Annotated in this window: 83 protein-coding genes and 1 tRNA gene (2 of these 84 running past the window's edge); 44 read left to right on the top strand and 40 right to left on the bottom strand. The window is 49.0% G+C overall.

Translation table 11 applies throughout. The features are described 5' to 3' along the window. Positions 1–1,631, top strand: partial view of an FAD-dependent oxidoreductase gene (locus WBJ53_RS11185; RefSeq protein WP_338876206.1) — the 3' portion only. Its footprint begins 31 nt before the window's first position; 1,631 of the gene's 1,662 nt are visible here — the last part of the coding sequence; its start codon lies beyond the left edge, outside the window; the stop codon is at positions 1,629–1,631. 78 nt (positions 1,632–1,709) lie between these two features. Here WBJ53_RS11185 and WBJ53_RS11180 read toward each other — a convergent pair whose 3' ends face one another. Further along, positions 1,710–3,590: a family 20 glycosylhydrolase gene (locus WBJ53_RS11180; RefSeq protein WP_338876205.1), complete on the bottom strand. Its 1,881-nt coding sequence runs from the start codon at positions 3,588–3,590 to the stop codon at positions 1,710–1,712. 287 nt (positions 3,591–3,877) lie between these two features. On the opposite strand from WBJ53_RS11180, the gene WBJ53_RS11175 reads away from it, so the two are divergent. From WBJ53_RS11175 to WBJ53_RS11160, 4 genes are all read left to right on the top strand, one after another. Next, positions 3,878–7,165 (top strand): SusC/RagA family TonB-linked outer membrane protein, encoded by a 3,288-nt coding sequence (locus WBJ53_RS11175; RefSeq protein WP_338876204.1) that lies wholly within the window; start codon positions 3,878–3,880, stop codon positions 7,163–7,165. 100 nt (positions 7,166–7,265) lie between these two features. Next, on the top strand, positions 7,266–8,696 hold the full coding sequence (locus WBJ53_RS11170; protein WP_338876203.1) for a SusD/RagB family nutrient-binding outer membrane lipoprotein: 1,431 nt from the start codon (positions 7,266–7,268) through the stop codon (positions 8,694–8,696). Between the two features lie 132 nt (positions 8,697–8,828). After that, positions 8,829–11,348 (top strand): PIG-L family deacetylase, encoded by a 2,520-nt coding sequence (locus tag WBJ53_RS11165; RefSeq protein ID WP_338876202.1) that lies wholly within the window; start codon positions 8,829–8,831, stop codon positions 11,346–11,348. Positions 11,349–11,448: 100 nt separating this feature from the next. Next, positions 11,449–11,739 carry a hypothetical protein gene (locus tag WBJ53_RS11160; RefSeq protein ID WP_338876201.1) on the top strand — a complete coding sequence of 97 codons (291 nt, stop codon included), beginning with the start codon at positions 11,449–11,451 and terminating at the stop codon, positions 11,737–11,739. A gap of 3 nt (positions 11,740–11,742) precedes the next feature. On the opposite strand, the gene WBJ53_RS11155 is transcribed toward WBJ53_RS11160, so the two are convergent. Continuing rightward, positions 11,743–12,363: an outer membrane beta-barrel protein gene (locus WBJ53_RS11155; protein WP_338876200.1), complete on the bottom strand. Its 621-nt coding sequence runs from the start codon at positions 12,361–12,363 to the stop codon at positions 11,743–11,745. An 88-nt stretch (positions 12,364–12,451) separates the two neighbouring features. Beyond that, positions 12,452–13,048 carry an NUDIX domain-containing protein gene (locus WBJ53_RS11150; RefSeq protein WP_338876199.1) on the bottom strand — a complete coding sequence of 199 codons (597 nt, stop codon included), beginning with the start codon at positions 13,046–13,048 and terminating at the stop codon, positions 12,452–12,454. A 55-nt stretch (positions 13,049–13,103) separates the two neighbouring features. Here WBJ53_RS11150 and WBJ53_RS11145 point away from each other — a divergent pair, with 55 nt between their 5' ends. From WBJ53_RS11145 to WBJ53_RS11125, 5 genes are all read left to right on the top strand, one after another. Beyond that, positions 13,104–13,856, top strand: a complete 753-nt coding sequence (locus WBJ53_RS11145; RefSeq protein ID WP_338876198.1) for a DeoR/GlpR family DNA-binding transcription regulator — start codon at positions 13,104–13,106, stop codon at positions 13,854–13,856. Between the two features lie 3 nt (positions 13,857–13,859). Then, on the top strand, positions 13,860–17,684 hold the full coding sequence (locus WBJ53_RS11140; protein ID WP_338876197.1) for a hydantoinase B/oxoprolinase family protein: 3,825 nt from the start codon (positions 13,860–13,862) through the stop codon (positions 17,682–17,684). A 12-nt stretch (positions 17,685–17,696) separates the two neighbouring features. Continuing rightward, the gene (locus WBJ53_RS11135) at positions 17,697–18,635 is read left to right on the top strand and encodes a TIM barrel protein (protein WP_338876196.1); all 939 of its coding nucleotides are present in this window, start codon (positions 17,697–17,699) and stop codon (positions 18,633–18,635) included. 94 nt (positions 18,636–18,729) lie between these two features. Continuing rightward, a complete protein-coding gene (locus WBJ53_RS11130; RefSeq protein ID WP_338876195.1) occupies positions 18,730–19,203 on the top strand; it encodes a DNA starvation/stationary phase protection protein in 474 nt (157 codons plus the stop codon). An 87-nt stretch (positions 19,204–19,290) separates the two neighbouring features. Then, positions 19,291–20,472 carry a divalent metal cation transporter gene (locus tag WBJ53_RS11125; RefSeq protein ID WP_338876194.1) on the top strand — a complete coding sequence of 394 codons (1,182 nt, stop codon included), beginning with the start codon at positions 19,291–19,293 and terminating at the stop codon, positions 20,470–20,472. A gap of 57 nt (positions 20,473–20,529) precedes the next feature. On the opposite strand, the gene WBJ53_RS11120 is transcribed toward WBJ53_RS11125, so the two are convergent. Further along, positions 20,530–21,546 (bottom strand): hypothetical protein, encoded by a 1,017-nt coding sequence (locus WBJ53_RS11120; protein ID WP_338876193.1) that lies wholly within the window; start codon positions 21,544–21,546, stop codon positions 20,530–20,532. 313 nt (positions 21,547–21,859) lie between these two features. Between WBJ53_RS11120 and WBJ53_RS11115 the strand changes: the two genes are divergently transcribed. Further along, complete coding sequence (locus tag WBJ53_RS11115; RefSeq protein WP_338876192.1) at positions 21,860–22,666, top strand: hypothetical protein; 807 nt, start codon at positions 21,860–21,862, stop codon at positions 22,664–22,666. Between the two features lie 3 nt (positions 22,667–22,669). Here WBJ53_RS11115 and WBJ53_RS11110 read toward each other — a convergent pair whose 3' ends face one another. Further along, on the bottom strand, positions 22,670–22,999 hold the full coding sequence (locus tag WBJ53_RS11110) for a tetratricopeptide repeat protein (protein ID WP_338876190.1): 330 nt from the start codon (positions 22,997–22,999) through the stop codon (positions 22,670–22,672). A 179-nt stretch (positions 23,000–23,178) separates the two neighbouring features. Between WBJ53_RS11110 and WBJ53_RS11105 the strand changes: the two genes are divergently transcribed. The 3 genes from WBJ53_RS11105 (at position 23,179) to WBJ53_RS11095 (ending at position 25,683) form a co-directional block, all read left to right on the top strand. Then, positions 23,179–23,916: an electron transfer flavoprotein subunit beta/FixA family protein gene (locus tag WBJ53_RS11105; RefSeq protein WP_338876189.1), complete on the top strand. Its 738-nt coding sequence runs from the start codon at positions 23,179–23,181 to the stop codon at positions 23,914–23,916. A gap of 115 nt (positions 23,917–24,031) precedes the next feature. Next, entirely contained in the window at positions 24,032–24,994 is a 963-nt protein-coding gene (locus WBJ53_RS11100; RefSeq protein ID WP_338876188.1) for an electron transfer flavoprotein subunit alpha/FixB family protein, read from the top strand. Positions 24,995–25,086: 92 nt separating this feature from the next. Further along, positions 25,087–25,683: a bifunctional nuclease family protein gene (locus WBJ53_RS11095; protein WP_338876187.1), complete on the top strand. Its 597-nt coding sequence runs from the start codon at positions 25,087–25,089 to the stop codon at positions 25,681–25,683. 66 nt (positions 25,684–25,749) lie between these two features. On the opposite strand, the gene WBJ53_RS11090 is transcribed toward WBJ53_RS11095, so the two are convergent. Beyond that, positions 25,750–26,199, bottom strand: a complete 450-nt coding sequence (locus WBJ53_RS11090; RefSeq protein ID WP_338876186.1) for a PPC domain-containing DNA-binding protein — start codon at positions 26,197–26,199, stop codon at positions 25,750–25,752. A gap of 72 nt (positions 26,200–26,271) precedes the next feature. Between WBJ53_RS11090 and WBJ53_RS11085 the strand changes: the two genes are divergently transcribed. Continuing rightward, positions 26,272–27,288, top strand: a complete 1,017-nt coding sequence (locus WBJ53_RS11085; RefSeq protein ID WP_338876185.1) for a transglutaminase domain-containing protein — start codon at positions 26,272–26,274, stop codon at positions 27,286–27,288. A gap of 214 nt (positions 27,289–27,502) precedes the next feature. Here the strand turns inward: WBJ53_RS11085 and WBJ53_RS11080 are convergent, their stop codons facing one another. The 7 genes from WBJ53_RS11080 to WBJ53_RS11050 all read right to left on the bottom strand — a co-directional run bounded on the left by WBJ53_RS11080 (position 27,503) and on the right by WBJ53_RS11050 (position 37,766). Further along, a complete protein-coding gene (locus tag WBJ53_RS11080; protein WP_338877181.1) occupies positions 27,503–29,479 on the bottom strand; it encodes a hypothetical protein in 1,977 nt (658 codons plus the stop codon). A gap of 555 nt (positions 29,480–30,034) precedes the next feature. Beyond that, positions 30,035–30,406: a hypothetical protein gene (locus tag WBJ53_RS11075; RefSeq protein WP_338876184.1), complete on the bottom strand. Its 372-nt coding sequence runs from the start codon at positions 30,404–30,406 to the stop codon at positions 30,035–30,037. A 75-nt stretch (positions 30,407–30,481) separates the two neighbouring features. Continuing rightward, positions 30,482–31,687 carry a class I SAM-dependent methyltransferase gene (locus WBJ53_RS11070; protein ID WP_338876183.1) on the bottom strand — a complete coding sequence of 402 codons (1,206 nt, stop codon included), beginning with the start codon at positions 31,685–31,687 and terminating at the stop codon, positions 30,482–30,484. Positions 31,688–31,763: 76 nt separating this feature from the next. Then, a complete protein-coding gene (locus WBJ53_RS11065) occupies positions 31,764–33,434 on the bottom strand; it encodes a hydantoinase B/oxoprolinase family protein (protein WP_338876182.1) in 1,671 nt (556 codons plus the stop codon). Between the two features lie 31 nt (positions 33,435–33,465). Then, positions 33,466–35,562 (bottom strand): hydantoinase/oxoprolinase family protein, encoded by a 2,097-nt coding sequence (locus WBJ53_RS11060; protein WP_338876181.1) that lies wholly within the window; start codon positions 35,560–35,562, stop codon positions 33,466–33,468. Positions 35,563–35,644: 82 nt separating this feature from the next. Then, on the bottom strand, positions 35,645–36,406 hold the full coding sequence (locus WBJ53_RS11055; RefSeq protein WP_338876180.1) for an aldolase/citrate lyase family protein: 762 nt from the start codon (positions 36,404–36,406) through the stop codon (positions 35,645–35,647). 457 nt (positions 36,407–36,863) lie between these two features. Next, complete coding sequence (locus tag WBJ53_RS11050; RefSeq protein WP_338876179.1) at positions 36,864–37,766, bottom strand: histone deacetylase; 903 nt, start codon at positions 37,764–37,766, stop codon at positions 36,864–36,866. A 110-nt stretch (positions 37,767–37,876) separates the two neighbouring features. Between WBJ53_RS11050 and WBJ53_RS11045 the strand changes: the two genes are divergently transcribed. The 3 genes from WBJ53_RS11045 to WBJ53_RS11035 all read left to right on the top strand — a co-directional run bounded on the left by WBJ53_RS11045 (position 37,877) and on the right by WBJ53_RS11035 (position 39,513). Next, positions 37,877–38,626 carry an SDR family oxidoreductase gene (locus WBJ53_RS11045; protein WP_338876178.1) on the top strand — a complete coding sequence of 250 codons (750 nt, stop codon included), beginning with the start codon at positions 37,877–37,879 and terminating at the stop codon, positions 38,624–38,626. A gap of 65 nt (positions 38,627–38,691) precedes the next feature. Then, positions 38,692–39,132: a hypothetical protein gene (locus WBJ53_RS11040; protein WP_338876177.1), complete on the top strand. Its 441-nt coding sequence runs from the start codon at positions 38,692–38,694 to the stop codon at positions 39,130–39,132. A gap of 51 nt (positions 39,133–39,183) precedes the next feature. Further along, positions 39,184–39,513, top strand: coding sequence for a hypothetical protein (locus WBJ53_RS11035; RefSeq protein WP_338876176.1), 330 nt, complete (start codon positions 39,184–39,186; stop codon positions 39,511–39,513). A gap of 129 nt (positions 39,514–39,642) precedes the next feature. Here the strand turns inward: WBJ53_RS11035 and WBJ53_RS11030 are convergent, their stop codons facing one another. After that, positions 39,643–40,353 (bottom strand): ferritin-like domain-containing protein, encoded by a 711-nt coding sequence (locus tag WBJ53_RS11030; RefSeq protein ID WP_338876175.1) that lies wholly within the window; start codon positions 40,351–40,353, stop codon positions 39,643–39,645. Between the two features lie 436 nt (positions 40,354–40,789). Here WBJ53_RS11030 and WBJ53_RS11025 point away from each other — a divergent pair, with 436 nt between their 5' ends. From WBJ53_RS11025 to WBJ53_RS10975, 11 genes are all read left to right on the top strand, one after another. Then, a complete protein-coding gene (locus WBJ53_RS11025; protein ID WP_338876174.1) occupies positions 40,790–41,197 on the top strand; it encodes a LytTR family transcriptional regulator DNA-binding domain-containing protein in 408 nt (135 codons plus the stop codon). Positions 41,198–41,481: 284 nt separating this feature from the next. Beyond that, the gene (locus tag WBJ53_RS11020; RefSeq protein WP_338876173.1) at positions 41,482–42,357 is read left to right on the top strand and encodes an alpha/beta hydrolase-fold protein; all 876 of its coding nucleotides are present in this window, start codon (positions 41,482–41,484) and stop codon (positions 42,355–42,357) included. Between the two features lie 15 nt (positions 42,358–42,372). Then, a complete protein-coding gene (locus WBJ53_RS11015; protein WP_338876172.1) occupies positions 42,373–43,242 on the top strand; it encodes an alpha/beta hydrolase family protein in 870 nt (289 codons plus the stop codon). 12 nt (positions 43,243–43,254) lie between these two features. Next, complete coding sequence (locus WBJ53_RS11010; protein WP_338876171.1) at positions 43,255–44,139, top strand: alpha/beta hydrolase family protein; 885 nt, start codon at positions 43,255–43,257, stop codon at positions 44,137–44,139. Between the two features lie 175 nt (positions 44,140–44,314). Continuing rightward, positions 44,315–45,859: a carboxylesterase family protein gene (locus tag WBJ53_RS11005; RefSeq protein WP_338876169.1), complete on the top strand. Its 1,545-nt coding sequence runs from the start codon at positions 44,315–44,317 to the stop codon at positions 45,857–45,859. A 213-nt stretch (positions 45,860–46,072) separates the two neighbouring features. Then, positions 46,073–47,698: a carboxylesterase family protein gene (locus WBJ53_RS11000; protein WP_338876168.1), complete on the top strand. Its 1,626-nt coding sequence runs from the start codon at positions 46,073–46,075 to the stop codon at positions 47,696–47,698. Between the two features lie 746 nt (positions 47,699–48,444). After that, positions 48,445–48,687 (top strand): hypothetical protein, encoded by a 243-nt coding sequence (locus WBJ53_RS10995; protein ID WP_338876167.1) that lies wholly within the window; start codon positions 48,445–48,447, stop codon positions 48,685–48,687. A 1,546-nt stretch (positions 48,688–50,233) separates the two neighbouring features. Beyond that, on the top strand, positions 50,234–53,656 hold the full coding sequence (locus WBJ53_RS10990; protein ID WP_338876166.1) for a HEAT repeat domain-containing protein: 3,423 nt from the start codon (positions 50,234–50,236) through the stop codon (positions 53,654–53,656). A gap of 83 nt (positions 53,657–53,739) precedes the next feature. Next, on the top strand, positions 53,740–55,035 hold the full coding sequence (locus WBJ53_RS10985) for a citrate:proton symporter (RefSeq protein WP_338876165.1): 1,296 nt from the start codon (positions 53,740–53,742) through the stop codon (positions 55,033–55,035). 193 nt (positions 55,036–55,228) lie between these two features. Then, complete coding sequence (locus tag WBJ53_RS10980) at positions 55,229–56,551, top strand: acyclic terpene utilization AtuA family protein (protein ID WP_338876163.1); 1,323 nt, start codon at positions 55,229–55,231, stop codon at positions 56,549–56,551. Next, on the top strand, positions 56,548–56,859 hold the full coding sequence (locus tag WBJ53_RS10975) for a hypothetical protein (protein ID WP_338876162.1): 312 nt from the start codon (positions 56,548–56,550) through the stop codon (positions 56,857–56,859). The genes WBJ53_RS10980 and WBJ53_RS10975 overlap by 4 nt, the downstream gene beginning before the upstream one ends. Before the next feature lie 46 nt (positions 56,860–56,905). Here WBJ53_RS10975 and tal read toward each other — a convergent pair whose 3' ends face one another. Next, positions 56,906–58,015, bottom strand: a complete 1,110-nt coding sequence (tal, locus tag WBJ53_RS10970) for a transaldolase (RefSeq protein WP_338876161.1) — start codon at positions 58,013–58,015, stop codon at positions 56,906–56,908. Between the two features lie 283 nt (positions 58,016–58,298). Between tal and WBJ53_RS10965 the strand changes: the two genes are divergently transcribed. Next, complete coding sequence (locus WBJ53_RS10965) at positions 58,299–59,405, top strand: acyltransferase (RefSeq protein WP_338876160.1); 1,107 nt, start codon at positions 58,299–58,301, stop codon at positions 59,403–59,405. A gap of 148 nt (positions 59,406–59,553) precedes the next feature. On the opposite strand, the gene WBJ53_RS10960 is transcribed toward WBJ53_RS10965, so the two are convergent. The 6 genes from WBJ53_RS10960 to WBJ53_RS10935 form a co-directional block, all read right to left on the bottom strand. Beyond that, positions 59,554–60,423 (bottom strand): FHA domain-containing protein, encoded by an 870-nt coding sequence (locus WBJ53_RS10960; protein WP_338876159.1) that lies wholly within the window; start codon positions 60,421–60,423, stop codon positions 59,554–59,556. Positions 60,424–60,489: 66 nt separating this feature from the next. After that, a complete protein-coding gene (locus WBJ53_RS10955) occupies positions 60,490–64,467 on the bottom strand; it encodes an FtsW/RodA/SpoVE family cell cycle protein (protein WP_338876158.1) in 3,978 nt (1,325 codons plus the stop codon). A 69-nt stretch (positions 64,468–64,536) separates the two neighbouring features. After that, positions 64,537–65,832, bottom strand: a complete 1,296-nt coding sequence (locus WBJ53_RS10950; RefSeq protein ID WP_338876157.1) for a serine/threonine-protein kinase — start codon at positions 65,830–65,832, stop codon at positions 64,537–64,539. Positions 65,833–65,838: 6 nt separating this feature from the next. After that, on the bottom strand, positions 65,839–67,419 hold the full coding sequence (locus tag WBJ53_RS10945) for a serine/threonine-protein kinase (RefSeq protein ID WP_338876156.1): 1,581 nt from the start codon (positions 67,417–67,419) through the stop codon (positions 65,839–65,841). After that, positions 67,419–68,852 carry a protein phosphatase 2C domain-containing protein gene (locus tag WBJ53_RS10940; RefSeq protein ID WP_338876155.1) on the bottom strand — a complete coding sequence of 478 codons (1,434 nt, stop codon included), beginning with the start codon at positions 68,850–68,852 and terminating at the stop codon, positions 67,419–67,421. The genes WBJ53_RS10945 and WBJ53_RS10940 overlap by 1 nt, the downstream gene beginning before the upstream one ends. A gap of 159 nt (positions 68,853–69,011) precedes the next feature. Beyond that, positions 69,012–70,016, bottom strand: a complete 1,005-nt coding sequence (locus tag WBJ53_RS10935) for an FHA domain-containing protein (RefSeq protein ID WP_338876154.1) — start codon at positions 70,014–70,016, stop codon at positions 69,012–69,014. Between the two features lie 177 nt (positions 70,017–70,193). Here WBJ53_RS10935 and WBJ53_RS10930 point away from each other — a divergent pair, with 177 nt between their 5' ends. Continuing rightward, entirely contained in the window at positions 70,194–70,451 is a 258-nt protein-coding gene (locus tag WBJ53_RS10930; RefSeq protein WP_338876153.1) for a GlsB/YeaQ/YmgE family stress response membrane protein, read from the top strand. Positions 70,452–70,851: 400 nt separating this feature from the next. On the opposite strand, the gene WBJ53_RS10925 is transcribed toward WBJ53_RS10930, so the two are convergent. After that, a complete protein-coding gene (locus WBJ53_RS10925; RefSeq protein WP_338876151.1) occupies positions 70,852–71,463 on the bottom strand; it encodes a TetR/AcrR family transcriptional regulator in 612 nt (203 codons plus the stop codon). A gap of 385 nt (positions 71,464–71,848) precedes the next feature. Between WBJ53_RS10925 and fabF the strand changes: the two genes are divergently transcribed. Beyond that, positions 71,849–73,093: a beta-ketoacyl-ACP synthase II gene (gene fabF / locus WBJ53_RS10920; protein ID WP_338876149.1), complete on the top strand. Its 1,245-nt coding sequence runs from the start codon at positions 71,849–71,851 to the stop codon at positions 73,091–73,093. A gap of 41 nt (positions 73,094–73,134) precedes the next feature. Here the strand turns inward: fabF and WBJ53_RS10915 are convergent, their stop codons facing one another. From WBJ53_RS10915 to WBJ53_RS10875, 9 genes are all read right to left on the bottom strand, one after another. Next, entirely contained in the window at positions 73,135–73,728 is a 594-nt protein-coding gene (locus WBJ53_RS10915) for a hypothetical protein (protein WP_338876148.1), read from the bottom strand. Positions 73,729–73,781: 53 nt separating this feature from the next. Further along, the gene (locus WBJ53_RS10910; RefSeq protein WP_338876147.1) at positions 73,782–73,961 is read right to left on the bottom strand and encodes a DUF5989 family protein; all 180 of its coding nucleotides are present in this window, start codon (positions 73,959–73,961) and stop codon (positions 73,782–73,784) included. Between the two features lie 70 nt (positions 73,962–74,031). Then, entirely contained in the window at positions 74,032–75,990 is a 1,959-nt protein-coding gene (locus WBJ53_RS10905; RefSeq protein WP_338876146.1) for a hypothetical protein, read from the bottom strand. 8 nt (positions 75,991–75,998) lie between these two features. After that, positions 75,999–77,804, bottom strand: a complete 1,806-nt coding sequence (locus WBJ53_RS10900; RefSeq protein ID WP_338876145.1) for an SGNH/GDSL hydrolase family protein — start codon at positions 77,802–77,804, stop codon at positions 75,999–76,001. Between the two features lie 213 nt (positions 77,805–78,017). Then, on the bottom strand, positions 78,018–79,748 hold the full coding sequence (locus tag WBJ53_RS10895) for a RagB/SusD family nutrient uptake outer membrane protein (RefSeq protein WP_338876144.1): 1,731 nt from the start codon (positions 79,746–79,748) through the stop codon (positions 78,018–78,020). Positions 79,749–79,768: 20 nt separating this feature from the next. Continuing rightward, a complete protein-coding gene (locus tag WBJ53_RS10890; protein ID WP_338876143.1) occupies positions 79,769–83,206 on the bottom strand; it encodes a TonB-dependent receptor in 3,438 nt (1,145 codons plus the stop codon). A 218-nt stretch (positions 83,207–83,424) separates the two neighbouring features. After that, positions 83,425–84,558, bottom strand: coding sequence for a FecR family protein (locus tag WBJ53_RS10885; RefSeq protein ID WP_338876142.1), 1,134 nt, complete (start codon positions 84,556–84,558; stop codon positions 83,425–83,427). A 158-nt stretch (positions 84,559–84,716) separates the two neighbouring features. After that, positions 84,717–85,328 (bottom strand): sigma-70 family RNA polymerase sigma factor, encoded by a 612-nt coding sequence (locus WBJ53_RS10880; RefSeq protein WP_338876141.1) that lies wholly within the window; start codon positions 85,326–85,328, stop codon positions 84,717–84,719. Positions 85,329–85,425: 97 nt separating this feature from the next. Then, positions 85,426–85,548, bottom strand: a complete 123-nt coding sequence (locus WBJ53_RS10875; RefSeq protein ID WP_338876140.1) for a hypothetical protein — start codon at positions 85,546–85,548, stop codon at positions 85,426–85,428. Positions 85,549–85,621: 73 nt separating this feature from the next. On the opposite strand from WBJ53_RS10875, the gene WBJ53_RS10870 reads away from it, so the two are divergent. The 4 genes from WBJ53_RS10870 to WBJ53_RS10855 all read left to right on the top strand — a co-directional run bounded on the left by WBJ53_RS10870 (position 85,622) and on the right by WBJ53_RS10855 (position 90,316). Further along, complete coding sequence (locus WBJ53_RS10870; RefSeq protein WP_338876139.1) at positions 85,622–85,948, top strand: helix-turn-helix transcriptional regulator; 327 nt, start codon at positions 85,622–85,624, stop codon at positions 85,946–85,948. 3 nt (positions 85,949–85,951) lie between these two features. After that, the gene (locus WBJ53_RS10865; protein WP_338876138.1) at positions 85,952–88,690 is read left to right on the top strand and encodes an FtsX-like permease family protein; all 2,739 of its coding nucleotides are present in this window, start codon (positions 85,952–85,954) and stop codon (positions 88,688–88,690) included. Between the two features lie 88 nt (positions 88,691–88,778). Next, positions 88,779–89,078 carry a hypothetical protein gene (locus WBJ53_RS10860; protein ID WP_338876137.1) on the top strand — a complete coding sequence of 100 codons (300 nt, stop codon included), beginning with the start codon at positions 88,779–88,781 and terminating at the stop codon, positions 89,076–89,078. A gap of 68 nt (positions 89,079–89,146) precedes the next feature. Beyond that, the gene (locus WBJ53_RS10855; RefSeq protein WP_338876136.1) at positions 89,147–90,316 is read left to right on the top strand and encodes an acetylxylan esterase; all 1,170 of its coding nucleotides are present in this window, start codon (positions 89,147–89,149) and stop codon (positions 90,314–90,316) included. A 37-nt stretch (positions 90,317–90,353) separates the two neighbouring features. On the opposite strand, the gene WBJ53_RS10850 is transcribed toward WBJ53_RS10855, so the two are convergent. The 5 genes from WBJ53_RS10850 to WBJ53_RS10830 all read right to left on the bottom strand — a co-directional run bounded on the left by WBJ53_RS10850 (position 90,354) and on the right by WBJ53_RS10830 (position 98,052). Further along, positions 90,354–92,813 (bottom strand): TonB-dependent receptor, encoded by a 2,460-nt coding sequence (locus WBJ53_RS10850; protein ID WP_338876135.1) that lies wholly within the window; start codon positions 92,811–92,813, stop codon positions 90,354–90,356. Further along, on the bottom strand, positions 92,800–94,260 hold the full coding sequence (locus WBJ53_RS10845) for an HTTM domain-containing protein (protein ID WP_338876134.1): 1,461 nt from the start codon (positions 94,258–94,260) through the stop codon (positions 92,800–92,802). Before WBJ53_RS10845 ends, WBJ53_RS10850 begins: the two co-directional genes overlap by 14 nt. Positions 94,261–94,271: 11 nt before the next feature. After that, positions 94,272–95,681, bottom strand: a complete 1,410-nt coding sequence (locus tag WBJ53_RS10840) for a di-heme oxidoredictase family protein (RefSeq protein ID WP_338876133.1) — start codon at positions 95,679–95,681, stop codon at positions 94,272–94,274. A gap of 74 nt (positions 95,682–95,755) precedes the next feature. Next, positions 95,756–96,928 carry an imelysin family protein gene (locus WBJ53_RS10835; RefSeq protein ID WP_338876132.1) on the bottom strand — a complete coding sequence of 391 codons (1,173 nt, stop codon included), beginning with the start codon at positions 96,926–96,928 and terminating at the stop codon, positions 95,756–95,758. An 11-nt stretch (positions 96,929–96,939) separates the two neighbouring features. Next, positions 96,940–98,052 carry an imelysin family protein gene (locus WBJ53_RS10830; protein ID WP_338876131.1) on the bottom strand — a complete coding sequence of 371 codons (1,113 nt, stop codon included), beginning with the start codon at positions 98,050–98,052 and terminating at the stop codon, positions 96,940–96,942. Between the two features lie 543 nt (positions 98,053–98,595). Here WBJ53_RS10830 and WBJ53_RS10825 point away from each other — a divergent pair. Continuing rightward, positions 98,596–99,516 (top strand): hypothetical protein, encoded by a 921-nt coding sequence (locus WBJ53_RS10825; protein ID WP_338876130.1) that lies wholly within the window; start codon positions 98,596–98,598, stop codon positions 99,514–99,516. A gap of 230 nt (positions 99,517–99,746) precedes the next feature. On the opposite strand, the gene WBJ53_RS10820 is transcribed toward WBJ53_RS10825, so the two are convergent. Beyond that, positions 99,747–99,818 (bottom strand) — tRNA-Glu (locus WBJ53_RS10820). 183 nt (positions 99,819–100,001) lie between these two features. Here WBJ53_RS10820 and WBJ53_RS10815 point away from each other — a divergent pair. The 3 genes from WBJ53_RS10815 to WBJ53_RS10805 all read left to right on the top strand — a co-directional run bounded on the left by WBJ53_RS10815 (position 100,002) and on the right by WBJ53_RS10805 (position 105,215). Then, positions 100,002–102,557 carry a M14 metallopeptidase family protein gene (locus WBJ53_RS10815; RefSeq protein ID WP_338876129.1) on the top strand — a complete coding sequence of 852 codons (2,556 nt, stop codon included), beginning with the start codon at positions 100,002–100,004 and terminating at the stop codon, positions 102,555–102,557. A 149-nt stretch (positions 102,558–102,706) separates the two neighbouring features. Next, positions 102,707–104,929 (top strand): DUF5916 domain-containing protein, encoded by a 2,223-nt coding sequence (locus WBJ53_RS10810; protein WP_338876128.1) that lies wholly within the window; start codon positions 102,707–102,709, stop codon positions 104,927–104,929. A 97-nt stretch (positions 104,930–105,026) separates the two neighbouring features. Further along, complete coding sequence (locus WBJ53_RS10805) at positions 105,027–105,215, top strand: hypothetical protein (protein ID WP_338876127.1); 189 nt, start codon at positions 105,027–105,029, stop codon at positions 105,213–105,215. An 87-nt stretch (positions 105,216–105,302) separates the two neighbouring features. Here WBJ53_RS10805 and dapA read toward each other — a convergent pair whose 3' ends face one another. The 3 genes from dapA to ligA all read right to left on the bottom strand — a co-directional run bounded on the left by dapA (position 105,303) and on the right by ligA (position 108,941). After that, positions 105,303–106,199: a 4-hydroxy-tetrahydrodipicolinate synthase gene (gene dapA / locus WBJ53_RS10800; RefSeq protein ID WP_338876126.1), complete on the bottom strand. Its 897-nt coding sequence runs from the start codon at positions 106,197–106,199 to the stop codon at positions 105,303–105,305. Between the two features lie 59 nt (positions 106,200–106,258). Then, a complete protein-coding gene (locus WBJ53_RS10795) occupies positions 106,259–106,708 on the bottom strand; it encodes a hypothetical protein (protein ID WP_338876125.1) in 450 nt (149 codons plus the stop codon). A 172-nt stretch (positions 106,709–106,880) separates the two neighbouring features. Then, the gene (ligA, locus tag WBJ53_RS10790; RefSeq protein WP_338876124.1) at positions 106,881–108,941 is read right to left on the bottom strand and encodes an NAD-dependent DNA ligase LigA; all 2,061 of its coding nucleotides are present in this window, start codon (positions 108,939–108,941) and stop codon (positions 106,881–106,883) included. A 262-nt stretch (positions 108,942–109,203) separates the two neighbouring features. Here ligA and rpe point away from each other — a divergent pair, with 262 nt between their 5' ends. The 4 genes from rpe to WBJ53_RS10770 form a co-directional block, all read left to right on the top strand. Then, on the top strand, positions 109,204–109,875 hold the full coding sequence (gene rpe, locus WBJ53_RS10785) for a ribulose-phosphate 3-epimerase (RefSeq protein ID WP_338876123.1): 672 nt from the start codon (positions 109,204–109,206) through the stop codon (positions 109,873–109,875). Positions 109,876–109,920: 45 nt separating this feature from the next. Then, positions 109,921–111,336, top strand: a complete 1,416-nt coding sequence (locus WBJ53_RS10780; protein ID WP_338876122.1) for an alpha-amylase family glycosyl hydrolase — start codon at positions 109,921–109,923, stop codon at positions 111,334–111,336. A 114-nt stretch (positions 111,337–111,450) separates the two neighbouring features. Further along, positions 111,451–113,556, top strand: coding sequence for an OmpA family protein (locus WBJ53_RS10775; RefSeq protein ID WP_338876121.1), 2,106 nt, complete (start codon positions 111,451–111,453; stop codon positions 113,554–113,556). 30 nt (positions 113,557–113,586) lie between these two features. After that, positions 113,587–115,343, top strand: the 5' portion of a protein-coding gene (locus WBJ53_RS10770; protein ID WP_338876120.1) for a glycosyltransferase family 39 protein. It continues 37 nt past the right edge of the window; only the first 1,757 of its 1,794 coding nucleotides appear in the window; it begins with the start codon at positions 113,587–113,589; its stop codon lies beyond the right edge, outside the window.

Genomic DNA, 115,343 nt, shown 5'->3' with positions numbered 1-115,343 from the left:
TTAGTCTGATTATCCTTCTGCCGGGCTACACGGTCGTCAAAACCAATCCTGCTATAGTTCGCAAGGCCGATGTTATCGTATACGGAGGCACTTCAGCCGCCGTTATTGCCGCCGTTCAGGTTCAGAAAATGGGCAAGTCGGTCATTATTGTGTCGCCCGATACGCATCTGGGTGGCCTTTCGTCGGGGGGGCTTGGCTTCACCGATACCGGCAATAAGGAAGTTATTGGTGGCTTATCACGCGAATTTTACCAGCGGCTTTACCAGCATTACCAGAAACCAGGCTCCTGGAAATGGCAGAAACAGGAAGAATATGGCAACAAAGGCCAAGGCACACCGGCCATTGATGGCAATGCCCGAACCATGTGGATTTTTGAACCGCACGCTGCCGAAGCTGTTTTCGAGGATTTTATTAAGGAATACCATATTCCCATCTATCGCGACGAATGGCTCGATCGATCTAAAAAGGGACTGACCAAAAGTAATGGTACCGTTCGTTCTATTCGTACACTGAAAGGGACTGTCTACGAAGGTAAAATGTTTATCGACGCTACCTACGAAGGCGATCTGATGGCTGCTGCCGGTATTAACTACCACGTTGGCCGCGAAGCCAACAGTGTGTATGGCGAGAAATGGAACGGCGTCGAAACGGACGTGTTTCAGCATGGTCATTATTTTAAATCGAACGTTAGCCCATACGTGGTCCCCGATGATCCGAAGAGTGGATTGCTCCCCGAAGTATCGCCCAATCCGCCCGGCGAGAAAGGTTCGGGCGACAATAAAATACAAGCCTACTGTTTTCGGATGTGCCTGAGCAATCATCCCGACAACCGGGTGCCGTTTCCGAAACCGGAAGGCTATAACCCCGATCGCTACGAACTGTTAGCCCGCGTTTTTGCCACTGGCTGGCGCGAAACGTTCGATAAGTTCGACCCGATTCCGAACCGGAAAACCGATACCAACAATCACGGCCCGTTCAGTACGGATTATATCGGTAAAAATTACGATTACCCGGAAGCCTCCTACGAGCGCCGGAAACAGATCATCAACGATCATGAACTTTATCAGAAAGGGCTGATGTATTTTTTGTCTAATGACCCACGCGTGCCCGAAGATGTGCAGTCAAAAATGAAGCAGTGGGGGCTGGCAAAAGACGAATTCACCGAAAATGGAAACTGGCCCCGGCAGCTCTACATTCGGGAAGCCCGCCGAATGCTTGGGCAATTTGTTATGACAGAAGAAGACGTTCTGGGACGAACGAGCGTTCCGAAACCAATTGGGATGGGTTCTTACTCGCTCGATGCGCATAATGCCCAGCGTTATGTGAAGAAAGACGGCTATGTACAGAACGAAGGCGACATTGGCGTTCACCCCGACAAACCCTATTCGATTGCCTACGGATCGATTCTGCCCAAAGAAAGTGAATGCAACAATGTGCTTGTACCCGTCTGCGTATCCAGTTCGCACATCGCCTTTGGGTCTATACGCATGGAACCTGTGTTCATGATTTTGGGTCAATCGGCAGCCACCGCAGCGGTATTGGCTATCGAAAACAAGGTTTCTCCGCAAAAGCTGCCATACGAAAAACTGGAAGCTGTATTGTTAAAAGACAAGCAACGACTGACGTTGTAGTGGTCCTTAGTCAATGGTCATTGGATAATGGACTTAGTATCCAATGACCATTGACTAAGGACCATTGACCACTACCTGTTACCGACCAGCCCGACGCTGTAGAGCATCGCGCGATAGCACCAGCAAATGACCAATTGGCTTGCCAGCGCGATAGGTAATGACCCGTAGCGTTATGGGCCCATCGGGCAATTCGACCGGTTCGCTATAGCGTGCCGAAAAATTGTCGGGCATGGTATCGTCGATACTATAGAAAATATCCAGTCCTGGCACTTCACCGGCAAGTTCCAGCACCAGTTTACCATTCCGCATACTCGTTTTAATGATTGCGTCATATACCGATCGAGAATAGTTGATCTGCGCCACATCGGCCCGGTCGAAGTGCGCTTCCATGCGTGGCACAAACGACTCCCAACTTTTGGTTTCTTTCGGCGACCAGTATACCTCAGCAAGTGCCCAGGCACGCGGGTAGGTCATGTATTCGGCATAACGCAGCGTAGGAATCTGCTCGGTCCAGAGATTACCCTGCCCGCCCAGAATGTATTTGGCATCGACGCCATCGGGTACGGGTTCAAAACTATAACTCTTTTTAGTACGCAGATTGGCATAGATTGTCGGATCGGCATCACTTTGCTGGTAATCGAGATAGGCAAATGTGGTCGGTGTCATCACCACATCGTGCCCCATCTGAGCCGCTTCTATACCGCCTTTTATGCCACGCCAGCTCATTACGGTTGCGTCGGGCGAAATACCACCTTCCAGAATTTCATCCCATCCCAGTAGTTTTTTACCCTTTGCTTTCAGAATTTTCTCGACCCGGTTCATGAAGTAGCCCTGCAAATCTTCAACATGCCGAATGTTGAGTTGCTTCATCAGTGCCTGACAGCCGGGGTCCTGCGCCCAATAGCCTTTGTAACATTCATCGCCCCCAACATGAATATAGGGAGTCGGGAAAAGAGCGGCCACTTCAGTAAACACTTTATCCAGAAAGTCGTAGACTTTTTCATCCGACGGATTCAGCGTGTTTTCGACCAGCATTTTAAATGTACCGTTGCCATACCATTCCGAAAATGCTGTTCCCGGATTCACGAATACGGGAGTTTTCGTACAACTCAGCTCTGGATAGGCCGCCAATGCTGCCATACTATGCCCTGGCACATCAATCTCGGGAATAATGGTTATGTTACGGTCCTGAGCGAACTGGATGATCTCTTTAATATCGTCCTGCGTATAAAAGCCCCCATAGGTGGCCGCTTCGCCCGGTTTAGGCTCGGCTCTATTGCCAAAATGGCCAGCCCGTTGCACACGCCAGGCTCCTACTTCGGTCAGTTTAGGCAACGATTTAATCTCAATCCGCCAGCCGTTATCATCGGTCAGGTGCCAATGAAACGTGTTGAATTTGAACCGGGCCAGTTGGTCGATATAGGCTTTGACATCTTCTTTCGAAAAAAAATGACGGCTCACATCGAGCATAACGCCACGCCAGCCAAATCGCGGATAGTCCGTGATCTGAACCGCCGGGACAGTCCAGGCAATTTTCGCAACCGTTTTTCCTTCTACTTCTTTTGGCAATAGCTGAAGCAGCGAATGCATACCATAGAAGAGTCCGGCGGGTTCATTGGCCGAAATAACCACTCCTTTCGACGATGCATTGAGCGTATACCCTTCTTTCCCTAGTTTTGGATTAGGCGTATCGGTCAACGCCAGCAAAATATCAGCCTTCGTGGCAGCCTTCGACTTTATCGAAAAACCCGTTGCCCTACTTAGCTTTTGAGCCAGCATATCGGCCACAGTTTTACCCTGCGGTTTAGTGAACCCGATTGAAGCCGATCGGCCGAGCGTGAAAACACCCTGTTGCGGTTGCAGATCGACCGGTTGCGGAATCAGTGAAATAGATTGCTGAGCATTCGCAAATGCCATGGAAAGCCAGAAAAGCAGAATGCTCACCGTATGTATTCTCATTGTATAAATGGTTTGTGACTTCAATGAAAATGAAAAGAAGATTAGCATCCAATTATAACGATTCTACCCAACCATAAGGCTACCAGAACCAACAGGAAAAATACTTATTCACCCGAAGAACAGGAACAAGATTAAAACAGAATTAAAATGTAATATATTCCTTATTTTATTGTATATGTAATATAATATTCTTCTATAATCAAAATAATTAGAATTTTATTTTGATTTGTGCAACGTTAAAATAGTTTTGTAGAGTAAATACCACGTTTTCTTAATCAAACTACTTCATGAAAAAATTACTACTGCTTAGCTTACTACTCGTAAGCTCAAGTTATGCGTTCGTGTACGCACAAGGCCGAAAGATAAGCGGCACAGTTGTTGTCGATGAAGGGAGCGTTCCGTTTGCGGGCGCTACAATTGTGGTAAAAGGTACTACGATTGGGACGGTAACGGATGCTAAAGGGCAATATTCGCTAACGGTTCCGCCTTCTGGAAATGCATTAATTATCTCGGCGGTAGGTATGGAAACGGTCGAAGAAGCAATCGGCACACGAAACACCATCGACGTGACGCTCAAGAGTGATACCAAACAACTGGGCGAAGTAATTGTGACAGCACTTGGGATTAAGGAAGAACGCGACAAATTTGCTTCCTCGGTTTCGACAGTAGAGGGGAAGAACATCGCCAAATCGGGCGAAACCAGCCTACTGACGGGGTTAAGTGGTAAAGCCTCTGGCGTATTGATCACCCGTAATGGGGGCGATCCGGGCGCTGGTGCTTATATTCAGATTCGTGGCCAGAACACCATCAATGGTAATGCGCAGCCGCTGTTTATTGTTGATGGTATTCCGGTTAGTAACTCCAGCGACAACACCGGTACGGCAGCCGGTAACGGTATTGTGCAACAATCACGCATCAACGACATCAATCCCGAAGACATTGAAAGTATGGAAGTCCTGAAAGGGGCTTCGGCCGCAGCTTTGTGGGGAACACGAGCCGCCAACGGTGTAATTATTATCACCACCAAAAAAGGGAAGGATACCAAAGGCAAAGTTAATATTTCGTTCAAATCGACGGTATCGTTCGACAAGGTCAACAAAATGCACCAGTTGCAAACCAACTACGGACAAGGATCGGGCGGTGTATATATGCAGGGCAACCGTACAACATTTGGCGATCTGATTGCCGACCGATCGGGTGGTGAAGATGCGTTTATAACAGACCCCACCGCAGCTGGCTATAAAGGATATATCACATTCCCGGACGGCACCAAGCGTTATGCTATTGCCAATGGTACGGCAGCAAACCCGCACGGTGGAAAAAATTCAAAAGAAGTCTACGATCATACGAAAGATCCCTTTCAGACCGGGCATTTTGTCGATAACAGCATTAATATTAGTGGTGGAAATGCCCGGAGTAACTTCATGATCAGCTATTCGAATCTGAATCAGGAAGGGGTTGTTAAGAAATTCAGTAACTACAACCGCAACACGGCACGGGTCAATGTTGCCAGCCAGTTTACCGAGTGGTTCCGGGCCTCGGCCAGTGTAGGGTATACCAAAACCTATTCGTCGCGGGTGCAGCAGGGCGACAACCTCGACGGTATTTTGCTTGATGCCCTACGAACACCGGGCGATTTTAACAACGATTATTATACCGGTACGTATACCAATCCAGCCGGCCAGGTTTTCAAGGATGCGCACGTATCGTTCCGGAATCCACTGGGCGTAGACCAGAGTACGATTTACTCAAACCCGATCTGGAACATCAACAATAACAAAAATACCACCGATGTTGACCGCATCATGGGCAACGTCGAATTAAACATTACTCCCCTTTCGTGGCTTGCCATTACGGGCCGTACGGGTATTGACAACTTCGTTGATAGCCGTCTGGAGCGATTTGCGCGAAACTCAGGCTCTTACCTGGGTGGTTTCCTATCGAAAAACTGGATTCAGGAAAAGCAGTTCAACACCGATGTTTTCGCCAATGCAACCAAAACCTTCAGCAATAACTTTGGAGGCTCGGTGCTGGTTGGGGTCAACTACAACAGCCGCCGGAAAGCCTTGCTGAGCGATGCTATTACGAACCTCATTGTTCCATCGGCTCCCGACATTCTGACCAATGCGCTGAACTCGAACCTCACGGCCAGCAATTACAACTCGCTGATTCGGACGTATGCCTATTATGCGCAGGCCGAAGTACAGGCCTATAATATGCTCTTCCTGACCTTGACAGGCCGGAGCGAAAGTGCCTCGACGTTTGGCTCCAAAACCAACAGTAGCTTTTTCTTCCCGTCGGCAGCGCTCGCCTGGCAGTTCTCAAAACTGAAAAGCCTGGAAACCAGCCCAGTACTTAGCTTTGGTAAACTACGTCTGACCTGGGGACAGGTGGGTATTCAGCCTCAGCCTTATCAGAATTTTACAACGTTCTCACCAGCCGCCTACTCAGATAGTTATGCCGGTGGGCTATCGTCGGCCAGTGCACTGTATGCGGGTGGTTATACCCGTAGTTCAACCGCCGGAAATGACTACCTGCGCCCCGAACGGAAAACCGAAAGCGAGATTGGAGTGGACCTGCGCTTTCTCAACAACCGGATCAGTTTTTCGGGTACGGCCTATAGCAACAGCACGAAAGACGTTATTCTGTCACTTAACGTACCGGTCGAAACGGGCTATTCGGTTCGTAACGTCAACGCGGCCGAATTATCGAACAAAGGGCTCGAATTTGAAGCAGGAGCCGATCTGTTAACGATTGCGGATTTCAAATGGAATCTGTCGGCCAATTTCTCCATGAACCGCAATAAAGTGGTTTCGCTGGCCGGTGCCGAATCGCAAACACTGTCGGACAGCTATCAGGAAAACGCGTCGTTGATTGCCGGACAACCCTTCGGTGTCTTCTACTCGACAGACTTCCTCAAAAATGAATCGGGCAAATATATTCTGGATGCCAACGGTTTTCCGCAGGGTGGTACCAGCAACGAAATTATCGGTAACCCCAACCCAAAGTGGCGAGGTGGCCTGGGAAGCACATTCTCCTATAAAGGTCTTTCACTTTATGTGCTATTCGACCGTGTAGCGGGTAACGACTTTTATAACGGAACACGGGGAGCGCTCTACACATTCGGTGTTCATGCCGACCAGGGTGGCACGGCTGTTGCACCAGCGGGCGGTCTAAAGGACGTAAATGGCAATTTACTACCAGAAGGCACAAAGTTTCAGGGACAGATAAAAGACTTCGGTGCAGGACCGGTGGCACTTAACCAGGCCTGGTATCAGGGTCGTGGAACATCGTTCAACTCAGCCTCATACAAGCAGTTCATTGAAGATGGCAGCGTTTCCCGTTTGCGCGAAATCACGCTGTCGTATAGCCTGCGCAGCGAAAAATTCCGTCGACTAACCCATCTGTCGAATGTCGATTTCAGCCTCACAGGTCGGAACCTCGTTCTGTGGACCAACTATACAGGCACCGACCCCGAAGTGAACATTACGGGTGCCGGGCTTTCTCGCGGACAGGACTGGTTTACCAATCCGAACACGAAATCAATTCTGTTCTCTCTGAAAATCACTTACTAATCCCGTTTACAGCTTTCGGTTTACGGGGGCTCCATGCCCGAACAAAACGGCATGAGCTTACCATTGACCGAAGATCGAAAACCGAAAAACATTCTGACTCATGAAAAAACTATTTTCCAATAAAATTGCCGTTTCGCTGCTGGCCATTACCCTGCTAAGCGGCTGCAAGAATTTGTTCGATGAGCCGAATATTCAGAGCAACCCAAATGCCGTTACCGATGTCGATGTGGCTACGCTATTGTCGGGAACTTTAGTAGGTGTTGCCGAACTCCACGAAGATACCGACGTCCGAATTGCCGCCATTTGGGCGGGTCAGTTAAACGGACTTAGCCGCCAGCACCAGGGCTATGCCGATTATATTGTTTCGGCAGGCAATTTCTCCTGGGACCCACTCTATCCCGTTGCCAGTCAGGCTCGCTTGATACAGATTAAAGCCGATGCCGCTGGCGATAAATGGACAAAAGGTGTTGGACAGGTGCTGGAGGCACTGCTCATTGCCAAAGCAACTGATTTCTACGGCGATGTTCCCTATAGCCAGGCTTTCGACGATGTTAAATACCCAACACCGGTTTTCGATAAACAGGCTGATGTGTATAAAGCATTGCTGGCAACACTGAGCAGTGCGATTGAAAATTTGTCGGCACCAGCAGGTCTGTCGTTCAGCGCACAGGATTTTATCTATAAAGGCAATGTTTCGAAATGGATAAAAGCGGCCAATACGCTCAAAGCGCGGCTTTATCTGCACATGGGCGATTATACGAACGCCCTGGCAAGTGCAACAGCCGGTATCAGCAGCACAGCCGACGATGCCCTCATTCCCCACGGCGGCAGTCAGGGAATCGACGCCAATCTGAACTATGTATTTTTTAAACTCAACCGCCCTGGCGATACGGGTTTCGATGGCGCTTATCTGCCCAAATTGCTGCAATTGCGGTCCAATTCGGCAAATACGAAAACCAATGAAACAGCGCTGTATAACCACTATATCAAAGTAGGTATTACTGCCACGGGTAGCTTAGATCCGAATGTAGTCGATGGAGCCTTTACAACCGACGCGCCCCATCCGCTCTTGACCTACTACGAAAACCAGCTCATCATTGCCGAATCACAGGCCCGACTGGGCGATAATACCATAGCGCTGGCGGCCCTCAATCAGGTGCGTAGTGGGCTAGCCAGTGGGTATATCAACGGTAAAACGATCTCGGCAACCGGACGAAAATATGATGCCTACGTGCTGGACGATTTTGGGCCATCGGGCCTGGCCAATTCGAACAACTATGCATCGGTGCAAACGGCCCTGCTCTATGAGATCATCACCCAACGGTATACTGTTTTGCTGATGCAATACGAAGCCTTCAATGATGTGCGCAGGCTGGAAAAAGCGACCCCTCTGGTTCAGTTACCAATTCCATTGTATACGGGCTCTCAAAAACCCGAGCGATTCATCTATCCGCAAAGTGAAGTCAATACGAATCCAAATGTTCCAAAACCGATTGCCGATCAGTTCCAGAAATTACCGATCTATCAGTAACCTCCTTAGTTGTTAGGTAATGTGTTAAAGGGCTATCTCCGTTGGAGTAGCCTTTTCTTTTTGCCAATCGGAACCAAAACAGAGTACGAAATCGTAAATTTGTCAGATACGTTAATAATCCGTTTCCTGCCTGTGTCACTCCGCAACTATCTGTCAGCTTGTGTGCTGGCATTTTCACTCGCATCTGTTTCCTTCGCCCAGGTTCCTTATGGCCCTATAAAACCGGCACCACCGGGCGACATTCTATTGAACCTGAAAAAACTCAATGTACTGGGCAGTGTCCTCTACGTGGCGGCTCACCCCGACGACGAAAATACATTGATGCTTGCCTATCTGGCCAAAGACCGGCTGGTGCGCACCGGCTATCTTTCGCTAACACGGGGCGATGGGGGCCAGAATTTGATTGGCCCCGAACAAGGCGAAAACATTGGTATCATTCGCACGCAGGAATTGCTGGCCGCCCGGCGTATCGATGGTCCCGACCAGTTTTTTAGCCGGGCCTATGATTTTGGTTTCTCCAAATCGACCGACGAGGCTGTCCGTACCTGGGGCCAGGAAAAAGTACTGGCCGATGTGGTCTGGCGCATTCGGAAATACCAGCCCGATGTCATTATTACGCGCTTCCCGCCCGATTCCCGCGCGGGTCACGGCCACCACAGCGCATCGGGTTTTCTGGCCGAAGAAGCGTTCAAAATTTCGAACGACCCAACCAAATTCCCGGAGCAGCTCAAGTACGTAAAACCTTGGCAAGCCAAACGCATTCTGTGGAATGTGTTTATTCCGGGAGCGTTCATGAGCAACAAAAAACCCGATGAAGCAGGTAACCTGATTGGTATCGAAACGGGGCTGTATAATCCGCTGCTAGGCAAGTCGTATGGTGAAATTGCGGCCGAAAGTCGGAGCCAGCACAAAAGCCAGGGGTTTGGTGTACCGGCAAACCGGGGCGAAAAGATTGATTATCTGTTACTGAAAGGGGGCGATCCGGTCGAAAAAGATCCGCTGGATGGCATCGATACCAGTTGGAAGCGTGTGCCGGGGAGCAATGCCGTACAGGCACAGGTGAATCAGCTTATTGCCAACTTCAAACCCGATCAGCCCAATGCCTCCATACCGGCACTGACTCAGCTATATGAAAGCATCAGCAAACTCGACACGACCAATCTCTACGTAAAAACTAAACGCCAGGAAGTAGAAACGCTGATTCAGGAATGCCTGGGATTGTGGTTCGAAACCAACCCCACCGACTATGCCGCCACTCCGGGCGAATCGATCAAGCTACTGTCCAACATCGTTAACCGGGCCGATACGCCTATCAAACTCCTGGACGTTCGCTATTCAACTGGCTATGACACAACGTTGAATTTGCCCTTAAAAGCTAACGACGTTGTGGTTGTATCGGCCCAGGTAACAATACCGAAAACGCACAAGATTTCGCAGCCTTACTGGCTCGAAAAGCCAATTGTCAAAGGTGTATTCCAGGTTGATGATCAGCAGTTGATTGGCCTTCCCGAAAATCCGCCCGCCCTAACGGCCAGCTATACATTTGAGATCAACGGCCAACGGTTTACGTTCAGCCGTCCGGTGGTTTATAAATCAACCGATCCGGTCGATGGGGAGGTCTATCGTCCGTTTATTATCCAACCCGATGTGACGGCCAATCTGACAGAGCGGGTGTATGTTTTTGCCGGGGTAGCTCCTAAAACGGCCGAGCTTGTTCTGAAAGCGGGTCGCCCGAATGTATCGGGCACGGTAAAAATAGAAGCGCCTGCTGGCTGGCGTATCGAACCGGCATCGGTGCCGTTCTCGCTGGCCGGAAAAGGCAGTGAACAGCGGGTTACGTTTACCATAACCCCCACCGAAAAAGCACAGAATGGGAAATTGCAGGCTGTCATGAGCACCCCTGCGGGCACATTTACGACGGGCTTACGGATCATTGCCTACAAGCACATTCCGACTCAAACGCTCTTCCCTCCTGCCGAAGCCAAACTAGTAAAACTCGACGTTAAGGTTACAGCTAAAAATATTGGCTACATCGTTGGGGCTGGCGACGAAGTTCCGGCTGCTTTGCAACAAATGGGTTGTAAGGTTACCATGCTGGGCCCAGCCGAATTAAGCCGGAACCTGTCGGCCTATGATGCCATCGTTGTGGGCGTACGGGCCTATAACATCAACGGCTACCTGGCCAACTACCAGTCGAATCTGATGGAATACGTCAAAAATGGTGGCAATCTGATTGTACAGTACGTAACACCAGGCGGCTCCAGCTTTATCCAGAATGGGCTGAAGGTCAACAGCCTGGGACCGTACCCGTTTAAGGTTGTTAACGAGCGCGTTACCGAAGAAGATGCGCCCATGACGTTCATCAATCCGCAACACCCATTGCTCAACTACCCGAATAAGATCACTCAGGCCGATTTCGATGGCTGGATTCAGGAGCGGGGTATTTACTTCGCCCGCGACTGGGACAAAGCCTATGAGCCAATTTTCTCATCGCACGACCAGAACGAAGCGCCTAAAGAAGGAAGCCTGATTTATGCTAAATACGGCAAAGGCCATTTCATGTACACAGGACTGGTTTTCTTCCGCGAACTACCGGCTGGTGTACCGGGCGCTTATCGCCTGTTCGCCAACATGATTTCGGCTGGAAAATAGGATTAACATAGCAAACAGAAGGGTAGCCCGGTTATTCGATTTACGATATAACCGGGCCACCCTTCTGTTTGGGCATCACCAAATCTACCATTAAAACTTTTTGGTTATTCTTGACAAAGCCTGTCCAAGCCATGACTACAGTAACCGAAAAAAATATACGCTCAACAAATATCTGACGCGGGAAGCACGCTCGCTTTATAAACATGAGTTCTATAACGGAAAGATCGTTGGTATGGCTGGTGGGAAAGCTCGGCATAATCAACTAGCAGCAACCCTAACAGGCGCTTTAAAATATGCCCTAAGACCACTCCCCCGGAAATTCATCGTCTACAATGGCGTTTCGCTCCCTCTTGCCGAAATCTACGAACACGTCAGCTTCCCGAAACGCTAACGCTTACTTGCCCAAAAACAACTGAAAACCAATGGCAAGCGACAGCGAACGTGTATCTATATCTGAATCACTTGAGCCAAAAAGAGCCGTATAATCCGTATGTTGCTTCTGATGGTTTATGTTATAATCGGCTTCCAGCGTGAGAGCCAGACTGCGATTCACAAAACAGGCAATTCCTAAAGAAGGTACCAAAGCAGTTGTATGGCCCTTTGTCGTTCCTTCATAGAGACCAATTGTGTCATCGTTCTTAATCGTACCGGAAATTTTCTGATAACTATACGACAGGCCCACATACGGTTTCCATTGCGAACGCCCTAAGAAGTAACGAACAAAAGGAGCCAGTCCAATTGCTTTCGTTGAAAAATGGTTATAACGGTAATTATCAAAATCGGACTTCTGATTGTTGATGGTTATCGGTATTCCCATCCCAAGTATCAATCCATTCGTAACGAAATAACCGGCCGATGGTCGCAGACTGGCCGCAAATGATTTGAAATTACTCTTGCTCTGAAATGTTAAGGTACCAACCTGAGCCCCAACCGTCCAGCGACCTTTTTCTGTTTGCGCGTTGGCAATAGAAAACGAGCAAAAAATCAGTAAGACGAGTATCTGTGCATTTTTCATAACTACTTCCGTTGGTTTGTGTGAATGCACGAAAGTAAATAAATTCACAAATATTCATATTAAATAGTTATTAACTACTAATTTATTGTTAGTTCTGTCTTAGCTGCTCAAGCCGTAAATACTGCAATAGCATAATGGTCTTGCCGTCCATAATTTCTCCGCGCTCCATCATGGCCAGGGCTTCCTGAAAAGGCAGTTCCAGAATGTCGATTTCCTCTTCGTCGATACCACCACCTGTGTTCCGCTCCGTTTCGGCCGAGTACTGCGCAATGTAGAAAAACAACTTTTCGGTAACCGACCCCGGACTCATATACGCTTCCATTACTTTCTGTACCGAATTGATGCGGTAGCCGGTTTCTTCTTCGGTTTCGCGTCGGATCGCATCATCCGGGTGTTCGTTGTCGAGCAATCCGGCACAGGCTTCGATCAGCATACCGGAAGATGGGCTACCGTCGCAGTTGCCATTCACAAACGTTGGCAACCGAAACTGGCGCGTCAGAATCACGGTATTGGTTTGCGGATTATGCAGCAAAATTGTAGCACCGTTACCCCGGTCGTAGGCTTCCCGCTGCTGCGTTGTCCATTGTCCATTTTTACCGAGGTAATTGAATGTGTACCGTTTCAGGATATACCAGTTGTCGGAAAGCAGCTTTTCCTCGGTTATTTGCACTCGTTCAGCAAGCATAATGTTCAAAAATGTTTAAAATTGTTTATTTTTGAACAAAACAATACAATTGAGTATGAATTTCCAACAGCGAAAGCAATTAATTATCCAAACGGTCGACGAACGTGGTTCTGTGGATGTCAGCGAATTGGCCGAGCTGCTACAAACGTCTGAGATGACCGTTCGGCGCGATTTGGTGCAACTAGCCACAGCAGGGTTGATTTATCGCACACGTGGAGGGGCAATGAAAGTAAGTCTGGCAACCGACAAACATACCTTTGCCAACAAAACAGCCGTCAATGCCGAACAAAAAGATTACATCTGCCAACTGGCGGCTCAGGAAATTCAGGAAGGCGATGCCATTTTCATGGATTGTGGCAGTACAGTTTTTCGACTGTGTCAGTTTATCCGCAACAAACGGATTACCGTTATTACAAATTCACTACCTGTTGTAGCCGAACTGATGTCATCGGCAGTGTCGGTCAATCTGATTGGTGGCGAACTCGATAAAGAACGGCAGGCTATTCACGGCCTAATGGCCGAAGAGCACATGGCCCGCTATCGAGCCAACCGGGCGTTTATTGGCGTCGACGGAATTTCGCTGGCCCACGGCTTGAGTGCCAATGGCGAAAAGGAAGCCAGTACGGCCACCGCAATGGCCCGGCAATCGCAAAAAGTTTATCTTCTCTGCGACTCGTCGAAATTAGAAACCAACAAATACCTCTATTTTGCACCATTAAGCCTGTTCGATGTACTGATCACCGACAACACGGCCAACCCGGCGGTTGTAGACGCTTATCGTCGGGCAGGAATTACGCTGATTCATTAACCCATGTGGCAAATCTGGATTGATACGGGCGGCACGTTTACCGACGGCATTGCTCAGGATACCAACGGCATCATTCATCGCACCAAAGTACTAAGCAGTAGTCGGCTGCGCGGCCAGTTAAAAGATGGCAAACTGGTTGCACCCTGGTTAACCGCACCTCTTTTCGACGGCTATCAACTGCGCGTCATTGAAACCGGTGAGCTATACGAAGTTGTCTCCCTATCTGTCGATGGCACGCTGCACCTGAACCGTCCCTTAGCAGCATCAGCTAACTTAGCGACAGTTGAATTATTTACGGGCGAAGAAGCCCCCATACTAGCCACCCGCCTGCTCACGCAAACACCCATTCATCGCCCTTTTCCAGCCCTGGAAATGCGATTGGGAACTACCAAAGGCACAAATGCGCTGCTCGAACGCAAAGGCGGCCGCGTGGCCCTGCTGGTAACCCAGGGATTTAAGGATGTACTGAAAATTGGGACCCAACAACGACCGAATCTATTTGAACTGGCGATTCCTCCTGCCGAAGTATTGTACGACTCGGTATTGGAAGTCAACGAACGGATTGCGGCCGATGGTCAGGTTTTGGTTCCGCTATCCGAACCATCCATTTCGGCACTAATCCAGCAATTGCACCAAATCAACCCCGATTCAGTCGCCATTTCGCTGCTGAATGCATACCGCAATCCGGTTCACGAACGGCAATTACTCGATGCTATTTCAGCCGCGGGATTTCCGTTTATCACACTGTCGACCAACGTTTCGACGGCTCCACAATACATCCCACGAACGCAAACCGCCGTTGTCGATGCTTACCTGACCCCCGTAATGCGATCGTATCTGACCAATGTTCAGGAGCAGCTCGGTTTGGGGCAATCCGTACGGATCATGACCAGTTCGGGTGGTCTGGTACGGACCGATTTATTTCAGCCGAAAGATAGCCTGCTGAGTGGCCCGGCGGGTGGTGTTATCGGCGCATCGGTCGTTAGCAATGAGCAGCCTGTTCTAACCCTCGATATGGGCGGTACCAGTACTGATGTTGCCCGTATCCAGCATGAGCTGGATTATCGATTTTCGACCAAAATTGGACCATTTGACCTGCAATTGCCTTCGCTGGCCATTGAAACGGTAGCCGCAGGTGGCGGTTCGGTTTGCTGGTTCGAAAAACACGGAAGCACATCGGGCCAACTTCGCGTAGGGCCGCAAAGCGCCGGAGCAAACCCAGGCCCGGCTTGCTATGGAGCCAGTGCGCCCGGCCAGCCAATGCTGCTTACAATTACCGACGTAAATCTGCTGCTGGGCAAACTCCATCCAAAACAGTTTGGTATTCCGGTTTTTCCTGAAAAAGCACACGAAGCACTAGTGGCAGTAGCTTCGGAAATTGCAGCTCAAATGGGCAGTAGTCCCGATTTACAGGAGTTACTTCGCGGATTTGAACGAATTGCCAACGAAACGATGGCCGGAGCCATTCGCAAAATTTCGGTAGCACGCGGTTTCGATCCGAAAGACTATGCGCTCCTGGTTTTTGGTGGAGCAGGTGGCTTACACGGTTGTGCCATTGCCCGATTGCTGGGCATGGAACAGCTCATTCTACCGTTCGATGGCGGCCTTTTGAGCGCCTACGGAATTGGTCAGGCTCAGATCGAACGAATGGCGTCACGGGCAGTTTTGTTGCCACTCGAAGTGATTAACGATTCCATCAACCGGTTGCTTGCCGAATTAAGCGAACTGGCAACCGAAGAACTTCGACAGGACATCGGTTATGACGTACCAATCATTACTAAATCGGCCCGTATTTTTTTGCGGTTAAAAGGGCAGGAATCAACCATCGGCCTTCCAGCCACGTCGAACTTAGCCGCCGACTTTCGGGATAACTACCAGCATCTTTATGGTCATTATCCAGCCAATCTGCCCGTCGAAGTCGAAAGCATCAGGGTTATTGTTAGCACCACAAAAGAAACCGACGCGGTGAGCAGTGCTCCCCAAAGTCACCGCCATGCTGTTCCGGCTTTCGAAACCGACAGCTATCCGGCTTACGACTGGACACAACTTCAGGAAGGTGACACGTTTAGAGGCCCAGCCCTGTTGCTCAACAAAACCTCATCGGCCTTTATTGAATCGGGCTGGCGAGTGATTGTGCAGGCCAATAATAATGTTCGAGTCGATTCAACAGCCCCTGAGGAGGAAGATTACTCTATACCCCCAACAGAACATTCGGCTGGAGTAGAGAAAGCTCCCCCTTTGGGGGCGGAAGGGACCGTTATCCAGCTTGAGTTATTCACACAGCGTTTTCGGGCTATTGCCGAAGAAATGGGAGCCCAATTGCAGCGAACGGCTTTTTCAGTAAACATAAAAGAACGACTCGATTTCTCCTGCGCCTTGCTCGATGCCAACGCCGAACTGGTAGCCAATGCCCCGCACATTCCGGTTCATTTGGGAAGCCTGGGCATTTGTACCCGACTAGTTCTGAGCACGGTTCAACTGGAACCCGGCGATGTTGTGATCACGAATCATCCAAAATATGGCGGCTCACACCTCCCCGATGTAACGCTGCTCAGTGGCGTATTTGCCGACGATGGCCAACTGATTGGCTACGTCATCAATCGGGCGCACCATGCCGAAATTGGTGGTAAAGTGCCGGGATCAATGCCGCCTGATGCTACGTCGCTGGCCGAAGAAGGCGTAGTGCTGGAACCGCAATATGTTGTCAGAAAAGGTGTATTTCAGTGGGATGGCCCTATAGGTCTGGAGGCTCGTTTCACAGGGGCTACGTATCCAACCCGCGCACTGGCCGAAAACCGCGCTGACATTGAAGCGGCACTGGCTTCGCTGAAAGCGGGAGAAATGGCGCTTCAACAGTTGGTTCGGCAACATGGCCTGGCAACCGTACATCGCTATATGTCGCGGCTGAAACAATCGGCCACTGATGCCATTTCAACGGTGCTGGCTCCGTTGCGGGGACAATCGTTTCGGGCAACCGAATCGCTTGATGATGGGCATACGATTCAGGTAACGGTCTCAATAAACGAAGGTCGTGTTGCATTCGACCTCACGGGAACATCAGCTGTTCATCCCAATAACCTCAACGCCAATATTTCGATTCTCTACAGCGCCGTGCTGTATGTGCTGCGGCTCTGGTGCCAGAAAGATATTCCGCTGAACGAAGGCTTGATGACACCCGTTGATCTGATTCTGCCCGAATCCTCGTTTCTGAACCCTGTTTTCCCCGATGATCCGGCCCACTGTCCGGCGGTTGTGGGCGGCAACACCGAAGTTAGTCAGCGATTGGTCGATACATTGTTGAAAGCCCTGGGGCTGGCTGCCTGTAGTCAGGGAACGATGAATAACTTTCTGTTCGGCAATAAACAGTTCGGCTATTACGAAACCATCGGTGGAGGTGCGGGAGCAACCGAAGGCGCCGATGGTCGGTCGGCTGTGCATCAGCACATGACGAATACGAAACTCACCGATCCCGAAGAATTCGAACGACGCTACCCGGTTCGGCTGCATCAGTTTGCCATTCGCAATGGCTCGGGTGGGGCTGGTCGATGGCAGGGGGGAAATGGAATTGTCCGGGAAATTGAATTTCTCGAACCCGTACAGGCAACACTTCTCAGCCAGCACCGTGTCGTAGCGCCTTATGGACTGAACGGTGGGAAGTCAGGAGCTACAGGTCATCAAACATTAATTCAAGCGAATGGCCACGAAGAAACACTTCCTGGCATTTTCACCCGCGCCATGCAATCGGGCGAGCGCATCCGAATCGAAACACCGGGTGGTGGTGGCTTTGGGAATATAAAAGCCATTTTAGACTGTACTTTCAAACCATAGATTTCTCCTACTATGTCCCTAAACCGTCGTCATTTCCTAACCTCAGCGGCCACACTTGCCGGTGCCTTAACCGTGCCGGATTTAGTTTGGGCCCAGGCAGGTAAACCCGCGAAGTCGTTTCCAATTGCCTGCAACTCCTATTCGTGGGTAACGTTTTATGGCCGTCAGCATAAAAACTGGATGGACGATCCCAATGCCTCCCTGACCGAGTTTACCCAAGCGGGGCTGGCGGCTTATGAACCCGCGATCAACTCAGCCGACGAGGTTACTAAACTGCTGCCTCTGCTCAAAAAGTATGGGCTGGCCATGCACTCGCTCTACGTAAATAGTACGCTGCACAAAGCCGATGAAGCCCAAAAATCCATCGATTCCGTGCTGGCGATTGCCGATGCCGCTAAAGCCGCCGGGACCACCATATTCGTCACCAATCCCAGTCCGATTCAGTGGGGCAGTACCGACGATAAAACCGATGCAGAACTAATCGAACAGGCTAAAAATCTGGATAGGCTGGGGTCAGAACTTCGTAAACGCGGCATCACACTTGCCTATCATACCCACGCGCCCGAACATCGGCAGGCTGCCCGCGAATTTCACCATATGCTGCTGGCGTCTGATCCAAAAAATGTATCGTTGTGTCTTGATGCACACTGGGTATACCGGGGCTCAGGCAATTCGCAGGTTGCGCTGTTCGACGTTGTTAAGTTATACGGCAAACGCATTGTTGAAATCCACATCCGGCAGTCGAAAAACGGAATCTGGCAGGAGACCTTTGGCGACGGCGATATTGATTACCGTCGGCTAACAAGCGATCTGAACGCACTGGGCGTTCGGCCTAATCTGGTGCTGGAACAGTGTCTGGAAAAAGAGTCGCCCAATACGATGGGGCCAATAGAAGCCCACAAACAGGATCTGGCTTATGCCCGAACGGTATTTGCCAGCTTGCTCGATTAACGAAACAAAGCGTTTGATTGCTGGTTATTCTGCTGAGTAGTGTGCATCGTGCACACTACCCTATTGGTTACCAACACATCAAACTCACGTTATCATGCAGCCTAACATTGGTCTTGAAGAAGATGTCCTGAAACAGGACAACACCTTACTGAACGACTTTCTTTCTGATCTACACGTTCTGTATATCAAAACCCGCAAATACCACTGGAACGTGGCTGGTCCGAACTTCATGGAGTATCATAAATTCTTCGAGAAGCAGTATAAAGCCATTGAAGAAGAAATTGATGCCGTTGCCGAGCGCATTCGGCAACTGGGCGGAAAGCCGCTGGCTACAATGGCCGAATTTATTCATAACACCAGCCTGAAAGAAGATTCGGGCACGCCGGATGGAACTCCCGAAATGTTTAAAAACTTACTGGCCGACCATGAACAAATTGTCCGCGAACTCCGCGACGATGTGGATAAATGCACCGATGAGCTAAACGATGCGGGCACAGCCGATTTTCTGACGGGGTTGATGGAAGCGCACGAAGCCATGGCCTGGATGCTGCGGAAATACCTTTCGTAAAAATGAAGAGTTAAGAATGAAGCGTGTAGAATAGTTGATAATTTTCTATATTCAGCACTCTTCATTCTTAACTCTTCACTTTTACTCGTGCCCAAGTTACTTTCCTTGCGTGCCGGTCTCGGCAGTGTCTTATTCTGGTCTGTTATTTCGGCCGCATTTATTGGCCCCGGCACCGTCACGACCTGCGCAATGGCAGGTTCGCGCTTTGGCTTACAACTCCTCTGGGCGCTTACCTTCTCAACAATTGGCACTGTTATTTTGCAGGAAGCTGCGGCCCGCGTCACCATTGCCTCTGGCCTGAGCCTGGGCGAACTGCTTACAAAAGCATATGGCATACGAGTGCGCTGGCTGATGGTTACGCTGTTTGGAGCCGTAGCGCTGGGATGTGCGGCCTACGAAGCTGGTAACATTCTTGGCGCTGTTTCGGGCCTGGCATTACTGACCAGCCTTTCTCCCCAGTTACTTACGCTGCTGATTGGTCTTCTTTCAATGGCTCTTTTATGGAAAGGTTCTACCCAGTCAATTGCCAACATCTTGGGTATTATCGTTTTTTCGATGGGCATTGCCTTTGCTTATGTAGCCATTAGTGCCTCACCCAATGGGGTAGACCTGGCCAAAGCAATGGTTGTTCCTTCCATACCTCCCGATGGGCAGGTTCTGGTAATCGGCCTCATCGGCACTACTATTGTCCCCTATAATCTATTTCTGGGTTCAGGCATTGGCCAAAAGCAAACGTTAGCGGAGATGCGCTGGGGTATTGGATTGGCCGTTTTGATTGGTGGTCTCATTTCAATGGCAATTCTGGTATCGGGAACGTTGGTCTCAGGCGAGTTTTCGTTTCAGACGGTTGCCCAAACGCTTAGCCTTCGAATAGGTTCCTGGGCAGGTAGCCTGTTTGGCTTTGGGCTGTTTGCGGCCGGTTTTACCTCTTGCCTGACGGCTCCGCTGGCGGCTGCCGTAACGGCCAAAAGTTTGTTAGGCTGGTCCGAGACCTCAATGCCCTATCGAATTGTCTGGCTGGCAGTAATGTTGATTGGGCTACTATTTGGTCTGCTGGGCGTAAAACCTGTTCCGGTCATTATTCTGGCACAGGCCGCTAATGGTCTTTTGTTACCAGTCGTGACCATTTTTCTGTTCATTGCGGTAAACAACAAAACACTCCTGCCCGCCCAATACCGCAATTCACTCTGGCAAAATCTGGCCATGCTGCTTGTTGTGGCCGTAACGGCTTTTTTGGGCCTTCGCAACGTTTGGCTGGCACTCCAATAAACTAAAAGGGATCGCCGTTAAGACGATCCCTTTTAGTTTATAACGATATAATGTCGATTATTTCTTTTTCCGAAGCTGGCGATTCTGCTGCTCCAGACGCTCGATACGTTTTTGCTGCTCAATAAGATGCAGGGTCAATTCTTCATTTTTCTTCACCAGTGTAGCCAGCAAAGTTGTCAGATCGGTGCCCTGTTTTACCATCTCTTCAGCGCTTGGTATTCCGGGAAGGTGCTTATGCTGCTGGATATACTGTTCGGTTTCGGCCAGTGACGGAAGCTGATAGTTTGGCGCAAACACATAATCGGCCCACTGGTTTTCTGACTTAGGCTGTACCTGCATAGCCACGGCCGAAAGTCGTCCGGCCAGAGTAACATCACCTTTGTCGTTAACAGTCAGAAACTTACTCGTTGCAGCTTCAGATGCAGGCGAATTAGTTGTCAGGTTTGTCAGCCGAAGACCACTCCGCCCATCAATACCAGCAGTGAGTTCGAGTCGGTTCTGGGGAGTCGATGTGCCAATACCAACGTTTACATTGTTGCCCAGCACCATCGCATTGCTAGTTAATACACGAGCATTGGCACCAATAGCCGTTGCATTGGATAAACCGACGCCAACACCAACCGCATTAGCCCCCAGAAAGGTATTGTTTTCGCCCTCTACCGTTTCGAAACCAGCGTTTGGCCCAATAATAAGATTACGACTTCCGCGACGGTTGCCCTGGCCGGCATTAAATCCGATAAATACGTTATCGTCGCCGTCCGTATTTAATTTACCGGCTTCATAACCAACAAACGTATTGTGGCTACCAATGGTGTTCGGGAAACCTGCTTTATAGCCAAAATAGGTATTATAGGAGCCGGTCGTATTGCCCTGGCCCGCCTGACTTCCCATAAAGGTATTATACGTACCCCCCATTACGGCACTGGTACTCTGACCAATGAACAGGTTGTTTGTTCCGTTGACAGACTGAAAGCTAACCACCTGATTATCGGGTGTTACGATCTGACTTTGCGCAACCGCATTGGCAGAAAAAGCGACAACACCAGCAAGTAGACTAAACGTAAAAATTTTCATACGAGCAAAAATGGTTTGGGATATGGTGGCTAAAGATACAAATTTCCAGATTCCATATCTTATTTTTCTTTCTGATATATATACTTTATGCTACTCGAAAGGAACACGTTTTTTGCCTGTCTTCAACGCTGTAAGCCGTGCTTTCTCATTTTCGATATACTACAGTTTACTAAAAAAATACTCATCAGAACGTTCGTTGCAACCATCAACGATGTTCTGGCATCTATTCAGAAACAGATTGTTTCAACAAAACATACATAATCTGTAACTTTACCAAAAGCAAAGCGAATTGCACGCTTCAACCTATCTGCCCATGAAACGATTTACTTTTTCGGTCTATATTCTTGGAACGGCCTTTCTGGCCTGCTCGCTGAGCAGTTGTGCGCCTACCCTCACCACATCGTATCAATTGGCACCGGCTTCGGGCGACATTACTACAATTGATGGACGTCCTGTAACAAAAGCAGAAGCGAATGGAGTAGGTGTTGTAGCTTCCTTCGAACGGGAAGATCTGGAATTCGTAGCGCTGGACATAGAGGTTAAAAACCATACCGATCATCCCATAACGGTTGATCCAGCCGATTTTCATTTTACTGCCCTCAATGCCAATCAGGACACTTTATCCGAGCCGAATAATCCAGCACTAAGTCTGGCGGGTTCAGCAGCCGACCCCAACTACGAAGCAGGACGCGTTAACCAGAAACGCAGGCAGGAAGAAAAACGACTAAAACGAGCGAAAGTATTTAATACGGTGCTGATGGTGGCTGCCATTGCTTCCGACGTTTCGTCGTCGGCCAACAGCCGTACCTATCGCGAATACACAACAAATCGAGCGGCTCACTATCTTGCCTATCAGGGCATAGCAGTCAAACGCGCTGTCGATTACAGCACGTTTGCCAACCGGATGCAACGCTACGACTACGAAGACTACCGTTGGCGTGAGTTGGCTCTGAAAGCGAATACATTAGCACCGAACGAATCCGTACGAGGTTTTGTGTACCTGCCTAAAGTACCCAATGCCCGCTTCCTGGCCATTTCCTACACAATTCCCGAACAGGCCACGGTTCCACTGTTGTTTAAGCAGGACTTTGTGCAGCAAACGGCAAAACGGCGTCGTTAACAACTACCACTCATCATCATCGTCGTCAAAGGCCTGCTGAGCACGCTGTAGTTCCAGTAGCGTTTTCTGGTTGTTTTGTGCCCGAGCCAGTTCAATCCCTTTTTCGTAGAGCTCCGCAGCCCGGTCTCGCTCGTCAAGATCGGTATAGAGCGCTGCTGCATGATAATAAGTTGGCAGGTAGTCAGGAAATTGAGCCAGAAGCTGATCGAAGTAGGTTTTTGCCTCCGTTGGCCGACCGTTCAAAAATTCCATTGCTAAAGCATAAACATTGAACGGCTCATCGGGTTCTTCCTGTACAAATCGAATTAATTGTTGGATACGATCGTTATTCATTTCTCGATAAAAAAATAGTATGCATGCATACTTTTATTTGAGACAGTTTGTACTTTTGCCACAAAAGTAGTGGATAGCGCTCAGTGATTACGACCCGAAGCAGCAATACTTCATCGATCTATTCGCATCCCTGTCCTTAGACTGTATCTGTCAGAATCTATCACAAAACCCCAGGAAATATGAAAATTTTAGTGTGTGTGACGAGTGTGCCCGACACCACCACCAAAATTGCCTTCACGGACAATAATACCAAATTGAATAAGGCAGGGGTAACATTCATTACTGGCCCCTACGACGACTACGCCCTGGCGCGGGCAGTTGAACTAAAAGAAAAAACAGGAGCATCGGTAACTGTACTCAACGTTGGTGAAGCCGACTCCGAACCCGTTATTCGCAAATGCCTGGCAATTGGTGCCGATGATGCCATTCGGGTCAATGCCGAACCCACCGATGCTTATTTCGTTGCCGAGCAAATTGCAGTTATTGCCAAAGAATCTCAATACGACCTGATTTTGATGGGCCGCGAATCCATCGATTACAATGGCGGTCAGGTTCACGGTATTGTTGGCGAAATGCTGGGTTTTCCGTCCATTTCACCCGTTATGCAACTCGATCTGGATGGAGATACGGCCCAAATCACGCGGGAAATAGAAGGAGGTAAAGAACAGTTAGAAGCCAAACTACCGCTTGTGCTAGGTTGCCAGGAGCCTATTGCGGAATGGAAAATTCCGAATATGCGTGGCATTATGACCGCCCGCACCAAACCCCTTAAGGTTGTAGAGCCAGTCGGAACCGACAAACTCATAACCGTGGCTAGTTATGAACTACCAGCCCCACGAGGTTCAGTGAAAATGATTCCAGCCGACCAGGCCGAAACGCTCATTCAACTTCTCCATACCGAAGCAAAAGTTATTTAATCGGTATAGGGTTTACGGTTTATGGTTGCGCTGCTATAGAAGGATATATGCTACTAAGCGGAGCAACCGTAAACCATACACTGTAAACCATATACCATAAACTGAAAACTCTTTTATGTCCGTTCTCATATTCGCCGAATTAGACGAAGGTAAAATCAAGAAATCGTCGCAGGAAGCTATTTTTTATGGCGCAAAAGTTGCCGAACAAACCGGAACGTCTGCCACTGCTATTGTAATTGGTCAGGCTAGCGATAGCGAACTTGCATCGGCCGGGCGTTTTGGTGCAACCAAAGTGCTGTACGCATCCGATGCCAAACTCAATGAGTCTAACGGGATGGCTTATGCTTCTGTTGTAGCGGCAGCCGCACAACAGGAAGGGTCTACCGTACTTGTTCTGGCGAAATCATCCCTGGCCGATGCCATGACCGCCCGCCTGGCCGGAAAACTGAAAGCGGCTCTGGCTGCCAATGTAGTTGAATTGCCCGATCTGTCGAACGGATTCCGGGTAAAAAGCAGCATTTATACCGGCAAGGCATTCGCCTACAATGAGTTGAAAGCCGACACCAAAATTCTGGCAATCAAGAAAAATACGATAACGCCCGAAGAAACAGACGCCACGGCTTCCGTTGAAGCGTTCAATCCGGCGCTAAACGATAGCGATTTTGTTATTTCAGTTAAGAGTACCGAAAAAGCATCAGGCGACGTATTGCTTCCCGAAGCCGACATTGTCGTTTCTGCGGGGCGGGGGCTCAAAGGTCCCGAAAACTGGGGCATTGTTGAGGATCTGGCTCATGCCCTTCATGCAGCCACCGCCTGCTCAAAACCCGTATCGGATCTCGACTGGCGCCCCCACTCCGAACACGTTGGCCAGACAGGTCTGAAAATCAGTCCGAATCTTTATATTGCCTGTGGTATCTCCGGTGCCATACAACATTTAGCTGGTGTAAACTCCTCGAAGGTAATTGTTGTTATTAACAAAGACCCAGAAGCACCGTTTTTCAAATCGGCGGATTATGGTATCGTCGGTGATGTATTTGATGTACTACCCCGATTAACAAAAGCGGTGCAGGCATTATAGTAGTTGGTAGTCGGTGGCGGGTGTTTTATAAATTGATTAAACAGACCATCAATCACCGACTACAAACGACTAAAAATTCTTAAATTCGCACCGTGGATAAGATTAAGCTGGAAATATTAGGACTATCGCCCAGCCAGTCGCAATCGGGATCATTTGCGCTGGTACTGGGAGAAGAATATGGCAATCGTCGGTTGCCAATAATAATCGGCATGTTTGAAGCACAGGCCATCGCCATCGAAATTGAAAAGATTGTACCCAATCGACCGATGACGCACGATCTCTTCAAGCAATTTGCCGAGCAATTTAAGTTTACTGTACGCGAAATCGTCATTTCTGATTTGCGCGAAGGGATTTTCTTCGCTAAAATTGTTTGTTTCGATGGCGTGCGGGAATCGGTAATCGATGCGCGCCCCTCAGATGCCATTGCCATCGGTATTCGGTTCAATGTTCCCATTTACACGAATGAATCGATCTTATCGGAAGCAGGCATTACGGCCAGTTCGAACGAAGATGAAGACGAGCAGGAAGAACTGGTTCGCTCGTCGAATCGTCCTTCCAGCCGATCGTTTGGTGATCAGCTAAAAAATGCCTCTTCGGAAGAGTTGCAGCGGATGCTCGAAGAAGCTCTCGGCAACGAAGAATACGAACGAGCCGCCAAAATTCGTGACGAAATGAGCAAGCGCAACTAATTTACTTCTACCTCATAAATAGAGCCGCCATCCCCTGGGGATGGCGGCTCTATTTATGAGGTAGGGTTACTTCTTTTTTCGTTTTTTTACCACTAATTCATGGTATCCATAGGTCGGGTCGGGTTCCCGAACGTAATCCAGCTCAGGCATTACACCGATCACAATTTCTGCTGTCGTATAAATTTTACAGCCATCCAGTAAGTGCCCGCCAAAGGTTCTGCCCGTTGAATCAGAAGCTGACAGATGCAGATGGCTGCCATGCATGGAAAGCGTTCCAGCCAATGAGACAATCTCAAAATGGCCGCTCCATTTGCTTCCCTTCTCCTGATTTGCCAGGCGTAAGGTTAGCTCGGTAAGGCTCCCTACGCAGGTAAGGATAACCCCAGCTCCCAGGCGCTGTTTCTGAGCCAGCGTTTCCAGCTCTTTCTTTAAATCCTGCCCCGGACGCAGGCGAAACGAGTACGTATGCATAGTTGCCTCAACAGGCACAATTGGCTGAGCATCGGAAGGAGTCATACAGCAAACTAGTAAAATCAGCAATAAAAAACTTCGCATTTATGTTATCAGGTTGTGAGATTGAACTGAGGAATGCGAAACTACATCATCTGGCCTATACTGGCTTTTCTTTCTTTTTTTACGCCAGCTTTTACAGCTCGCAGCATAGTTGGCCCCGGAATTCCCCGCCCATCGAAATTTGTTGAAATTGACTATAGCACCATCGATACGTATGCCCGGAATGCTCCCGAATCAGCGGCTAAAAACTTAACGACTCTGAGCGATTACCTGACGTCTCCGGCTCGCACTGATCTGGCTAAAGCCCGCTCGGTATATGCCTGGATCACATCGCACATACGCTATGATGAATCAGCATTTAGTGGTCGGCGGTATTCGTCAGAAATAGACTATGCGAACCGAACATTACGGAACCGCCGAGCGGTTTGTACGGGTTTTGCTCTTTTATTCAAACACATACTGGGACGTACGGGTATTCCGGTTGTCACAATCAAAGGGTACTCGCGCACCAACGATAGCGATGCGGGCCAGCCAATTGCTCAGATTGATCACGAATGGAATGCCGTTCAGCTCGATGGTGACTGGTATTTGCTCGATATTGCCTGGGCGCAAACAACAGCAAAAGTAGGAACCGATGGGCAACTGCATCCAAACGATTTCTTCTTCCTGACCGAGCCACTCCCTTTTGCAGCCAATCATTTTCCACTCGATCAACGCTGGCAATTACTGTCGCCTTCGATCACTAAAGCGCAGTTCGACCACTTCCCGAAACTGTATGATACCTATTTTAGGCTGGGCTTCGATCCTGATTTCCCTAAAAACGGCCTGATTCGTTCAGGAAACACCCTTACCCTTTCATTCCGTAATGATCAGGACATTGAATTTATGTGTTCAATTGGGCGGCAAGGCGGCTCTACAGCCACTGATGTCCTGTTTACCACGAAGCGGTTGGGCAACACTTATCAACTGAGCATACCTGTTTCGCAGCAGGGCAATTTAACGCTTTATGTTTTTGCCAAACCGAAAGGAGCACGAACCGAACGTGTAAAATCGTTTGAAGGTATTGCTGCCTTTACTATCGTTAAACGTTGATCCTTTTTGTAGTGGTGCATTGGCCTGGAGAGCTGAATCAGAAAGTTGTTACTGTTAGTGATCCCGAGAGCCAGCAATAGCCATCGACAAACTTATTATTCAAACTCACTAATCGTCTGCCAGCCTCTGGCCCATGACCGATGGCCTACCTTATTTCAGGCAAAAAAAAGCCGGAAGCGTTGGCTTCCGGCTTTTTCATTCCGTGTTGCTTTAATTATTCTACACCGAACATTACATCTGACCGGCGACCGCTGTTACCAGCCCGGCGACGTGTTGCTTTTTTCTTAGGTGCAGGGGGTGCCAGCAATTTAGCTTTCTGCTCATCGGTCAGAGGCTTCAGATCAGTGATCGAGTAGCTGTTGTCGCTAATCGTTGTGTTGAAGCTACCAACTGGCTGTTCAGGCTGACCGTTGCATGGCAGTTTCGTAACGGTGAACACCGCGCGGAAGTACTGTACCTGTGGGCGAACGCGACGGCCTTTGTAACGAATCGCATTACCGCTTTCGATTTTGGCTTTTTCAGCCTGTAGCTGCTGAGCCAGATCGCCTGGCAGATCGCGCAGGTTCAGGATAACCGTGTTGGTATCGAATTCGATGGCGCTGGTAGCCAGTTGACGGTTCAGACCACGGTAGCGCAGGCGAGTAACGGTGTCGCCAACCGACGTGATTGTTCCATTACAGTAGCAGACATTAGCCACTTCACGCGTATATGGAGTGCGGTAGTATACTTCCAGACGCTCCAGACGGTGGCGATATTCGCACTCAACCACTTCTTTACGCGGCCGAAGAACCGAGAAGCTCGTGGTAGCCACTTCACTCATACAAGAGCCGCACTTGGCCGACTGCTGGTTGTGAACGGTTACGTAATAGAACCCTGGAGCCATTTGCCCATTTGCGAAGTAAGCTGTTGGGAATGTCAGTTGGGTATCGGTCGTATTTTCCAGTTGAGCAATCACCATATCCGAAGCACTTGTTGTCACAGAATCCGGACGATAGTACAGACGAGCCGTAAAGGTTTCGTTTTTCGGATTCGGTGTTGTGCTGCGCCAGCTAATTACAGGAGCGGCTGCCGATGTATTAACCGGAGGCATTTGTTGAGCATTCGACTCATCAACATAAGCCAGCGATACACCTTTGAGCGTATTTCCATTAAACTGCACCTGGAGTTCTGGAATCGAGTCGCAGGTTGGGCAAACCGTTGGTGCTTTTGGAATCAGCTTTTTCTGGACAAATCCTTTACGAAGTGCCAGACCAGCGCTGAAACCACCGTGAGTCCGTTTAAACTCATACAGAACATCCTGCTGGCCATTAACGATCAGGTAGTTCAGCTTCGTAATAAAGCCCTGCCCCTGAATACCAATGTTCCAGTTGTTGCGACCAATTGGGAAGAAAATACCCAGATTACCAATAGCTCCTAAGTGATACAGATTTGAGCTTGGATTAACCGAACGAATCAGTCGGCCACCTGTTACCAGCGGGCCACTTGGAATGATGTTACCCTGCGATGGAATGAAGGCCGCAATGGTTGCAGCTTCGGTACGGAAAAGTCCGCCGTATGCACCTGCTTCAATAAACGTCGTTGCATCCGGATTCTTACGGCTCCGTGCCAGCGTAAATGTTAAAGCTGGCCCAACGGTCAGGAACATATCTTCCGAAGCCCGTTGCTTGATGGTTACCTGATCCTGAGTAACACCCTGAGCGGCTGCCAGACCATAGAGGTAATCCCGATAAATATTTCGGGTAATATAATTTTGATACCCAAATACAGACCCTACGGCAAAACGAAGCCGACGGGTTGCTGGCGTCAGAAAATACTGAACGGTAGCCGTAATATTAAATCCGGCTCCATTGTAGAGAGTCTTATCCCGTTTGTTGGGACCAAACGTATTTTCCCACGTACCGCAATAAGCGAAGTTAGGCCCGGCGAAAAGACCAATCCGCCAGGGCGACAAACGCCGTACGAGAATAAATGTTTGGAAGGTAGTGTCGCAATCATCCAACTCAGCAACGTCACTTGCCTGAGCTTTGAAATCATCCCGACGTAGTGTATCAGTATAGACTCCTTTGCCCAAACGATAGATATTCTCTCGTTGGTAATTGGTGGTTCGGGTATTAGCCCGGACAGTATCGGCCTGTTGGGCCATTGTGCCATAAGGGGCAGCAAAACTCAGCAACACGAGTCCAGCCAGCATCCGCAGGGGGTGTCGTTGGATAAATGTTCGCATAGGTACGTAATTAATTTTGACGCAATGTTTCAAACTAAACTTTAATTCTCCCAAAAGCCATTCAAGAAACTTATGTAACGGCCAACTCAGGTAATGAACAACTTTTGTTACTCTTCTAACTAAGTGCCTATATTATAAGATTCTGCAAGCAACTATAGGACGGATTAATGCTTAAGTTGCCACACAAAATTATTATAACTTTTAGCACACAGTTAATCTGGTTAAACGTAAAATGTTGTTTTTTTCTTAAAAGAGGCTGATCACTGACTTTACCTATTCTCTAAAAGTCTTAGTCCAATCCGTTAAAACAAGACTCTAAAAAACAGATATCGGTTGGAAAATTTATGATCGAGTGTGGATAATATTTTCAAAAAAACAAGAATGGATGGCTACCTGTTAAGTAGGTTCCATTGGTATGTTTCTTTTGTAATACTCGCCCTTTGTAACCTTAAACGACCAATAGTATTTGATCGTCCAATTATAGGTATTAACTGTTAATTCGCCAACAAAAGATTTCATACATCAATCAATTTCCTGACTTATTCCCAATTCTTCTAAGATTTCTTTCATATTAGAGTTATTAAGGGTCGGTTGTTGGATAGCTTCCAGTTCCTGTTGTACGATACGAAGGATTCGCGCTATATAATCGGCCTGCCATTGCTGACGTTTTTTTTCCTGGTCATACGTTGGAACAAACTGGTCAACTTCTTCCGGCAAAACCACCCCTTTTTGCTCAAGTAATCGTTCGAGCGTGTCTAAACGTTCACGAACAACGGCCAGCTCACCAGCCAGTGCCATTATAATATTCAGTGCATCTTCCAGAGATCTATCGCCTAAACTATAAGGCCGTGGCCCTTTGGCTCTGGCTCCGGAAAGTGTAATGTTATTAATCATAATTGCAGTTTATGATAATTTGTTTGCCATATCGATAAAAAGTTTTCGCAGAAGGCAATAATTGCCTCCTGGCATTCACTTCCAGCCACCAAAAACATGCTGAATCAGAGGTGCCACACGCTCAGCTCCTGCTTCGATGGGTGTACTCTTTCCAGCAAAGTCATTTATGACCTCTATACCAAATTGCAGTCGATCTCTTTCGGCAAAACCGCCCGAGTGAAGCCATTTTACAATGTTTCTTTGGGGTATATCCAGGCTAAAAAGTTCGTTGTTGGTCAGGGCTCGCCAATTATGCACAAACTGATCAAATAAAGGAATAGCTTCTGCATTGCCAGCCTGATCGATATGAAGCATTAAGCCATTGGGTTTTAGTATCCGGTAAATTTCCTGAATGATTGCCTCGACCGAATTTGCCGGAATCTCGTGCAAAAATCTTGTCGTAAAAACCAGATCGAATGAATTATCGACAAAAGGCAATTGCTCGGCATTGGCTTGCCAGAACGTTACCTTATCAACACCCAACGCTACCATACGGGCATGACCATAGCGCAGCATTGGGGCACTAACATCAACCCCAATTATGTCGGCATCAGGATACCCCATAGCTACTGGTAATGTTTGATAACCACTACCACAGCCAATGTCGAGGATTTGTTTTGGGCTAAAGGTCGGATAGTTAAGCCGTAGCCACTGAACCAAACCCCGGCCAATACCGTCTGAAAGCTTCCCCAAGCGTCCATCCGTTATAAGAAACTGCCCAGCATCATAGTTTGCCGCATTCGTTACATCGTCGTTGCCGTATTCGGTATAATAACTACCCGGCATGCAGCCCTGATCAATAACACTCAGATAGCAGGGAATCTCTACAGCCGGATTGAGTTTGAGTGTTTCCGGACGCTGGTTATTATAGTACCGCGCTTTTTCTGCCAACTCATCAATCTGGCGCAAAACCACCGAGCGCGTCGCCTGCTGAATCATTTCAATCGTAGACCGGCGTAGCGCGCTGCCAACTTGATACTGAGAATCCTGCATCATCATCTCCTGAATTTCGTCGGCGGTGGTAAACAGACGCCCAGTCTGCGCTTCAAATCGAGGCCTTACGCGCTTCTCAAAAATAGCTTTAACCCCTGGTTCTACAATCCGATTCAGGTGACGGTTCAAACCGGTCAGAAAATTGAAACGGGCAGTCTCGTCGTGTGATATATCAGGAAAAGCACCATGCTTTTCAACACGATTGTAGACAGGCGGCAGGTTATACAGTATGGCCCTATCGTCGTTCATCAATCTTTTCCGTTTATGTGCTCCTGCAAATAAACTGACGGCTTACCGAAAGGTTTAAGATAGACTTAAGCTATGGTCAGCTATAGCCTAATTCATTATCCCGGCGAGTGGCTACCGGGTCGCGCTCCGATGCCAATCCATATCCGCCCCCACCCGGTAGTTGCAGCGTGATTTCATCGCCCGCATAGAGCCGGGCAAGTCCCTTGGGAGGTAATTTCCGATTGCTAATGATGGCTCCCGCTGCTCCCGGTTCTCCACCTAGCATTCCATGGGCAACGGTCTTTGTTTTTTCTGTCAGAATAGACACTGTAATAGGGTCAGTACCAACCATCTTAAACGAAAAAACTTGTCCTAACCCTCCACGAAATTTACCGGCTCCTCCCGTGCCTGGCCTCAACGATTTTTCGGTTATCAATATGGGAGCATTTCGTTCCAGCACTTCAATTGGCACGTTTGCTACATTTGTCGGGAAACTCAATACATTAACACCATCTTTGGTCGGACGAGCACCGTAGCCACCATTCAGGAAACAATATTCTACAAATTCGATCTTTTGCGTTTCGACCCCAGTTTTTGTTTTTACGGGAATTTCCCGCTGTCCGTGCAGAACTATACTCCAGCAGGCAGAACCACTATCGGCCTGTACTAAGTCAGGAACAGCCTGCGCCAAAGCTCCGAAAAGCGGAGCCTGTAATAAATTGCCCGTTATATAGCGAGCGCCTAATGGAGCAGGAGGTTGTGCATTGAGTAATGAACCTATAGGGGCAGAAACCCGAATGGGACGCAATGCGCCTTCATTACTGGGTACGTCGGGGCTAAAAACGCAAATGATCGGGTACGTTGTATAGGCATACACATAATTAAAAGCAGCATTGATTGCTAATGAATGAACGCCCGACGTGCCATCATAATCGACCGTAATTTCATCGTCCTGAATCTGAACCAGGCAGTTGATAAACGCAGGCTCATTGAGTCCATCCCCATCAATCGGATAAAAATAGTGGTACTGCCCATCAGGTGCTTTTCGGATTGCCTCACGCATTGCCCGCTCCGATGCGTCGAGAATTTGCCGGGCCAATGGCTCAAGATTATCCATCTGGTATTCGTCCATCATGCGCATCAGCGAACGAACGCCCTGCTCAATGGCTGACACCTGCGCCCGAATATCGCCGATGGTTTGTTGCGGAGCCCGCACATTGGCCTCAATAAGTGTCAGAATCAATTGATTCTGATTACCAGATTCATATAATTTAACAGGCGGAATTAGCAAGCCTTCTTCATATAGATCACGAGCGCCAGCTCCCCAGAGTATTCCGCCCATGTCGGGCGAGTGGGCAACGCATCCCATGAAACCAATCAGTTTTATGTCACCGAAATCACTTTGCGACCGGAAAACAGGAGCAATAATCCCGACATCCGCTTTCGCCCCGGCACATAACCACGGGTCGTTTGTAATTACCACGTCGCCAGGTTGCCACTTTGCTAATGGGAAATTACCGGCTAGTAAGGATCGAACCAGCATCGGCAGAACTCCCATAAATGAAGGCACGCTGGTGGTCGACTGAGCCAGTGAGTTTCCGTCAGTATCCATCAATACAATGGCGAAATCGCTGGACTCACGGGTGCCGGTCGAGAAAGACGTTCGCCGTAGTATTGTTCCGGCTTCGTCGACAATAGCAACGAGTCGTGCCCAGAGGATGCTTAGGGTGATAGCATCATAGGTATTCAGGCTTTCGGTCGATTCCATGACTACAACATAGGGTCTATGGCTTTTTTTATCAGCGTCGCAGACTGACAATCAGGTTTCGGTGTTCGTCCATACGAACATACGCATGACGGCCAATGACAACAGTAGATTCTATTTCTTCAATGATTACAGGCCCCGACAAATAATCGTTCGGACGAATTTTATACCGATCATAAACCGGACAGGCACACGGAACGTCGTCGCCCATATAATACACTTGCCGGTAGCCTTTCAGTCCCGAAAAATCACGGTCGCCGATCCGATAGGTTGTATTGATTTCCCGCTGCTTGGGCTTAAACAATACTGAAGGGCAACTGACAATTACGCGCCAGCTTACGGCCTCAATGGCGGCTTTAGCGATGGTTCGGCCAAACCGAAGCTCATACTCTTCCCGAAAATTAGCTTCTATTTCTTCGGCCGAGACCGCCGACAATATTCCGTTTGGAATCTTTACGGCAATTTCGTGCCCCTGTCCAACGTAGCGCATCCCTGCCGACCGGCTAACCATGGCATCAGCCGACTTGTGTCCGGCTTTTTCCAGAAACGCATACCCTTCTTCTTCCATTTCGGCCAACAGATCGTTCAGGCGAATCCAGTCAATTGAGGCAACATGATTTACATAGCTACGTACGCATTCGTAGGCGGTAGGCGATACCAGAAACCCTAAGGCCGACGCTACACCTGCTCCCGTTGGGATAATAAGCTCTGGAGAACCCAGCAGTCGGGCAACATCGAATGCATGAACAGGGCCTGCTCCACCAAAAGCCAGTAAACTATAGTTACGAGGATCATGGCCTTTGTCGAGAATATGCACCCGAGCCGCATTCGCCATGTTTTCGTTAACAATCCGGTGAACGCCCATGGCAGCCTGCTGAACACTAATACCGAGCGGTCGGGCAATATGTTCTTCGATTGCCTGTTGAGCAGCTTCCTTGTCCAGACGGATAGTTCCCCCCAGAAAAAATGCTTCGTTCAGGTACCCCAACAGCAAATCACAATCTGTTACAGTAGGGCGTGTCCCTCCTCGGCCATAGCAGGCAGGACCGGGGTCCGATGTTGCACTTTCGGGACCCACTTTGAGTAAGCCTAATTTATCTACATAGGCTATACTGCTCCCTCCTGCCCCAATTTCATTGATATCAATTACCGGTATCCGAACCGGTAACCCAGATCCCTGCTTAAATCGCCGGACTCTGGCAGCCTCAAATTCATTGGTAATTTCGGGCTGATGGTTAAATATGAGTGAGGTTTTTGCCGTCGTACCGCCCATATCGAACGTAGCAATGTCGGTATGGCCCGTAAGCTTCCCAAAAAATACACCTGCCATCGCCCCCCCAGCCGGTCCGGACTCCAGAAGCTGAATGGGTTTTCGCTGCGCTTCGCCGAGCGTGGTCAGCCGACCGTTCGACACCATAATCCTGACGGCTCCCTTAAACCCTAAAGCCGTAAGCTGATTCTGCAACGCATTGAAATACCGATCGATCAGGGGTTGTACATAGGCGTTTAAGACAGTAGTTGATGTACGCTCATATTCCCGAATTTCGGGCATAATATCGACCGATAAACTAACCGAAATAGCCGGATAATGCCGTTGAATAAAATCACCGACTCTCCGTTCGTGAACTGGATTGGCAAACGACTGAAGCAGACACACCGCAATGGCCTGCACCCCTTTGCCAACAAGCTCATCAACCACAGAAGCTATCTCGGTCTCCAGCAACGGTGTCAGCACATTGCCCTGAAAATCGATTCGCTCTGTAATACCCAAACGGAGGTTGCGGGGAATCAGCGGATCGGGCATTGTTATCTGAAGATCATATATATCGTATCGGTATTCGCGCCCGATTTCCAGTACATCTTCAAATCCGCGTGTGGTGATTAACCCGGTTTTTGCTCCTTTTCGCTCAAAAATGGCATTCGTTACCAACGTGGTTCCATGAACAATCATATCAATATCGTTCAGGTGCAGTTCAGCCCGGTTCAGCAAATCGGTAATGCCGGTTATAATGCCACCAGCGGGGTTATGGTAGGTAGTCAGGGTTTTGCCAAACACCAGCTCACCCGTTGTATCGTTCAGCAGAACCAGATCAGTAAACGTACCTCCTATATCAATACCGATTTTGTACATAAGAAACACCCTTTTCGATGAACAGGTATCAATCAACAACCGACCTGGGATGGTATCGCCACACCTGTTGGCTGATACCTGCTTATTGCCGTCCTTTCATGTAATCGCCGGCGGCCAGCTTTAGTAGCCCGGCAAACGAATTGAGGCAAAACAAAACACCCCGGTCGATCAAGGCTCTGGCCTGATCGCCAGTAGCGGCTGTGGTACCTGCCACCAGCCCTGCTTTTCGTATTTTTTCGACTACTCCCGCAATGGTTCGCTTCACTTCATCGTGCGCAGGCCCATCGTAGTATCCCATCGACATAGCCAGATCGCGAGGACCGATTACGAACCCATCGATACCTGCAACTGCCAACAGGTCGTCGATGTTGTCGATCGCTTCCCGATCTTCGATCTGGGGCAATATTAGCGTCTGTTCATTCGAGAAAGCAACAAATTCGCCCTGGTTCATAGCCCCCAGTAAATAATCTGACGCTCGGGCCGGGCCAAAACCACGATTCCCCAACGGAGGATATTTTACGGCCTGAACCAATGTTTCAACCTCAGCCACGGTTTTAACTCCTGGCATCATAATACCCATTACGCCAGCGTCCAGAAACTGGAGTATCAGTTTGGGGTCATTGCTGCGCACACGAGCCAGTGGCGTAATACCGCTTACTTCACAAGCCCGCACTATTTCCTGCACCTGCGCAGTAGTTACAGGACTATGCTCACCATCGATCATGTAAAAATCCAGGCCCGAAAAACCACAAAGTTCAGCTACTGTTGGATCAGTACTATTGGAAAGGATACCTAAAACGGGCTGATTATTTTTGAGCCGGGTTTTAACAATGTTCTGCTTCATATAAGGAACAAAACGAGGCCATTCGTTTTGCTTTATTTCATTTGGAGTCGCTCAGATGAAATCGCTTAGATAGAGCCGCCTGAAAAACGGATCTATTACCTACGCTCATCATTATTAATAGTGATGCCAAGATACAACTACAGTTAAGAATCTCCGATAAACTGTGCTATCATTCGAATGAATGTTCAGGTTTATCGATCGGGCATAGCCCCGGTCTGGTGTTGTTTTCCTGTAGTATAGGGGCTGGGGTAATCTTTTTCTACTCATTTAACAGATAGCCTGATCAGACAAACCTGAAAATACCCCCAATCAATGCACCCCAGAAGCCTGGTTCTCGCTCCCAATCATGGAATTGTGAACTCAACGGTTTCGTTTTGTTTGCCTTCTATCTACCTCATGATTGGATCAGGAACCAGTCAACAGACCGTTTCTACAACACTATTTATGTGGTTCCGGGTCAGAAAAACAGATTGGCCGCCACCCGAAATGTATTGCAGTGCGCTTCGACAATATCGGTCAGGCGGGGCGAATATCCTCCACCCATCGACACTACTATGGGCAGCCCGAATGCTTTTGCCTGATTGAAAACGAATGCATCCCGCTCTTTACAGCCCTCCCGCGAAACGCCGAGTTTACCCAGCCGATCTGACTCCAGTATATCGACACCTGAGATATAAAACAGAAAATCGGGTTGTTCGCGTCGGATCAGCGCCGGTAGCGTATCGGTAAGAGTTGTCAGATAAGCATTGTCGGCCATGCCGGTTGGAAGTTCAACATCCAGATCCGACTGTTCTTTTTTGAGCGGATAGTTGTCTTTACCGTGCATGCTGAACGTGAAAACCCGTGGTTCGTGCTGAAACATTACGGCCGTTCCGTTGCCCTGATGCACATCAAGATCAATGACCAGAATTTTCTTTGCCCGACCCGTTTCCAGCAAATAATGAGCAGCTACACCTACGTCATTAAGCAAACAAAAACCTTCGCCCCGATCGGGATATGCATGGTGTGTTCCGCCAGCAATGTTCATGGCAACACCATCGCGAAAGGCAATCTGTGTGCAGTCGATGGTTCCCTGAGTGATGACCCACTCCCTATCAATCAGTTCTTTCGTTAATGGAAAGCCAATCCGGCGCATCATCGCAGGCGCAATGGTCAGGGTTTTCAGGGCCAACACATACTCCGCCGTATGCACACCCAGCACCCAACGGTCGTTAACGGGGTCCGGCGCAAAAAAATTGTTATCGCTGCAAGTGCCTTCGTAAAGCAACTGTTCATAAATTAGTTCATACTTAAGCATTGGAAACCGGTGACCTTCAGGGAGTCTAAGTCGATAAACCGGCGAAAAAGCAATCTGAAGCATGCCAATAGAAATAGCCCGTTCGATAAAGATACGGTTTAGTTAACCCAACATCATCTAATTCTGTTACCAATCCTACCGATTTAGACGTTTTTAGGATTTATCCAACTTGTATGAGAACAGCTATCATTACCGGCGGAGGCCAGGGTATCGGCCGAGTCGTCACACAGTATTTGCTTACACACGGCTACCGCGTAGCCATCTGGGAGTCGGACACCGATGCCCTGGCCGAACTTCGCGAAGCATTCAAAGCATCGTCGGCCCAGATTCTCTTCGTATCCTGCGATGTGTCGAGTGAGATGAATGTTCGGAAAGCTGCCGAGCAAACCGTTTCACATTTCGGCCAGATCGATGCGCTCATTAACAATGCAGCCATCATGATCGAAAAATCGCTCGACAAACTAACCCTCGACGAATGGAATCGCGTAATCGGTACAAACCTGACGGGTGCTTTTCTATGTGCCAAGCACACGGCTCAGTACCTGGCCCAGCAAAAAGGGAGTATCATTAACCTGGGGTCAACGCGGGCTTTTCAATCTGAACCCGATACCTTCCCCTATTCGGCCAGCAAAGGAGGAATTCTGGCTCTGACGCATTCACTGGCCATTAGTCTCGGCCCCGACATTCGGGTCAATGCCATCAGTCCGGGCTGGATTGATGTATCAGCATTAAAGAAAAAATCAAAAGCCAAACCCGAAGAACTACGCCCCGAAGATCATGCTCAGCACCCGGCTGGCCGAGTGGGACAGGCCGACGATATTGCCCGTATGATTCTGTTTCTGATTGCGCCGGAAAATAACTTTATCACCGGGCAGAACTTTATAGTGGATGGTGGCATAACCCGGAAGATGATCTACGTATAAAGAAGAGAAAACATCTCCTACCTTTGTCCGGTTTACTGCTTACTTTATCTTCTTCATCTCCCTATATGAACATTGAACTCGCTACAGCATCAGGGACATCACCATTAGAAGTTCTAGACCTGCAAGTATTGTCAGGTCCGGCAACAGGACAGTCTTTACTGTCCTTACAGGTTCTTTTTCGCAAAGGCCGCCAGACGAATCAATTGAATTTTCCGAAGTTGTCCTGGTTCGACGCCGACCAATTGCAGCGGTTTTCTCATGTGCTGGCAACAGCTCAACACCCCGAGAGTTGCGCCGTTGATCTGATTGATGCCGGAGTTCGGTTAACCGGCTCGGTCCGTCGGTTGGCCGGGCGCTGGACTACCGGGCGAACCATTCGGATTGAACCACTGTCGTCGGCTCCCCATCAGTTTAGTCCGTTTACGATTCACGCGTCCCATCTCGATGTTAAGACCTATGCCGGAAAATTGCAAAGCCGCCTGTGGGAAGTATTTACACGAGGCTAATCATATTGGCTGGATTTTAGTTTGACCTATAAACCAGCTAAACAAAATACTATGGAAAATACCAATCAGGATGCCATGCTCAATGAGCCATCGCAATCGTTTCAACCCGAAACAGGCGGCCCCATCCAGATACCGGATGAAAGTGATATGCTGAGCGAATCGTATGCTCCTACCGATTTATCGGGTGATGCAAATTCTGCCCCAACAACCCCAACTGACGAGCAGGAAGCGCAGGAAATAAACAAAGGTATGGGTGCCGTTTCGGGAAGCCCGAATATGGCGCCAGATCTGTCGAATTACGGCAATGCCGATTCGCTGGGCAATAACGATGGCACGGAAGATGATCCGGAAGAATCGGATTATGACGAGCTTCCTGAATAAACAACCAGTTGCTTTTGCTATAGCGTCTGTACCAAAAGCATCGCCCATCTGCCTGATAATCAACAAATAGCAACAACAAAAAACGGCACCGCAATTGTTTGCGGTGCCGTTTTTTGTTGTTGCTATCAATTATATACCAAAGGTACTTCCCCGATTTATATCGGTTCCGGTATTATAGTCGGTTGTGGTCGTACTTTCGGCATAACGTGTTCCATCTGGATTAACCACACCCTGGCGGTCGGCATTATCTGTCCGATTAAGGTCATTTCGGTACGAATCATTGTCGCCATCCTGCTCAGACGCAGCCCTGTTGTTCACAAATGATTCGGCAAGCATAGTTAACTTTTTATCGGCGTTTTTCTCCTCATCTAGCGTCTGTTGCAACAGCCTGGCGGCTTCCGTATAGCCGAGCACCTGGGCTAATGTTACGGCCGAACCGTAGGCAGCAATTTCGTGATGTTCAATTTTCTGACCAGCAATAATCAACCCAGCGTCGCGCGTTAGTGAACCCGAGTCGGTGTTCGATACAACACGCTGAGCATCGTCGACCAGCCCATCAATTGCATCACAGGTTCCCTCATCTACATCAATGCCAATACTGTTGAAAACCTGCTCTAATCGCATCACCTGATTGCGGGTTTCACTCTGATGCTGCAAAAATGCGTTGCGGACTTCATCGGTTGTCGACGCATCGGCCTGTTCGCCCAGGGCATCAACTGCCTGTTTCTCGGCATAATACATATCCTTCAACTCTGTTGCGAACAGACTACGTAGTCCTTCCTGAGTTTCGGTGTCATTTCCACCAAAAAAGTTTGCAATGCGTTCTCCAAACGTTGCCATAATTACTTGTGGTTTTGAGGTTAGTCAATTATTCTATTTTGCCTAACTCTTTACCAATACCATGCCAACTACTGATTATCTGACAGTTAACCATTTTGCAATACAAATTGTGTTTATTATTTTCTACAGAATCTGTAGATTATAAATACTTTATTCCACATGCCACTTTCCCGGCCAATACCTACGTTTTACAAAAACGTAACACAAACAGCCATTGCAGTCTTAAAGATTAGTCCTAATGATCATCTGGCGAGATTTTTCAAAAAAAATCAATTTCTGTAAATCCGTCCTTATTAAATTCTCGTAGGTACAGATGACTTTTCTTTTCAAACTACTAAATAAGGCTGCTCTTTAAGGGCCGCCTTATTTGCTTACTATTCGGTAAGATTCTTATATTTATTGTAAACTAATTGTATTTCAATTTGAGAAACTATACATGAAACTTAGTAAGCTGAGTGTCAATACCTATCGCATCACCCATCTGATGGGATGGGGAAATTACACCCGTGTATTTTTAATTGGATCGTCAGTGCCAGAAGTCAACTCAACTACGTTAAAGAAATGTATTGACACAGTACCCGACTTTATCCGATTAAGTAAAAGTTTAGCCGTTAATCCCCATCATATAACCCATATTCGCCGAAATGGCGACCGTTCTGCCGATGTTCTGGTAGCCGGAGTGTGGTTGCCCGTTAGCCGCCGACGCATTTCTCCGGTTGTAAACCAGCTTCGCAGCCGACCCGACATCAGCGTAAAAGGCCTCATTCAATTTTATCGTGGACATGAATTGCCAGGACTTCCCGACGAGCCAATTATATTTAACCCGATTGGTAAGCAAGTATAAGGTTCTGGTAATCGTTGGCGCAGTGCTCCGATGTGCTTAAGCCCAGTTGCATACATTAGCCCCCCGATTATGTGTTAATTATCTGATAGTGGCATACAAACTCCTCTATTGACCCATTAACCAAAAACCGTCTCAGATTATAATTAGTCCCAATATTTTACAAAAAAGTCAAATATGTTTTGGTAGAACCCTGTCTTTATGTATTTTTGACACAAAGGTTCTGACTAATTTAATCCTACCGCCCGGAGCCTGCATGAACAGATACTTAACTCCTGTCTTACAGCATGAAATCTATTTTGCGGCCGGTTGCTTTTTGCTTGTTTTTTTTACCTCAGCTTGCTTTCTGCGCTAAAGTCGATACACTGGACGTACCGAGTGCCGCCATGAACCGGAGTATGCGGGCGGCTGTGGTCCTTCCCGAATCCTACGCGAAGAGCAAAACAACCTATCCTGTCTTATACCTGCTGCATGGAGGGGGTGGTCAGTTCAGCGACTGGCTCAAACAAACGCCGGATAAGATGCTGATCCACAAACTGGCCGATCACTACAACCTCATTATTGTGATGCCCGAAGGCGACAAGCTTAGCGGCTATCTGGACAGTCCAACGCAAAAAGACAATCTGTTTGAAACCTATCTTACCAAAGAAGTAATTAGCAAGATCGACAATACGTACCGCACCATTCGTGAGAGTAAAGGCCGGGTCATTACGGGCCTGAGCATGGGCGGCCACGGGGCATTGTATCTGGCAACGCGGCATCCTGAGCTTTACTGCGCGGCTGGCAGCATGAGTGGCGCCGTCGATCTGAACTACAAGACCTGGCGTATCGATCCGACTTTCGAAAAAAGAATAGAACCAGAATTTAACCGAATCCTGGGACCGATGGGTTCAATCCCCAACAACTACATAGCGAACTCGGTCGTTTACATGACCGACAAAATCAAAGCAAACGGTCAGAAAATCATTATAGATTGCGGTGTCAATGATTTCCTCATCGAGCCAAACCGCGAACTGCATCGCCGATTGGTTTACAGTAACGTTGAGCATGACTATACTGAACGGCCGGGTGGTCATACCTGGGATTACTGGCAAAACTCGCTGCCTTATCACCTGCTGTTTTTCCAGAAAATTCTGAAAGAAAATGGTTCGATTGCTCAATAACGTCCGCAAAATGCCATGATTAGAACGTTGATAATCATACTTAGCCTGATTTCTACGCTGACTTCCTTTGCAGCTAAAGTCGATTCGCTCGACATTCCAAGTGCTGTCATGAAAAAGAATTTCCGGGCAGTAGTTGTATTGCCTGAATCCTATGCGAAAAGCAAGGCCAACTATCCGGTGTTGTACCTTCTCCATGGCGGCTACGGACATTTTAACGACTGGATCACTAAAACGCCCGACAAGCACTTAATTCAGCGACTAGCCGACCACTACAACCTGATTATTGCAATGCCGGAAGGTGAAATTTTCAGTTATTACCTGGATAGTCCGGTCAACAAGGAAAGCCAGTTTGAAACATACCTGACCAAAGAAGTTATTTCTAAAATCGACAATACGTATCGTACTATCCGCGACCGAAAAGGGCGTGTTCTTACGGGCCTAAGTATGGGAGGATACGGCTCGCTTTTATTGGCTGCCCGTCACCCTGACCTCTACTGTGCGGCAGGTAGCATGAGTGGAGCCCTCAACCCCGACATGCAAAGCTGGAAACTGCCGCCTGAAATGGCCAAAGGCATTAAACTGGAGTTTGAGAAAATACTGGGGCCTATTGAGCAGGTGCCGGATACCTACGCAACTTTTTCGGTAATTAATCTGGCCGATAAACTAAAAACCAATGGACAGAAGCTGATTTTTGACTGCGGTGTCGACGACTTTCTTATCGAACCAAATCGCGAATTGCACCGCCGGCTGGTTTTCAACCAAACTCCTCACGACTACAGCGAACGACCTGGCGGACATAGCTGGGAATATTGGCAAAACTCGCTGCCGAACCACATCTTATTTTTTCAAAACGTGTTAAAAGAGAATGGATCTTTATCTCAATAGTCCGTATCAATAATGCATACTAAACTGTTCACGGCTGCGATTGGCTGTCTTTTTGCAATTCAAACACTGGCGGCAAAAGTCGATACGCTGGACGTAGCAAGCGCTAGCATGAACCGGACATTACGGGCAGCTGTCGTCCTGCCGGAACGCTACGTAAACGCTAAAAAACGGGATGCTACGCCCTTCCCGGTGCTTTACCTGCTGCATGGAGGTACAGGCAGCTTCCGCGACTGGCTAACCAAACTTGCCGATAAGACGCTGCTTCACCGAATGGCCGATCAGTATAACCTGATTATCGTTACGCCCGACGGCGACCCAACCAGCTATTATTTCGATAGTCCACTCGTCAAAACCAGTCAGTTCGAGACATTTATTTCAAAAGAACTGATCGACAAAATCGACAATACGTATCGTACCATTCATGATCGTAAGGGCCGGATTATTGCGGGTTTGAGCATGGGCGGGCACGGTGCCATGTTTATTTCGAGTCGGCACCCGGATCTGTATTGCGCAGCCGGAAGCATGAGTGGCGTCATGAATATCAATACGGCTACCTGGAAAGTACCCGCCGACTTTGCCAAATCCCGTTCGGAAAACTTCGCGAAGCTCCTGGGCCCACCGAAAGAAGGCGATGCACCCTATCCGGGCTATACGATGGTGACGCTGGCCGATCAATTAAAGAAAAACGGGCTCCCGCTCATTTTCGACATTGGCGTCGATGATTTTCTAATTGTCGGCAATCGGGATCTGCATCAGCAACTCATCGAAAACAAAACGCCACACGACTATACCGAACGGCCCGGCGCTCACACCTGGGCATACTGGGAGAATTCGCTGCCGTATCAGGTCTTGTTTTTCAGTAAAATCCTGAAAGCCAACGGCACAATGAATCAGTAAAAAACCCGCTCGTCCGCGATGCAATCGCGGATGCTGGAGATTCGCGTCTGCGACGCGATAACAAACCAACTGGATGATCGCGTCATAGACGCGGGCCTCGGTCATCCGCGATACAATCGCGGACGAGCGATCGAAAAGCAACCGACAAGCGAACGACTACAAACCTAAATCTTTAATGAAATCCGTTCTTTCACTTTTACTCCTGAGCCTGCTTGGAACAGCAGCTTTTACCTCAACGAAGGATTTCGACACGGTAAAAGTGGAAGGCGGTATGATTTCCGGCACGCTCAATCAGGACGGCGACGTACACATTTTCCGGGGGATTCCCTTTGCCGCTCCACCCGTTGGCGACTTGCGCTGGAAAGCCCCTCAGCCCGTAAAACCGTGGTCGGGCGTTCGGAAATGCGATGCGTTTTGTGCAAGTCCGATGCAGGGCACACCGAATCCATTCGGGCCGTGGAGCGCTGAGTTTCTGATCCCCAAAGAGCCAATTAGCGAAGACTGTCTGTACCTCAACGTATGGTCGGGAGCTAAATCGGTGGGCGAAAAGCGACCTGTGCTTGTTTGGATCTATGGTGGAGGTTTTGGCAGTGGCGGCACCGCCTGCCCAATTTATGATGGGGAAGCCACCGCCAAAAAAGGTATAATTTTTGTTAGTGCCAACTACCGCGTTGGTCCCTTTGGTTTCTTCGCCCATCCCGAACTGACTAAAGAATCGGGCAAACAGGCGTCGGGCAATTACGGGCTAATGGATCAGGTAGCGGCTTTGCAGTGGGTGAAGAAAAATATTGCCCAGTTTGGCGGTGATCCAAACAACGTAACCATTGCCGGGCAGTCGGCCGGGTCGATGAGTGTAAACTGCATGGTGGCAACTCCACTGGCGAAAGGTCTGTTTAAAAAAGCCATTGCCGAAAGCGGAGCCAGCTTTGCCAATCCACATCCAACGCTTCAGCAGGGCGAAGAAGCCGGGCTGAAAATGGCGCAGGCACTGGGTGCATCGTCGCTGGCCGAACTGCGGGCCAAACCCGCGGAGGAGATCATGAAAAAAGCACAGGGACGCGGTCCGATTATTGACGGGTACGTACTGCCGGAGTCGATTCCGGCCATTTTTGCGGCTGGGAAAGAAAATGACGTAATACTGCTGACGGGCTGGAACGAAGATGAGGGCATGTCTTTCGGTCCAAAGAAAACTGCGGACGAATACCGAAAACAGATTCAGCAGCAGTACGGCGCGAACGCTGAACAATTTCTGAAATACTACCCCGGCAACACTGACGCCGAAGCGGCCAGTTCGCAAATGAAAATCTCCCGAGATATGATCTTTGGTGCGCAGAACTACACCTGGGCAAATATTGCCAGCGGGCAGGGCAAGCCTGTGTACGTGTATCGATTTACCCGAAAAGTTCCGGCTACGGGCGATTATGCCCATTATGGTGCTTTCCACACGGGCGAGGTCGCCTACGCCTACGACAACCTTAAGTTTATCGACCACACGCTACGTCCGCTGGAACCGACCGACGCCGAACTGGCCAGAAATATGTCAGCCTACTTTGCTAATTTCATCAAAACCGGCAATCCAAACGGTAAAGGGCTTTCGCAATGGCCATCCTATTCGGCAAAAGACAAGCACATTATGGTTTTTGGCGATAAAACAGCCGCAGCGCCAATGGCCGATAGCCCCGCGCTGGATTTCCTGTTCTCGACCATTAGTAAACGATAGAACAAAGCAATCGTCGTTTGAATCCCGTAGGGATGTCAGGATTATAGAATTAGAGAACATAAGTTTCAGTTTAGCCCCGAAGGGGTGAAAGACTAGATGGACCGCTTTTCTCTATAATTATAAACCCCCTTCGGGGCTGATACCGGCATTCAACGGATTGGAGGTAATGCTCAACAATCCATAAATCAGTGTAAATCAAACCAACCAAACTCAATGAAAACCAAAGCTCTTCTGCTTTCTTTAACGGCGCTTGCCCTTCCGCTACTGGCCGTAGCGCAAACGCCCAAAGCAGCTCCTACACCTATCATGGCGGGCAAAGACATTGCCGTTGCATCAACCGAATCGGGCAAGGTTCGCGGCTACATTCACAACGGTACGTTCACATTCAAGGGGATTCCTTATGCAAAGGCCGAGCGGTTTATGGGTCCATCGAAACCCAATTCGTGGACGGGAGTACGCTCTTCGATGACCTATGGCCCAGTCTGCCCAATGGACCCAACTACCTCCACCTACGACGAGATCGAGTTCCCGTTTCACCACGACTGGGGCTACACCAACGAAAACTGCCTGAGCCTGAACGTCTGGACACCTCAACTGTCTCAGGCTAAAAAACGTCCGGTCATGGTGTGGTTCCACGGCGGTGGTTTTACCGCTGGATCCTCGGTAGAGCTGCCATCGTACGATGGTGAAAATCTGGCCAAAAAAGGCGATGTGGTGGTGGTTACGGTCAATCACCGGCTGAACATTCTGGGCTTTCTGGACCTGTCGGCATATGGTGAGAAATACAAAAACTCGCCCAATGCCGGTTTGATGGATTTGGTAGCTTCGCTCGAATGGGTGAAACAGAACATTGCGCAGTTTGGGGGCGACCCGAACAACGTAACGATTTTCGGTCAGTCGGGCGGGGGCGGAAAAGTCACGAGCCTGATGAACGCACCATCGGCCAAAGGTCTGTTTCACAAAGCCATCGTACAAAGCGGCAGCTATCTGACCAGTTTCACGGAAAGCGACGTTGCTAAAAAGGTGGGAGTTGCCTTACTGGAAGAGTTGCATTTTCAGCCTGATCAGATCGATTCGCTGCAAAAGATCTCCTACGAGCGTCTGAACGCTGCCGGTAAACGCGCCCTGCGCAAAGTGAACGAAAGTCTGAAAGGTCAGAGTCAGGGAGGTTTTGGAGTCGGCTGGGGCCCCATCCATGACGGTAATTTTCTGCCTTACCAGATTTCGGAACCCGCAGCGATGGCACTGGCCAAAAACATTCCCTTGCTGGTTGGTTCGACCAAGACAGAGTTTGGCCCGTTCAACCCAGCTAACCGGGTAACTGATATGGAAGCCGCCAAAGCAGCCATGCAGAAACGAATTGGCGACAAAACCGATGCCTATATGGCCGCCGTAAAGAAAGCCTACCCCGAAACAGCCAGCCCGGCCGATTACATCAATATCGACATCAATTTCCGGGCGGGGGTTATCCGGCAGGCCAACCAAAAAGCTGTAGCGGGTGCCGCACCGGTTTATATGTACCTCTTCACCTGGAACTCGCCCGTAAACGACGGTATGTACAAATCGATGCACTGCATGGAAATTCCGTTTGCCTTCAACAACATCGCTCGCTGCGAAGAAATGACGGGTGGCGGTAAAGACGCCTATGCGCTCGCCGATAAAATAAGCAATGCCTGGATTGCCTTCGCCCACACCGGGAATCCAAACAACAAAAGCCTACCCAACTGGCCACAATACAATGCTGAAAATGGCGCTACGATGCTGTTCGATAATACCTGCCAGGTAAAAAATCATCCCGACAAAGAACTGATCGAAATCGCGACAGGTAAGTCGATGTAGAGTGACCAATGTATCCAATATAAGAGATCACTATCTCTCATAGAACTAAAAAGGAGTTTTAACTGGCAGACTGTTACCCCGGAGATAGCAAGTTTCACCGTAAAACCTCAACTGAGTAGCGGTAATAGTTTTGTAACAAAGAATCCCAAAGGAGTGACAGATGCTGTCACTCCTTTGGGATTCTTTGTCAATAGGTTCGGTAGCTAGCTACATAATGCCCTATCTATGGCATTTTCATACGTACATCAACTGTCTTTACTCCGATCAGTATGGCTAGGGCCTACTGTAAAATCTGTCAATTTGGAGCCCGCAGCCTATCGAACATACTAGAAAATCGATTACTGACAGTTTATACATCCCTGAGCGGTTTAATCTTAAAGAGGAATTTATATATGATTGGTTAGCAAAGCTATCAGCCTCACAATAGCTTATATACCTCATCCGGATATTTTTTAGTGTACAATTAGTTGCATATAAGTATGTATATTAATATACTTGCAACTCGCAGAGAGATACATGCGTATTTCTTCAATCTCCAAAATGTGGCCTCCCCTGACAGTTGAATGATGCAGAAAAACAGTTGCTAAAAGGCGTGAACTGGGTGCTACATGATGTTGATATCCAAGGTCTGGTTTAGACTTACTCTGTCGGAGTGCAGTTGACAGTCAAATACACCGATATTAAGATTAAACAAGGCTAGCTGAGAGGTATTCATTTTTTGTTAAACTATACTTTACCCTAATTTTATGATCCTACTCGCCATTCTTGTGCCAGGCCTTTCATTCTTACTAAGAGGAAAAATTATCTCAGGTATTATTGCCGTCATCTTGCAGATTGTTGCATTCTTAACGTTCGTATTTTTTGGGCTTGGTTTCTTTATCTGGTTGGGCACCGCTGTTTGGGCTGTCATTTCATACAACAACGGGAAAGCTGAAAAGCGAAATAATGAGCTGATAGAAGCCATCAAAAATCAACAACAAAGCCAGTAGATTTTCTGAATCCGATTGCAGTGTTGTTTTCACTTCTTTTCAAGTTTCGAGAGTAAGTAATCACACTTATAACTTTGTCTCAGCCGCTTCTGAGTCAGGAGTTCTGTCGCTCACGACATAACCCAGAAGCGGCTGAGACAAAGTTCGTTACTACTATACTTTTAGACCATAAATCTTTATCATGAGGTTTCGAATCGCCCGCGATGATAAATGTTAATTGAGTTCATAAATATTGCAAAGAATGTTTTTTTGGGAGTCGGATTACGAAAGAGGAAGACGCCATGAGCGCGAGTCCAGCGGTTTTGGAGGATGTTTATTTTCTCTAGTACTCATTGTTATTGCCTGGTATTTAATCAGGTTAACTCTTCGTTTAGCAATGGATACCATATATTTTATATTGACGCCTATCCTGGATAGTTACATTTTTCTTTCCCTAGTATTTATTGGCCTACTGTTTTATGGATTTTGGGGAATGTTAGCAGGGAGAAAACCAGCTATTAAATTTAAGCCAGTAATTCTAAGTTTTCTTGCCTTTAGCTTTACGTACTGGGGATATGTGTATAGTACCACCAAGCAATTACTCTTTGGTAACTACATTCGAAAAGACCATCAATCGCGACTCTTAATCCACGACGACTCTATTAAAATATGGTCCGGAAAAAATTATCTAAAAGGCACATGTAATTTTAGGCCGTATTTGGCCGATTCAATAATTGAAGTCCGTATTGATGGCTTCCCTTATGCAAAAGAGAGTAAAGATCCGTTTAGCACTAGTATTGATAATATGTTTGGGGAAACTGTTTATAGGTTCAAACCTACGGAAGATAGTTTACTTATATATCATGACGATAGTCCTACCATAAGATATATAAGGATTAAATGATATATATTCTAATAAAATTTCATACTAACTTTAAGTAAATCAGTGCCCAGCCAGAAGGATGTTCAATCCTTTCTGTAGGGATTGTCCTTCACATCGAACAAGATCCTGCTGACGCAGTTTATAGGTCCTCTCAGTAAGATCGTTTTATCAGGGTAATGTGCCGATGACGAGTTTGCTTATAAATGTAGTCTAGAACTAGCCTTATATCATTTAGTTCAAGGACACCTTGGGTACATTCAGCCAGAATCACTTCCCTCCGGATCAAGTTTACAACCTGCTGAGAAAGGGTATGTTTTTAGCATACAGATTTATAGTTAGCTAGTCACTCATATCCAGAAGGGTATCGGATGACTTGACACCAAACGACCCAATGTAGCCTGTATACCAGCAAGTTGAGACTCAATCAATCGAAGCTCCTTTTCTCTTTCCTGATCAGTTAATTTGTCAACCACCATATCCGTTATTTTTCTTAGCGGTTACTTCCGTACGGAAGTACGTTTTGCAGAATCAGAAATCAACTTCCCAGAAGTTTTGCCTTTTCGGGAAGCTAAAAGGCGCTACATTGTGTCAGTAAATCAGTAGCAAAAGCCACTTTGTAAATTGGTCGTCAGGAACGTACAAACAACCTGGCTTACTCAATTTGCCTGACGCACTCTTTCATACATGAAAAAAATAATCCGCTTTCCGTTCCGACAATCCCTGCTTCCTCTGGCAGCCATTGGCTTGACCACCTGGGTAGGGCTTACCGGATTTATGGATGACCCCATTGGGTCACGCATTAAAAAGCTAGCTCCCCAAAAAGCTGTCGAAATGGCCCATGCCGTTGAAGCACTGGTAAAACCGCAACTTGCCGAGGGCCTTACGCTAAAGCTATGGGGTGTCGATTCGCTGGTTTCCGACCCGATTGCCATCGACATCGACGATCAGGGGCGGCTGTATTATACCCGGACCAATCGTCAGAAAAATTCGGAGTTCGATATTCGCGGGCATCAGGATTGGGAAATCGAATCGAACCGACTCCAGACGGTTGAAGACAAGAGGGCCTTTCTGCATAAGGTTCTGTCGCCCGCCAACAGCAAAAAAAATGAGTGGTTAAAAGACGTAAATGGCGACGGTTCGCACGACTGGCGCGACATGACCGTAGAACGCGAGCAGGTTTTCCGGCTCGAAGATACCAACGGCGATGGCGTGGCCGACCTCTCGAAAATGATCGTCAACGACTTCCACGACGAAACAACTGACGTGATGGGTGGCGTTTTATCGGATGGAAACGATCTATATGTGACGGTTGCACCGGACCTTTGGCGGCTACGCGACAAAAATGGCGACGGCATTCCCGATGAAAAGAAATCGCTGTCGCACGGCTATGGCGTTCACATTGGTTTCAGCGGGCATGGTCTGTCGGGTGTTGAAATGGGGCCCGATGGCCGTATCTACTGGCAAATCGGCGACATTGGTTTCAACGGCCTTGGCTCCGATGGTAAAAAGTGGGAACATCCGAATAGCGGTGTTGTGGTGCGGTCGAATCCTGACGGCAGCGATTTTGAAGTATTTGCCTATGGCGTTCGAAACACACACGAATTTGTCTTTGACGAATACGGTAACCTGATCAGCGAAGACAACGACGGCGACCATCCCGGTGAAAAAGAACGGCTGGTCTACATCGTGAACGGTTCCGACACGGGCTGGCGCAGCAACTGGCAATACGGTAAATACCGCGATCCGCTGAACAACACCTACAAAGTCTGGATGGACGAGCAGATGTTTAAACCCCGTTTCGACGGGCAGGCGGCTTATATTCTGCCCCCACTGGCCAACTTTGTCAGCGGTCCGGCGGGTATGCTTTACAACCCCGGCACGGCCCTGAGCCCGAAATACAAAAACACCTTTTTCATTGCCGAATTCGTCGGCAGTCCGGCCGCGTCGGGTATTCATGCCTTTACGCTGAAGCCCAAAGGCGCGTCGTTTGAGCTAGACAAGTCGAAGAAGATTCTGGGTAATGTGCTGGCAACGGGTATCGATTTCGGTCCTGATGGCGCCATGTACGTAGCCGACTGGATTAACGGTTGGGATACCAAAGACTACGGCCGCGTCTGGAAGCTCGACGATAAGGATGGCGCAAACTGGGCTGAACGGGCCCTCACGAAAAAGTTACTGGCACAGAATTTCAGTAAGACGCCCGTAAGCGAACTGAGTGGCTATCTGAAAAATGCGGATATGCGTGTTCGGCAGAAAGCACAATTCGAACTGGTGAAACGGGGCGAAGCGGGCGCTGCGGCTTTCGGGCAAATGCTTCAGCAGACCGAACACCAACTCGCCCGCGTGCATAGCATCTGGGGCATGAGCCAATTGGCGCGTAAAGATGCCAAATATGCACAGCGGCTGATGCCGTATCTGAAAGACAGCGATCCCGAAATCCGGGCGCAGGCCGCTCGCTGGCTGGGCGACATGCGTTACACTGCGGCTGGCCCGGCGCTGGTGCCAATGCTGAAAGATGAAAATAGCCGCACACGCTTTTTTGCCGCCGAAGCACTGGGCCGTATTGCGTATGCACCAGCTATTCAGCCAATCATTTCATTGCTCGAAGCTAACAACGACGAAGATACGTACATCCGTCATGCGGGCAGTCTGGCACTGGCGCGTATCGGCAAGGCTGAACCAATTATTGCTTTATCCAATCATCCGTCGCGGGCGGTGCGTATCGCAGCCGTGGTGGCTTTGCGTCGGATGCAAAACCCCGGCATTGCCAACTTCCTGAACGACAGCGACGAATTTGTGGTCACCGAAGCAGCTCGCGGCATCAACGACGATTTATCGATTCCGCAGGCCCTGCCAGCATTGGGAAAAGTCCTGACAAGCACCAAGTTTACGAACGAACCACTTATTCGCCGGGCTATCAACGCCAATTTGCGGGTAGGCACGGCCGAAGCGATGCAAAATCTGATTCGCTATGCCAATACCGATGGCAACCCAGTTCCGCTACGTGCCGAAGCTATGGATGCGCTGAGCACCTGGGCAAAACCGTCGCTGCTCGACCGGGTTGATGGTCGATACAGGGGCCCAATAACACGCGATCCTGCGGCTCTTAAGACCAAATCAGCCCAGCTATTCATGGCAATGGCAACGAATTCTGAACTGCCACTACGCCGGAGTGCCATACGGGCAATCAGCAAGTTATCAATTACTGCCGCCGGACCTGTGCTTATTGATCGGCTTAAAAACGACCGGGAAGCTGAAATTCGGGAAGAAGCCCTCCGCGCGCTGGCCGCCCTGAACGACAAGCAGATTGGCACAGCCATCGAAACAGCCCTTGCCGATAAGGACAAACGGGTGCGGGTAGCTGCGCTGGACCTGATTGGCAAAACCAATATGCCCAAAGACCAGATGGTTGCTCAGTTGTCGGACGTTCTGAAAACGCATTCGACGGAAGAAAAACAGGCTGCGCTGGTTACGCTGGGGAAATTACCGGTTGCCAATACCAAGCCCATTTTCGACCAGTTACTCGCTGACCTGTCGGCGGGTAAATTACCGGTTGAACAGAGCCTTGAGCTGGAAGAAGCCATCACCGAAACCAAATCGCCCCAACTTATTGCCCAGCATAAGGCGATTTTGGCCAAGCAGTCGCCCGATGCCGTTCTGGCTTCCTATCAGGCCAGTCTGTACGGTGGCGAACCCGACAAAGGACGGCGCATTTTCTTTCGGCATCAAACTGCCCAATGCATCCGCTGCCACTCCTACGATGACTTAGGCGGCAATGCTGGGCCCCGGCTCAATGGGGTAGCTAGCCGCCTGACGCGCGAACAGCTGCTCGAAGCGGTCGTCAATCCGAGTGCGCGGCTGGCTCCCGGTTTCGGAACGGCAACGCTCGAGATGAAAGATGGTAAAACGCTTAGTGGTATCGTGCAGAAAGAAACGGATAATGAACTGGTGCTAAAAAGTGGTGACGAGCCCGATCTCACCATCCGAAAAGATCAGATTGCGAAAACGACCTACGCCCCGTCGAGTATGCCCGACATGAAGTATTTGCTCACCAAGCGGGAAATTCGAGACGTAGTGAGCTTTTTGGCAACATTGAAGAGTAATTAATAAAAGTATGAAAGGCGGATTGTTATGGTTCCTGTTAATCATAACAATCCGCTTTTCATAAACAATCCGTAACGTGTTGTCCTATGCTTGCTCTTCTTGGTTTTGCCACCATTGGTATTTTTCTGACACTAATTATTACCAAGCGTTTGTCGGTCATTACGGCGCTGGTACTAGTGCCTTTGGCTATGGGTTTGCTGGCCGGTTTCAGCCCGAAAGAACTGGGTGAGATGATTCTGGCAGGCATTAAGCAGGTCGCGCCCACGGGTATACTACTCATGTTTGCCGTGCTCTATTTCGCCACCATGCTCGATGCAGGTCTGTTCGATCCGATCATTTCAGGCATCATTCGCTACGTAAAAGGCGACCCGCTGAAGGTGATTGTCGGAACGGCTATTCTAACGATGATCGTACACCTCGACGGCGATGGTACGGCTACGTTCATGATTGTGATGTCGGCCTTTCTGCCCATTTACAAGCAACTGAAAATTAACCGGCTGATTCTATCCGGCATTGTGGCACTTGGCGTTGGACCGCTACATCTGGTTCCATGGTCGGGCACGTCGGCGCGGGCAATCTCGACGCTAAAGACAGATGCTACGCAACTTTTTAATCCAAATATTCCGGCTATTATTGCCGGTATTGGCTGGGTCCTTTTTGTGGCCTACTGGTTCGGACAAAAAGAACGTAAACGGCTCGGCATTACGAATTTAGACTACGCTCATCAGGAAAACCTAACCGAACAGCAACAACAGCTACGCCGTCCGAAACTCTTCTGGCTCAATGCAGTGCTGACAATTGGCCTCATCGTTACGCTGATGAAAGGCTGGGTACCAACTCCGGCCCTGTTCATTGTAGCCAGTGCGGTTGCCTTACTGATTAATTATCCTAAACTGCCCGATCAGCAAAAGGTGCTGCGCGCTCATGGCAACAACATTTTCATGGTGTCGAGCATGATCTTTGCTGCGGGTGTGTTTTCAGGAATTCTGACCGGCTCAAAGATGATCGACGCGATGGCTACGTCGCTGGTTTCGCTCATTCCTGAGCAACATGCTGGCTGGCTACCCACCCTGACGGCCATTACGAGTATGCCTGCCAGTTTGCTCTTTACGCCCGATGCGTATTATTTCGGCGTGGTGCCCATCCTGAGCCAGACGGCCACGCAATTCGGCATCGACCCGCTCGAAATCGGACGGGCAGCTCTGCTGGGGCAAATGACCGTCGGCTTTCCGGTAAGCCCGCTGACCGCTTCAACCTTTCTACTAGTCGGACTGGCCGAAGTCGATCTGGGCGACCATCAGAAATTCATTCTGAAATGGGCTTTTGGCACTACGTTGGTCATGACCGTAGCGGCTCTACTAACGGGATCGATTCATTTGTAATTGGAAAATACGTAATCACTAAATAACTGACTATCATAAGTAATAAATAATCCCGTAGGGATGACAGGATAATAGCAATACGCAAATAGTCTCCGGTTGAACCCAAAGTATATTACCCCTTCGGGGTTCATGATACGTTATGGCTTAACTTTTTCTATAATCATATAACCCCTTCGGGGTTGGCAAACATCTCATGAAACAATCCATTCGCATTGGCTGTGGGGCCGGATTTTCGGGTGATCGACTGGAACCAGCCGTTATTCTGGCGCAACATGGACAACTGGACTATCTGGTACTGGAATGTCTGGCCGAACGAACGATTGCCCTGGCCCAGAAACGTAAACGTCAGGACCCAGCCCTGGGATACGACCCGCTGTTGGAACGCCGAATTGAGCGCTTACTGCCCCATATGCTCCAAAACAACGTGCGGCTCATTACGAACATGGGCGCTGCCAACCCTCTGGCAGCAGGCCGAAAAATTATTGATATAGCCCGGCAGCTACAATTGCCGGTAACGGTAGCCATTGTGACGGGCGACGATGTAATTGATCAGCTTACGGGGGATGAACTATCGCTGGAAACCGGCAACCCCCTGAACGCTTCGGGTACTTTACTTTCGGCCAATGCCTATCTGGGCGCTGATGCGATTCTTCCTGCTTTGGCAACGGATGCCACCATTATCATCACTGGTCGTGTGGCAGACCCTTCCTTAGTTGTCGCTCCGCTGGCGCATGAATTTAGCTGGTCGCTCAACGACGTCAATCAGATTGGTCAGGGCACCGTGATCGGTCACCTGCTGGAGTGCGCAGGGCAGTTGACAGGTGGCTATTTTGCCGATCCTGGCCGAAAAGACGTACCGGATATGGCGCATCTGGGGCATCCGTTTGCCGATGTATCAGCCGATGGTACGGCAATATTCAGTAAAGTGTCGGGCACAGGAGGACTGTTAAGCGTTACAACCGCCAAAGAGCAACTCTTATATGAAGTGATGGACCCCAGCCGCTATTTCACCCCCGACGTTATCGCCGACTTTACGCAGGTACGTCTGGAACAAATCGGTCCAGATCAGGTAAAAGCCTCGGGGGGGCGGGGACAAAACAAGCCCAACACATTGAAGGTCAGTGTGGGTTACGATGCGGGCTATACCGGCGAAGGCGAAATTTCCTACGCAGGCGCAAACGCGCTTGGCCGCGCTCAACTGGCAGGGGCCATTATTCAGGAGCGATTACAGGATCAGTTTACCGATTTGCGGGTCGACTACATTGGCAGTACATCGGCACACCGAACCTCGTTCGGTACGTATCCGGAGCCCTACGAAATTCGCTTACGCGTAGCAGGTCGGGCCACTACGCCACAACAGGCGGCTCTGATAGGCGAAGAAGTAGAAGCCCTTTATACAAATGGTCCTGCCGGGGGTGGAGGTGCGCGCAAGTACGTTCATGAAGTGGTCGGAATCGTTTCTACACTAATTGAACGAGACAAGATTCAACCAGCGGTAACCCTATTGCAGTCATGACAATCAAACTCTACGACATTGCCCACAGCCGCGCTGGCGACAAAGGAAATACATTGACGCTGTCATTGATTCCCTACAAACCGGAAGATTATTCCCTGCTATGCGAAAAAGTGAGTGCCGAAGCGGTTAAAAACCATTTACGGGATATTGTCGCCGGTGATATTACCCGATATGAGCTTCCCAATTTACCCGCCCTTCAGTTTGTCTGTCAGCAGGCTTTAACAGGGGGCGTAACGACCTCACTTACCATGGATACCCACGGCAAAACGCTGAGCTATGCTCTGCTCGAAATGACAATCGAAGGCTAAACCATTGCGCTCTGCCCGCTTGAAAAAACGGGTAGAGCGCAAACTCTCAGGCCGACGCCAGTGACTTTTCTTTCTGTTTATCGATAGCGTCGAGCAATTTGTCGTAGGGTTTATTGAATTTTTCAATGCCTTCGTCTTCCAGTTGCTGGCTGATAGCGTTCAGATCGATACCCGCCTGAGCTAATTTTTCCAGTACCTGCGAAGCCATATCGAGATCTGTTTCCAGACGGAAGTCGGGCTGACCATGATCGCGATAAGCATCGAGCGTTTCCATCGGTATCGTATTCACGGTTTTAGGGCCAATCAGCGCTTCTACATATTTGACATCCGAAAATTCGGGGTTTTTACTACTCGTGCTGGCCCATAGCAGCCGCTGCGGCTTTGCACCTTTCTCCTCCAGTTTACGGAATCGGTCGCTGGCGAATACACGCTTATACGTTTCATAGGCTTTTTTGGCCAGCGCAATAGCGGTTTCGCCTTTCAGCCCAGTTTCGCCTTTCTGTTCTAGCATTGGGTCGACCAGTACATCAATGCGACTCAGAAAAAAGCTGGCAACCGATGCAATTGAATCAATGGGCTGATCGGCTTTTACACGATCTTCAAGTCCTGAAATATAAGCGTCGGCAACAGCCTCGTATCGCTCCAGACCAAACAGCAACGTTACATTGATATTAATGCCTTCGCTGATGCATTGCCGAATAGCGGGTAAGCCTTCGGCGGTTCCCGGTATTTTTATCATCACATTGTCCCGGTCGACGGCTTTCCACAGCGCCCGTGCCTGATCAATGGTTCCCTGTGTGTTTCGGGCCAGATGGGGCGACACCTCAAGACTTACGTAGCCATCGGCACCCCGCACTTCTTGCTCATAAACGGGTTTAAACAAATCGGCCGCCCGCTGAATATCGGCAATAGCGAGGCCATAGAAAATTTCTTCGTTGGTTTTTCCTTCCTGAGCCAGCTTTTTAATGTCTTCATCGTACTCCGAACCACTGCTGATTGCCTTTTCAAAAATGGCCGGATTTGACGTAAGCCCACGTATGCCATCGTCGTCGATAAGCATCTTGAGTTCGCCGGAGTCCATAATTTTCCGGTCGATGAAATCCAGCCAGATGCTCTGATCAAAGTCATGAATTTTTTTTACGTTGCTCGTTTCCATAATTAGGTGTTCTAAATGGCCATTGATTCATTCAACGAACCCTTTTGAGCCAATTACGGCAGCAAGGGTCTACTTAATTCAACCCTGCCCCTGCCTAATTGTTTATCGGCAAGCTATGCAAAGTCTTAATCATAATCTTTAGGTCATTTAGCGGAATTGAACGATAGGAGAAGCGAGCCCTTAGCGGAAAAAACGTATTCGTTTCATTCACCTTTTTCTTCCTCACCATATATAGTCGCAGGTAGTTCAGACTTGCAGCTCATTCCTGACTACCAGCTTATGAATGAAACTGACCTATATTGACGCACTACGAGGAATTGCCATTTTAAGTGTTATCTGGTTCCATTGCCACCTCCATCACTATAGCGCCCCCCAGTTCTATTCTGTTATGGATACGTTGGGCTCACCAGCAGCTATGGGCGTTCAACTATTTTATGTCCTGAGTGCCTTCACACTTTTTCTGTCGCAACAGCGAACACACCAAACGATAGGTGTAAGGACAAACTTTTATAGGCGACGTTTCTTTAGAATAGCCCCCATGTATTACGTTGCTATCATCTACTATTTAATTCAAATGGCTTATGCAACTAACCAACCATTTACCCAGATAATTACTACCAATGCCTGGGGTATCGTCCTGAATATTTCTTTGTTGCATGGCTTAGCGCCACAATGGATCAATAGTATTATTCCGGGCGGATGGTCAGTAGGAATTGAAGTTATCGTTTACATAATGATTCCATACGCATATGCTATCATTACTACCTTAAACCGAGCCGTTTTCTTCACGGCCTGTTCATTGGGGGCGGGTTTCGCAATTACCTCCATTTTATACCAAATACCCGCTGTTCAATCCAACGATTTACTGAAGCAATATTTGTTTTTTTACTTGCCTTATCAATTACCCGTATTCGGCTGTGGGCTAATCGCCTATTATTTAGTGATTAAGCAAGACAATTGGGTCAGTACACCTACCTTGTGGCTAGCAGTAAGTGTAATCGGAATTAGTATTGGCAGCAAAACAGTTGGAAAACCCTATCTCCCTACGCTGCCTCCTACGCTTCATTTTTGGGGAAGCATAGGCTTTGTCGGGCTCATAATTGGTCTGTCGAAATGCCCGGTCCAGTTACTGGTAAACCCCATCACTACTTATATTGGCAAAATAAGCTACAGCGCCTACTTAACTCACTTTGGCGTATTATATTGGTCAGATAAGATCCTTCCCCAGCAACTAATTCCCGTCAATAGCACGGCAACCAATATCCTGAATTTCAATGTAAAATACATGATCGTTGTCTTTCTAACCGGCCTAATCTCCATACTTACCTATTACCTTATTGAGAAACCAGCTCAGGAATTAGCGAAAACACCGTTACAACGCACTAATTAGATAATCTACGCTCTTCTGTATGAACAAATTAGAACACAGATGACACCGATTGAACGGATTCTATGTGTAAAAATCCGTTCAATCGGTGTCATCTGTGTTCCCCATCTTATTATAAGAACCCCCTTTTTACAATAAATCCCGACACAGTTCATGGAATCTGTTCAAACAATAGGGTAACCTCCCCCCCAAGTTCAATCTGGTCTCCATCGTGCAATGGATAGGTCATACCGGCAATATCGGCCCGTTCAATGGTATTGTCGGGATGAAGAATTTTCGTTTTATTCCCTCGGGCGGGTAGCCCTCCCGGATCAACAAGCAGACGATAAGTTCGTTTAGCCGGATCGAACTGGATGGTGGCATGATCGCGACTGACGGTCTGATTTCCGGCCCCAGTTTTAGGATCAAAGCCCGGATCGTCTTCTGCCAGTATCACAATGTCGTTGGTTCGTACCCGCCCCGATGTTGTTCGGCTGGTCTGGCCACGGCCAATGTAAAACTGTGTTTTTTGTTCAGGATCAAGCACATACAGAGCCTGCTCCGTTTGACCAACCACTGTTTTTAAACTGGCTCGACACCCAGGACCAACCGTCTGATTAGTCTCCGGCAAACTCAATCCTACATTCCCTTGCTGATACGTAGAGACCGGTAATCGATCCCGAAAAAACGCATAGCTAAGCTGCCAGTTTGGGGGGAGTTTAATGTAGTTATCGGCCAGTTGCCGATTAAGTTCTTTTTGAAACTTTCCGGGTTGCTTGTCCCAGAGCGCCACTCGATACAAGTCTTCTTCCTCCTGATTCTCACATAATACGAAAAGCTGGATTTCGGTGGGTGCATTGTCGGGTTCATTCTGGTACGGCCTCAACTTTTCCAGAACAAACGTAATCACCTGGTCGCGTCGCTGAGCGGCTGGTGGTGGCCCCAGTGAGTTCGGGATAGCAGGTGTTTGCAACCCGGCCGAAGCGGGCAAACTAGTGGGTGCAAAGCCAAATAGATGTTTAACAGATTCAAGAATACCCATATAAAGAGTGAATGAGTGCCGCAACGGATGTTGAATGAGCAGGCACGTTTGGTGATGTTAATTTCGTTAAAAGCTTCCCAGATAACCCCGCTGCCGGAGAATCGGCGCGACAACCGTATTGGCTAGTCGTACGGCATCAGCCGACGAATCGCCAAGCTCAATACGCACACACACCACGGTATGAGATCGCCCGTCGGGCGTTGGAGTAAAGAACACATACCATCCATCATTTTCTTTTTTCCCCAATACAATGCGTTCGGGTGTACCGGTTTTACCCGCAACCCGAGCTTCACTGATTTTACGCCGTCCACCGCTGGGGTTAGATTGCTCAATCATAAAATCCGTTAATTGAGTAGCATATTCAGGCTTCCCGATAGGCTGTCCTACCAACAAAGGCTGCGGTTTACCAGACCGATTCAACACATAGCGCGACGGCTGCAAAATTCCTCCGTTAGCCACTGCCGCAGCCATTCGGGCCAGGGCTCCCGGCGTGGCTGTCAGTTGTCCCTGCCCCCAGGCCAGTCCCGAAAACTCGCTCCGATACCGCCGTGGATACCGATCACTTTGATAGAGCTGTCGACGAACGACAAAGGAGGAATCGCGCCAGTGTTGGCGAATGGCCGTTCGTTCTTCGTTGGTGTGCGTATCGGTATAGGAGTACCCACCTATCAGATCAACATTCATCCCCGTAGTCAAATAGAGATCAGCCAGTTCGTTATCCAGTTTATAATCGTTGGCTAATCGAATAAAATACACATTACTCGACCGAACGATGGCTTTTCGCATATCTACTGATTCTCCGCATGGCTCGGATTCATATTTCCCCCGCCGGATAATTTCCTGGCAGGAAATTGGGTAACTAACCCCCGACGCCCGGCTCCCCAGTTTAGTAAACGCTGCCATTGCCGTTAAAATTTTTGCCGTCGATCCGGGAGCCGTTGGATATGTCATACCTAAATCACGCTCCGTCACCAGATAGGGCAACTTTAACCGATCCCGATCGGTCAACAGCATGGGTTCGGGCGTATCCAGATTTGGCAACGGATGTATGGCAGAAGCTAACACATCGCCCGAAGCGGCATCTATGACCACCACCGACAGCCGATGGTTCCGATAGTCCGAAGCGGCCAGTCCTTTTTGCAAAGTAACCTGTAAACCGGCATCTACAGCCAGTTGTATATCCCGATTCCGGGCTTTGCGCTGCTCAACTTCCCGACTGTTGATGCCAGCTCGCAGGGCTGGTGCCAGTTCACTATAATCATACACGGTTAACGTTCGACGTTGCTCAACCGACGGACTGAAACGATCGGCCCGGTATTCGGCGGTGATCAGATCTGTTTTACGCGGGCGACTGTTGAAGCCACGTAGCTCACTATAATGAGCTGCTTCGGCAAAATAGCCATTGCTTTGCCCCCAGAACAACTGCGTATTCAGGTCGCCGATCCAGAAAAAGAGGTGTTCGTTAAATGGATAATAGCGCTGTAGCCGCTTCTGGGTCAGCGTAGCTAAGTCTTCCGTGATGAGGCCAGCCTGTCGTAGCCGGGTCGATTGTCTGGTCAGATCATCGGACGAACTGGTGGCCAGTACTAACCCTTTCCGGTCGTAGATGGTGCCCGCAGCCAGTTTGCGGGTAAGGCGTTCGATTCGGGGATTATAACTGTAAACCGGATCACCATTGCGCGTCACTACCCGAGCAGGCCGAACGATGTACTCATTGCCATACCAACCGATAATCGGCAGTAATCGGCCAATTAAAATCACTACACCGATCAGGAAACCCGCAATGCCAGCCATCAATACGGCATCATAGTGTTTTTCGAGGTATTGGCGCTGATTTAACTGTCCTGGCCGGTGCGCAACACTGAACACAGCCCCCAGCACAGTCAGACTAAAAATGAGGGAAATCTTCCCATAACTCAGAAACGGCACACTAATGCCAGTGAGCGGCAGCAAACCAATGGAACCGCCCGCAATGATCAAAAACTGTACGCCGGTGGCAATAGCAATACCAGCTACCAGAAAAAAGCTAAAAGGTTGACCAGCTCGCCGGGCCAGAAGAAAAATCCGGTGCAGCAAGACGCCAAACAGTAAAAACACGGCTACCAGCCCCAGCCCGCCCAGTTCCTCACCAATGCTCGGGAGAATCATGTCGGTATGGGCAGCTGGCATAACCGCAGCAAACCCTTTGCCTAACCCCTGCCCTGCCCAGCCGCCAGACGATAAAGCCCAGAATGCATGAGCAAGGTGATCGCCCCCATATACATCATTGTTCCACGGGCTCAGCCACATGGCTTTTCGGTCGGCCAGCCGACTTCCGACATAAGGCAGTAAATCGCCGAAGGAAAACATAGCCATTACAAGCAGCAGCACCATGGGAGCTTCGGTCAATAAAGCGACCCAGCCTAGTTTTGTAATTGAACGGGCTTCTCCACGCCAGATCAGGAAACCCGTCAATATGCCAACCGAAAGCAACAGCGCCAACCAGCCAGGCAATAGCCAAAGCGCTACACCAAATCCGACACCCGTCGCCAGGGTCAAGGCCAGATTCCCTCTGGCAATGCTGTAAAACAGTAAAAAAGTGAAACAAACCACCAGGGCAGGCCCCATGTCGCCCAGCAACAGATAGAGCAGCATAATGAAGCCACTACCGGCCAGTGCTCCGAAACTAACGCTGAATCGCCAGCGCAAATCAGGCAATTCCCGAATTGACTGCTCGTTGGCGGCAAAAAATCCGGCAAAAAAAAGCAGCAACAGATATTTGGTGATCTCGCTGGGTTGAAACGTCAAACCTGGCAGCGACAGGTTCACCCGCACACCACTCCCTTCTGGCCCTGAGCCAAAAAGCAACGTTAGCAGGGCAAGGCCAATGGCCAGCACCAGCCATGTCCAGCCAACCAACCGAACCGACGACCGGTTCCGAAACGTAAAGAGCCAGTCGAACCGCCAATTCGTATAAAACCGACCGATGTTTAGCTGCGACACAAGTGTTAGGCCCAGCAAGCCTACCGCTATGCCTTGCAGCATTTGCCAGGCATAGAGTGTATCCAGCAGTGGGTCCTGAATGGCTAACAGAGTTAGAATGGAAATGCCGGTAAGCAGCATCACAATTGGCAGCAGCAACGGATCGGACTGAAAACGACGAAGAACCCAAAAGCCATCGACCAGCCAAAAAGCCAGCAGAAACAGGAGGGCAATGCCCCAAAACTGCATCGTAAAAGCAGCGGGCGTCCGTACCAACAATACCTGGTCGGCTTTTAGTTGTCCATAAACAACCGAGCCAATGAGCCGCAACTGATGCGGACGGGCGGCAAACGAATACGATTGATTACTACTTAACCGACTTGTTCCACGGCGACTGCCAAACTCAAAACCGGGTTTCAGCGGCACCACGCTATAAGCAGAATCTGTTTTCAGACCAGTAAAGGCAAATCGGCCGTCGGAATCAGTTCGGGTATAGAAATAGCGATCCAGAAGGGTGTCGGGGCGGGCCGTTGGCGGATGACGTTTTAGCTGTACCAGAACACCCGCCATCGGCTGGTTGTTCTGGCTTACCTGACCAGAGAGCACCCGGTTTCCACTACCAACCATTAGCGTAGCCGCATACGGCTTAGGGTTGGTTAGTTCCCGAACGTATAGCACCGAGTCGAATCCCATTTGCTGACGGGATAACTGGAGCCGGTTCTGAAAATCCTGACCGCCAGCCCGGCTTTGCCAGGCACGCGGTGCCACAACCGAAAATTGTCGCTTGTTAATGGCTCCTAGATTTTCCAGTGAACCATTTTGGGCTAGTTTGGCAGCCAGCGAATCGGCTATCAACGTCCGGTCTCTGGAATCGGAATAATAGTTACCGGCCTTAAGAATCCGTTGAATAGCGGCTGGTTTTACGCCCGTTTTCAGCGTTATAGCCTGCCCATCTGCGAGTGTTTGTTTAGCCTCGTTCAGATGAGGTAATAGATTAACAAACAGCCGCGCAAACAACAGCAGAAGCAGAAGCGTTGCTCCTCCCAGATACATTTGCCCGGATGTGATAGGCGCTGATTTCATTTGTTAATGGTCATTGGTGATTAGTCATTGGTTGTCGGTTTAGCCACTCAATTACTAATGACCAATAGCTTAATTTGAATTTTTAATGGAATCTGGAACCGTCCGGGTCGAATCGGCGGGGGGCGTTGGTGGCATATGATTCGTAGAGTCGGTCGTAGGGGTATCGGTTGCGTCGCTTTCTGCGGGTGTTTCCTCTTCCGAAGTATCATTCTCCCATGAACTTGTCGTATCGGGCTCCATCATTCCGGCACTCAGCGAATCCGACAAAATCCGGCTTGAATCATCCTGCCGGGTTTCGACTCTGGGGGGTATTTGTTGGCTCCGATAATAAACGAAAAACGCAATGCCTGCTGCCACAATGATTCCAGCCAGCGCGGCCCAGTTCCAGTTGCTTCCTGTACTGGTGGGTTCTTCCTCCTGCGCCGGTGGTCGGGGTTGCTCAACAAGGGGTGTTACGGGCAAGGGAGCAGACATCATTCGAGACCGGGTAAATGAAGGCCGATCACCAGCATGACTCGCTTTCCACTGCTCCACATTTGCCTGCCCCAGCAGCACCCGCAACTCGTTCACATCGCTCAGCCGTTGAGCCGGGTCTTTAACCAGCAGCCAGTGAACCAACTCATCCAGGCTCGGCGGGATGGGCTGTTCCTGGGTTCGCAAAGGAGGAGGGGCCGATGTCAATACCTGATTCATGAACGAGGCTATGCCGGCACTGTTGGCCATAGAAAACGGGACCTGCCCCGCTATACACTCATACAGAACGACACCGAGCGAATAATAATCCGTTGCTATATCCAGGTTTCGTGGATTGTCGATCTGTTCGGGAGAGGCATATTCATAGGTCATTAACGACTGCCCCGTTATGGTATGGGATTGCTCGCGCAACCGGGCTATTCCGAAATCGGTCAGCAGAAAATGGTATTCGCCACTTGGCAATAATCGATACAGAATATTTTCGGGTTTACTATCCCGGTGAATGATCCCTCGCGGATGAATTGCCTGAAACGCTTCGGCCATTTGCTGCCCCAGTCGAATTACCGTCGGAATATCCAGGCACGCCTGACGATCCAGCAGTGTCCGCAAACTGCCTCCCTCAATCCACTCCATAACAATAAACGGCATAGGCAGGTCCAGCGCCACCTCCCGAACACCAACCACATTTGGGTGCCGAATGTCTGTCATCAGTTGCGATTCAAGCCGAAACCGTCGGAGGGTTTCAGGCTCCGTATGGAACGTAACGTGCTTGATGGCTACCAGATCGCCAGTTGCCAGATGACGCGCTTTCAGGACTCTGGCATTGGAACGGCCAATCTCACCAATAATTTCATAGCCCGGAAAATGGGTATTGACACTTACGGTTGGCATGACCAGTTAATTTAATGTGTCTGAAGTCAACGAATCAGCCGGAACAAGATTAATCAGCGAGTCGAGTTCCTTCGGAAAATCGTACTTCAGCACCTTACAACTCACCCGCGTACCACGGTCGCTGTCGGGAGCTTTCCGACTGCGGGTTGAGTTGGGCTCTACATTATTGAAAAAAACCTTCTCGGTTTTGTATAGTTGACCATTATCTTTAAAATAACTGACCAGCACCGCTACAGAAGGAAATTTGAAGTTGCTGGGGTTATTTAGTTCGATCAGGGCATTTTTGATTCCTCCCAGAAAACCAACCCGAAAATCAATCATTTCGGCAGTCAGCGATTTCCCGGCCTCGACGGCATTTAAAGCCTGTTGGCGGAGTTCTTCCTGTCGCCGGGCCTCTTCGGCCTGTTGTTGCTGCCACTGGTCTTCATTCGTCGAATCGACGGGGGTCTCTGCTGCCGTTGAGTCCGTTGATTGCAATTCCCCGATGGTATTGTTTGTGGACGATACCCCTTTTTGTAGCGGTCGGTTGAACGCATAATAAAGCCCCGCACCACCCACTAAAATTACCAGCAGCAAAACCGTCCATGTCAGGCTTTTTCCTGATGGTTTTGGCATTTCTCTCTGAACGGGCGACGAACTGGCGATTGGTTCGGGAATGGCGTCCGGCTCAGATGTTGGATCAGAAACCAGCGGAACAACGGGAGTCGGTCGACTGGCTGGTATACTGCCTCGACCGACTTTCAGACAATTCAGCTCTGCCTGTTTTAGCTGCCAGATTAGTTCATCGGGGTCGCTCAGGCGTTCTTCCGGTTTCTTTTGCAACAAATCCTGAAGAATAGGCACGAACGGACCAAGCAATGCATCCTGACTGGTTACGGTTAAGGCAGGTGGCGTTTCGGTTAATACCCGGTTCATAAACGTCACAATGCCGGAATGATCAGCTAATGCAAACGGAACAGAGCCGTGAAGGCACTCGTATAAGACAACGCCCAGCGAATAATAGTCGGTGGCGGGCGTTAGGTTTCTGGGATCGTTGAATTGCTCCGGCGACGCATATTCGTAGGTCATCAGCGATTGCCCGGTCAGCGTTGTTGACTGCTCGTGCAGGCGGGCAACCCCAAAGTCTGTCAGCAAAAAATGCAGTTCACCGCTGGGCAATGGTCGATACAGAATATTTTCGGGCTTAATGTCGCGGTGAATTATTCCCTGCGTATGAATCGCTTTAAAGACCTCGGCCATTTGCAATCCCAACCGAATAACGGTGGGTATACTGATGCGATTCTGACTGGTAATGAGCTGTCTTACACTTCCGCCCTCTATCAGCTCCATCACAATATACGGAAGCTCGGCTTCCAGTTGCACTTCCCTAACTTTCACAATATTGGGATGAGAAATGCTGGTCATAATAGCCGATTCCCGCTGAAACCGACGGAGTGTTTCCTCATCTGTATTAAGCGCAAAATGCTTGATAGCTACCAGATCGTCAGTCGCCAGATGGCGCGCCTTCAGGATACGGGCATTGCTGCGCCCTAACTCACTGAGCACTTCATAGCCGGGGAAACGGGTATCGAATCGAATCGTGGACATCAAGGACGATGAGGTTGGGTAGATACTGACCGATTTTGAATAGAAACCTGAACCTGCGCATTTCGAAAAGTGTCTTGCCGGATAACTGCCTGAATTGGCCGCCCTACCCCTCGAAAGTACACATTTGATAACTGAATTGGTGGGGCTGGAATTGTCTCGATGCCGGTTCTGAACCCGCAAATCACCATATTTTCGAGATGTACCGGTCCTGAACGCAGAATTTGCAGTGCCAGCTCAGCCTGGGCGGTATCTGCTGGCAACAGAACTGTCAGTCGGCTGTGGCCTACAATCCGTTGCAGTGAATCGGTCACTAACAGAGGCCTATCAAGCCAGACCGTATCGGCTGGCAAGTTCAGTTGATGGTCGGCACTTCGGTAGGCAACCTGCATGAGCGAATCAAGCCGAGCTGTTTGTTTCAACACAATGCCGGGCACCCCGGCAGTTGTAAGGCTATCTGTGCGAATCACTTCGTGCGTGCCCGATGGTTGATTGTTGTACCAGACCAGTCCGGTGATTCCGCCAACCAGAAGCAGTGTCGCCACAACCCATAAACGTCCCGAACGGCTTTTTTCGGGCTGAGGCCGAACGGGCTGGCCATTATCGGTACCGGCCGGGAGCAATGGATTTTGGGGCAGTTGCGCCTTAATAGGTGGGTTGGCAGAGGGTGCGGGCTGGCTTGGAGGTGTGTTGTTCGCAGCCAGAACTACCGTAATATTATCATTTCCTCCCTGCGAGTTTGCTAACCGAATCAGTTCAGCCGAGCGATCGTTCAACGATCCATTGCCCGTTAATATGGCAGTAACCTGGGCCTGGGTAATCATGTCGGTAAGGCCATCGCTGCACAGCAACAACTGATCACCGGGTTCAAAACTAGCCTCACCCGACTCCAGAAAGTCAGGGTCATCGACCCGGTGTTTCAATGAGCCAAGGTCGCGCAGAATTTCGTTCCGGCGGGGGTGTTTCATAGCTTCGGCTTCGGTTAATTCATTAGCATCCTCCCGAACGCCGACGAGCGAGTGATCGTGGGTTAGTTTTTCGAGTACGCCCTGCCGCAGTCGATACAAGCGGGTATCGCCAACATGCACAAACACGACTTTCTGCAAACGACTATCGGCTACTGCAGTGGTCAACACACAGGCCATTTGCGCCAGTTGTGGATTTTCCTGCCGTTGTGCATTTATCTGATTATTGGCAAACACCACCGCTTCGCGTAGCATCGATAGCGGATCGCCATTGGGTTTGGCCATATACTGTTCGATGCTCTCTTTGGCAATGGCAGCCGCTTTATCGCCCCCGGCATACCCCCCGACGCCATCAATCACTCCTAATAAAACACTGGTTTCTGACCAGATCGGGCTACAGATTAACGTGTCCTGATTGTCTTTACGACGCTGACCGACGTCGGTTTGTCCGGCAATTGAAATCGAATTCATGTTCATTGGGAACAGGTATATACGGAACCATGCCGCTAAAAATTCAACCCATAAAGCAGGGCGTTGTTTCTTTAGCGGGGCAAATCCCGAAAGTGGCTTATGACCAGAAAGCCCACAAACAGAAGCAGCAGAACGACGAGTAGTGTATCGACGAGCATCTTACCCAATCCGTTTAAAATGCAGTGTAACCATACTGTTGAGCAGAATCTGGGCATCATCGGGCAACGCAAACCACTGCGGACTGGCAGGTTCGCTGCGTGGAATAAGCTGTTCGTTGACGCGGGTTTCGTTGCGGCTGAATGACGTAATTTGAAACGACTGCGTTGCGTCGTTGTAACGAATTCGGGCGTGCGGATTCGACACGTAGGCCGATTCGATCAGCAGGTAATTCGGAAAATGCTGGTTATCAGGCTCCTTCCGAGCTACTACAATTTCGCGGTCGCGCATCTGGTAATTAGCTTCCTTACTGAGTTCGGCCACATAGTAATCGATCTGGGCCAGCCCCGAACCCAGGTTTCGGTGCGGTATTGGTGCACTTTGGGTCGCATTTCCTAAGCCAGCAGGGCGTTTGATGGCCTCTGCATTCGTATCAAAGGTGAACTTAACAACAAATGCGCCTGGTTCGCGGAAGTCGATGTGCCGAAACGTGTTGGGGTCGAGATCAACTTTTTCGTATCGGTTGGTTTGCTTAACCCGCCGGGTTGCGCGCCAATTTTCCGACGCCTGAGCGGGGCCTTGCCCTGGTAGCATTCCCGTTAAAGCCCCAATTACTTTCACATCGCCCGGATGTATGGGTTCGCCCCCAAACTCATGTCCGCCCCCAAATTTAAAAAACCAGTTCGAAGACACGGGGGCAATGTGTTCATAATTTGTTTTCTGCGATTTTATGAGGCTGGTAAAGGCTTTAACGGCTTCATTGACAATAACGGGAAATGCATTTTGACGCTCTTCGTAGGTATCTGGATGCAGAATGATCAGATAATGAGCGTTGAACAACATACTACTTCCGACCGATTCCCGGCGTATGGAATCGGAGAAAGAAGCAATAAGTTCGTCTAAGATTTGCGTATTCGTAATGGTGTTGGCTGGTGTAGCGTCGGCCAGGCTGGTGGGAACCAGGAGCTTGCTTAGTTTACCAAGCCAGCCGGTGGATTGATCTGCCATCTGAGAACTGGGTTAGATTGCTCCCTTGTAACGATAAAGGCGAAGAATTTCGTTTGAGCAGCCAACATTTGTTCGTAAGCGTGTTCGTCTACGATGCAATCGTGAACGAACTGAGATACGTTACTAATCAGAAAGCCCTTCGTCTTATCAGCAACCATTAAATCCCCTATTTTCACGATGAGCTTCCTTATATCCATTCTTATTGGTGCGCTGGCCGGATGGCTGGCCGACCAACTGTTTCCTCGTTTTTCGTTTTCCATCTGGATGCAGATTTTATTAGGTATTGCCGGAGGTTTTGTTGGAGGCTGGTTATTTGGAAACGACTTCCAGCAGATGCTAGGTTTACCGGATTTGCTGGCTCGAACCCTAACAGCGCTGATAGGGGCTATTATTATACTGGCCATTGCCGGCCTGATTAAACGCATGAATAGTTAACTCATTCTGAAAGTTCAATTAATAAAAAGGGCGGTTCAACCAATTGAACCGCCCTTTTTATTGAAAATCGTTAAACAACGGGGTTTCTGATCAATAGCTTACAAGTCTATAAATCAGAACGTTAGTCTCCTTTTTTCTTTCCCTTTTTTCGTTTCCGGGATTTCGTATGTTTCCACTCCCACCATAGAGCGGCTCCGCTTAGGGCAATAACTCCTGTAGTGAACAAGATGACAATGTAATTTCCCATAATCGAACGCTTCGTATTAAGCCTGGTCAACTGGCTGGTATTGCTATCCATACGTAACTGCTACAACCAAAAACAGACCCGTTACGCACGATATAACAACGCCTGAAAACCGATTATGTCCGTATAAACAGAAGCAATAACAAATTTTGCCGACTACGGCACCCGTTTCTCCAATTGCCCAATCAGCATATCGACCGTTTTCAGCACCTTATCCAGATACATTGGCGTGTTGGTTGCCTGGGCAATCATGATCCCACCTTCAATGAGCGCAATGATCGACAACGCGGTTCGTTCAGGTTCACTATCTTCGCGAAATTCGCCAGTAGCAATCCCCGCCCTGATCAGATCGATAATGTTTTTTTTCCAGTACAGGATCGCTTTTGACGCCCTGTCTTTGAGCAGGTTATTGGTATCATCGGCTTCGATGGCGGTATTCAGAATCGGGCAGCCCCCTACTACTATCGGGTTACGAAAAAGCTCTCGATACACATCGCCATAAACCTGTAATTTCTCTCGATAGGTTGCCGCCAGATCCATTCGTTGTTGAATTCCCTGCTTTATTCGGGACAGATTGTAGTCAAAAGCGGCCAGTGCAACTTCTTCCTTGTTTTCAAAGTTGCCGTATATACTTCCTTTCGTTAGGCCGGTTGCTTCCGTTAAATCATTCAATGATGTGCCGGCATAGCCTTTTGTATTGAAAATACCGGCCGTTGTTTCGATAATAAACTGACGGGTTCGTTCGGCTTTTGATCGTTTTGGTGTCATGTCGAAGGTGTGTATTTGTTGTTTATTAGTCCGTTTCTCCTGGCGAAAATTCAACTAGCTACTCAGCGTTTAGCGCATTCTGGCCCAAAGCCTGAAGGCGCTGTCTATTTCTGCATCCCGGCATTGGCTGGTGCCCTATCGCCAATCTTACAAAAATAACAATTGGTATTTATTATTTAATTAAATAAATGAACAGGAAATCAACTATACGTACAAAAACTGCCAAATCAAGCTGATACATCAGAGCCAGCAAAAGAACTTATTCGCTCATTATTTCGTCAGTAAAATACCAAATAGTATTATTTACCTATATTTACCAGCCGCTGAAATTATTTTTTACCAGTCAGTGATTAAAAGACCTTAGTAGTCATTATTTACAACGAAAATGTTACACCGAGTTGTTGTTACCGGAATTGGTGCTTTAACACCAGTGGGTCATAACGCCCCGACGTTCTGGCAGAATGTAGTGAATGGTGAGAGTGGTGCAGCCACCATCACCAAATTCGATCCTACGCTGTTTCGCACCCAGTTTGCCTGCGAAATCAAAGGATTCGATGCATCGCAGTATTTAAATCGCGCCGATCTTAAACGCACCGATCCATTTACACAATATGCATTGGTAGCCTCAGATGAGGCCATTCGTGATTCGGGTTTCGACCTGAACCAGATCGATCCATTTGAGGTGGGGGTTATCTGGGGAACGGGACAGGGCGGCATGGATGTCTTTGAAGAACAGGTAACCGAATACGCACAGGGCAATGGCCAGCCACGGTTTAGCCCATTTTTTATACCCAGGTTAATTCCAAATATGGCTTCGGGCATGATTTCGATTCGAAATGGTTATATGGGAATCAACTACACCACCATTTCGGCCTGTGCCACATCGAATACCGCCATTATGGATGCCTTCAACTACATCCGTCTGGGGAAAGCCAAAATTATTATAACCGGCGGCTCTGAGGCTCCCATTACACCCGCATCGTTTGGTGGATTTAGTGCCCTGAAAGCCATGTCGACCCACAACCAGAATCCCGCATCGGCCTCGCGCCCGTTCGATGTAGATCGCGATGGTTTTGTGATGGGCGAAGGCGCTGGTGCATTAGTGCTGGAAGAGTATAACCATGCCGTAAAACGTGGAGCCCGTATTTACGGAGAAATTACGGGAGCTGCCATGACCGCCGACGCATATCACATGACTGCTACTCATCCCGAGGGCATTGGAGCCGCAAAAGCAATGCAACTGGCACTGGAAGAATCAGCGCTGACCATTGCCGATGTCGATTACCTGAACACCCACGCTACCTCTACCCAGGTGGGCGATTTATCAGAAATCAAAGCGGTAACGAGTTTAACGGGTGGCGAAAAAACAAAGTTACAAATCAGTGCAACCAAGTCCATTACGGGTCACTTGATGGGTGCCGCCGGAGCAGCCGAAGCCATTATCTGCCTGCTTTCGATGCGCGACAGCGTTATTCCACCTACCATTAACACCACCAAACTCGACCCGGCTATTCCCGACAATCTGACTATTGTAACGAAAGAAGCCAGACCCGCTTCGGTGGATGTTGCAATGAGTAATACCTTCGGATTTGGTGGCCACAACAGTATTGTTGTGTTTCAGAAAGTCTAGCGTTTTGGTCTTAAGCGCTCATTTTTTACAAAAATGAGCGCTTAAGACCATTTCAAACCGGCAGTTTTGAATAATAATTGCCGAACGCCCTGTCCGGCAAAATCAAGATCGATAACCATTTCTTTAGCAGCTTTCATCTGGTTGATCAGCTTTTGTTCGGCATCAAAAAACACAATGTTGGCCCGACCATTTTCGGCGGCTACTAGCTCATACGCAACAGGTGATTGCCGATCAAAACGTATTCGGGCTTTACCACCCTGAAAGCTTCGATTAAACTGACCTTTCGACACCTCTATGTATACCGTTGTGCCGCTTTCGCGCTTCCGAATGGTCAGGGTAGCTACTGAACCTCCGTTGTATGGAAACGAAAACTCAAGAATATTGGAAGCCACCAGCGAAGCTTTATAGACCGGTTTTCCCTCTTTATCGGTCTTTTTTTCATAGGCCCATTTTCCGGCCCCGGCCGCAACTGTCGCTTTTATAGCAGACTTAGTGGAAACGGTTCCACCGGTTTGCGTGCTGTCGTTTTTTGGAGCTTCGGCAACGGTTTGTTCAGTGGATTGTTGCGTAGTCTTTTCTTTCGTTGAACAACTACCCAATAGCAGGAGGCCTATAGCTCCAATCAGTGCCTTCATAAATAAGTCTCTACAGAATTCTCCATAAAGATATACCCATCTGGCATACGGGCTCAAAAAATAGAATAGATAAACGGAGCCAGTGCCGAGCCAGTCGTAAAAATGGTCAGGGCGCCCAACAGCAGCAATAGGATAAAGAGCGGTACTAGCCAATAGCGCTTCCGTTCGCGCACGAACAACCAGAAATCCCGAAGAAATTCCATACTTATTTCTTTTTCAAAAATCAGAGCCATCTCCATCGAGTGAAAAGCGGCTGATGCATCTATTTCACGCCATGGATAATTACAATTGCACTACCTCCTACTACTTTCTTAGCCGCTCTATCTGCCGACTCAATTGAAGCGCAACGGCATTATGCGGGTCATGTTGTAGTGTTTTCTTCACATATCGGGTAGCTGCCGTCGCATTGGCAAACTTCAGATAACCAGTTGCCAGTTGGTTGCTTAGCTTTACGTTCGTGCTATCCTGCTCATACTGTTTTTTAAGACCAACCAGTTGTTCAACAAACGCCTGCAACTCACCAAGGCTAAACCCCGACTGATTGTTTGCCGCAGCATAGCGCAGATAAGGTAATGCCGCGTCGGGCCGATCCATCTTCAGCAAAAGTACAAACAACCGCTGCGCCCGCTCGAACGAGTTAGCCAACTGAAACGCCTTTTTCTGATGCCAGACAGCGTCTTCATTTTTGCTTAAACTCATGCACAGTTTCCCGGCCTGATCGTATAAACCCGGATCGTTCGGATATTCCAGTATGAGTGATTCGGTAACCCGTAACACCTTCCGCAGATCGTTTTGTTTGGCATAGTAAGCAGCCAACTGATTCATCGCGTCGCGCCATATCAATTGTTTCACAGCCAATGCTCCGGCCAGTTGCTCTTCCAGGGTTTTCGGACGGGTTTCTTCGGGCGGCATCGGCTCATTGAAAGGCCAGCCTTCTTTCAGAATCATCATTTCGTAAGCACCCTGCAACGAATCGACAGTTGTAATGGGCATTTGCTGGCGCAGTTGGGCAAACGAAAGTTCGGCCCGATTTGCCGGATCGATCAGTCGACGTTTTTTCAGGGCTTCATAAAAAGCGTCGGACAGTAAGGCATAGCCCAGCAAATTAGGGTGAACATGCTCCAGCAACGTTTCCTTACCGAGTATTCCCTGTGGCGACTGCCGTTCAAAATAGGTTTTTGTGTCGACCACCGTTACGTTTGGATACTGTTTTCCCAGCTCATCGATAACCTGATTCATAGCTTCCGGGGCCCGAAACCGCAACAAGTCCAGCTCTTTTGCCTGTATAAATGCCTTTTTTGCGGTTCTGAAATCACCCTGTTTATAAGCCTGCTTACCGAGCCGGTATTGTTGTTCAGCCGATTCGGGGCCGTTGCCCGATGCGCTGATAAATGGCTTCAGGTCTTTTTCGTTACTAACCAGATTGCTGACAAAAACCGGAATTTTCTGACCCGACAATTGCTGGCAAAGGTCATTCATATTGGTTTTAAACTGCTCGATACCCTGTGCATATGCACCCGACCCGTAGGAAATCTGCTGGTCGGCCGCCATACGCTTCATCAGGTTTTCGCGCAAATCGACCTGCTTTCCCGACACGGCTCTTTTCAGCTTAGTCAATGCTTTCGTAACGAGTTGCACCACCCGAAAGTCGCGCAGCCACAGCACTAGCCGAACCACTTTCGGATTGTGGGCAATCGAGCTTGTTGAGCCCACACCCAATGCACCGTAATACTCGTTATGACCAGTATAAATCAGCACCGCATCGGGCTGATGAGCGGCCAGTTCGCGGGCAAAGCCAAATACCGTATACGAGTTGACGGCCGTTAAGGAAAGATTGATAATTTCGAATTCCCGCTCCGGAAAGGTATGCATCAGCCGGTACTGCAACCAGCGGTGAAACGAGCCGTTGTGCATATATGGATAGCCAATAGTCGTTGATTCGCCCAGCACAAAAATTCGTAAGGTTCCATCGGCTTTATACTTCCGAAACGGTTCGAAATTACCGACAGTAGCATTGTCTGTTTCTGTAAAATACCGCTCCGATGCATAGCGGTTCATGACCAGAAAGCCCGGTTGTTGCGGATCATCGACAAAAAGCCGCAGGTCGTGCCCATAGCCCGCTACGCGCAGAATACCTTCCAGCAAAGCCAGCAGCACCAATGGCAACAGCATCGCGATTCCTTTAAACAGCCAAAGCTGCGGGCGGGTCATGCGCCTGCGATCGGCCAGGGTTTTGGCGGGCGTGACGACTGGCTTTGTCATAGCCATTTTTACCGTTTTTGTTTATGACTTTGTTCGACTGGTTTCAGATAGGGGCTCAGCTTTGCAACTAATTTCTGATAGCCTTCGGCATTAGGGTGCAGCCCATCCGTAAACAGTGTTTCATCAATTTTACCGTCCTCTTTCAGAAAAACGGTTCCAGGATCGGCAAACGTCACGTCGACCTGCCCGGCAGCGCGTGCAATACGTTTATTCAGTTCCAGAATTCGCGCTTCGCCCTGCCGACGGGGCAAAATCCCCAACAATAAAACAGACGCTCCGGGCTGACGGGCTTTGATCGCATTGACCAGAAATGCCAGTCCCTCCACAATTTCAGTGTCCGTATTAAGATGAAGGTTATTCGTACCGATCATAACAACAACCTGCGCAGCGGCATAACCATCGAGTTCGTCGTGGTAAACCCGCCACAGTACATTCTCGATCCGGTCCCAGCCATAGCCAAAATTCTGCGTACCCAGCGGCTCAAGTACGGCATTCCACGAATCGGCCCCCCGGCTGATGGGTGCCTGCGGCTTACCGCCCCAGTAGTGCGTGATAGAATTACCGATAAACACAATCCGTGGTGGTTTTGCTTTCACCCGTTCCAGGGTCTGGCGGTGGCGGGTTTCCCAATCGTAGATAGCGGCATCCCGAAACTGTGTGCAGGGTTTGGTTGTGCCATACGCTCCGATTGGTTCGTTCAGGATCGGGCGAATGCTGTTTTCATAAGCATCGGCATAATGCTGCATACCCAGATCGGTTGGGTGCGTCCCATCGACCATATCGTCCATACCCAGATTGATGTCGGTTCGGGAAAGCAGGTAAACCAGATTGATGCCTTCGGTCTTCAATTGCGCAAATGCCTGACTCATCAGTTCATTAGCGTCCATGTAGTATTTCCGGCGGGTAGCATTGAGCGAGCCCTCCGTATAACCCGCATGATCGACCAGCAGCACGGGCACCTCGGGTCGTTTCTGGCGCAAGGTTTTAACGGATTCAATAATCCGGTTTCTGATTTCATCGGGAGCGATTCCTACTGAAGCCACCAAATTCGGTAAACAGTCGAGCACATAGAGCTTAGCATCAATGCTGGGCAGCAACTCAATAATCTCTTTCTCTAGTCGACCATTGCCCGAAAAACCCAGATTGATAACCGGCCGATCCAGTTTGCGTCCCAGAATGGCGGTCCAGGCCATACCCGGCCGCGAGGCACAAGCTCCCTGGGCAATGGAGGTTCCGTATATAACAATCGGTTTTTCGATACGGGTCGGCAAGGGCGTAAAGGACATTCCTTTCGGTACGCCAATTTCCAGCCATTTCACCGAATTATAAAGCGGCAGATAGAGCCGGTATTCACGTCCTTTCTGATGATACTGATCGTTGGGCGTAAGGCCCGTAAACCGGTATTCGAGCGTATCTTTGAACGAATATTTCCCCGTACACCAGTGCCAGTTGCCATCGCTGTCGAGCGCATACAAATCGACGCCACTCACGCCGGTAGCGGGCATATGCGGCAATGCATGAGCGCCACTCACAGCATACCGAACCACGAGCTGGTCGGTACTGGCGTTAAACCGAATCAGCAAGCCAGCAGCATTGTGCGATAAATTCCAAACGGGCGGCCTGACACTCTTTTCTGCCTGGGCGGGTAGCCGATCGTATGGACTCTGAACCTCTTTGGGCCAGGCCTGTCCTTCAATAACCGGAAACGAATTTCGGGCAGGATTCCACCAAACGTATTCGGTTGTGGTTTGGGCAAATCCGGTCAGGCAGTGAATACAGGCAAACAGGAGAAAAAAGAGCGGTTTTCTGGGCATAATCAATCGTTGGTTTGGGACCCTACAGGCACAAAGAGCGCTATGGTTGCTTTGCGTACGTAATGTCCCAACTAAAGCATCATTCCAGGGCATAGCTACTTTCAGAATCGGGCAAAATTTCTTCGTCTGATTCGTAATGAGCACCTGCGTGTCATCAATACAAATCAGACGAAGAGAACTGGTATGAATAGAAAAAAGTACCTCTTTTCGACCCTAATAACCTGGGTTCTGCTTCATGTTGGCATTAGCCGTAATTTCATTGATTGGAATGGGTTGCGCATAGTCGATAGCCGGATCAAACTGAATGGTTCCACCCCTAATTTTCTGATAGTAAGCCGCTTCCTTATCACCGATTTTCCATCGACATACGTCATACCACCAGTTAAACTCGCCGAAAAATTCGGCCCATCGTTCATAGCGAAGCGGGTTATTTTTTAAGACATCGTCCGGCGCTATGGTCTGGTCGGTCAGGCTTTTATAATCGATGGCCGATGGCGAATCAACAGGAAGCCCATAGGCTCGTCGATGCACCTTGTTCACATACTCAAGTGCCATCGCATTGTCGCCCGTATGGGTGAGTGTTTCTGCATAGAGCAGGTATATATCTGCGAGCCGCAGCCAGAGAATATTGTCGCCATTTGATCGGTTGACTTCTAACTCCGTGCCTGCCAGATTAATGTATTTTCGGAAACTCCAGGCCTCCATATCAATTTCCGTAATGTCCAGATAATGAGAAATGGGTCGTTTTACGCCACTCACCACCATCGAATCGACATACGGCTGAAGGCAGGCTACCCACAACCGAGGGTCTACCGTTTTGTTGGCTCGTGCCGCTTTCGATTTCGTAATATACGTGGGGTCGACATTAGCAATATTGGCCGTTGTTGTTCCCTGCGGAAAATAATGGCCCAGATTAAACCCAAACCGGGCAATGTTTTTAGCATGAGGGAACACATTCGACCAGGCCGATGCAATGGGCGCTCCATTGTCGCCGACATAGGTAGGCGCAATTAAGGTTCCGATCATAGAACCCATCGATAAATCCTGACCGCCATAGACCATATCGACGTTCAAATTAAGTTCGACCAACGATTCTGAATTGAATTCGTTTTGCCCATTGAACATATTTTTGTAGACATCGAACGCAACCAGCGACTTTCCACTACCGGCTATCACGTTGCCCAGATATGTTTTTGCGTTTGCCCAATCCTGCGTAAATACATAGACTTTTCCCAGAAATGCTTTTACGCCCCAGCCTGTCACTTTGTGTTTATCGGTAGCGGCCGTCCAGGTTTGGGTTCCCAGCAGGGTTTCGGCAGCTTTCAGATCGCTGATGATAAAATCCCAGCACTGTTTTACGGTTGAGCGGGCCACCTGCGTTTCGGCCAGATTATTGGCTACCGCCGTTACAATCGGTACTCCCATTTTATCGCCACCGGCCCCATCAACGATAAACGACTCTCCCCAGAATGTAGTCAGATAAAAATAATACCAGGCCCGCAGGTAAAGCGCCTGCCCCTTAATGAGACTGATAGTTGCCTGATCGGTAGCCGATGCTTTTGCATTGACCCGCTCGACCCCCGCCAGCAGGGTATTGCACCGTTGAACACCTCGCCATAAATCGGGCCATATCTGTTGCAGAAAGGCATCGCTGGGCAAGGCATTATTCTGCCCCATCTGAATCCAGTTGGGCGATCCCTGCCAGCTCAAATCTGTAGTATGATCCCACAGATAGGTGCTGTATGGGCCAATGGCCCGACCAAATATGCCGGTTGCGTGCTGAGTGCCATAAACACCCGTCAGTAGTTGTTCGAGATCAGAAATGGTGTTGGGGTAATTGCTCGTTGAAATGGCCGTTGGATTATCGACATTAACGAAACTGTCTTTACAGGAAGCAAACGCTATCAGTACCGTAAATAGAGCTAGTTTGACAAATATTTTCATAACAGGAATGGCTTTGGAAGTTAGAAACTCATGTTGATACCCATCGACAGCAGCATGGTACGCGGGTAGGAGTTGATGGTGTCAATACCACGGGCCGTAGTACCGTTTACGCCCAGCACTTCCGGATCGAGACCGCTATATTTTGTCAGCGTAAGTATGTTTTGCCCCTGTGCATAAATCCTCAGATTCGAGATTTTCAGAGACTTCATGAGCGTTGTGGGCAGCGTATAGCCAAGTTGTAAATTCCGCAGTTTCAGGAACGAGCCATCTTCTACGAAGTAGCTGGAAACACGGCCATAGTTCTGGTTCGGATCACGCGAGAAAACCCCAGCCGAATTGGTTACGCCCACACGCGGCTGATTGGTCAGGCCATTTCCATTAAAAAAGGAGGAATTGAGAATATCCTTCGTGCTGTTGTAGTCGCCATAAAAGTACTCCCGATAATACTTGGTTCCGTTGTATACGTCGACACCCTGAACCCCCTGAAACAGTGCCGTTAAGTCGATTCCTTTCCAGCCTAGGTTTAGCGTAAGACCATACGTCATTTTAGGCCAGGGATTGCCAATAAACGTTTTGTCGGCAATCGTGATTCGGCCATCGCCATTGGTATCTCTGAACTTCAAATCACCGGCGGCCGTACCCGCATTCTGATAATAGATAGACGTTGAGCCAGCGGCTTTCTGCGCCTGTTCGTTTAAGGCCGTCACTTCATTATTTGACTGAAAAATACCATCGACGATATAGCCATAAAACTGACTCAATGGATGACCTATTTGCGTACGGGCAGCATTTCCATCCAGATCCAGAGCCGCCGATCCATCGGTGATCGGGTTGTTGTTGGTGCCATCCAGTTGTTTTACCAGATTGTGGTTAAATGAGGTGTTCGCGGTAATTCCATACGTGAACGCCCCCTTTTTTCCCCGATAATCGACGGCTAGTTCCAGACCTTTATTGCTCATCTGACCAATATTGGTGTAGACATACGTACTACCAAACCCGGCCGACAAAGCTACGGGCACCTGATAAATCATCCCCTGTGTCTGGCGATTATACCAATCGACAGTGATATTCAAAGCATTTTTCAACAGTCCAACATCCAGACCAATATCAGTCTGAAGCACCGATTCCCACTTGATATTCTGGTTGGCCAACTGTGCCGTCAATGCATACCCTTTTGCGCGGCTACCATCGGCCAGACCCATACTGTTTGTACCACCCGAACCACCGTAGGACGATAAATACGTGTACTGAGGAATGTTGCTCGTGCTTCCCAGTTTACCATAACTGGCCCGTAGTTTCAGGTTTGTCACAAACGTGAGATTATCCCGAATAAAGGCTTCTTCATTCATTTTCCAGCCTACCGAGGCCGACGGAAAAACACCGAACTTGTTGGTTGGCCCGAAGCGGTCGGAGCCATCCCGGCGGATGGTTGCCGTTAACAGGTATTTACTCGCATAGGTATAGTTGATCCGGCCAAATTGCGACAGAATCCGGGTCTGTGGTAATTCGCCACCACTGGCTACGTAACTACTGGGGTTGGTCGATAGGGCCAGGTTGTAGGTCACATACGGAAACCCCTGGGCAGACGCCACCAGACTGCTCAAATCCGATTTATAAGCCTCATACCCAGCCAGTGCCTTAAATTCGTGCAAACCAACAGTTTTGGCATAGGTCAGTACGAAGTTGGCTGTCAGGTTGCGTTGATTGTCGATTTCCCGGTTCAAGGCTGCTACCCGATTGGCGACAATTCCATAGTCATAGGCTTCTGTGAACTTGTAGTTTTTGACATTATAGATCGACGCCCCGAACGTTGACCGGAAATTCAGGCCGGGTACAATCTCCCAGTCGGCATACACATTGCCTTCCAGTGCATAGGTCTGATTCAACATATGGTTCTGATATTCCTGTGCCACCAGATTGGGACCGCCAAAGTAGTTGCCTGTTTTGGCCCAGCCACCATATGCATTGCTGGCATCATAAATCGGAATCACCGGTGCCGACCGGAAGGGGAACGTAGTCGTTACGGTCGGATTGGTATTGGTCATCCAGGCAAAGAGCGTTTCGCCAACCTTAATCTTCTTGTTAATTTTAAAATCGGCATTCGAACGAAGCCCATACCGCTCAAAATAGTTATCGATAATGGTACCACCCTCGCGCTGGTAATTGGCCGACAGGTAGTAATTGCTTTTTGCCGAAGCCCCCGACAGGGAAAGCGAATAGCTTTGCTCTACTCCGTTGGTAAAGATATCCTTCACCCAGTCATTATCCGGCAATGTTTTCGGATCACCCCAGCTATTGGTAGCTACCCCAAAGGCCGTTTTAGCCGTATAGTAGTCCGATGTATTGAGGAGTTTATATAAATGAAGCGGCTTCCGAACGCCATAGTACGCATTAAAATTGATGCTCATTTTGTCCATGGCAGTACCCCGTTTTGTGGTCACGAGCACAACGCCACCGGCTGCCTGTGCTCCATAAATGGCAGCAGCACTGGCATCCTTCAGAATTTCGATGGATTCGACATCCTGCAGGTTGAAGTTGTTTCCCGACGACATCCGAATACCATCGACAATGTACAGGGGAGCCATTCCACCAATAGAGCCAACTCCCCGGATCACAATGTCAGAATTTCCGCCCGGCGCACCGTCGTTGCGCGTCACCTGCACCCCGGCCGCTCGTCCCTGCAAGGCTTCATTGACACTTCGGACCGGCAGGTTTTTCACATCTTCCGATTTTACGGACGAAATCGACCCCGTCAGGTCCGATCGTTTCTGTGTTCCATACCCTACAACAACTACCTCACTCAGGTTTTTGGTATCGGTGGCCAGCCGAACATTCATCGATGTCTGATCACCTACGGTTACCTCCTGGCTTATATAACCCACAAAACTGAATACCAGCACATCGTCGCCCGTGAGCAGGTTCATCCGAAACAGGCCATTGGCATCGGTTGTGGTTCCTCGCTGGGTTCCTTTAACAATTACGCTCACACCCGGCAAGCCAACTCCCGATTCATCGGATACGGTCCCCGATATGGTGCGGTCGTTGAACGGATCGTTGCTGGTGAAATCAATTTCAGAAACCGACCGGGCAACAGGCGGCTCCTGATTGAGAATAATATGCCGACCTTTTACGCTATAGGTGACATTGAGGGGTTTCAGCAAATAATCCAGGATTTCGCCTAAACGCTGATTGGTAGCATTTACTGATACCCGGCTGTTTAATTGTTTAAGCGCAGACCGATAGGCAAAACGGACATCGGCCTGACGCCCTAGTTGGTTCAGCACAGTTTTCATGGTCATGTTATCGGCACGGAGTGTGATCCGCGAATCCATGACCTGCTGTGCTTCAACCGATCGGGCGGTGGCCAGACCGGCCAGAATAGCCGCTAATAGAAACTGATAGACCGTAAATTTCATAAGGCTACGCAACAGGCTAAGCGGTTGTCGAAGTTCTTTCATACTTTTGCTTGTTTTTTGGCTATTTGAATTTTGAAATGGACAAAGAACCCCCTGCCTCATCCTGGATGAGGGTCTCGAACAAGGGTGTATCTGAAGCCAGTGATGCCGGAATCATCGCTGGCTTCTTTCGTTCTGATTTAGCTTATTTTGTCATAGGCTACGGCATAAAAGGTGGGTTTATGAGTAGAGAATTATGAATTAATGGCTTAGTTATCAACCTATTGACAACCTTTACTGTTGATAACAATCTGACCATCCTGCACCTCATACGTAGCGCCAATGGTCTGACAAATTACCTCCAGTCGTTCAAGCAGACTTTCATTTGAGAATGTGATATTGACCAAACAGGCGGATAAGTCTTCTTTTGTATAAAGCAACTTCACCCCGTAGGCACGTTCAATGTTTTCGAATACCTTCGCAACGGGTGCATCCTCATATACCTGCTCCTGCTTTACCATCTCAGGCTGCAAAGCTCTGGGCTGTTCAACCGATTGTTTTTGAAGCCGGTTATTATCCAGATTTAAGGTCATCTGCTGATTGGGCATCAGAATCACTCCCAAAATCTTTTGGCTTCCCAACTGCTGGGCTTTCTCGAAATCCTGTTGTTTATAGACCGACACCCGGCCCGTTCGTACCGTTACGACCACGTTCTGTTCATTGTCGTATGCCCGCACTAAAAAGCTTGTCCCCAGCACCTGTGTAACTGTCTGATTGGCATAGATCAGGAAGGGCTTTGCCGGGTTTTTTACAACATCGAAAAAGGCTTCGCCATTGAGGTAAACGGTCCGGCTACGTGCTTCAAATTGAGAGGGATAGCTTAATCGGCTTTTCGGTTGTAAGGTAACTACACTGCCATCGTTCAATACGACATTCATTATCTGAGCAGTGTTGTTGACTTTTTCCTGAAGCCGAACACCCGATGCTTTTGTCAGATCAGCATACGTCGTTTGACGGTGTCGTTGGTTCATGAAAAATCCATACAGCCAGATAGCCAGCCCCACACTAACCACTACCGAAGCCGCAGCCACCCAACGCCACAACTTCCGTTGCAGCAATGGAGGTTGTGGCAACCGAATAACTGTCGCTTCGCTTTCAGTATCCCGACGTTCGGCGGCCCGTTGCATCAACCGATCAATCTCGCTGTTTATGCGCTCTTCCGTCACCTCATTGCCATAGTGCTCATTTAGAGCCCGGACTAACTCCTGAGCCTGCCTGACTATATCGGCACGGTCGGGATTTTCCAGTAGCCATTGTTCCCAAAAAACGGCTGCTTGTGGCGAAGAACCGCTGGTCCATTGTCGAAACGACTCGTCGAACAGAAAATCCTCAGCGTTATACGTCTTATAGTTCATAGTAGAGCGAAGCACTCTGAGTTGCTTTACCCTATAGTGTCGAAGTCTGGCTGGCCATACTCAAAAAATCGTAAAAAAATTTTCCCTTATAATGCAATTCAGAAGAAGCCTACTCAACCGAAGGGAACAATACAGCGTCTCCAGAAGCAGAAGCGCTGCTACAAGTGGGCGGTAAGAAAGGGGATTACGGAAAGGAGTAGGTTGGGCGACCACTGGCTACGCAGCTCTTTGAACGTACGGTGCAGCAAATTGGCGACACTCTGTCGCTCCAACCCCATAATCTGCGCAATTTCGTGATTATCGAGGTTTTGGTAAAAACGCAGATACAGCACTTCCTGCTGACGTTTTGTAAGACCAGCCATCAATTGCCGCAACAGACGAGCCTGCTCGGTATGCAGTTCCTGGTCTATAATCTCGTCTTCAATAGACACCGAAAATGGCCCGGTCCCCTCGCCGTGGTCGTCGAAAGGGATTGGCGATTGCTGCGAGCGGGCTTTGAGCAATTTATAGCGCAGCGCTTTGAGCAGGTATGTTTTTACAAAAACGGCCGTACCAATTGTTTCCCGATGGTCCCATAGTTCCAGAAACAAGTCCTGAATAGTATCCCACACCAGTTCTGAGTCGGTTGTTAGCCGTCGGCCATAGTTAAAGAGACCAGAATAATGTTCTCTGGCCAACTCGCCTAATGCACGTTCGTCTCCGGCTCTGAAGCGTTGCCAGAGTTCCTGTGCTGGTAATTCCCGATAACTGGCTGCAGTAAAACGTTCCAAGGAGTATGTATTTTACTGTATTAAAGGTAAAGACAGCGAATAACATTTTATATTGATCAAATAGAATAATTATTATGCTCGGCAATGCAATCCTTTCCTATGGCCCGGTTTTCTGCTTACTAAACTGCGGTCGAGCCTGTCCAGTAGTGAACAAATGCTGTCCATAAACGGACAGCAACGGTTTATCCTCTTCTTTCAAATGCGTATTAACAGAGCGCATTGGGGCGTTTGTTAGTTTGGCAAGCCATTTGTTTAGCAAATTATAATCAAATCAGTAGCGACTGCCAACCAGCATGGGAAGAGCTTACTTAGGCGAATTTGAAGAACTGGTCTTACTTACCGTTGCCGCTCTGGAAGGCGGAGCCTATGGTGTGGCCATTGCCGACGAACTGAAACAACGAACAAACCGAACCATTAGCCTGAGTGGCGTACACATTGCGCTATACCGACTGGAAGAAAAAGGCTTTGTCTGGTCAGAACTGGGCGGTGGCACCACCACACGGGGCGGGCGTCGGAAACGCCTGTTTACCATAACCGCAGCAGGCAAACAAACACTGAGCGACATTCGGGATGTGCGTAACCAACTCTGGGACTCTATTCAAAACCCTTCTTTAACATAGCTCATGGTCGATAACCCACAAACCCCAAATCCACCCGCATGGGCCGACCGACTCATAACCTGGGTATGTCCTCTTCATTTACAGGAAGAGCTTCTGGGCGATTTACACGAACAGTTTGCCCAGCAGGTGGCCGACGCTGGGGTATCCAGAGCCCGTCAGTTCTATGCGCTGGAAGTACTGAAATTTGTTCGTCCTTATTTTATCAGACGCCGTATTGCCAACCTTGCTCAGGCCACAACCCGATCAGGCACTGGCAACGCGTACCGCTATAAAACCAATGATTACCCACAACCCTTTTTTCTTCATCCCGATATGTTACGGAATTACCTTAAAATTGCGTTTCGCACCCTCTGGCGGAGTAAAAGTTACGCATCCATCAATGTAGTGGGGTTATCTGTCGCGTTCTGCATTTGCCTGTTTTTGTTTCTGACAGCCTATTTGCAACTTACCTACGACTCGTTCCATAAAGACGGCGACCGGATTTTTCAGACCTATATGGTGTCGAATGATCCGGAAAAAATGGTTAAATCCGGCACAATGCCGCTGCCGCTGATGCCTGCTCTGAAAGCCGATTTCCCCGAACTGGAAGCGGCCACCCGAGTCATCAATATCCGCAAAAGTCTGGTCGAATACAAAGGCAACTACTTTGATAAGGCGGTTTATCTGACCGACCCTGATTTCTTTAAAATTTTCTCCTTTCCACTTATCAAAGGAAATCCAGACAATGCACTTCGTAATCTGAGCAGCATTGTTCTGAGCGAAAACATGGCCAAAGCCATTTTTGGCGACAAAGATCCGATGGGTAAAGCCGTGCTGGTCAGCAATGATGGCAAGCAGAAACAGTATATTGTTAGTGGCATTCTGGGAAATGCGCCTTCCAACTCAACCATTCAGTACGATGCCCTGATTCGCACTGAAAACCTGCCTAATTATCAGGATTCAAAAGATCATTGGGATTTTGGCTTACTACAGGTTTTCATCAAATTACCCGCTACAATCAGTCAGGCAACGTTTGAACAGCGTCTGAAACCGTTTGTTGCCAAATACTACGCTGGCACACTGAACAACCTGAAGACAAAAGGCGCAAAGCCCGACGAACGGGGTGATCTCTTTGCGCTCCGGATTCAAAAAATCGCCAATATCCATTTTGACAGGAATATTAACGATGGCCGGGGGGCACCCATTGCCCTTGTCTATGTATTGATGGGGATTGCCACCTTCATACTGCTCATTGCGTGTATCAATTTCATTAATCTCAGCATTGCCCGTTCGTTTACCAGGGCAAAAGAAGTGGGCGTACGAAAATCGCTGGGAGCGTTGAAGAAACAGCTATTCGTGCAAATATGGGGCGAATCGACGCTGATTTGTTTTGCCGGATTTGCTCTTGGACTGCTCCTTGCCTATCTGCTCCTGCCGACGTTCAATGCTACGTTCCAGTCGAAACTTTCTATTGATTATATGCTTCAACCGGGTTTTATCGCGTTGATTTTCGCCTTATTTCTGGTTGTTACACTGGTAGCCGGTGGCTATCCGGCCTGGCAAATGGCCCGGTTTAATCCGGTTGACGTATTGAAAGGGAAAATCTCGCTGAAACGACCAGGAATCCTTCGCAACTCGCTAATTGTCAGCCAGTTTTCCATATCAACACTATTGGCCTGCTGCACAATCATTGCCCTCCAGCAAGTCGATTATCTGCGCGAGCAACCGCTTGGTTTTCAGAAAGAACAGGTTATCAGCATTCCGGTTGGCAATCAGGTAAGTGGTCGGCAGGTACTGCAACGGCTACGCAACAAGCTCACGGGCGATCCATCGGTGCTATCGATAACGGGTTCGGGCCTCAACCTGGGGCGTGGCAAAGATCACGTCAGTTCCCGCATTGGCTATGGTTTCAACTACAAGGGTAAAGATATTTTGACCGACTGGCTGCTGGTTGATTATGATTACCTCAAGACCTTGGGTATTAAACTAAAAGCGGGTCGTGACTTCGACCGGGCGTATGCTGCCGATTCGGCGAATCGGGTAATCGTTACCGAAAGTATGGCCAAGATGATGGGCGAAGCTAATCCGGTCGGGGTATTTCTACGCGACGATACCGACACAACAGCATCGGCCCCTCAAATAATTGGCATTGTTCCCGATTTTCATTTGTATTCGCTCACTGATGTGCACAAACCCATCAGTATGTATTTGTCCAATAACGAACCCATACGCTATCTGTTTGTGCGGGTAGCCCCCCATAACCTGGCCGGATCGATGGCTAAGTTGCAACAGGTATGGAAAGAGATCGCTCCGCAGTCGGAATTCATCGGGTCGTTTCTGGACGAAAACGTCGACGCCTGGTACCAGAACGAAGATATGCTTTCACGAATTTTCAGTCTTGCGTCGGGCATTGCCATTCTCCTATCGTGTATTGGCCTGTTTGCCATTGCCCTGATGGTTATTGAGCAGCGCACAAAAGAAATTGGCATTCGTAAAGTACTGGGAGCCAGCACTCCAAACATTATAGTTGCGCTTTCCCAGGATTTTATCAAGCTAGTTCTGATAGCGTTGGCCATTGCTATTCCGCTGGCCTGGTTCAGTATGCAACAATGGCTCAACAATTACCCTTACCATGTGGCGATCAGTGTGTGGGTATTTGTGCTGGTTGGTCTTGCTGCCATCCTGATTGCTCTGGCAACAGTAAGTTTTCACAGCATCAAAGCGGCATTGATGAATCCCGTAAAATCGCTTCGGACCGAGTAGGTTTGTGGCATAGGGCCTGGGGATGCACTAGCCACCCCAAGCCCTATGCCACAAGTGCCTTCTCATACTATTCAAAACCAATATCACTATGGCTCCTGAAATCAACAACTCATATCTTCGAACACGTATTGTCGACGATTCGAACACCCTCTCGATTCAAATCGATGGGCAAAAAAATGGGCATACCATTCACCTCAATCAAGTTTTTATTATTTCTGACAAGAATACTCTACAAAAAGAACTCTTCAAATATCAGGCGTTCCGTTCTCAGGGCTTGTTTCTTCCCCTTCACGAAATGCCTTTTCTGGTCGGCTCGGGGTTAGGGATAAGCCTATTGCTTGTTTCACTAACCATTATCGGCTTCAGGCGGAATAGGCAAAGGGCTTAAAGCAATACAGTAAGACTTCATCGCGGTTGTCTTTTATGAGCGCAATTCCGTTCGTCTACCATACAACTATGCGTGTTCGCCATTTCCTCGCCCTGAGCTGCTTTCTTGGAGCATCGACCCTTTTGGCCCAGCCCAACCCCGACCGTCCAGATCTTTGTCAGGGGGCTTATTTTACCGAAGCCCAGGGTGCCGAAGCACTAAAAACGTTTGCTCAGACATACCATGACCGAGCTGGCTGGGAAAAACGGGCAGCCATGATTCGGCAGGGTATCCGCGATGGAATGGATTTACCCGCAAAGCCCAAATTTGCCCCAATTAAGCCCATTCGGCATAGTCTGCGAAAAATGAATGGGTATACGATCGAAAATGTAGCTTTCGAAAGCCTTCCGGGCTTCTGGATAACCGGCAACCTATACCGGCCCATTCACTCGACGGGTAAGCTGGCCGGGATTCTCTGCCCACATGGACATACAGCTAAACAGGATGCCCGATTTCTGGAACAGGCCCAACAACGCTGCGCTACCCTGGCCCGAATGGGTGCCGTTGTGTTTATTTACGACATGCTCGGCTATGGCGATTCGAAACAGTGCGATCACAAAATTCCTGAAGCGCTGAAATTGCAGACGCTGAACGGTATCCAGGCGCTCAATTTCCTCACCAGTCTTCCCGATGTCGATACTGATCGAATTGGTATGTCGGGCGAATCGGGTGGTGGCACGCAGACATTTCTGCTCACGGCCCTCGACCCACGCATTAAAGTTTCGGTTCCAGTCGTGATGGTATCGGCGCACTTTTTTGGTGGCTGCGTTTGCGAAAGTGGTATGCCCATTCACAAACGCCCAACGCACCAGACCAGTAATGTAGAAATTGCCGCACTGGCCGCTCCTCGTCCGCTCCTGCTTGTGTCTGATGGAAAAGACTGGACCAAAAATACGCCCGATGTCGAGTATCCCTACATTCGGTCGATCTATAGTTTCTACAACGCAGCCGACCGGATTGAGAATGTTCATTTACCAGCCGAAGGCCACGATTACGGCCCCAGCAAACGCAAAGCGGCCTACCAGTTTTTGGCCAAACACCTCAAACTCGACCTCAACCGGGTGATGAAAGATGGACAATTCGACGAAGCAGGCAATACACTGCTAAAACCCGAAGAACTACAGGTCTTCAACGCCGGGCATCCCCGTCCTGCCAATGCCGCTGTGGGCGACGACGCGGTAATGGCTTTGCTGAAATAGGATAATCACTGGCCAAATTCCAAAAGGGATTTGGCGGCTAAAACCGAGCCCCAACGGTCAGATAAAACGCCCGACCATCGGCTGGAATAATACCGGGACCGGGATATGAGTCGGCCCGACGGGTGAAATAATACGTATTGAGCAGATTGTTACACGAGCCTTCAATCAATAACCATTTATAGTGCCAGGCGGCTGACAGATCCATAATCTGATAAGCCGGTATGACCCCGTTTACAGCCGTTGACGTGCGAATGGCGTTGGTAGCGTCGGTAAACTGCTGGCCGGTATAGGCATATTGCAATGTTGCAGAAAAACTCCCCCGCCGAATGGTTGTGCCGGTTCGTAAAAGTACCGGTGGCACCTGCTCAACCAGTTTGTTCCGAATGGTCGGATCTTCGGTATTGATGTACCGGGCATCGATTAACGACAGGTTCGCAAATACCGACCAGCCCCAACTGCCGGTTTTATGGCCTGTCATTTTCAGCAGATCTATTTCTCCGAAGGCTTCTATCCCCAGATTTCGCGAATCGGAAATATTGGTCCGAAGCCGATAATCCAGATACAACGGAGGCTGGTCGGCTTTCAACAAAAGCCCGATTCGGTCTTTATACTTCAGATAAAAAAGTGTCAGCTCATAGGTAAAAAAATCTTCGGCACGCCCCCGAATGCCCAGATCGGCGGTATAGCCACGCTCATCATGCAATTTCGGATCAACGGCGAAGTTTGGGTTGGTGATGCGCAAATCCGAGAAATTAATGGCCCGGTAGTTCTGCGAAATATTGGCGTAAACTTCAAGTCGGTCGGTTGGCTTATAGCTTAAGCCAGCCCCAACCAGCACAAACGCCCGCCGACGTACCTGATCGTCGTAAAATTTTTCGTCGGAGATGATGTTCCCCGCAAAATCGTAGGTTCGCTGCCGATAGAACCCCGACGAAAATGTTCGGATGGACTCAACCCGAACACCGGGTGTAATACTCAACTTCGAATTCAGGTTAATGATGTGTTCGGCAAAAAGTGCGTCGTTTTTATTGGGATACCGATAATCGGAATTTTCGAGATCGTTGGGATGCAGAAACCGAAAATCGGAGCCCGACCCATTGCTGGCGTCACCCTGTTGGGCTGTTGTTGTGCCACGATACCAGCGAAAACCAACCAGTAGCGTAGCGGGCTGGCCCAGCAACTGATACCGGTGCAGCAGTCGCGTTTCATTACCGATATTATGAAAAGTGCCATCAATCAGGTTTCGATTACCACCCAGATCAGCAACGTTGATACGTTCCAGATTCCCCAACGCCGAACGTCCTGCCAGCAAGCCAAAAAACCGGGTATTCAATTTCGTACGATCCGCCAGTTGATAATCGCCCGTTAGCGCAAACAGATTCCAGTTGACCCGAAACCAGTTTCTTGCCCGAATCGACTGGCGGGGATTTTGCGCAAATTCGGTGTCGGTCAAGCCACCGGGTTGCTGTGCTTCGTAGTGCATAAATGTATAGTCGGCACCGAGCGTAAACCGGGGGGTCAGCCGATAGTGTACAGAACCGTATGCCGTATTGACATTGAATTGGGAATTAGGCCGCCAGCCATTGCCCTGCTTATGCTGATAGAATGCATAATAGTTGAGTTTGCCTTTATCGACTGTACCGCCGATGCTGTTAAACGATCCGAAAAACCCCCAGGAACCCAGTGTTTGCCGACTGGTCAGTTCAATGGATTTGTTGCGTGGGCCACGCTGAAACCGAAAATTGAGTAATCCGCCAAACTGCGTACCATATTGCAGCGAAGCCGCTCCGCGCACCACTTCGATGCGGTCCAGAGCTTCAACGGGAGGTGTATAATAGCTTTCGGGATAACCCAACGCATCGGCCGAAATATCGTAGCCATTCTGCCGCGTATTGAAATTGCTGGTCCGATTGGGGCTCAACCCACGCCCACCGATGCCCAGTTGCAGTCCAGCGCCGTCGCTTTCCCAGATATTGAGTCCCGTAACTTTCGAAAAAACCTGCCGGGCATTGTTGGTTGCTTTATTGGCCGTCAGGTCACGCAGTACTACTACTTCACTTTTCTTTCCCTCATAAATAGCCGTACCCTCAACTGACCGCAATCGGGTAATACCAAATGTACGTTCGCGCTCGGCCTGTACCGACACTTCGTCGAGCGTTCGGGCCAGTTCATTCAGGATAAAATTGACGGTTATGGCCTCGCTCGCTACCGTTATCGACTGTGTTGCGGTTTCTCGCCCAAGCGCAAACGCAACCAGCGTATAAACCCCCGCCGGAAGTTTCAGTTGATACTGTCCATTAACATCGGTAAGCGTATGAACATGACCATCCTGCGTGGTTACAACCGCTTCGGCCAATGGTTTATGCCCATCGGCGGTGTGTACCGTTCCACTCAGTATCGTCGTTTGCGCGTATGCGGTTGCCGTGAGCAATAGTAAACACGGGATGAGTATGGTAAAGTAATACGGTATACGGGTATGTATTTTAGTTGTGTTCATTCGATAAAATCCAGGATTTGTGTGCCCAACTGTCCTGAATCTGCGTGAGATCAATGGCAGGGTCAATCAGTAACTGACTCGGGCGTGCATTCAGGGTGACATAGACCTCAGCGCGGACCTGCGGTTTGTACACCCCATGTTTTTGATAATAATTGGCCAGATAATGCGCAAACTGAATAATCAGATCGGGTTGCATGGCCATTTGTTTTTCCTGATGATCGTTCAAAAATTCACGATTATCCACCACGCCTTCGTGGCCCGTACGGCTATCGCGCACAAAAAACGTAGCGGTTCCCGCCTTCTCCATCAACATAACGCGCCAGCCAAATCGGTAGCCTTCTTCTGTCCAGAACAGATTGCCGGGATAGAGTAGATAACGCCAGGGAAAAACAAGCTGAAAGCAGACGAAAACAAGTAGCAACGTCTGAACAATACCCTTAGGCGCCAAACTCCTCCATACCCCCTGCCCCAAACCTCTTCCCTGCTTCCCCCAGCGCAGTAGTCGCTCATGCCAGTCTACCGAGAAGAAAATGGGAGTAGCAGCAATCATGACCAGAGGAAACACACCAATCTGAAACAAAAGACCCGTTAGTAGGTGAAAGACGACCACCGTTGCATAGGCCCACGGACGCGAGCGCGGCCAGAGCAGGAAAAACACAATAAATGTGTCGTATAACATACCGGCCCAGCTAAACACATACGGCATCCAGGGAAGGGCGAATAGCGGCCCAATAATGGGAAGAGCATCATTGGCGGGCAACCAGATTTTTAAGGGTAGTGCGTTGATCAGCCAGTCGTAGCGAATTTTGGCCAGCCCGGCATAGATATACACTAGTGCTAATTGCAGTTTGATGATGTTGATTGTCCAGGCCGGAACATAACGCACCGACGGTATGGCTCTGCGCCAAACATCGACCGACGCAGCCCGATTGGCTGGCAACCAGATCAGTAGAAAACTAACAACGCTTACAAAGTAATAGTGATTGAGGTAGTACGTACTATCGAGCAGCTCGCAGTAGGTAAATGTCAGAAAAAACATCAGTGCCGATAGCCGATAAAAAGCCCCAAGCATGATTCCCAGAGCACCTAACAGCATGAGCACATGCACGGTATACATAGCTATAGCCGGTAGCGGCTCAAGCCACTCGAAGCCGTAATAATGAAAATGGAGTTTAGGCTCAATGTAATGATCAGCTACCCAGCCTAAGGCCATAAAACGCGCCGTGCTGAACACCATCATGGCTCCAAACAGCATTCGAAAGGTAGCCAGCGGAGCGATGGAAGTAAACGAGTGAGCGAGTGAGCGAGTGAACGAGCGAAAAACTACCGAAACGGACGGAGAACGAGTGCCGAAACGGACGGAGAACAAATGCAACCAGGACTGGTCCTTCATAGCCTTGTCACTCATACTCCCACCTCCTAACGACTCATTCTTTCGCCCTTTCATTCGTTCACCCTTTACAAACTTTGAACAAATGTTACCAGCGCATCCCGATCTTTTTTAGACAAATTCCGAAAACCATCGGCTGCTTTCTTCGCTTCGCCAGCATGCCACAAAATGGCTTCTTCTACGGAACGGGCACGACCATCATGGAGCAGATAGGTATGCCGATTGACAAGTTTTATCAGGCCAATACCCCATAGCGGTGGTGTTCGCCATTCAGTGCCAGTAGCCTCAAAATCAGGACGGTTATCGGCTAGCCCGTCGCCCATGTCGTGCAGAAGCAAATCCGTATAAGGCCGGATCGTCTGATTGCTGAGCACCACCACCGAATGAGCGCCGGTTTGCAATTTGGCTACGTGACAACCCATACAATTCAGTTGCTGAAAAAGCTGTTTGCCGCGCAGAACGGTTTCATCCTGCACATTACGCCGAGCCGGAACAGCTAATGTTTGTAGGTACACGACAACGTTGTCCAGATTTTTATCCTCAAGTTCGGGCGAACCACCGTTGGGCAACTGACCATAGAGTTTTTGCTGCGTAGTGGTCATGTCAGAATTTGAAAACAACGAAGTCGTTATGCCAATATCGCCATTGAACGCCGAAGCTGTCTGCTGATGCAGATCAGGCTGATTGGCTTTCCAGCCAAACCGACCCAGTACTTTTTGTTTGGTTGTATAATTCCAGACGTAGTTAGGGCGTCCTGAAATACCGTCACGATTCGCATCATCGGGATCGGCCAGGGCCAGAATAGTGGCATCGGGAACCGCTTCCAGCAGACCCATTCCGGGCAATTGAGGCCCAACCCGTGGCGACATCATCGTGTTAGCCTGCATGGCTCCATACCCTAAATCATGAAACTGATAGACAGGCTTCCGTAATGAGTAAGCGGTGCCGTCGGCATACGTTCCGGGCTGCTCAACATACGTAACGGCTACGGTTCCTTCGGCCGTTACGCCCGGAATAGCCGATGGATTGAATTGACCACCATAATTAGGCTCGGGTACAGGGCCACCTTCGGCTGTTTGCCCCGGAATACTTAACCGGAACAACAACCCTTTTAAATCGCCATCCGACAGATCGGCGGGAGGCTCTCCCCGTCCATCGCGGAGGTGGCAGGTACTGCACGAAACAGCATTCATCATTGGCCCCAGGCCATCGCGGGCCGAAGCCGAAGCTGGCGCAATGGTCCAGTTATTTCGAAAGAACGAATTTCCGATGACAAACTGATTTTCCTGGTCGGACGTAACACCGTCGGCCTGATTGCCGAACGCATTTTCGGAGAGGTCGCTTGTGGTGGCAGCTCCACCACTCAATTCTTCGCCAGCTTCCCGAATATCGCTCAGGGCATCCACATCGCGCTGACACGACCAGCCCGCTATGGTCAGGAAAAAGAGTATACTCGTTACGGTTAAAATTGGTTTCATTATACTGACAGAACGCAGTACGAAACGAAGCCCGGATAGACTACACTTCGCACCGCGCTCTATAAAAAATTAGTCTATTCGGTATTTCCGTTCACCTGAATACCCAGCGAGAATGCAGCATCTACAATCCGATCGCTCAATGTCCGCAGGCCATCAATGGTAGCGGCAATGTAGCCACCCGCATCGGTCAGAATCTCCTGATCAAATGGCGCATTCGCCACAATTTTGTCGACGCTGGTTTGCGTACTGCCGAACGCATTCAGAACAGCCTGATTTTTTTGCGCACTCACCTGCGCCACAATGTCGGCCAGACCAGTTCCTTTGATTACGGTGCCATCGGTGCGGGCGTAGGTACCCATATACACATTCTGAATGCCTTTAAAATTCATGGCAATATCCACGTGCGTGTTGTCGCTGAAGCAGGAATGCTCATCTTCCTGGTCGTGGCTGGCCAGGGCTACGGCCAGACGCTCACCTGCCAGTTCTCCTTTACTCAGTGCAGCAATGCCCCGAAACATATTCGACAGCATGGTTTTCGTATCGCCCGTTGTGGTAAACTCTTTCCGATAGGCAGCATCGGTTTGCCAGGCGTCCCTTACTTCGCCCAACTGATCGAGCAAGAGTTCAGTAACGGCTTTCAGGTACTCGCCCCGCCGGGTTGCATTGGTAGCTGTGGTGTAGTCGGTATACGAACGGTCGCCAGGGCCATTGGCGTTAAAATCCTGCCCCCACAGCAGAAATTCGATGGCATGCCAGCCAGTGCTCAGGTGCGTTTCGGAGTCTTTCTCGTTCAGATCGATCAGCAACTGCTTCGTAATGGTCGGATAGGTCGCAGGATCGTTGATGATACCAGCCGTAGGGCTGCCTTTCACATAATCGATATACGATTCGTCGAGCGGCCAGCCGTTGATATAGCTTTCCGGTCCATTGTCGCCATCGATAGGTCCACCATAAAACCGGAATGCTTCCGTTTGGCCATAAGGCACACGAGCATCGCGCCAGGCCTGCCGGGCCGCATCCAGCCCAGCCGCCGATGGTGCAGCCAGAAAGGCATTAATTTTATCGCTCATGGCTTTGGCTCCGTCGTAAGCATCCGAATAATTGGCATAAACCAGATTGGCATAGTTGGTCAGTGCTGCTTTTTCGAGTTCATCCGTCGATGGTACCGTTGAGGGATTACTTTCGTCTTTACAACCTGCCAGCGTCAGTAGGGCAGCCAGAGAAAGGTAGGTAAGTGTTCGTTTCATAATCGTTTACATTAATCGCCGTCGCCACTGCTGAAGGTTATAGCAATGCCTAACAACGACGACATGTCACTTTTGAAGTAGCGTGTGTTTTTCTGAAGCTCGGTGTAGAGTGCATCAACCGCCGACTTATTCGTCGTTATCTGCTGGGTTAGCGATGTCTTTCCATTCAGGGCTTCCAGGGCCCGATGAATTTGGGCCAGTTCGGCTTCGGTGTTGGCAATCAGGGCTGGCCCACCTTCTACCTGTTGCAGATATTCCTGAAAACCTATACCATCCTTGTCGGCCGATTTGCCGCGCCAGATGTTTTCGATCGCGTTCAGATGGGCATTGATGAACGTGAGTGACTGATTGCTGTAATAGCCTTCGGCCAGATTGGGTTGAGGGGCCGTCTGTCCGGCACGAGCCCCCAGCGGCAACCCGACTTTATAATTTTTTATACTCTCGTAGCTACGAATAAATTCGTTGTAGAGTTCGGATGTTGAACTACCGGCTTCAGTACCGTTGCTGCTAACAAAGGTTGTTACATATGTATCCCAGCCGGTCACGACATCATCGACCCGCTGCTTAACATTGGTCGCCAATGCTTTCAGATATGCCTGCCGATTTACGCTCTGCAATGAAGAAAGAATCCGGCTATTGTCGCCACTGACATCAAAAATGAGGTATTCGATCGCCAGCAGGCCACGAGCGTCGTAGTTGGCATCGGTTAGGGTATAAGTTCCTTTGGGGATAGTTGCTTCGATTTTAGTCGTACTTACCGGAAACGTACCAATTTCCTGAACCAGCGCCATTCGGCTCCCCGACTCTCCTGCCGGACCAAAATTATAGGCATTGGCCGCCTGAAATGAAGTGTGTGTTGCCAGCCAGACAGTTTGTAGCGTTGCTAATTTATCGGCAGTTGGTGCACTCACAAACGCGTCAACGGTTGTGTTGAGAAGAGTTGTGTTGGCCTGAAGAAGTTGAAATGCAGGACGAATCAGATTATCGGCGTACTGCTGCAACATGGCTTTACGGTCAAATTGCGTTCCCGTATTCATGTCTTCACCGGGCGATGAACAGGCCAGAATAAGGACTCCAGTAGTAGCCAGGATCAATAAACAACTCCAAATGTAACGTAGTGACATAAATCGCATTGCCTTCAGATAAGCACCAGCATCTGGTGGATTGGCGTTGCAAAGTACTTTTAGATTTAGAATTATTCCAAATTAAATTAAGCACCTACCTGTTAATTCCAGATAAATACTAAAACCTACCGCTCAAATTCAGCTCACTTCACATACACTCCGGATAGGTAACGATTAGAACACATTAAAAACCCAGGAATCATCAATTGCCGAATGAAACTTAATAGTAAGTACACACTATGAAGTAAGATATATATAATGTTATTTTTTCTATCTATCGGTAACAATATAATTATGGTTATTTCTATAATTGCATAATTATCAACATTTAAATTTTATCATTTAGTATCACTAATTTTTTAAACATTTTTTATACATACCACCAGAACTGTACTTTTTAATATATATTATTTTAATCGAATCGCCTTTTAGATACTTTATAATACCCTACTAAAAGAGTACTGTATACTACTTTATGCTATTGACGGATTAAGCAGCTTCTGCATTTTCCAAAACAGAATATGCCATGAATACAAATAGCTGATGCAAAGCACCATGGTAAAAACACCTACAGAGGCAACCGTAAACCACTCCCCCGAAACACTGCTATCTGGCAGTCTATCGTTGCTGGCGTTGACCGATATGGTAACAATGGCGATCAGAAACAGCCACAATCGGTCTAAACGGAACGGATTTCGGTCTATGCTGCTAAAAACATTAAGTCCACGAATTACCGACTGGGCTGATCAAACTCTTTTCTTTCGTCACCGTATCAATGGTATAACACAACGAGACGCTTTCGACGAACTTCTGGAAGCACAGAATAGATCTATCAATACGATACTGGGCTACAAAATAGAGTTTTACCCCACTATCGTCCTTAAAGAAACTCACTGGTATAAAATTATTCGCTATTGCCTATATGCGCTGAATCAACTGGATGCGCCAAGCGTGGTATTTACCAATCCTTCGATCGCTAATTGTATAGATCTGTTTACGCTTTCGTTTGAGCCATTTCTGGATCAGGAATCCTCAAAAATTAAACTGAGAACCCTTCACCAGATGATTGCCATGCAGATTGCGCTTTGGCTACAAAAGCCAGCTTATCTGCACTTCAGGACTAACCGGAATGAAGTTCTGTATGCGTCTACTCAGATCCAACAGCGTTATATAGCTGCATCGCTCTATGATGCTTTGTATGCACACCAGCCCGAAAATGTTCCCTCCCTGGTCGACGTTCTGACCAACAGTTATGGTATAGAAACTAACTATAAATTCAGAAAAAACTTTCCGCTATTTATTCGTTTCCGTTTATCTGGCGTATCACTCTGGCAGGCAGCGGGTGACTTTAGTCTTACAATTGCCGACATATGGGCCTGGCTCGATTTTAATCGCTATTTTAAAAATACTCCCACCCGCAGTCGGGTACTGACCGGGCTACGGCTATTTGATGAAATCGTATAGACTGGTCAGGCAACCAATCTATAAAATGTCCAAATTTCTGCTAACCGATTTTCAGCCAAAGAATTAACTTGCCCATAGCGGTAGCGAGTTCCTATTACCCCTTCCCAACGGCAATCGGTGCCCTTTCAAATCAGGCATCGATACAGAGGCTAGACCGCCGATCAGCCAGGCATATAGAATGAAAAAGCCCCAAATTCTGGTGAATTTGGGGCTTTCAATTCAAATGTTAGTGACCGATACGGGAATCGAACCCGTGTTACCGCCGTGAAAGGGCGATGTCCTAACCGCTAGACGAATCGGCCGTCTTGTAACCAAGACCCAACGTTTTAGCTTTGTTGCCGCTGCGTTGGCGAATCGTGGTGCAAAGGTAGGCAGATGTTTTTATAATGCAATACCCACCGCAAAAAAATTTTCAAAAAAAGTTTTCTGGAACGATTTACTACTATTTTTGAGGATGTTAGCTTTCTAACTTTTTTACCGCATACATGAAACATCTTTTTCTACTGGCGGTCCTGGCACTTACGTCGCTGACGGCTTCATCGCAAACCTCCAGCAATTCGTCTTCCCGTCCGGATTCTCCCGCTCAATTTCTCGGCTATAAAATTGGCGAGCGTTTTACTCCTCATTATCGCGTTCTGGCCTATGCCCAGCAGGTGGCCCGACAAATGCCTGCCCGCGTCAGGCTACTTCCCTATGGCACAACACACGAGGGACGCCAGTTAATGGCCGTTGCTGTTGCGTCTGAAGCCAACATGGCCCGACTTGACGAAATCAGAACCAATAATCTGAAGCGGATTGGCATGCTCGATGGCCAGCCGTCGGGTACTAACCAGCCTCCCATAGCCTGGCTTAGCTACAACGTTCATGGTAACGAGGCTGTTAGCTCGGAAGCCTTTATGGAAGTGCTATATAGGCTACTGGACCCCACTGATGCAGTTTCCCAGAAAATCATGAACACGACGGTGGTTATTCTGGACCCTGGCTTAAATCCCGATGGGCATGACCGCTATGTGAACTGGTACAATCAGATGATGGGTCAGAACCCTAATCCAACGCCTTTTGCCCGCGAGCACGTTGAACCCTGGCCGGGTGGTCGCTATACCCACTACCTCTTCGACCCCAACCGCGACTGGGCCTGGCAAACCCAGGAAATTACCCAGCACCGGATGGCACTGTATCAGCAATGGATGCCTCATCTGCACGGCGACTTTCATGAGATGGGGGTAGAGAGCCCTTACTATTTTGCCCCTTCAGCCAAGCCCTATCACGAAGACATTACACCATTTCAACGCCAGTTTCAGCAAACCATTGGCCAATATTGCAGCCGCTATTTCGACCGTAATGGCTGGCTCTACTACACCCGCGAACGTTTTGACCTGTTCTATCCCAGCTATGGTGATACCTATCCCACTTATAATGGCGCTATTGGTATGACCTACGAACAGGGTGGCAACTCAAGAGCCGGTCTTGCTATCGAAAAACAGGATGGCGACACGCTTACCCTTCGTCAGCGAATCGACCACCACTATACTGCCAGTATTGCCACGCTCGAATCCGTTGCCGATCGACCTGCCGAAGTGGTAAAAGAATTTGGTCAGTTTTTCGACAAATCGCGAAACTCGCCAGTAGGTCCCTATAAAACGTATATCATTAAATCGAATGGAGATGCCGGGCGTCTTAAGGCACTACAGCAACTGCTTGACCGTAATAAAATCACGTATGGCTATGCAGGGAAAGCCCAAACATTGGCAGGATTCAACTATACGACTCAGAAAAATGACAAAACGGTTTCGGTAGCTGCTGAAGACATGCTGATTAGCGCCTATCAGCCTAAATCAACACTACTCAAAATCCTGTTCGAACCAAACTCCAATCTGGAAGATTCAGCCACGTATGATATTACGGCCTGGTCGTTGCCCTACGCCTTTGGCTTGCAAACCTATGGGCTGACTACACGCCTGACACCTGGCCCTATCCCTACGGCCAGCAAACCAGCCTCCAGTACCGTCACAAAACCCTATGCTTACGTTGTTCGCTGGCAATCGTTACCCGCCGTGCAGATGCTGGCAGGGCTGTTGAAACAGAAAGTTCGGGTAAGAGCCGCCGAAAAACCGTTTGAACTGGACGATAAAACGTATCCATCGGGCACACTCATTATCACTCGCGCGGGTAACGAACGCTTTGGCGACCGCTTCGACGGCATCGTCCAGGCCGAAGCAGCCAAAACCAGTGCCGACATTACTCCGGTTCAAACGGGATTTGTTGCCAAAGGATCTGACTTTGGCTCCGATTTCGTAACGGGTCTGAAAGCCCCTCGGGTTGCTCTGGTGGTGGGCGATGGAACACCTCCTCCCTCGGCGGGCGAAGTCTGGCATTATTTCGATCAGGAGTTAAACTACCCCATTACGCTCGTCAATGGTACTTCTTTAGCCGACATTCAATGGAGCAAACTCGATGTTCTGATTTTGCCGACCAATTATAATTATAGTCGATATCTGAACGATCGATCGCTGTCGGCCATGAAAGAATGGATCCGGGCCGGTGGCAAACTGATTGCAATGGAACGGGCGGCTTCGTTTCTGGCCGGTAAGGATGGCTTCGACCTGAAAGAAAAGGAAGAAAAACCAAAAGATAAAGGGAAAGAGAAGGGTAATCCAGCCGACTCGCTCAAAACCTACGGCGACCGGGAGCGAGTGGCCATTTCAGACGATATTCCGGGCAGCATCTATCGGGTCAATATTGATACTACTCACCCACTGGGTTTTGGGCTTTCGGGAGGCTATTACACGCTGATTCAGAACGCATTCAACTTCGATTTCCTGAAAGATGGCTGGAACGTGGGCTATCTGAAAGCAGATAATTATGTGGCTGGTTTTTCGGGAAAAAATGCGAAAGAAAAGTTAAAAAATACCCTGCTGATGGGCGTTCAGAATCTTGGCAGAGGCAGCATCGTTTACCTCGCCGATGATCCGCTTTTCCGTGGATTCTGGTATAATGGTAAATTGCTGTTCGGCAATGCTGTATTTATGGTTGGCAATTAAGGCAAAATCAACCAGCCATAAACGTCATACGGGCAATAACCTGGAGGTTGTTGCCCGTATGTTTTTTAGGGAACGGGGTAAAAAAGTTGTTCTCGGCGCTTTTAAGAATACGTTTTCTCTTCTCTGGTTCTATACCCGACAGTCATTTAGTGAAACTTTCCCTTACTATTTCAATTACGTTTTTACTGTTTTTGCCTTTGGGGCTACTCGCTCAAAAGAAAAACGAGAACTATCAGTTGCATATTCATCGCGCCCAATCGCCAATTCAGATTGATGGGTCTATCGACGAAGCCGCCTGGAAAGATGCCGAAGTGGCTACTGATTTCTGGATGGTGTTGCCGATGGATACCAGTTGCGCCCGGGTTCAGACCGATGTGCGTATGACGTACGACGACCGCAATATTTATCTGAGTGCTGTTTGTTACCATGGGTATATTGAAGGACCTTACATGGTTGAATCGCTCCGGCGCGACTGGGCTTTTGGTAAGAATGACAACTTCATTTTTTTCATGGATACCTTCGACGACCAAACCAATGGCTTTACGTTTGGCACGAATGCGGCTGGCGCTCAGTGGGATGGCTTACTCTACGAAGGAGGCAAAGCCAATCTGAGCTGGGATAACAAATGGGTTTCGGAGGTACGAAACTACCCCGACCGCTATGTGGTTGAACTGGCTATTCCGTTCAAAACCATTCGCTATAAAAAAGATATCCGTCGATGGGGTATCAATTTTAGCCGACAGGATCTCAAAACCACCGAAAAATCGTCCTGGACACCTATTCAGCGCCAGTTTCCAACGGCCTCGCTGGCGCTCACCGGCGTATTGATATGGGACGAAGCTCCCCCACAACCGGGGCCAAATATTTCAATTATACCTTACCTGCTAACGGGCCTAAACCGCGACTACGATAACCAGGTGCCAACCCAGAATCGGCTAAATGCCGGACTGGATGCGAAAGTGGCCGTTACGTCGTCGCTGAATCTGGATCTGACGGTCAATCCTGACTTTTCGCAAGTCGATGTTGATCAGCAGGTTACTAATTTAAACCGGTATGAGTTATTTTTTCCGGAGAAACGGCAATTTTTTCTGGAAAACGGCGACCAGTTTGCCAATTTTGGCTATGCCACCATCCGGCCATTCTTTAGCCGACGCATCGGTCTGGGCGGTGTTCCCATTCGCTTTGGTGCCCGACTTAGCGGCAAACTCAATAAAGACTGGCGCATGGGAGTAATGGATATGGAAACGGGTCGGGTAGACAATACTGGTCTGCCAGCGCAAAACTTCGCCGTTATGGCTCTGCAGCGCCGGATCGGAGCCCGCTCCAACATCGGTATGATGCTGGTGAATAAAGAATCGGTCAATTATACATCCGTAACCGACAAATCGCTTTATTCCCGATTCAACCGAAATCTTGGTCTGGAATATAATCTGGCTTCTGCCAATAACCTATGGAGTGGTAAGCTCCTGTATGTCAAATCGTTTAGCCCGCAGGACAGCACCAATAAAACCAATAACACAGCCGTTTACTCTGGCAATTTGCAATATTTCAGCCGTAAATGGCTTATTAATGGGCAGGTAGAAATCGTTGGCAAAAACTACAATGCCGAAGTGGGGTATGTTCCCCGACGCGGTTATGAACGTGGACTGGCCACGGTGGGTTATACCTTTCTGCCAACGGGTAGCGGTGTTCTCAATCACGGCCCAACGCTGACGTCCAGCTATTTTTTTGATTCGAACTGGAAACAAAGCGATAACGAAAGCACGCTAAGTTATGCCATCACGTTTCGAAGCCGCAGTGTGCTAACCCCCTCCTTCACTACGGATTATGTCCGGCTCCTGCAACCATTCGACCCAACCAATACTGGAAATACGGCACTGGCAACCGGTACCGAACACAACTGGACTACCTGGGGTCTTCAGTTTGTTTCCAAGCCGCAGAGCGTATTTACCTATGGAATCTTAACCTCCTATGGTGGTTATTATGCCAATGGGACCCGACTGAATATTGTTACCGATCTGGGCTATCGCTTTCAGCCCTATGTGAGCCTGGCCGTCAACATCAATTACAACAATTTGCGGCTTCCCCAACCCTGGGGAACCACAAAAATCTGGCTCGTGAGCCCTCGCTTCGATCTTACGCTTACGAATACGCTCTACATGACCACCTTCATCCAATACAACCAGCAACAGAAAAATATGAACATCAACGCCCGGATTCAATGGCGTTACAAACCGGCTTCTGATTTTTTCCTGGTGTATACCGACAACTACCTGCCTAATGGGTTGCAGCCCGGTCAGGACATTCCGGGCCTGTTCTCGATCAAAAACCGCGCTTTGGTCTTGAAATGGACTTACTGGTGGAATATCTGACGACCAGAAGTTTAAACAAACGTTGCCGGGGCTTGTTATTGGTATAATTCGTTTTTGAATGAATTACTCAACTACACATATAAACCATTCAACGTTTATGAAAATCTTACTGCGCATTTTACCAATAGCCCTGGTGGCTGTGTTTATTACCGTATTTATGACTGGCTGCGAAGCCATCGGCGATATTTTCAAAACAGGCGTCTGGACAGGCGTTTTGCTGGTTGTGCTGGGAATTGGCGTCGTTATCTGGCTGGTCTCTAAATTGTTTGGCGGAGGAGGCCGATGAGCAATTCTATACGTATTATAGTCTTCAAAGCAAAAAAGCCGAATCCTGTCAGGATTCGGCTTTTTTGCTTTGAAGACTATTTATTGATCAGGCCACCAGTTCCAGCAATCCATCGCGCTGAAGTACTGCTTTCTGGCGTTCGCTCAGGTCGTCGGATGCTTTCATGAGCGGTAGCCGGACTTCGGCCGAAATCAGGCCCATAATTTCCATGATATTTTTTACCCCAACTGGATTGCCTTCTTCATACAGCAGTGGATCAATTCGAAGAAAATGGCCAAGTTCTTTCTGAGCAAAGGCAAAATCTCCCTGTAGGGCAGCATCGATCATAGCCGAGAACTTAGCCGGAAATGCGTTGGCAATGACCGACATAACCCCAACCCCACCAATGCTAATGATAGGCACAGCCTGCACATCATCGCCCGAAATTAGCAGAAAATCATCGGGCTTGTCGCGAGCAATTTCCATGCATTGTTCGATCACGCACGATGCTTCTTTCACACCAATGATGTTGGGATGTTGCGCCAGTTCGCAGATCGTTTCGGCGCTCATATTGATCCCCGTCCGAAATGGAATATTATAGAGTATAACCGGAACCGGACTAGCATCGGCAACACGCATAAAATGCTCGATAACACCCCGTTTACCAGGCTTGTTATAGTAGGGACAAACCGACAGAATAGCATCGACTCCTTCGAAGTCGATATCCTTCATACCCGCCACAACATCGGCCGTCACATTCCCGCCAACGCCAAAAACAATCGGCAGATTCTTTGGGTTATTTTCCTTAAGGTATTGCAGCAACTGTTTCTTCTCCTGCTTCGTCACCGTTGGCGATTCGCCGGTAGTGCCCTGCAGAACAATGTAGCGGACGCCCCCCTCGGAAACGTGCCGAATAATGCGGCCGAAGCCGTCGAAGTCAACAGATTGATCAGCGTTGAAGGGTGTCACAATGGCAACGCCGACGCCGTGAAATTTGGTATCCATTCGTGGAAACAGGAATATATTCCTGCAAAGTTACGGGAAATTCGTTGGGAGTTTGCAGTTTATTTGTCCAGATTACTGGCGAAGTTCTTCGGGACAAAATAAGCTGGTGTCTTCAACTCAAAAACCTCATCATGAATGGATGCGACAAACAATCCTGCCTCCATTGCCTTCTTCATAATCTCGGTTGAACCCTGTACACTGGCCAGAATACCGTATAGTTTTTTGTCGGCGTATTCGGGATGAAAGCGCCGGAAACGGTCCAGATTTTTCAGAAGCTGCTCAATGTCGCGCTCTCTGAGATGGCTTTTTACTTCGACCAGCACGACCGTATTCACAGCCCCATTAGCAAAGCCCAGCACACCGATTTCCAGCGTATCGGGTCCATACTCGGTTTTGTAATTGGTCGTAATAGTGGTGATGCCAAACTGTTTCCGCAGCACTTTTTCCATCGACGGAAAAGCCATTCCTTCTGTAAACGAACCAAATTTATTACCCAAATCGCCAATCATGCGGGCATTCTGCCGCGTGATCGATCTGTCTCTTTCTGGCTTTCAGCTATTTCTCGCAGATTAACGGTTATATCCTTTAGAATAGCTCTTATGTCATCAAAATTAGCGGCTACTTCCATAGGCTGGTGGGTTTATGTGATCACAAAGGTAACAAATTCATTTTCAGCAATAATCATACGGACAGCATAGCCATAAATTCGTCTTCGCTGATCATGGTTACGTTTAGTTTCTGCGCTTTTTCGAGCTTCGACGGCCCGGCATTTTCGCCAACAATGAGGTAGTTGAGCTTTTTAGAAATGCCACTCAGCACCTTACCGCCATTAGCGGCAATACGCGCTTCGAGTTCTTCCCGGCTAAAGTTGATAAAAGTGCCTGTGTATAAAAATGTTTTGCCTTCCAGCGTATCGCCTTCGCGCTCAACCACTTTTTTCTCACCAGCAAACTGCAAACCAGCCGCCCGCAACCGTTCGACATAGTCCCGATTTTCCGGGTCGGCAAACCATTCCACTACACTCTCGGCAATCCGTGGTCCGGTGTCGGGCACGGCCAGTAACTGCTCCTGTGTAGCGCTCATGATGGCATCCATCGAACCAAAATAATCGGCCAGTTTCTCGGCGGTTGTATTGCCAACGTAGCGAATACCGAGCGCAAACAACACATTTTGAAATGGTTGCGCTTTCGATCGCTCAATGGCCGTCAGAATATTCTCCACCGTTTTTTCGCGGAAACTCACCACTCGGCGTTTACCTGTTTCTTCATCGTCAAAGACTTTTTCAATACCAAGTAAATCATCGAACGTGAGCTTATAGAGATCGGCGGGTGTTTGCACGAGTCCCCGGTCGATCAGCAGTTCGATTTTACCTTCGCCCAGGCTCTCAATGTTCATGGCCCGTCGCTGAATGAAGTGTTCGAATCGAGCCTGCCGTTGTGGCGGGCACCCCCGTTCGTTGGGGCAGTAAAAATTGGCTTCGCCTTCTTTCCGAATCAACGGCGTTCCGCAGGCCGGACAAGTGGTTGGGTATACAATAGGCTGGCTTTGGTCGGTACGGTGCGTTAGATCGACACCCGTTATTTTCGGAATGATTTCGCCCCCTTTTTCTACAAACACCGTGTCGTTCAGCATTACGCCCAACCGCTCAATTTCGTTCGCGTTGTGCAGCGACGCCCGTTTTACGATGGTTCCGGCCAGCAATACAGGCGTCAATAAGGCTACGGGCGTTACGGCTCCGGTTCGGCCAACCTGATAGCGAATCCCATTAAGCACCGTACTGACAGCCAACGCTTTATACTTATAGGCAATGGCCCAGCGTGGGCTTTTGGCAGTGTAGCCCAGTTCGCGCTGCTGATCATACCGATTAACCTTAATGACAATACCATCCGTACCGAGCGGCAGATCGAATCGTTTGGTTTCCCACTCGTTGATATAAAGCATTACCTCCCGAATGTCGGCACATTTCCGCCAGGTTTGCGACACATTAAACCCCCACTGTTTCATAGCAACCAGGCTTTCTTCATGCGTTTGAAATACTTCAGGGTCAGATAGAAACGAATATAAATAGCAGTCGAGTCGGCGTTTGGCTACAGCGCTGGAGTCCTGCTGTTTAAATGTACCGGAAGCAGCATTTCGAGGATTGGCCAGCAGCGGTTCGCCAATGTCTTCCCGCTCTTTGTTGATCCGGTCAAATTCGGCCAATGGCAGAAATCCTTCACCACGAACTTCGAAAAGGGCGGGGATGGCTGGGGGCTGGGGGGCGGGTGTTTGTAAGCGGAGCGGCAGGGTTCGAATTGTGCGGATGTTGTTCGTAATGTCGTCGCCACGAACGCCGTCGCCACGGGTTGCTCCCTGCACCAGAACACCATTCTCATAGGTCATACTCAGCGCTACACCGTCGAATTTGAGTTCGCAGACGTATTCATACGCCTGACCATTCAGTCCTTTTCGGACACGGTTATCGAACTCAACCAGGTCTTCTTCCGAATAGGTATTTCCTAACGACAGCATCGGAAACCGGTGGTAAACCGTTTGAAATTCTTTACTGATCGTTCCGCCAACGCGGGCTGTGGGCGAATCGGGCCGACGAAATTCGGGGTATTTCGTCTCTAGTTCGGTTAGCTCAACCAACAATTGGTCGAACGTAAAATCATCTACTTCCGATACACTCTTTTGATAGTACTGATGATTATAATAATTCAGTTGGTCGGTCAGTTCTGCAATGCGCTCCTGGGGTGTCATAGAATAAATTTAAATAAGTAGCTAAAGCCATTCGCAAGGCGAAGCAAGCAGAAAATTCGGCAATTCGATCTGTCGTGCTCAACTTCTGTATTTACGTTCACTCCTGCGTTGTTTTACTAAACGAATTCTCAAATATTGGGTTTGTTTCCTCGTTCAAGCAAAAAAACTTAGCTTTACAGGATAAAAAAAACAGACAGTTTGATACAACCTGCGAAAAGCGTTTCTTTTAAAAAGTAAGGTTTCGGACTGTTTCTTAACAACTATGACTCAGCCTATCGTTGCGCCATCGCTACTTGCCGCCGATTTTGCCAATCTGCAACGGGACCTTGAATTAATTAACCGAAGCGAGGCTGACTTTCTGCATTTTGATGTAATGGACGGGGTGTTTGTACCTAACATTTCGTTTGGTTTTCCCATACTTGACGTTGTTCGCAGGTACTGCCAGAAACCCATTGATGTGCACCTGATGATTACGGACCCCGACCGCTATATCGACGCATTTGCCGAGGGAGGAGCTTCGGTTATTCACGTACATTATGAAGCCTGTACGCATTTACACCGTACGCTTTCGCACATTCGGGAAATGGGATGCCGGGCGGGCGTTGTTTTGAATCCGCACACCTCCATAACTAATCTCGAAGATATTCTGGATCAGGTTGATGTAATTCTAATCATGTCGGTCAACCCAGGTTTTGGCGGACAATCGTTTATTCCGCATACACTTCCTAAAATAGCCCGCCTTAAACAGTTGCTGCTGGCCAATAACTCACCGGCACTGATTGAGGTAGACGGTGGCGTTAGCTTAAAAAATGCCCCTGCCCTACTGGAAGCAGGAGCTGATAGTTTGGTAGCCGGAAGCTCTGTTTTTGGCTCACCTGATCCGCTGGAAGCCATCCGGCAACTAAAGAATAGCCATAAACCCATGATGGCCTGACCTCAAGCCGTACGACTTAACCGACTCTACCGCAGACCTGTACTTATGAAGAAATTATATCTGGCCCTCTCTCTCAGCACTATGCTGCTGACCGTGGCCTGCCGTGACACCCAAAAATCAACCACCGAAACAACCGCTTCTTCCAACGACACAACCGCAGCGGCAGCTCCTCCCGCTCCGGACTGGGCCAAAAATGCGACTATATACGAAGTTAATACTCGTCAGTTTTCGCAGGCAGGCACCTTCAAGGCTGTAGAAGAGCAACTCCCGCGTCTGAAAGAACTCGGTGTCGATATCGTTTGGATGATGCCCATTTATCCCATTAGTCAGGAACACAAAAAAGGGAAGCTGGGTAGCCCCTATGCGGTAGCCAACTACACCGCCATTAATCCGGAGTTTGGCACACTGGCCGATTTTAAATCGCTCGTTAAACGAGCTCATGCGCTGGGCTTACGGGTCATTCTCGATTGGGTACCCAACCACACAGGCTGGGATCATGTATGGGTAAAAGAACACCCCGACTGGTATACGAGGGTAAATGGAAAAATGACAACCCCCATTGACCCCAAAACCGGGAAAGCTACCGACTGGACCGATGTTGTCGATCTGAACTATAACAATCCGGAAATGCGTAAAGGCATGATCGAGGCCATGCAGTTCTGGCTGAAAGAATGTGATATTGATGGCTACCGGTGCGATGTAGCGGGTTTTGTTCCCGACGATTTCTGGGCTCAGCTACGCCCGGAGCTGGACAAAATAAAAACGGTGTTTATGCTGGCTGAGTGGGAAGATGATCCGGAGCAGTTCAAAACCTGTTTCAACGCCAACTATGGCTGGGCCATGTTTTCGATGATGAAAGCCATTGCACAGGGCGACTTACCAGCAACCAGCCTCGATACCCTGCGGGCCAGCAATCAGAAACGGTTTCCACGCTGGTACTACCAAATGATTTTCACCCAAAATCACGACGAAAACACGCATCACGGTACACTGGCCGAAACGTTTGGGCCTTCGGCCGATGCGTTTATTGTGCTGAGCAGCACTCTAGAAGGTATGCCACTGGTTTACAATGGCATGGAGTCTAACTTAAATCGACGGCTGGCTTTTTTCGAGAAAGACCCTATTTCGTGGGGAACGTATGCCAAAAGTAATTTCTTTAAGACTCTGCTTACGCTCAAACACCGCAACCGGGCTCTCTGGAATGGTCTGGCAGGTGGTAATGCCGAAAAAATCAATACTGATCACGACGAAAAAGTGTATGCCTTTTCGCGTCAACGCGACAACGACCGCGTCGTTGTTCTGATCAACATGAGTGAAGAACCACAAACCTTCCGCCTATCGGGGGCAAGTCAGGGGTACGAAGGCGTTTATACAGAGATTTTCAGTCGGCAACCGATGGAACTGAAGCCCGAAATGTCCCTCACGCTCAAACCTTGGGAATATAAAGTCCTGACAAACTAACTTTTTTTGTAACTTACCTAACAATCTCCCATGATCGTTTAGAGTTTAACAGGTAGTGCTTACCCATAGTAGGGTCAGCAGCCTGCCAACGTCTTGATTCCCTTTTCATTGTTTATGCGAGTTTGGTTCATCTTGTCTGGTTTATTACTGGTGATGACCGGTTCAGTAAGTCCGGCACAAACATCGGGGGCCCGTCCGACAGAACCACAACGGCGCACGGGCGACCCGACAGAACAGGTCGGGAAAGCACAGGTTCAATGGGCCAGTCGTGTGGTCGGGTTTTCTTCCGAAAAAAAGAATGATGTCAATGGCGACCAGTATAAAGCATCGCAGGCGCTGGGCAAACCCAGCAAATTGCCCCAATTGGGCGAAAGTCCGGCTGCCTGGGAACCCCGAATTGGTGGAGGAGTGGAAGAGTGGATACAGGTCGCTTTCGACCATCCAATCACAATTCGCCAGATCGTTATTGGCGAAAATGTCAATCCGGGTTCCGTAATACAAGTGCTCGTTATTGATAAGAGCGGGAAACCACATGAGGTCTATAAAAACGACTCCCCCGCCCTGCGCACTGATCCTCTGCTGCACATCACGCTGAACGATTCGGCTATTATCGGCAATCAGGTCAAAGTTGTTATTAACAGTGCGGCTATCCCCGGCCCAAATCAGATCGACGCCATCGGGATCTCAGAAACCACTACGCCCATAACTGTGGGTATCAACGTCTCGAAAGATACGCCCAAAGAAATTGTCAAAGAGAATCTGGGCAAAGCTGTTAATTCGAACGGCCAGGAAGTAGCCCCCGTAATTGCTCCCGACGGCCGAACGCTCTACTTTACCCGCAACTTCAACAAAGCCAACATTGGCAGTTCAGACCGGCAGGATGTGTGGTTTTCGACCCTCGAATCGGCAGGTTCTGGCCAGCCCGCAACCTGGAGCGAAGCTGTCAATGTAGGTTCACCCATCAACAACGCTGGCGATAATGCCATCAGCGGCCTCTCTACCGATGGCCGTACAGCCTATCTCATCAATGTTTATCGGCCGGATGGAGGCTTATCGTTCGGCATTTCGCAATCGACAAAAACCCGCCAGGGATGGTCGCAACCCGTTGAATGTAAGATTGCCAACAATTATAATCTTCACGAAAAAAACCAGTTGGAGTTTTGTGTCTCACCCGACGGCAAATCGATTATTCTGGCCGTACAGCGCAAAGACACCCGTGGCAACCGCGACCTCTACATCACCCACCAACAGCCCGATCATACCTGGTCGGAGCCGGTTTCGCTCGGGCCAGTTGTCAATACGGCCGATTTTGAGAGTTCCCCTTTCCTAGCCGCCGATAGCCGCACACTTTATTTTACGTCTGGTGGCCATCCAGGCTACGGCAATGGCGATATTTTCGTAACCCGACGGCTCGACGACTCGTGGACAAACTGGAGCGAGCCCGAAAACCTGGGACCCGCCATCAATACGCCCGAATGGGATGGCTATTTTACCATTCCGGCTTCCGGCGATTATGCCTATCTAAGCTCACGGGCTGGCTCGATGGGAGAAGACGATATTTTTCGGCTTAAGCTTTACCCGGCCATTAAACCCGATCCGGTAGCCATTGTATCGGGGCAGGTTCTGGATTCCAAAAGCAAAAAACCCGTTGCGTCGGAAGTTATTTCGAGTCTGGCCGACGAACAGAAAGAAACAGCCAAGGCCGACTTCGATCCCGAAACGGGCGAATACAAGCTTATTTTGCCCACGCAGAAAGTGTATACCATCCGTGCCATTAAGGAAGGCTACTTCCCAACAACCGAAACACTGGACTTAAGCAAAGACAAACGGTTTCGGGATATTAAACGGAATTTGCTATTGGTAAAAATTGAAGCAGGCCAGAAAATAACCATGCGTGATGTGCTCTTTGAGCAGAGCCAGTACGATCTGGTTGCCGGGGCCAGCACTGAACTGGATCATGTGGTGGAGATGCTAAAACAATACCCTGAAATGGAGATCCTGGTCGAAGGACATACTGATAATCAGGGCGAATGGGACCTAAATATGAAATTATCGGCCGATCGGGTTCGGGTTGTGAAAGACTACCTGATTGAGAAAGGAATCGATGAAAATCGCATCCAGACGAAAGCCTGGGGGCCTAGCAAACCGATAGCCAGTAACGGAACCGAAGAAAAGCGTAAACTAAACCGGCGGGTAGAATTCACCATTCTCAAGCTGTGAGAACTGAGATTTTGCGCTAGCTTTGCCGCAATGTTCACCCCATCATCACGTACAACAACACTGCTGCTAGGCGCTTTGCTGGTGCTGGCGCTAGCGCTCCGCCTATACCGGGTTGGCACTTATAGTATTTATTTCGACGAAAAATCGACCCTGCTCATCAGTCAGGGCGTTTGTCTGGAAGGCTTTAATCAGAAGGATGTTTTCAGTAAAAAATACTTTACTCCGGCTGAATTCTGGAAACCCAAAACCTTCAACGACTTTATTGAGGCCAACATTCGGGGCGATATTGGCAATAGTCCCTCCTACTACGGTGTGCTCTGGCTCTGGATGGAAGTTTTTGGGCTAAGCGATACGTCGCTGCGGATGCCTTCGGTTATTTTCAGTACGCTGATCGTCTGGCTACTGTTTGTGTTTGTTCGACGACATTTCCGCTCCGATTCGCTGGCGCTGGTGAGTGCGGCCGTTGCGGCCGTTGAGCCGTTTTTTGTTTCCTATAGCCATATTGCCCGTAACTACTCCATGACGTTTTTTCTAACGTTGTTGGGTACCCATATCTTTCTGTTGATTATGGAGCGGGTTCGGCAAGTCTCATCCTCTTCCCCAAAAGGGCTTTCATTGCCAGTGCTTTACCTGGCCTATGGGTTCGTGTTTGTTACGTCGGTGTTGTCGCACTACCTCACCGTTACCGTATTTCTGTGTCATGGTTTATACGCACTCTTGTTCCTTCGCAATACAAAAGCCTGGGTAACACTCGGCATAACCAGCGTTGTTGGACTGGGGCTCGTATCGCTCTGGTTTATTTTTGGCGGTGGCAAATACACGTTCTTTACGCTGGATTATCAGGCAAAGTTTTACCGAAACATTGCGCTGACAAACCCCTACAAATCGGGTTTCGGGATTATTTTACCGGCCACTATTCCGAACATTGCGGTGCGGGCCGTTCCGATTTTTACGGACCTGTTTATGGTAACCAACGGCATGATTGCGGTGCTGGTCAGTATCCGAAATTCGCTGCTGGCGCTTGGTCTGGGAACGGCTGCCGCGTTTATCATTCATCGGTACTATAAGGTTTCAAATCCACCCGTATGGCTTTATGGAGCCGTGCCAGCCCTATTGCTGATCGGACTTCCGTTCTATTCGTTCGAGCCACTGCGGCTGCTGGTTCTTTCGGTCGTACCTTCCTTCCTCTATTTGATCTGGCGCTACATAACCGAGCGAACCGACGCGAGTCAGAAGCCACTGGTTGTGATGCTGTTGCTGCTGGCTTTTGTACCGACGTTGTTCCTGCTCTTTATGGCCTGGCGCTCGGGGCATACGTTCGGAATCACCCAACGATATTCGGGTTTTTCGTTTCCATACGTATGCATTTTTGTGGCTATGGGCCTGCGGCAGTTAACTACGCTTCGGTGGTGGTTCAGTATTCCCATCGCTCTGGTATTGCTGATTCAGGCGGGCAACATTGCTCAGTTGCTCATTGACCTCTATGCCGATCAGGCTCCCAAATATACCTTCTTTGCCAAACCACGTATTTCAAACCCCTATTGGGCATCGGCGAAGAAGTTAGAAAAGCTCTATGCCCCCGGCGACACCATTCTGTACCCGAATAAGACGCGGCAGATTCATTCCGAAAAAATGGACCGAACCTATTCGCCGGTGTCGCTGCTGGATGCCCAGTCGGTCAATGTCTACTTACCAAAAAACGCGACCTACATTCAGCGTATCGACCCCAACGAACGCGACCGTATAGTATTAGTTAAGGGGCAGTCTGGCGAAAAAATTACTATTTT

Source organism: Spirosoma sp. SC4-14, assembly GCF_037201965.1.
GTDB lineage: Bacteria > Bacteroidota > Bacteroidia > Cytophagales > Spirosomataceae > Spirosoma.
This window is presented reverse-complemented; position numbering and strand designations above follow the sequence as displayed.

What these genes read in the sequence shown, in the direction of transcription:
- WBJ53_RS10995 (WP_338876167.1), top strand. Translation starts at nt 48,445, where the DNA reads ATGATCCTACTCGCCATTCTTGTGCCAGGCCTTTCATTCTTACTAAGA.
- WBJ53_RS11080 (WP_338877181.1), bottom strand. Translation starts at nt 29,479, where the DNA reads ATGCTGGCTGGACTCGTGTTGCTGAGTTTTGCTGCCCCTTATGGCACA.
- WBJ53_RS10780 (WP_338876122.1), top strand. Translation starts at nt 109,921, where the DNA reads ATGAAGAAATTATATCTGGCCCTCTCTCTCAGCACTATGCTGCTGACC.
- WBJ53_RS10925 (WP_338876151.1), bottom strand. Translation starts at nt 71,463, where the DNA reads ATGACACCAAAACGATCAAAAGCCGAACGAACCCGTCAGTTTATTATC.
- WBJ53_RS11070 (WP_338876183.1), bottom strand. Translation starts at nt 31,687, where the DNA reads ATGAACGACGATAGGGCCATACTGTATAACCTGCCGCCTGTCTACAAT.
- WBJ53_RS11045 (WP_338876178.1), top strand. Translation starts at nt 37,877, where the DNA reads ATGAGAACAGCTATCATTACCGGCGGAGGCCAGGGTATCGGCCGAGTC.
- WBJ53_RS10985 (WP_338876165.1), top strand. Translation starts at nt 53,740, where the DNA reads ATGCTTGCTCTTCTTGGTTTTGCCACCATTGGTATTTTTCTGACACTA.
- WBJ53_RS10965 (WP_338876160.1), top strand. Translation starts at nt 58,299, where the DNA reads ATGAAACTGACCTATATTGACGCACTACGAGGAATTGCCATTTTAAGT.
- WBJ53_RS10930 (WP_338876153.1), top strand. Translation starts at nt 70,194, where the DNA reads ATGAGCTTCCTTATATCCATTCTTATTGGTGCGCTGGCCGGATGGCTG.
- WBJ53_RS10805 (WP_338876127.1), top strand. Translation starts at nt 105,027, where the DNA reads ATGAAAATCTTACTGCGCATTTTACCAATAGCCCTGGTGGCTGTGTTT.
- tal (WP_338876161.1), bottom strand. Translation starts at nt 58,015, where the DNA reads ATGGAAACGAGCAACGTAAAAAAAATTCATGACTTTGATCAGAGCATC.
- rpe (WP_338876123.1), top strand. Translation starts at nt 109,204, where the DNA reads ATGACTCAGCCTATCGTTGCGCCATCGCTACTTGCCGCCGATTTTGCC.
- WBJ53_RS11005 (WP_338876169.1), top strand. Translation starts at nt 44,315, where the DNA reads ATGAAATCCGTTCTTTCACTTTTACTCCTGAGCCTGCTTGGAACAGCA.
- WBJ53_RS11110 (WP_338876190.1), bottom strand. Translation starts at nt 22,999, where the DNA reads ATGAATAACGATCGTATCCAACAATTAATTCGATTTGTACAGGAAGAA.
- WBJ53_RS11010 (WP_338876171.1), top strand. Translation starts at nt 43,255, where the DNA reads ATGCATACTAAACTGTTCACGGCTGCGATTGGCTGTCTTTTTGCAATT.
- WBJ53_RS10830 (WP_338876131.1), bottom strand. Translation starts at nt 98,052, where the DNA reads ATGTCACTACGTTACATTTGGAGTTGTTTATTGATCCTGGCTACTACT.
- WBJ53_RS11085 (WP_338876185.1), top strand. Translation starts at nt 26,272, where the DNA reads ATGCGAAACTACATCATCTGGCCTATACTGGCTTTTCTTTCTTTTTTT.
- WBJ53_RS10915 (WP_338876148.1), bottom strand. Translation starts at nt 73,728, where the DNA reads ATGAAGGCACTGATTGGAGCTATAGGCCTCCTGCTATTGGGTAGTTGT.
- WBJ53_RS11055 (WP_338876180.1), bottom strand. Translation starts at nt 36,406, where the DNA reads ATGAAGCAGAACATTGTTAAAACCCGGCTCAAAAATAATCAGCCCGTT.
- WBJ53_RS11015 (WP_338876172.1), top strand. Translation starts at nt 42,373, where the DNA reads ATGATTAGAACGTTGATAATCATACTTAGCCTGATTTCTACGCTGACT.
- WBJ53_RS10825 (WP_338876130.1), top strand. Translation starts at nt 98,596, where the DNA reads ATGCAAAGCACCATGGTAAAAACACCTACAGAGGCAACCGTAAACCAC.
- WBJ53_RS10875 (WP_338876140.1), bottom strand. Translation starts at nt 85,548, where the DNA reads ATGCGCTCTGTTAATACGCATTTGAAAGAAGAGGATAAACCGTTGCTG.
- WBJ53_RS10865 (WP_338876138.1), top strand. Translation starts at nt 85,952, where the DNA reads ATGGTCGATAACCCACAAACCCCAAATCCACCCGCATGGGCCGACCGA.
- WBJ53_RS11060 (WP_338876181.1), bottom strand. Translation starts at nt 35,562, where the DNA reads ATGTACAAAATCGGTATTGATATAGGAGGTACGTTTACTGATCTGGTT.
- WBJ53_RS11105 (WP_338876189.1), top strand. Translation starts at nt 23,179, where the DNA reads ATGAAAATTTTAGTGTGTGTGACGAGTGTGCCCGACACCACCACCAAA.
- WBJ53_RS10955 (WP_338876158.1), bottom strand. Translation starts at nt 64,467, where the DNA reads ATGAAATCAGCGCCTATCACATCCGGGCAAATGTATCTGGGAGGAGCA.
- WBJ53_RS10950 (WP_338876157.1), bottom strand. Translation starts at nt 65,832, where the DNA reads ATGCCAACCGTAAGTGTCAATACCCATTTTCCGGGCTATGAAATTATT.
- WBJ53_RS10895 (WP_338876144.1), bottom strand. Translation starts at nt 79,748, where the DNA reads ATGAAAATATTTGTCAAACTAGCTCTATTTACGGTACTGATAGCGTTT.
- WBJ53_RS11115 (WP_338876192.1), top strand. Translation starts at nt 21,860, where the DNA reads ATGAAACGATTTACTTTTTCGGTCTATATTCTTGGAACGGCCTTTCTG.
- WBJ53_RS11050 (WP_338876179.1), bottom strand. Translation starts at nt 37,766, where the DNA reads ATGCTTCAGATTGCTTTTTCGCCGGTTTATCGACTTAGACTCCCTGAA.
- WBJ53_RS10870 (WP_338876139.1), top strand. Translation starts at nt 85,622, where the DNA reads ATGGGAAGAGCTTACTTAGGCGAATTTGAAGAACTGGTCTTACTTACC.
- fabF (WP_338876149.1), top strand. Translation starts at nt 71,849, where the DNA reads ATGTTACACCGAGTTGTTGTTACCGGAATTGGTGCTTTAACACCAGTG.
- WBJ53_RS11170 (WP_338876203.1), top strand. Translation starts at nt 7,266, where the DNA reads ATGAAAAAACTATTTTCCAATAAAATTGCCGTTTCGCTGCTGGCCATT.
- WBJ53_RS11075 (WP_338876184.1), bottom strand. Translation starts at nt 30,406, where the DNA reads ATGATTAATAACATTACACTTTCCGGAGCCAGAGCCAAAGGGCCACGG.
- WBJ53_RS11020 (WP_338876173.1), top strand. Translation starts at nt 41,482, where the DNA reads ATGAAATCTATTTTGCGGCCGGTTGCTTTTTGCTTGTTTTTTTTACCT.
- WBJ53_RS10885 (WP_338876142.1), bottom strand. Translation starts at nt 84,558, where the DNA reads ATGAACTATAAGACGTATAACGCTGAGGATTTTCTGTTCGACGAGTCG.
- dapA (WP_338876126.1), bottom strand. Translation starts at nt 106,199, where the DNA reads ATGGATACCAAATTTCACGGCGTCGGCGTTGCCATTGTGACACCCTTC.
- WBJ53_RS10945 (WP_338876156.1), bottom strand. Translation starts at nt 67,419, where the DNA reads ATGTCCACGATTCGATTCGATACCCGTTTCCCCGGCTATGAAGTGCTC.
- WBJ53_RS10975 (WP_338876162.1), top strand. Translation starts at nt 56,548, where the DNA reads ATGACAATCAAACTCTACGACATTGCCCACAGCCGCGCTGGCGACAAA.
- WBJ53_RS11135 (WP_338876196.1), top strand. Translation starts at nt 17,697, where the DNA reads ATGTCCCTAAACCGTCGTCATTTCCTAACCTCAGCGGCCACACTTGCC.
- WBJ53_RS10960 (WP_338876159.1), bottom strand. Translation starts at nt 60,423, where the DNA reads ATGGGTATTCTTGAATCTGTTAAACATCTATTTGGCTTTGCACCCACT.
- WBJ53_RS11035 (WP_338876176.1), top strand. Translation starts at nt 39,184, where the DNA reads ATGGAAAATACCAATCAGGATGCCATGCTCAATGAGCCATCGCAATCG.
- WBJ53_RS11155 (WP_338876200.1), bottom strand. Translation starts at nt 12,363, where the DNA reads ATGAAAAATGCACAGATACTCGTCTTACTGATTTTTTGCTCGTTTTCT.
- WBJ53_RS10910 (WP_338876147.1), bottom strand. Translation starts at nt 73,961, where the DNA reads ATGGCTCTGATTTTTGAAAAAGAAATAAGTATGGAATTTCTTCGGGAT.
- WBJ53_RS10835 (WP_338876132.1), bottom strand. Translation starts at nt 96,928, where the DNA reads ATGAAACGAACACTTACCTACCTTTCTCTGGCTGCCCTACTGACGCTG.
- WBJ53_RS10850 (WP_338876135.1), bottom strand. Translation starts at nt 92,813, where the DNA reads ATGAACACAACTAAAATACATACCCGTATACCGTATTACTTTACCATA.
- WBJ53_RS11140 (WP_338876197.1), top strand. Translation starts at nt 13,860, where the DNA reads ATGTGGCAAATCTGGATTGATACGGGCGGCACGTTTACCGACGGCATT.
- WBJ53_RS10845 (WP_338876134.1), bottom strand. Translation starts at nt 94,260, where the DNA reads ATGAAAGGGCGAAAGAATGAGTCGTTAGGAGGTGGGAGTATGAGTGAC.
- WBJ53_RS11065 (WP_338876182.1), bottom strand. Translation starts at nt 33,434, where the DNA reads ATGGAATCGACCGAAAGCCTGAATACCTATGATGCTATCACCCTAAGC.
- WBJ53_RS10795 (WP_338876125.1), bottom strand. Translation starts at nt 106,708, where the DNA reads ATGATTGGCGATTTGGGTAATAAATTTGGTTCGTTTACAGAAGGAATG.
- WBJ53_RS11040 (WP_338876177.1), top strand. Translation starts at nt 38,692, where the DNA reads ATGAACATTGAACTCGCTACAGCATCAGGGACATCACCATTAGAAGTT.
- WBJ53_RS10840 (WP_338876133.1), bottom strand. Translation starts at nt 95,681, where the DNA reads ATGAAACCAATTTTAACCGTAACGAGTATACTCTTTTTCCTGACCATA.
- WBJ53_RS10860 (WP_338876137.1), top strand. Translation starts at nt 88,779, where the DNA reads ATGGCTCCTGAAATCAACAACTCATATCTTCGAACACGTATTGTCGAC.
- WBJ53_RS10900 (WP_338876145.1), bottom strand. Translation starts at nt 77,804, where the DNA reads ATGCCCAGAAAACCGCTCTTTTTTCTCCTGTTTGCCTGTATTCACTGC.
- WBJ53_RS11130 (WP_338876195.1), top strand. Translation starts at nt 18,730, where the DNA reads ATGCAGCCTAACATTGGTCTTGAAGAAGATGTCCTGAAACAGGACAAC.
- WBJ53_RS10815 (WP_338876129.1), top strand. Translation starts at nt 100,002, where the DNA reads ATGAAACATCTTTTTCTACTGGCGGTCCTGGCACTTACGTCGCTGACG.
- WBJ53_RS10905 (WP_338876146.1), bottom strand. Translation starts at nt 75,990, where the DNA reads ATGACAAAGCCAGTCGTCACGCCCGCCAAAACCCTGGCCGATCGCAGG.
- WBJ53_RS11100 (WP_338876188.1), top strand. Translation starts at nt 24,032, where the DNA reads ATGTCCGTTCTCATATTCGCCGAATTAGACGAAGGTAAAATCAAGAAA.
- WBJ53_RS10890 (WP_338876143.1), bottom strand. Translation starts at nt 83,206, where the DNA reads ATGAAAGAACTTCGACAACCGCTTAGCCTGTTGCGTAGCCTTATGAAA.
- WBJ53_RS10775 (WP_338876121.1), top strand. Translation starts at nt 111,451, where the DNA reads ATGCGAGTTTGGTTCATCTTGTCTGGTTTATTACTGGTGATGACCGGT.
- WBJ53_RS11145 (WP_338876198.1), top strand. Translation starts at nt 13,104, where the DNA reads ATGAATTTCCAACAGCGAAAGCAATTAATTATCCAAACGGTCGACGAA.
- WBJ53_RS10990 (WP_338876166.1), top strand. Translation starts at nt 50,234, where the DNA reads ATGAAAAAAATAATCCGCTTTCCGTTCCGACAATCCCTGCTTCCTCTG.
- WBJ53_RS11180 (WP_338876205.1), bottom strand. Translation starts at nt 3,590, where the DNA reads ATGAGAATACATACGGTGAGCATTCTGCTTTTCTGGCTTTCCATGGCA.
- WBJ53_RS10935 (WP_338876154.1), bottom strand. Translation starts at nt 70,016, where the DNA reads ATGGCAGATCAATCCACCGGCTGGCTTGGTAAACTAAGCAAGCTCCTG.
- WBJ53_RS11000 (WP_338876168.1), top strand. Translation starts at nt 46,073, where the DNA reads ATGAAAACCAAAGCTCTTCTGCTTTCTTTAACGGCGCTTGCCCTTCCG.
- WBJ53_RS10980 (WP_338876163.1), top strand. Translation starts at nt 55,229, where the DNA reads ATGAAACAATCCATTCGCATTGGCTGTGGGGCCGGATTTTCGGGTGAT.
- WBJ53_RS11175 (WP_338876204.1), top strand. Translation starts at nt 3,878, where the DNA reads ATGAAAAAATTACTACTGCTTAGCTTACTACTCGTAAGCTCAAGTTAT.
- WBJ53_RS11150 (WP_338876199.1), bottom strand. Translation starts at nt 13,048, where the DNA reads ATGCTTGCTGAACGAGTGCAAATAACCGAGGAAAAGCTGCTTTCCGAC.
- WBJ53_RS11025 (WP_338876174.1), top strand. Translation starts at nt 40,790, where the DNA reads ATGAAACTTAGTAAGCTGAGTGTCAATACCTATCGCATCACCCATCTG.
- WBJ53_RS11030 (WP_338876175.1), bottom strand. Translation starts at nt 40,353, where the DNA reads ATGGCAACGTTTGGAGAACGCATTGCAAACTTTTTTGGTGGAAATGAC.
- WBJ53_RS10940 (WP_338876155.1), bottom strand. Translation starts at nt 68,852, where the DNA reads ATGAATTCGATTTCAATTGCCGGACAAACCGACGTCGGTCAGCGTCGT.
- ligA (WP_338876124.1), bottom strand. Translation starts at nt 108,941, where the DNA reads ATGACACCCCAGGAGCGCATTGCAGAACTGACCGACCAACTGAATTAT.
- WBJ53_RS10855 (WP_338876136.1), top strand. Translation starts at nt 89,147, where the DNA reads ATGCGTGTTCGCCATTTCCTCGCCCTGAGCTGCTTTCTTGGAGCATCG.
- WBJ53_RS11090 (WP_338876186.1), bottom strand. Translation starts at nt 26,199, where the DNA reads ATGACTCCTTCCGATGCTCAGCCAATTGTGCCTGTTGAGGCAACTATG.
- WBJ53_RS11120 (WP_338876193.1), bottom strand. Translation starts at nt 21,546, where the DNA reads ATGAAAATTTTTACGTTTAGTCTACTTGCTGGTGTTGTCGCTTTTTCT.